This is a genomic window from Actinomadura rugatobispora (genome assembly GCF_042656285.1).
Lineage (GTDB): Bacteria > Actinomycetota > Actinomycetes > Streptosporangiales > Streptosporangiaceae > Spirillospora > Spirillospora rugatobispora.
This window is the reverse complement of record NZ_JBHSON010000002.1, coordinates 115,083-228,973: the sequence shown is the minus strand read 5'-3', so window position 1 is coordinate 228,973 and position 113,891 is coordinate 115,083. Positions and strand designations below refer to the sequence as shown.

At 73.1% G+C, this 113,891-nt stretch carries 98 protein-coding genes and 1 pseudogene (2 of these 99 cut by a window edge); 58 read left to right on the top strand and 41 right to left on the bottom strand.

Features of this window, described 5'->3' with window-relative positions; translation table 11 throughout:
• Both ACFPZN_RS02265 and ACFPZN_RS02260 read right to left on the bottom strand, forming a co-directional pair.
• Positions 1-3,793 carry the beginning of a type I polyketide synthase gene (locus ACFPZN_RS02265; protein WP_378279586.1) on the bottom strand. Its footprint begins 5,759 nt before the window's first position, so the window shows 3,793 of its 9,552 coding nt (coding positions 1-3,793); it begins with the start codon at positions 3,791-3,793; the stop codon falls past the left edge of the window.
• 24 nt (positions 3,794-3,817) lie between these two features.
• The gene (locus ACFPZN_RS02260; protein WP_378279584.1) at positions 3,818-4,837 is read right to left on the bottom strand and encodes an acyltransferase domain-containing protein; all 1,020 of its coding nucleotides are present in this window, start codon (positions 4,835-4,837) and stop codon (positions 3,818-3,820) included.
• Between the two features lie 228 nt (positions 4,838-5,065).
• Between ACFPZN_RS02260 and accD the strand changes: the two genes are divergently transcribed.
• From accD to ACFPZN_RS02220, 8 genes are all read left to right on the top strand, one after another.
• A complete protein-coding gene (gene accD, locus ACFPZN_RS02255; RefSeq protein ID WP_378279582.1) occupies positions 5,066-6,781 on the top strand; it encodes an acetyl-CoA carboxylase, carboxyltransferase subunit beta in 1,716 nt (571 codons plus the stop codon).
• Positions 6,778-7,260 (top strand): acetyl-CoA carboxylase biotin carboxyl carrier protein, encoded by a 483-nt coding sequence (locus ACFPZN_RS02250; protein ID WP_378279580.1) that lies wholly within the window; start codon positions 6,778-6,780, stop codon positions 7,258-7,260. The genes accD and ACFPZN_RS02250 overlap by 4 nt, the downstream gene beginning before the upstream one ends.
• A 29-nt stretch (positions 7,261-7,289) precedes the next feature.
• Entirely contained in the window at positions 7,290-8,651 is a 1,362-nt protein-coding gene (locus ACFPZN_RS02245) for an acetyl-CoA carboxylase biotin carboxylase subunit (protein ID WP_378279578.1), read from the top strand.
• Position 8,652: 1 nt separating this feature from the next.
• Complete coding sequence (locus ACFPZN_RS02240) at positions 8,653-9,690, top strand: ketoacyl-ACP synthase III family protein (protein ID WP_378279576.1); 1,038 nt, start codon at positions 8,653-8,655, stop codon at positions 9,688-9,690.
• A 126-nt stretch (positions 9,691-9,816) separates the two neighbouring features.
• Complete coding sequence (locus ACFPZN_RS02235; RefSeq protein WP_378279574.1) at positions 9,817-11,322, top strand: FAD-dependent monooxygenase; 1,506 nt, start codon at positions 9,817-9,819, stop codon at positions 11,320-11,322.
• Between the two features lie 29 nt (positions 11,323-11,351).
• The gene (locus ACFPZN_RS02230) at positions 11,352-12,410 is read left to right on the top strand and encodes a methyltransferase (protein ID WP_378279572.1); all 1,059 of its coding nucleotides are present in this window, start codon (positions 11,352-11,354) and stop codon (positions 12,408-12,410) included.
• 82 nt (positions 12,411-12,492) lie between these two features.
• Entirely contained in the window at positions 12,493-13,233 is a 741-nt protein-coding gene (locus ACFPZN_RS02225) for an ABC transporter ATP-binding protein (RefSeq protein ID WP_378279570.1), read from the top strand.
• Positions 13,230-14,777 (top strand): hypothetical protein, encoded by a 1,548-nt coding sequence (locus ACFPZN_RS02220; RefSeq protein WP_378279569.1) that lies wholly within the window; start codon positions 13,230-13,232, stop codon positions 14,775-14,777. The genes ACFPZN_RS02225 and ACFPZN_RS02220 overlap by 4 nt, the downstream gene beginning before the upstream one ends.
• A 5-nt stretch (positions 14,778-14,782) precedes the next feature.
• Here the strand turns inward: ACFPZN_RS02220 and ACFPZN_RS02215 are convergent, their stop codons facing one another.
• The 5 genes from ACFPZN_RS02215 to ACFPZN_RS02195 form a co-directional block, all read right to left on the bottom strand.
• Entirely contained in the window at positions 14,783-16,099 is a 1,317-nt protein-coding gene (locus ACFPZN_RS02215) for a cation:proton antiporter (protein ID WP_378279567.1), read from the bottom strand.
• Between the two features lie 44 nt (positions 16,100-16,143).
• On the bottom strand, positions 16,144-16,284 hold the full coding sequence (locus tag ACFPZN_RS02210) for a hypothetical protein (RefSeq protein WP_378279565.1): 141 nt from the start codon (positions 16,282-16,284) through the stop codon (positions 16,144-16,146).
• The gene (locus ACFPZN_RS02205) at positions 16,284-17,444 is read right to left on the bottom strand and encodes an NAD(P)/FAD-dependent oxidoreductase (RefSeq protein WP_378279563.1); all 1,161 of its coding nucleotides are present in this window, start codon (positions 17,442-17,444) and stop codon (positions 16,284-16,286) included. The genes ACFPZN_RS02210 and ACFPZN_RS02205 overlap by 1 nt, the downstream gene beginning before the upstream one ends.
• Positions 17,445-17,529: 85 nt before the next feature.
• Entirely contained in the window at positions 17,530-18,786 is a 1,257-nt protein-coding gene (locus ACFPZN_RS02200) for a ketosynthase chain-length factor (protein ID WP_378279599.1), read from the bottom strand.
• Positions 18,787-18,788: 2 nt separating this feature from the next.
• Positions 18,789-20,060: a beta-ketoacyl-[acyl-carrier-protein] synthase family protein gene (locus tag ACFPZN_RS02195; protein WP_378279561.1), complete on the bottom strand. Its 1,272-nt coding sequence runs from the start codon at positions 20,058-20,060 to the stop codon at positions 18,789-18,791.
• Between the two features lie 212 nt (positions 20,061-20,272).
• Here ACFPZN_RS02195 and ACFPZN_RS02190 point away from each other — a divergent pair, with 212 nt between their 5' ends.
• The 7 genes from ACFPZN_RS02190 (at position 20,273) to ACFPZN_RS02160 (ending at position 26,356) form a co-directional block, all read left to right on the top strand.
• A complete protein-coding gene (locus ACFPZN_RS02190; protein ID WP_378279559.1) occupies positions 20,273-21,757 on the top strand; it encodes an FAD-dependent monooxygenase in 1,485 nt (494 codons plus the stop codon).
• A 68-nt stretch (positions 21,758-21,825) separates the two neighbouring features.
• Positions 21,826-22,152 carry a TcmI family type II polyketide cyclase gene (locus ACFPZN_RS02185; protein ID WP_378279557.1) on the top strand — a complete coding sequence of 109 codons (327 nt, stop codon included), beginning with the start codon at positions 21,826-21,828 and terminating at the stop codon, positions 22,150-22,152.
• Positions 22,153-22,215: 63 nt separating this feature from the next.
• Entirely contained in the window at positions 22,216-22,470 is a 255-nt protein-coding gene (locus ACFPZN_RS02180) for an acyl carrier protein (RefSeq protein WP_378279555.1), read from the top strand.
• Between the two features lie 28 nt (positions 22,471-22,498).
• Positions 22,499-23,284: a 3-oxoacyl-ACP reductase FabG gene (gene fabG, locus ACFPZN_RS02175; RefSeq protein ID WP_378279598.1), complete on the top strand. Its 786-nt coding sequence runs from the start codon at positions 22,499-22,501 to the stop codon at positions 23,282-23,284.
• Between the two features lie 22 nt (positions 23,285-23,306).
• Positions 23,307-24,275 (top strand): aromatase/cyclase, encoded by a 969-nt coding sequence (locus ACFPZN_RS02170; RefSeq protein WP_378279553.1) that lies wholly within the window; start codon positions 23,307-23,309, stop codon positions 24,273-24,275.
• Between the two features lie 13 nt (positions 24,276-24,288).
• Positions 24,289-25,812 carry an FAD-dependent monooxygenase gene (locus ACFPZN_RS02165; protein WP_378279551.1) on the top strand — a complete coding sequence of 508 codons (1,524 nt, stop codon included), beginning with the start codon at positions 24,289-24,291 and terminating at the stop codon, positions 25,810-25,812.
• Between the two features lie 46 nt (positions 25,813-25,858).
• Positions 25,859-26,356: a nuclear transport factor 2 family protein gene (locus tag ACFPZN_RS02160; protein WP_378279549.1), complete on the top strand. Its 498-nt coding sequence runs from the start codon at positions 25,859-25,861 to the stop codon at positions 26,354-26,356.
• 105 nt (positions 26,357-26,461) lie between these two features.
• Here ACFPZN_RS02160 and ACFPZN_RS02155 read toward each other — a convergent pair whose 3' ends face one another.
• From ACFPZN_RS02155 to ACFPZN_RS02135, 5 genes are all read right to left on the bottom strand, one after another.
• Positions 26,462-27,757, bottom strand: coding sequence for an FAD-dependent oxidoreductase (locus ACFPZN_RS02155; RefSeq protein WP_378279547.1), 1,296 nt, complete (start codon positions 27,755-27,757; stop codon positions 26,462-26,464).
• Positions 27,758-27,839: 82 nt separating this feature from the next.
• Entirely contained in the window at positions 27,840-28,457 is a 618-nt protein-coding gene (locus ACFPZN_RS02150; RefSeq protein WP_378279546.1) for an NAD(P)-dependent oxidoreductase, read from the bottom strand.
• Between the two features lie 42 nt (positions 28,458-28,499).
• Positions 28,500-29,177 (bottom strand): hypothetical protein, encoded by a 678-nt coding sequence (locus ACFPZN_RS02145; RefSeq protein WP_378279544.1) that lies wholly within the window; start codon positions 29,175-29,177, stop codon positions 28,500-28,502.
• A gap of 23 nt (positions 29,178-29,200) precedes the next feature.
• Positions 29,201-29,935: an AfsR/SARP family transcriptional regulator gene (locus ACFPZN_RS02140; protein WP_378279543.1), complete on the bottom strand. Its 735-nt coding sequence runs from the start codon at positions 29,933-29,935 to the stop codon at positions 29,201-29,203.
• A 367-nt stretch (positions 29,936-30,302) separates the two neighbouring features.
• Positions 30,303-30,968 carry a response regulator gene (locus tag ACFPZN_RS02135; RefSeq protein ID WP_378279541.1) on the bottom strand — a complete coding sequence of 222 codons (666 nt, stop codon included), beginning with the start codon at positions 30,966-30,968 and terminating at the stop codon, positions 30,303-30,305.
• A gap of 232 nt (positions 30,969-31,200) precedes the next feature.
• On the opposite strand from ACFPZN_RS02135, the gene ACFPZN_RS02130 reads away from it, so the two are divergent.
• The 5 genes from ACFPZN_RS02130 (at position 31,201) to ACFPZN_RS02110 (ending at position 35,827) form a co-directional block, all read left to right on the top strand.
• Entirely contained in the window at positions 31,201-31,923 is a 723-nt protein-coding gene (locus ACFPZN_RS02130) for an alpha/beta fold hydrolase (protein ID WP_378279540.1), read from the top strand.
• A gap of 187 nt (positions 31,924-32,110) precedes the next feature.
• Positions 32,111-32,950, top strand: a complete 840-nt coding sequence (locus ACFPZN_RS02125) for a TauD/TfdA dioxygenase family protein (RefSeq protein WP_378279539.1) — start codon at positions 32,111-32,113, stop codon at positions 32,948-32,950.
• Between the two features lie 138 nt (positions 32,951-33,088).
• A complete protein-coding gene (locus ACFPZN_RS02120) occupies positions 33,089-34,039 on the top strand; it encodes a MetQ/NlpA family ABC transporter substrate-binding protein (RefSeq protein WP_378279537.1) in 951 nt (316 codons plus the stop codon).
• Between the two features lie 11 nt (positions 34,040-34,050).
• Complete coding sequence (locus tag ACFPZN_RS02115) at positions 34,051-35,166, top strand: methionine ABC transporter ATP-binding protein (RefSeq protein ID WP_378279535.1); 1,116 nt, start codon at positions 34,051-34,053, stop codon at positions 35,164-35,166.
• Between the two features lies 1 nt (position 35,167).
• Positions 35,168-35,827 carry a methionine ABC transporter permease gene (locus ACFPZN_RS02110; RefSeq protein WP_378279533.1) on the top strand — a complete coding sequence of 220 codons (660 nt, stop codon included), beginning with the start codon at positions 35,168-35,170 and terminating at the stop codon, positions 35,825-35,827.
• 25 nt (positions 35,828-35,852) lie between these two features.
• Here the strand turns inward: ACFPZN_RS02110 and ACFPZN_RS02105 are convergent, their stop codons facing one another.
• The 3 genes from ACFPZN_RS02105 to ACFPZN_RS02095 form a co-directional block, all read right to left on the bottom strand.
• Positions 35,853-38,339 (bottom strand): excinuclease ABC subunit UvrA, encoded by a 2,487-nt coding sequence (locus ACFPZN_RS02105; protein WP_378279531.1) that lies wholly within the window; start codon positions 38,337-38,339, stop codon positions 35,853-35,855.
• 26 nt (positions 38,340-38,365) lie between these two features.
• Positions 38,366-38,905: a pyridoxamine 5'-phosphate oxidase family protein gene (locus ACFPZN_RS02100; RefSeq protein WP_378279529.1), complete on the bottom strand. Its 540-nt coding sequence runs from the start codon at positions 38,903-38,905 to the stop codon at positions 38,366-38,368.
• 112 nt (positions 38,906-39,017) lie between these two features.
• Positions 39,018-40,064 carry an NAD(P)H-dependent amine dehydrogenase family protein gene (locus tag ACFPZN_RS02095; RefSeq protein WP_378279527.1) on the bottom strand — a complete coding sequence of 349 codons (1,047 nt, stop codon included), beginning with the start codon at positions 40,062-40,064 and terminating at the stop codon, positions 39,018-39,020.
• Between the two features lie 301 nt (positions 40,065-40,365).
• Here ACFPZN_RS02095 and ACFPZN_RS02090 point away from each other — a divergent pair, with 301 nt between their 5' ends.
• The 5 genes from ACFPZN_RS02090 to ACFPZN_RS02070 all read left to right on the top strand — a co-directional run bounded on the left by ACFPZN_RS02090 (position 40,366) and on the right by ACFPZN_RS02070 (position 46,804).
• On the top strand, positions 40,366-41,382 hold the full coding sequence (locus tag ACFPZN_RS02090; protein WP_378279526.1) for an MDR family NADP-dependent oxidoreductase: 1,017 nt from the start codon (positions 40,366-40,368) through the stop codon (positions 41,380-41,382).
• A 14-nt stretch (positions 41,383-41,396) separates the two neighbouring features.
• On the top strand, positions 41,397-41,798 hold the full coding sequence (locus tag ACFPZN_RS02085) for a MerR family transcriptional regulator (RefSeq protein ID WP_378279524.1): 402 nt from the start codon (positions 41,397-41,399) through the stop codon (positions 41,796-41,798).
• A 338-nt stretch (positions 41,799-42,136) separates the two neighbouring features.
• Positions 42,137-45,145, top strand: a complete 3,009-nt coding sequence (locus tag ACFPZN_RS02080) for a LuxR C-terminal-related transcriptional regulator (RefSeq protein ID WP_378279522.1) — start codon at positions 42,137-42,139, stop codon at positions 45,143-45,145.
• Positions 45,146-45,324: 179 nt separating this feature from the next.
• The gene (locus ACFPZN_RS02075; protein WP_378279520.1) at positions 45,325-45,795 is read left to right on the top strand and encodes a hypothetical protein; all 471 of its coding nucleotides are present in this window, start codon (positions 45,325-45,327) and stop codon (positions 45,793-45,795) included.
• A 211-nt stretch (positions 45,796-46,006) separates the two neighbouring features.
• A complete protein-coding gene (locus ACFPZN_RS02070) occupies positions 46,007-46,804 on the top strand; it encodes a ferredoxin reductase domain-containing protein (RefSeq protein WP_378279518.1) in 798 nt (265 codons plus the stop codon).
• 34 nt (positions 46,805-46,838) lie between these two features.
• Here ACFPZN_RS02070 and ACFPZN_RS02065 read toward each other — a convergent pair whose 3' ends face one another.
• The gene (locus ACFPZN_RS02065; RefSeq protein WP_378279516.1) at positions 46,839-48,713 is read right to left on the bottom strand and encodes a hypothetical protein; all 1,875 of its coding nucleotides are present in this window, start codon (positions 48,711-48,713) and stop codon (positions 46,839-46,841) included.
• 660 nt (positions 48,714-49,373) lie between these two features.
• On the opposite strand from ACFPZN_RS02065, the gene ACFPZN_RS02060 reads away from it, so the two are divergent.
• Complete coding sequence (locus ACFPZN_RS02060) at positions 49,374-50,567, top strand: cytochrome P450 (protein WP_378279514.1); 1,194 nt, start codon at positions 49,374-49,376, stop codon at positions 50,565-50,567.
• 29 nt (positions 50,568-50,596) lie between these two features.
• Complete coding sequence (locus tag ACFPZN_RS02055; protein WP_378279512.1) at positions 50,597-51,064, top strand: VOC family protein; 468 nt, start codon at positions 50,597-50,599, stop codon at positions 51,062-51,064.
• A 40-nt stretch (positions 51,065-51,104) separates the two neighbouring features.
• On the opposite strand, the gene ACFPZN_RS02050 is transcribed toward ACFPZN_RS02055, so the two are convergent.
• Positions 51,105-51,914, bottom strand: a complete 810-nt coding sequence (locus tag ACFPZN_RS02050) for an SDR family NAD(P)-dependent oxidoreductase (RefSeq protein ID WP_378279510.1) — start codon at positions 51,912-51,914, stop codon at positions 51,105-51,107.
• 139 nt (positions 51,915-52,053) lie between these two features.
• On the opposite strand from ACFPZN_RS02050, the gene ACFPZN_RS02045 reads away from it, so the two are divergent.
• Complete coding sequence (locus tag ACFPZN_RS02045; RefSeq protein ID WP_378279508.1) at positions 52,054-52,647, top strand: TetR/AcrR family transcriptional regulator; 594 nt, start codon at positions 52,054-52,056, stop codon at positions 52,645-52,647.
• Positions 52,648-52,680: 33 nt separating this feature from the next.
• Here the strand turns inward: ACFPZN_RS02045 and ACFPZN_RS02040 are convergent, their stop codons facing one another.
• On the bottom strand, positions 52,681-54,153 hold the full coding sequence (locus tag ACFPZN_RS02040; protein ID WP_378279506.1) for an aldehyde dehydrogenase family protein: 1,473 nt from the start codon (positions 54,151-54,153) through the stop codon (positions 52,681-52,683).
• A 75-nt stretch (positions 54,154-54,228) separates the two neighbouring features.
• On the opposite strand from ACFPZN_RS02040, the gene ACFPZN_RS02035 reads away from it, so the two are divergent.
• Positions 54,229-54,828, top strand: coding sequence for a TetR/AcrR family transcriptional regulator (locus tag ACFPZN_RS02035; RefSeq protein ID WP_378279505.1), 600 nt, complete (start codon positions 54,229-54,231; stop codon positions 54,826-54,828).
• Positions 54,829-54,835: 7 nt separating this feature from the next.
• On the opposite strand, the gene ACFPZN_RS02030 is transcribed toward ACFPZN_RS02035, so the two are convergent.
• Both ACFPZN_RS02030 and ACFPZN_RS02025 read right to left on the bottom strand, forming a co-directional pair.
• Complete coding sequence (locus tag ACFPZN_RS02030) at positions 54,836-56,278, bottom strand: amidase (protein ID WP_378279503.1); 1,443 nt, start codon at positions 56,276-56,278, stop codon at positions 54,836-54,838.
• A gap of 10 nt (positions 56,279-56,288) precedes the next feature.
• A complete protein-coding gene (locus tag ACFPZN_RS02025; protein WP_378279501.1) occupies positions 56,289-57,134 on the bottom strand; it encodes a mycofactocin-coupled SDR family oxidoreductase in 846 nt (281 codons plus the stop codon).
• 47 nt (positions 57,135-57,181) lie between these two features.
• On the opposite strand from ACFPZN_RS02025, the gene ACFPZN_RS02020 reads away from it, so the two are divergent.
• From ACFPZN_RS02020 to ACFPZN_RS01995, 6 genes are read left to right on the top strand one after another with little or no spacing between them, the layout of a single operon-like run.
• Entirely contained in the window at positions 57,182-58,690 is a 1,509-nt protein-coding gene (locus tag ACFPZN_RS02020) for a flavin monoamine oxidase family protein (RefSeq protein WP_378279499.1), read from the top strand.
• Positions 58,690-59,604 (top strand): enoyl-CoA hydratase, encoded by a 915-nt coding sequence (locus tag ACFPZN_RS02015; RefSeq protein ID WP_378279497.1) that lies wholly within the window; start codon positions 58,690-58,692, stop codon positions 59,602-59,604. The genes ACFPZN_RS02020 and ACFPZN_RS02015 overlap by 1 nt, the downstream gene beginning before the upstream one ends.
• A complete protein-coding gene (locus tag ACFPZN_RS02010) occupies positions 59,604-60,839 on the top strand; it encodes an acyl-CoA dehydrogenase family protein (protein WP_378279496.1) in 1,236 nt (411 codons plus the stop codon). The genes ACFPZN_RS02015 and ACFPZN_RS02010 overlap by 1 nt, the downstream gene beginning before the upstream one ends.
• The gene (locus tag ACFPZN_RS02005) at positions 60,836-61,957 is read left to right on the top strand and encodes an acyl-CoA dehydrogenase family protein (RefSeq protein WP_378279494.1); all 1,122 of its coding nucleotides are present in this window, start codon (positions 60,836-60,838) and stop codon (positions 61,955-61,957) included. The genes ACFPZN_RS02010 and ACFPZN_RS02005 overlap by 4 nt, the downstream gene beginning before the upstream one ends.
• Positions 61,954-63,483 carry a long-chain-fatty-acid--CoA ligase gene (locus tag ACFPZN_RS02000; protein ID WP_378279492.1) on the top strand — a complete coding sequence of 510 codons (1,530 nt, stop codon included), beginning with the start codon at positions 61,954-61,956 and terminating at the stop codon, positions 63,481-63,483. Before ACFPZN_RS02005 ends, ACFPZN_RS02000 begins: the two co-directional genes overlap by 4 nt.
• 16 nt (positions 63,484-63,499) lie before the next feature.
• Positions 63,500-64,393, top strand: a complete 894-nt coding sequence (locus ACFPZN_RS01995; protein ID WP_378279490.1) for a LysR family transcriptional regulator — start codon at positions 63,500-63,502, stop codon at positions 64,391-64,393.
• Here ACFPZN_RS01995 and ACFPZN_RS01990 read toward each other — a convergent pair.
• Genes ACFPZN_RS01990 through ACFPZN_RS01975 form a run of 4 tightly spaced genes read right to left on the bottom strand, consistent with a single transcriptional unit; the run spans position 64,333 to position 68,310 of the window.
• Positions 64,333-65,205 (bottom strand): LysR family transcriptional regulator, encoded by an 873-nt coding sequence (locus ACFPZN_RS01990; protein ID WP_378279488.1) that lies wholly within the window; start codon positions 65,203-65,205, stop codon positions 64,333-64,335. The genes ACFPZN_RS01995 and ACFPZN_RS01990 overlap by 61 nt on opposite strands.
• Positions 65,206-65,214: 9 nt before the next feature.
• Positions 65,215-65,979, bottom strand: a complete 765-nt coding sequence (locus ACFPZN_RS01985; RefSeq protein WP_378279486.1) for an SDR family NAD(P)-dependent oxidoreductase — start codon at positions 65,977-65,979, stop codon at positions 65,215-65,217.
• Between the two features lie 37 nt (positions 65,980-66,016).
• Entirely contained in the window at positions 66,017-67,162 is a 1,146-nt protein-coding gene (locus ACFPZN_RS01980) for an acyl-CoA dehydrogenase family protein (protein WP_378279484.1), read from the bottom strand.
• Positions 67,159-68,310: a thiolase family protein gene (locus ACFPZN_RS01975; protein ID WP_378279482.1), complete on the bottom strand. Its 1,152-nt coding sequence runs from the start codon at positions 68,308-68,310 to the stop codon at positions 67,159-67,161. The genes ACFPZN_RS01980 and ACFPZN_RS01975 overlap by 4 nt, the downstream gene beginning before the upstream one ends.
• 248 nt (positions 68,311-68,558) lie before the next feature.
• On the opposite strand from ACFPZN_RS01975, the gene ACFPZN_RS01970 reads away from it, so the two are divergent.
• Both ACFPZN_RS01970 and ACFPZN_RS01965 read left to right on the top strand, forming a co-directional pair.
• Positions 68,559-69,629, top strand: coding sequence for an acyl-CoA dehydrogenase family protein (locus ACFPZN_RS01970; protein WP_378279481.1), 1,071 nt, complete (start codon positions 68,559-68,561; stop codon positions 69,627-69,629).
• Complete coding sequence (locus ACFPZN_RS01965) at positions 69,626-70,597, top strand: acyl-CoA dehydrogenase family protein (RefSeq protein WP_378279479.1); 972 nt, start codon at positions 69,626-69,628, stop codon at positions 70,595-70,597. Before ACFPZN_RS01970 ends, ACFPZN_RS01965 begins: the two co-directional genes overlap by 4 nt.
• Positions 70,598-70,620: 23 nt before the next feature.
• On the opposite strand, the gene ACFPZN_RS01960 is transcribed toward ACFPZN_RS01965, so the two are convergent.
• Both ACFPZN_RS01960 and ACFPZN_RS01955 read right to left on the bottom strand, forming a co-directional pair.
• Entirely contained in the window at positions 70,621-71,430 is an 810-nt protein-coding gene (locus ACFPZN_RS01960) for an SAM-dependent methyltransferase (RefSeq protein ID WP_378279477.1), read from the bottom strand.
• A 190-nt stretch (positions 71,431-71,620) separates the two neighbouring features.
• Entirely contained in the window at positions 71,621-72,454 is an 834-nt protein-coding gene (locus tag ACFPZN_RS01955; protein WP_378279475.1) for a helix-turn-helix domain-containing protein, read from the bottom strand.
• Between the two features lie 186 nt (positions 72,455-72,640).
• Between ACFPZN_RS01955 and ACFPZN_RS01950 the strand changes: the two genes are divergently transcribed.
• From ACFPZN_RS01950 to ACFPZN_RS01940, 3 genes are all read left to right on the top strand, one after another.
• Positions 72,641-73,507, top strand: a complete 867-nt coding sequence (locus tag ACFPZN_RS01950) for an SDR family NAD(P)-dependent oxidoreductase (RefSeq protein WP_378279473.1) — start codon at positions 72,641-72,643, stop codon at positions 73,505-73,507.
• Between the two features lie 135 nt (positions 73,508-73,642).
• Positions 73,643-74,584: a leucine-rich repeat domain-containing protein gene (locus tag ACFPZN_RS01945; protein WP_378279471.1), complete on the top strand. Its 942-nt coding sequence runs from the start codon at positions 73,643-73,645 to the stop codon at positions 74,582-74,584.
• Positions 74,581-76,467 (top strand): hypothetical protein, encoded by a 1,887-nt coding sequence (locus ACFPZN_RS01940; protein WP_378279469.1) that lies wholly within the window; start codon positions 74,581-74,583, stop codon positions 76,465-76,467. The genes ACFPZN_RS01945 and ACFPZN_RS01940 overlap by 4 nt, the downstream gene beginning before the upstream one ends.
• A 45-nt stretch (positions 76,468-76,512) precedes the next feature.
• On the opposite strand, the gene ACFPZN_RS01935 is transcribed toward ACFPZN_RS01940, so the two are convergent.
• From ACFPZN_RS01935 to ACFPZN_RS01910, 6 genes are all read right to left on the bottom strand, one after another.
• Positions 76,513-78,363: an ATP-binding protein gene (locus tag ACFPZN_RS01935; protein WP_378279467.1), complete on the bottom strand. Its 1,851-nt coding sequence runs from the start codon at positions 78,361-78,363 to the stop codon at positions 76,513-76,515.
• Positions 78,363-79,775 carry a DUF2201 family putative metallopeptidase gene (locus tag ACFPZN_RS01930; protein WP_378279465.1) on the bottom strand — a complete coding sequence of 471 codons (1,413 nt, stop codon included), beginning with the start codon at positions 79,773-79,775 and terminating at the stop codon, positions 78,363-78,365. The genes ACFPZN_RS01935 and ACFPZN_RS01930 overlap by 1 nt, the downstream gene beginning before the upstream one ends.
• Before the next feature lie 172 nt (positions 79,776-79,947).
• Entirely contained in the window at positions 79,948-81,573 is a 1,626-nt protein-coding gene (locus tag ACFPZN_RS01925) for an allophanate hydrolase (RefSeq protein WP_378279463.1), read from the bottom strand.
• A complete protein-coding gene (gene uca, locus ACFPZN_RS01920) occupies positions 81,570-85,160 on the bottom strand; it encodes an urea carboxylase (RefSeq protein ID WP_378279461.1) in 3,591 nt (1,196 codons plus the stop codon). Before uca ends, ACFPZN_RS01925 begins: the two co-directional genes overlap by 4 nt.
• On the bottom strand, positions 85,157-85,792 hold the full coding sequence (locus ACFPZN_RS01915) for an urea amidolyase associated protein UAAP2 (RefSeq protein ID WP_378279459.1): 636 nt from the start codon (positions 85,790-85,792) through the stop codon (positions 85,157-85,159). The genes uca and ACFPZN_RS01915 overlap by 4 nt, the downstream gene beginning before the upstream one ends.
• Entirely contained in the window at positions 85,789-86,613 is an 825-nt protein-coding gene (locus ACFPZN_RS01910) for an urea amidolyase associated protein UAAP1 (protein WP_378279457.1), read from the bottom strand. The genes ACFPZN_RS01915 and ACFPZN_RS01910 overlap by 4 nt, the downstream gene beginning before the upstream one ends.
• Positions 86,614-86,766: 153 nt before the next feature.
• Here ACFPZN_RS01910 and ACFPZN_RS01905 point away from each other — a divergent pair, with 153 nt between their 5' ends.
• Positions 86,767-87,441 (top strand): TetR/AcrR family transcriptional regulator, encoded by a 675-nt coding sequence (locus ACFPZN_RS01905; RefSeq protein ID WP_378279454.1) that lies wholly within the window; start codon positions 86,767-86,769, stop codon positions 87,439-87,441.
• A 9-nt stretch (positions 87,442-87,450) separates the two neighbouring features.
• Here ACFPZN_RS01905 and ACFPZN_RS01900 read toward each other — a convergent pair whose 3' ends face one another.
• Positions 87,451-88,992: an amino acid permease gene (locus tag ACFPZN_RS01900; RefSeq protein ID WP_378279452.1), complete on the bottom strand. Its 1,542-nt coding sequence runs from the start codon at positions 88,990-88,992 to the stop codon at positions 87,451-87,453.
• A 385-nt stretch (positions 88,993-89,377) separates the two neighbouring features.
• Here ACFPZN_RS01900 and ACFPZN_RS01895 point away from each other — a divergent pair, with 385 nt between their 5' ends.
• The 7 genes from ACFPZN_RS01895 (at position 89,378) to ACFPZN_RS01865 (ending at position 94,270) form a co-directional block, all read left to right on the top strand.
• Complete coding sequence (locus ACFPZN_RS01895; RefSeq protein ID WP_378279450.1) at positions 89,378-90,748, top strand: SMI1/KNR4 family protein; 1,371 nt, start codon at positions 89,378-89,380, stop codon at positions 90,746-90,748.
• A 179-nt stretch (positions 90,749-90,927) separates the two neighbouring features.
• Positions 90,928-91,485, top strand: coding sequence for a ricin-type beta-trefoil lectin domain protein (locus tag ACFPZN_RS01890; protein WP_378279448.1), 558 nt, complete (start codon positions 90,928-90,930; stop codon positions 91,483-91,485).
• Positions 91,486-91,746: 261 nt separating this feature from the next.
• The gene (locus ACFPZN_RS01885; protein ID WP_378279446.1) at positions 91,747-92,142 is read left to right on the top strand and encodes an ArsR/SmtB family transcription factor; all 396 of its coding nucleotides are present in this window, start codon (positions 91,747-91,749) and stop codon (positions 92,140-92,142) included.
• A complete protein-coding gene (locus tag ACFPZN_RS01880) occupies positions 92,075-92,557 on the top strand; it encodes an SRPBCC family protein (protein ID WP_378279445.1) in 483 nt (160 codons plus the stop codon). The genes ACFPZN_RS01885 and ACFPZN_RS01880 overlap by 68 nt, the downstream gene beginning before the upstream one ends.
• Positions 92,544-93,116, top strand: coding sequence for a TIGR03086 family metal-binding protein (locus tag ACFPZN_RS01875; RefSeq protein ID WP_378279444.1), 573 nt, complete (start codon positions 92,544-92,546; stop codon positions 93,114-93,116). The genes ACFPZN_RS01880 and ACFPZN_RS01875 overlap by 14 nt, the downstream gene beginning before the upstream one ends.
• A 236-nt stretch (positions 93,117-93,352) precedes the next feature.
• A complete protein-coding gene (locus ACFPZN_RS01870; protein WP_378279442.1) occupies positions 93,353-93,748 on the top strand; it encodes a hypothetical protein in 396 nt (131 codons plus the stop codon).
• A gap of 108 nt (positions 93,749-93,856) precedes the next feature.
• Positions 93,857-94,270 (top strand): pyridoxamine 5'-phosphate oxidase family protein, encoded by a 414-nt coding sequence (locus ACFPZN_RS01865; protein ID WP_378279440.1) that lies wholly within the window; start codon positions 93,857-93,859, stop codon positions 94,268-94,270.
• A gap of 114 nt (positions 94,271-94,384) precedes the next feature.
• On the opposite strand, the gene ACFPZN_RS01860 is transcribed toward ACFPZN_RS01865, so the two are convergent.
• Together ACFPZN_RS01860 and ACFPZN_RS01855 are read right to left on the bottom strand one after the other, a co-directional pair.
• Complete coding sequence (locus tag ACFPZN_RS01860; protein WP_378279438.1) at positions 94,385-97,045, bottom strand: bifunctional acetate--CoA ligase family protein/GNAT family N-acetyltransferase; 2,661 nt, start codon at positions 97,043-97,045, stop codon at positions 94,385-94,387.
• A gap of 270 nt (positions 97,046-97,315) precedes the next feature.
• Positions 97,316-98,359 (bottom strand): Acg family FMN-binding oxidoreductase, encoded by a 1,044-nt coding sequence (locus ACFPZN_RS01855; RefSeq protein ID WP_378279436.1) that lies wholly within the window; start codon positions 98,357-98,359, stop codon positions 97,316-97,318.
• A 98-nt stretch (positions 98,360-98,457) separates the two neighbouring features.
• On the opposite strand from ACFPZN_RS01855, the pseudogene ACFPZN_RS01850 reads away from it, so the two are divergent.
• The 3 genes and pseudogenes from ACFPZN_RS01850 to ACFPZN_RS01840 form a co-directional block, all read left to right on the top strand.
• Positions 98,458-98,681 (top strand): annotated as a pseudogene (locus ACFPZN_RS01850) (CBS domain-containing protein); the annotation flags it as partial.
• Between the two features lie 6 nt (positions 98,682-98,687).
• Positions 98,688-99,263, top strand: coding sequence for a CBS domain-containing protein (locus tag ACFPZN_RS01845; protein WP_378279435.1), 576 nt, complete (start codon positions 98,688-98,690; stop codon positions 99,261-99,263).
• A gap of 58 nt (positions 99,264-99,321) precedes the next feature.
• Complete coding sequence (locus ACFPZN_RS01840) at positions 99,322-100,830, top strand: penicillin-binding transpeptidase domain-containing protein (protein ID WP_378279433.1); 1,509 nt, start codon at positions 99,322-99,324, stop codon at positions 100,828-100,830.
• On the opposite strand, the gene ACFPZN_RS01835 is transcribed toward ACFPZN_RS01840, so the two are convergent.
• Entirely contained in the window at positions 100,774-101,064 is a 291-nt protein-coding gene (locus ACFPZN_RS01835; RefSeq protein ID WP_378279431.1) for a hypothetical protein, read from the bottom strand. The genes ACFPZN_RS01840 and ACFPZN_RS01835 overlap by 57 nt on opposite strands.
• Positions 101,054-101,917: a universal stress protein gene (locus tag ACFPZN_RS01830; protein WP_378279429.1), complete on the bottom strand. Its 864-nt coding sequence runs from the start codon at positions 101,915-101,917 to the stop codon at positions 101,054-101,056. Before ACFPZN_RS01830 ends, ACFPZN_RS01835 begins: the two co-directional genes overlap by 11 nt.
• A gap of 401 nt (positions 101,918-102,318) precedes the next feature.
• Between ACFPZN_RS01830 and ACFPZN_RS01825 the strand changes: the two genes are divergently transcribed.
• The 3 genes from ACFPZN_RS01825 (at position 102,319) to ACFPZN_RS01815 (ending at position 105,690) form a co-directional block, all read left to right on the top strand.
• Positions 102,319-102,765 carry a universal stress protein gene (locus ACFPZN_RS01825; protein WP_378279427.1) on the top strand — a complete coding sequence of 149 codons (447 nt, stop codon included), beginning with the start codon at positions 102,319-102,321 and terminating at the stop codon, positions 102,763-102,765.
• The gene (locus tag ACFPZN_RS01820; RefSeq protein WP_378279425.1) at positions 102,762-105,185 is read left to right on the top strand and encodes a glycoside hydrolase family 65 protein; all 2,424 of its coding nucleotides are present in this window, start codon (positions 102,762-102,764) and stop codon (positions 105,183-105,185) included. Before ACFPZN_RS01825 ends, ACFPZN_RS01820 begins: the two co-directional genes overlap by 4 nt.
• Before the next feature lie 160 nt (positions 105,186-105,345).
• Positions 105,346-105,690 carry a hypothetical protein gene (locus ACFPZN_RS01815; protein WP_378279423.1) on the top strand — a complete coding sequence of 115 codons (345 nt, stop codon included), beginning with the start codon at positions 105,346-105,348 and terminating at the stop codon, positions 105,688-105,690.
• Here ACFPZN_RS01815 and ACFPZN_RS01810 read toward each other — a convergent pair.
• Positions 105,673-106,551 carry a helix-turn-helix domain-containing protein gene (locus ACFPZN_RS01810; protein ID WP_378279421.1) on the bottom strand — a complete coding sequence of 293 codons (879 nt, stop codon included), beginning with the start codon at positions 106,549-106,551 and terminating at the stop codon, positions 105,673-105,675. The genes ACFPZN_RS01815 and ACFPZN_RS01810 overlap by 18 nt on opposite strands.
• A gap of 130 nt (positions 106,552-106,681) precedes the next feature.
• Between ACFPZN_RS01810 and ACFPZN_RS01805 the strand changes: the two genes are divergently transcribed.
• Positions 106,682-107,701: a zinc-dependent alcohol dehydrogenase family protein gene (locus ACFPZN_RS01805; protein WP_378279419.1), complete on the top strand. Its 1,020-nt coding sequence runs from the start codon at positions 106,682-106,684 to the stop codon at positions 107,699-107,701.
• Positions 107,702-107,851: 150 nt separating this feature from the next.
• On the top strand, positions 107,852-108,496 hold the full coding sequence (locus tag ACFPZN_RS01800) for a DNA alkylation repair protein (protein ID WP_378279596.1): 645 nt from the start codon (positions 107,852-107,854) through the stop codon (positions 108,494-108,496).
• A 35-nt stretch (positions 108,497-108,531) separates the two neighbouring features.
• Here the strand turns inward: ACFPZN_RS01800 and ACFPZN_RS01795 are convergent, their stop codons facing one another.
• Both ACFPZN_RS01795 and ACFPZN_RS01790 read right to left on the bottom strand, forming a co-directional pair.
• A complete protein-coding gene (locus ACFPZN_RS01795; protein ID WP_378279417.1) occupies positions 108,532-109,230 on the bottom strand; it encodes a hypothetical protein in 699 nt (232 codons plus the stop codon).
• 97 nt (positions 109,231-109,327) lie between these two features.
• A complete protein-coding gene (locus ACFPZN_RS01790; protein WP_378279415.1) occupies positions 109,328-111,490 on the bottom strand; it encodes an MMPL family transporter in 2,163 nt (720 codons plus the stop codon).
• A gap of 154 nt (positions 111,491-111,644) precedes the next feature.
• Between ACFPZN_RS01790 and ACFPZN_RS01785 the strand changes: the two genes are divergently transcribed.
• Together ACFPZN_RS01785 and ACFPZN_RS01780 are read left to right on the top strand one after the other, a co-directional pair.
• Complete coding sequence (locus ACFPZN_RS01785; RefSeq protein WP_378279414.1) at positions 111,645-112,841, top strand: sensor histidine kinase; 1,197 nt, start codon at positions 111,645-111,647, stop codon at positions 112,839-112,841.
• Positions 112,828-113,508 carry a response regulator gene (locus ACFPZN_RS01780; protein WP_378279412.1) on the top strand — a complete coding sequence of 227 codons (681 nt, stop codon included), beginning with the start codon at positions 112,828-112,830 and terminating at the stop codon, positions 113,506-113,508. The genes ACFPZN_RS01785 and ACFPZN_RS01780 overlap by 14 nt, the downstream gene beginning before the upstream one ends.
• A 22-nt stretch (positions 113,509-113,530) precedes the next feature.
• Here ACFPZN_RS01780 and ACFPZN_RS01775 read toward each other — a convergent pair whose 3' ends face one another.
• A protein-coding gene (locus tag ACFPZN_RS01775; RefSeq protein WP_378279411.1) for a cytochrome P450 crosses the window boundary here: on the bottom strand, positions 113,531-113,891 show its final stretch. It continues 971 nt past the right edge of the window; only the last 361 of its 1,332 coding nucleotides appear in the window; the start codon falls outside the window, past its right edge — the gene reads right to left on this strand; it ends in the stop codon at positions 113,531-113,533.

Below are 113,891 nucleotides of genomic sequence, written 5' to 3'. Positions count from 1 at the left end.
CGCGCACGAGGGCGAGGACGGGATGCCCGTGGCGCCGCGCGTCGGACAGGCGCTCCAGCACCAGCAGGCCCACGCCCTCGGCCCAGGCCGTGCCGTCCGCGCCGGCCGCGAACGCCTTGCAGCGGCCGTCGGGGGCGAGCCCGCGCTGCCTGCTGAAGTCGACGAACATGCCCGGGGAGGGCATCACCGCGACACCGCCCGCGAGCGCCAGCCCGCAGTCGCCCTGCCGCAGCGCGCGAACGGCCAGATGGATCGCGACCAGCGAGGACGAGCACGCCGTGTCCACCGTGACGGCCGGGCCCTGGAAGCCGTGGACGTAGGCGATCCGGCCGGAGGCGACGCTCGGGGTGGCACCGGTCAGCAGGTAGCCGCCGAAACCGTCGTTCCCCCCGCCGGACTCGTGCAGGCGCGGACCGTAGTCCTGCGCCATCGCACCGACGTAGACGCCCACCGGGCGCCCGGCATCGCCCAGGGCGGCCGGATCCAGCCCGGCCCGTTCGAGCGCCTCCTGCGACGATTCCAGCAGGAGACGCTGCTGGGGGTCCATCGCGGTGGCCTCGCGGGCGTGGACGCCGAAGAACTCGGCGTCGAACTCGTCCGCGTCGTGCAGGAACCCGCCGTGCCGCGTGTAGGAGGTCCCGGGCCGGGTGGACTCGGGATCGTACAGCTCCGCCAGGTCCCAGCCACGGTTGCCGGGGAACTCCGAGATCGCGTCCGTGCCCTCGGCGACCAGCCGCCACAGGTCGTCCGGGCCTCGCACGCCGCCGGGGAACCGGCAGCTCATCGCCACGACGGCGACCGGCTCGTCGGGTGCGGGGCGGGCCGGGCCGGGCGCCGCCTGCCCGGCCCGCCCGCCGGTCGCCTCACTCCGCAGGTGATCGATCAGCGCCGTGGGCGTCGGGTGGTCGTAGACCAGCGCCGTCGGCAGCCGCAGTCCCGTCGCCTCCCGCAGCCTGGTGCGGAGTTCGACGGCCATGCGGGAGTCGAGCCCCAGGTCCTTGAACGGACGCCGCTCGTCGACGGACTCCATGTCGTCGTGCCCCAGCACCGCCGCCACGTTCGCGCGCACGAGGTCGCGCATGTCGACGTCGCTGGGCTCTGCCCTTTCCGGGGGCGCCGTCCCGGGGGGCGTTGTCGCGCGGTCTTCATGCAGCCAGTGGCGCCTGCGCTGGAAGGCGTACGTCGGCAGGTCCACTTTCCGGGCGTGCGGCCCGAACACGGCCTCCCAGTCGACGTCCACGCCCCGGACGTGCAGCCAGCCCAGCGCGGCGGTGACCGACCGCACCTCGGCCGTCGCCTCCGGGGAGGTGTCCAGGGACGGCGCGAAGGCGCAGTCCGCGCCCGTGACGTTCTCCTGGCCCATGACGGTGAGGCCGTGGCCGGGGCCGACCTCCAGGAAATGGCGGGCCCCGAGGCCCTGCAGCGTCCTGACTCCGTCGGCGAAGCGCACCGGCAGGCGGACGTGGTCGATCCAGTGGTCCACCGAGCACAGCCGTTCCGCCGTCGCGATCTCCCCGGTGACCGTGGACACCAGGCGCGGGCCGCTCGGAGCGTGGAAGTCCACCTGGCCGGCGGCCTCGCGCAACCCGTCCAGGACGGGCGCCATCAGCGGGGAGTGGAACGCGTGGCTCACGTTGAGCCGCCGGGTCCTGCGGCCGAGCCGTTCGAAATGCGCCGCCACCTCCACCGCGGGGGCCGCCTCACCGGAGACCACGACCGAGCTTGGACCGTTGACGGCCGCGATGCCGAGCCGCGCCCGGCCGCCCCCCAGCAGCGGGCGGACCTCGTCCTCGGAAGCCTGCAGCGAGATCATCACCCCGCCTGGCGAGAGTTCCCGCATCAGGCGCCCGCGCGCTGCGACCAGCGTGCACGCTCCGGCGAGCGTGAGGACGCCCGCGACGTGCGCGGCGGCGAACTCGCCGACGGAGTGGCCGGCCACGAAATCGGGCTCGACGCCCCACGACTGGAAGAGCCGGTAGAGCGCGACCTCGACGGCGAACAGGGCGGCCTGGGTGTGGTCGGTGCGATCCAGGAGGCCGGCGTCGGCCGAGTGGTCCTCGGCCCAGACGACCTCGCCGAGCGGGCGGTCCAGCAGCGGGTCCAGTTCGGCGCGGACGGAGTCGAAGGCCGCGGCGAAGGCCGGGAAGCAGCCGTACAGCGCGCGTCCCATACCCGGCCGCTGGAAGCCCTGGCCGGAGAACAGGAAGGCGAGCCCTCCGCCGATCGTGTCGTCCCGGACCACGTTCGCGGCGGGCTCGCCCTGCGCCAGCGCCCGCAGCCCGGCGAGGAGATCGTCGCGGTCGTCGCCGACCACCGCCGCCCGGTACTCGAAGGCCGTGCGCGAGGTGGCGAGGGAGAAGCCGACGTCGCCGGTGTCCAACGCCGGTTCGGTAGAGGCGAACTCCCGCAACCGGTCGGCCTGCGCCCGCAACGCCTGCGCGGATCGTCCCGAGACCACCCACGGCGCTGGACGGGGCTCGCCCGTTCTCTCCTCCGCCGGGGTCCTTGTCGTCGCGGGTTCGGCTGCGGGCGGTGAGGCCAGCACCAGGTGGCAGTTGGTCCCGCCCATCCCGAACGACGACACACCGGCCACCGGCGGCCGCTCGGGCGACGGCCACGGCCCCGCCTCGGTCTGGACCCGCAGTCCCCAGTCCGCCAGCGGGATCCGCGGGTTGGGCCGCTCGAAGTTGAGGCTGGGCGGGATCTCCCCGTTGCTGATGGCGAGCGCCGTCTTCAGGAATCCGACGATGCCCGCGGCACCCTCCAGATGGCCCACGTTCGTCTTCGCCGAGCCGACCGGCAGCGGGGCGCCGGCCGGCCGGGAGGAGCCGAGCACGGCGCCGAGCGCCCCCGCCTCGATCGGATCCCCCACCGGGGTCCCGGTGCCGTGCAGTTCGACGTACTGGACATCGACCGGATCGACGCCCGCGTTCCGGTACGCCTCCCGCAGCACCTCCTCCTGGGCCCGCCGGCTCGGCACCGTGAGCCCCTCGGTGGCGCCGTCGCTGTTCGTGGCCCCGCCCCGGACGACGCAGTAGACCGGATCACCGTCGGCGAGCGCCCGGGACAGCGGCTTGAGCACCACCGCCCCGCCGCCCTCCCCCCGCACGTAGCCGTTGGCCCGCGCGTCGAAGGTGTGGCAGCGCCCGTCCGGGGACAGCGCGCCGAATCGAAGCGAGCCCAGGGTGCTCTCCGGGGCGAGCATCAGGTTGACGCCGCCCGCCACGGCCAGGTCGGTCTCGCCGCGCCGCAGGCTCTCGGCGGCCAGGTGGACGGAGACCAGCGACGAGGACTGCCCGGTGTCCACGGCCATGCTCGGCCCGTTCAGGCCGAGGGCGTAGGAGATCCGGTTGGCGATGATGGAGCGGTGCACCCCGGTCATGGTGTGCTCGGAGACGGCCGCCGGTCCCTGCCGGTAGGTGCGGGCGGCGTAGTCGTCCCAGACCGCGCCGACGAACACGCCCGTCCCCGTGCCGTGCACCGTGCCGGGGGCGATGCGGGCGTTCTCCAGGGCCTCCCAGCTCAGCTCCAGCATGAGCCGCTGCTGCGGGTCCATCGCGGCGGCCTCGCGCGGCGAGATCCCGAAGAAGTCCGCGTCGAAGGCGTCGACCCGTTCGAGGAATCCGCCCCGGCGCACGCCCGTGTGCTCGGCGAGGTCCCGGAGGTCCCGCCGGTCGTCCGGGGGCTCGCCGACGGCGTCGGCGCCGTTCCGGAGGAGCCGCCAGAATCCGGCCGGATCCGGGGCTCCGGGGAGGCGGCAGGCCAGCCCGATGACCGCTATCGCATCACTCACTGTCGTCGCCCTCCAAGACGGTGTTCACGAACGGACGGCGTCCCCGTCGATGTCGTGGCCCTCGGCCGAGATGCGCTCGGCCGCGTTCAGCACCGCGGCGCGGTCGCCGGCCGGGTCGCCCGCCCTGGCCGGGAGCATGGCGGTGACGGCGCTGCGTCCCGAGGTCACCGCGGGCCGGCGCCGTGCCAGCGCGCTGAGTCCCTGCCCCGGCCCGGCCTCGACCAGGAGGTGGTCGCCGCCGTCGAGCATCCGTTCCAGCGTCGGCCCGAAGAGCACGGGATCGACCGGCTGGCGGGCCCAGAAGCCGGGATCCCGGGCGTCCTCGGGTGACAGCACGGCACCGAGGTAGGCGGAGTAGACGGTGAGCTCCGGAGCCCGGAGTTCCGTCTCCTTCCAGGCAGGGGCCGACCTGTCCACCGCGCCGGACAGGAGCGGGCTGTGGAAGGCCTGCCGTGCCTTCGCCATGCGGCACGTGCGGCCGTCGGCCCGCAGCCGGCGCTCGGCCTCGGCGAGCGGCCGGGCCGGCCCGGCGAGCAGGACCTGGCGCGGGGCGTTGACCGCGCCGACGGAGACCTCCCCGGACAGGTAGGGCTCCACCTCCTCGCGCGACGCGGCCACCGCCAGCATCCCGCCGGGCGGCGTGCCTGCGATCGTCGTGATCCGGTCCATCATGAGGCGCGCCCCGTCCGCGAGGCCGAAGACGCCGGCCAGGACCGCGGCCGACAGTTCGCCCACGCTGTGCCCGAGCAGGGCGGCGGGCCGGACGCCCCAGCTCAGGACGGTTCTGCCGAGTGCGTAGTTCAGCGCGAACAGGAGCGGCTGCGCACGCGTCACGTCGTCGAGTAATTCGGGTGGGCCGCCGGACAGCCAGTCCGCCCTGATGCTCGCGCCCTCCTCGCCCCACAGCCGGAACACCGTGTCCATGACGTCGGTGAAGACGGACATGTGCCCGTACAGCCCGGCGCCCATCAGCACCTGCTGCGAGCCCTGTCCGGGGAAGAGCAGCGCGACGGGCCGCCTGGCGTTCTCCTGCGGGTTCGGCATGGCGGTTCTTCCTGTGTTCGGGCTCGTCGGGGGGTGTTCCGGGCGGTCGCGGTCGTGGCGATCCTGCCGATGGCCGATCGTGCCGGTGGCGTCTCAAGGACGGGTTGAGGACGGCTGGACGCGGAGCGGACTCCGGGGTCGCTGGATCGAGGCTCGAACCATCCCTGAGCCGGGGCTGCCAGTTTCGGGGCCGGATATCAGTTCGCGACATTCCTCTGGAGTCCCGTGATGACCCAGACCTCTCCTTCCGCGATCGCCGACTGGGTCGCCTGCCGCAGGTGCAGAACGCCGGTCTACGGCAAACGCTTCACCCGCGACCTGTGCGTGTGCCCGGACTGCGGGCACCATGCTCCGATCACCGCGCCGCGGCGGCTGGAGCAGCTGCTCGACGAAGGGTCGGCCGTGCCGCTGCCGTCCCCGCGCACGCCGGAGGACCCGCTCGGCTTCGTGGACACCGCCCCCTACCGGGAGCGGCTCCGCCTGGCCCGGGAGAGCACCGGGCTGGACGAGGCGGTGATCTGCGTGCGGGGCACGATCGAGGAACGGCCGGCCGTGGTCGCCGCCATGGACTTCCGCTTCATGGGCGGGAGCCTGGGCACGGCGGTCGGCGAGCGGATCACCCGCGCGGCCGACGCGGCCCTGGCCGACCGGGTGCCGCTCGTGCTGGTCACTGCCTCCGGCGGGGCGCGCATGCAGGAGGGGATCCTCGCCCTCATGCAGATGGCCAAGACGGGCGGCGCCCTCGCCGAGCTGGACGAGGCCGGGGTGCTCACCGTCTCGGTCATCACCGACCCGACGTACGCGGGGGTGGCCGCGTCGTTCGCGACGCTGACCGATGTGATCATCGCCGAGCCCGGCGCGCGCATGGGCTTCACCGGCCCCAGGGTGATCGAGCAGACCATCGGGCAGCGGCTGCCCGACGACTTCCAGACCGCCGAGTTCCTGCTGGAGCACGGCCTGGTCGACGACATCCGCCCGCGGGCCGAGCTGCGATCGACCCTGGCGCGGCTGCTGGCCTTCCACGAGGACGGGCAGGGCGCGCGGGACCAGGAGCCGCGCCACCGGGAGGACGGCACGGCGCGCGGCGATCCGGCCACGCGGGCCCCCGCGGCGCCTTCGCCGCGCGAACCGGTGGAGAACATGCGGCAGGCACGGAACATCGACCGCCCGACGACGCTCGACTACCTCGCCTACATGGCGGACGGCATCATCGAGCTGCACGGCGACCGGATGTCCGGTGACAGCCCGGCGATCACGGGCGGTCCCGCCCGGCTGGACGGGCGGCCGGTGATGGTGGTCGGCCACCAGAAGGGGCACAGCACCGCCGAGCTCATCGCGCGCGACTTCGGCATGCCGACCCCCGACGGCTACCGCAAGGCGGCGCGGCTCATGCGGATGGCCGCCAAGCTCGGGCTCCCCGTCGTCACGTTCATCGACACGCCGGGCGCCCACCCCGGGATCGAGGCGGAGGAACGGGGCCAGGCGATCGCGATCGCGGAGAACCTGCGGCTCATGGCGCGGCTGCCCGTCCCGATCATCGCCGTGGTCACGGGCGAGGGCGGCAGCGGGGGCGCGCTCGCGCTGGGCGTCGCGGACCGGGTGCTCGCCTTCGAGTCCTCGATCTACTCCGTCATCAGCCCGGAGGGCTGCGCGGCGATCCTGTGGCGGGACCGGGCCAGGGCGGCCGAGGCCGCGGCGGCGCTGCGCATCGACGCCGGCGCGCAGCTGAGCCTCGGTGTGGTGGACGGGGTCATCCCCGAACCCGAAGAGGGCGTCCAGGGCGACCCGATGCTCGCGGCCGAGCGGCTGGGGGCGGCGCTGACGGCCGCGCTGGACGAGCTGTCCCCGCGCCCGGTCGAGGCGCTGCTGCGCGACCGGCGCCGCCGGTTCCGCGGGATGGGCGCGGCGCCGGCGGACCGTGATCAGGAAGGTGGGGCGACGTGAGCGCCGAGAGCATCATCGACGAGATCATCCGGCGGGCCGAGGCGCTGGCGCTCGAGGCCCGCCGGCCTCTGCGCCGGATCAAGGTGCAGGCCGAGGACGTGACGGTCGAGCTGGAGTGGCCCGTACCGGGCGCGAACGGCGAGTACGCGGAGCCCGTGGCCGCGGAGCCCGCCGCGCCGATCCCCGCGGACTCCACCGACTCCGCCGACACCACGTCCGGCTCCGACGGCGAGCTGATCCATATTTGCGCGCCGCTGGTCGGGACGTTCTACCAGGCGCCCGGCCCCGGCGAGCCGCCGTTCGTCCGTCCGGGCGACGTCGTCGAGCCGGGGCAGCAGGTCGGGATCCTCGAGGCCATGAAGCTCATGAACGCCATCGAAGCCGAGCAGGGCGGCCGGATCGTGGAGCTGCTCGTGCCGAACGACACCGCCGTCGAGTACGGGCAGCCGCTCATCGCGCTCGCCCCGGCCGGCGGCTGACGGCCGTCCCGACGGCAGCGAGGAGCGAGATGTTCAGCACGGTACTCATCGCCAACCGGGGCGAGATCGCCCTGCGCGTGGCCAGGACCTGCCGCGAGATGGGCATCCGGACGGTGGCGGTGTGCTCCACCGCCGACGAGGAGTCGGCCGTCACCGGATTCGCCGACAGCGTGGTGCGGATCGGCCCCGCGGCGCCCAGGCGCAGCTACCTGAGCGCGCCGGCGATCACCGAGGCGGCGCTGCAGACCGGCGCCGAGGCGGTCCATCCCGGCTACGGGTTCCTCTCCGAGGATCCCGACTTCGCCGAGATCTGCGAGGCCGGCGGCCTGACCTTCATCGGCCCGCCCGCGGACGTGATGGCCCGGCTGGGCGACAAGGCGGCGGCCCGGCGGATCATGAGCGAGGCGGGGCTGCCGGTGCTGCCGGGCACCGACGCCACCGGCGCCGCCGCGGCCGAGGCCAAGCGGATGGCCGACGCCGTCGGCTACCCCCTGATGATCAAGGCGGTGGCGGGCGGCGGCGGGCGCGGGATGACGCCGGTGCGCGGGCCGCGCGAGTTCGTCCGCGCCTACCGGGAGACCCGTGCGGCGGCCAAGTCGCTGTTCGGGGACGGCAGGGTCTACCTCGAGCGCCTGGTGGAGCCGGCGCGGCACATCGAGGTGCAGGTCCTGTGCGACCGGCACGGCAACGGCGTCCACCTGGGCGAGCGGGACTGCTCCGTCCAGCGCCGCCACCAGAAGCTCGTCGAGGAGACCCCCGCCGCGGGCGTCGACCGCGCGATGACCGAGCGGATGTGCGAGGCCGCCGTCACCGGGGCCCTCGCCTGCGGCTTCACCGGGGCCGGCACCTTCGAGTTCCTGGTCGACGGCGACGACTTCCACCTCATGGAGATCAACTGCCGGATCCAGGTGGAGCACCCGGTGACCGAGATGGTCACCGGCATCGACCTGGTCCGCGAGCAGATCCGGATCGCCGCCGGGCTCCCCCTCGGCTTCGCGCAGGACGAGGTGCGCCGGCACGGCGCCGCGATCGAGTGCCGCGTCAACGCCGAGGACCCCGAGCGCGGCTTCGCGCCCGCGCCCGGGACGCTCACCGCGTTCCGGCCGCCCGGCGGGCCGTTCACCCGGGTGGACACCGACGCCTACCAGGGCCGCAGGGTCCCGCCCCACTACGACTCGCTGATCGCGAAGGTCGTCACCTGGGGACCCGACCGGGACGCGGCCGTCGCGCGCATGGACCGGGCGCTCGGCGAGTTCACGGTCGGCGGCCCCGGCGTGCACACCACCACCGGACTGCTGCGCAAGGTGATCGGCGAGCCGCGGTTCCGGCGCGCCGAGCACACCACCGCGCTGCTCCGGGAAATGCACCTCGGCGACTCCCAGGGAGAGTGACGTGAGATTCGACGACCTCCATGTCGCCGCGGCGGCGAGTCGGCTCCCGGAGCGGATGACCCTCGACGAGGCCGACCGGGCCGGACTGTGCGACGCCAGGGCGCTGTGGCGGACCGACATCGCCGCGGTCCGCGTCTCGCGCACCGAGCCGGCCCCCGACATGGCGGCGCAGGCCGCCCGCGCGGCGGTGCGCCGGGCCGGGTGCCGGCCGGACGAGATCGACCTGCTGCTGCACGCCAGCACCTACTACCAGGGCCACGACATGTGGCCCGCCGCCTCGTACGTCCAGCGGGTCGCGGTCGGCAACCGGTGCCCCGCCATCGAGATCGGCCAGATGTCCAACGGGGGCATGGCCGCGATGGACCTCGCCGCGAACCACCTCATGGCCGACCCCGCCCGGAGCCATGTCCTGGTGACGACCGGCGACCGGTTCTGCCCGCCCGGGTACGACCGGTGGCGCAGCGATCCCGGGACGGTCTGCGGCGACGGCGGCGCCGCGGCGGTGCTGTCGCGCCGGCCCGGCTTCGCCCGGGTCCGGAGCCTGGTCACGGTCTCCGACCCGGAGCTGGAGCGGATGTCGCGGGGCGACGACCCGTCCGGGGACGCGCCGTTCGGCGTCCGGCGGACGGTCGATCTCGAGGCCGGGCGGAAGGCGCTGGTCGCCGAGGTGGGTCTCGACGAGGTGCTCGGCCGCATCGACGCGGGGCAGCGGGAGACCTTCGAACGGGCGCTGGCCGAGGCCGGCGCCGAGCTCGCCGACATCGACTGGTTCGTGCTCCCGAGCCTGGGCCTGGGCCGGCTGCGGGCGCACTTCCTCGATCCGTTCGGCATCGATCCGGAGCGGACGACCTGGTCGCTGGGGCGCGAGATCGGGCACCTGGGAGCCGGTGACCAGATCGCCCTGCTGGGCCTGCTGGCCGACTCGGGCGCGCTGCGCCCGGGCCAGCGCTGCCTGGTCGCCGGGGTCGGCCAGGGCTTCTCCTGGTCGGCGGCCGTCCTCGACATGCTGCGCGCACCGGCGGCGGGCCGGGAGGTGTGACGTGGCCGCGCCCGCCCTCCCTCGTCCGCCCGCTCCACCTGCGCTCAAGCGCGGTTCAAGCCCCCGGGGCGAGGATCGGACCGCCAAGCCGTGGAAGCCGCACAGCGAGTGCCGTGGGAGCGTGTCATGAGCGTGATCGTCGTCGGGGCCGGACCGACCGGGCTGATGCTGGCCGGTGATCTCGCGGCCGCCGGGGTGCCGGTGACCGTCCTGGAGAAGCGCGCCCTGGAGTCCAACCTGACCCGGGCGTTCGGGGTGCACGCGCGCACCCTGGAGATCCTCGACATGCGGGGGTGCGCGGACGAACTGGTGCCGCAGGGCCGTCCGGTGGGGATGTTCCGCCCGCAGATGGGGCGCGGGGACCTCAGTCTCAGCTTCCGGCATCCCGAGAGCCGGTTCCCGTTCGTCCTGATCGTCCCGCAGGCCCGGACCGAGGCGCTGCTGCTGCGCCGCGCCGAGGAACTGGGCGCCAAGATCGAGACCGGTGCGGAGGTGACCGGTCTGGAGCAGGACGCCGGCGGCGTCGCGCTCGAGGTCAACGGCGCGCCCGGCCCGGCCGCCGACTACGTGGTGGGGTGCGACGGCGCGCACAGCCGGGTCCGGGCGCTCCTCGGCGTCGGTTTCACCGGCCGCAACTACGACACCAAGCTGCTGCTGGCCGACATCCGCACCACCTCCCGGATGCAGGAGGGCATCAACGGCCTGATGGGCCGCGACGGCGCGATCCTGTTCCCGGCGTTCGGGGACGGCTGGTACCGCGCGGTGATCTGGGACCGCGCCCAGCAGGGCGTCCCGCTGGAGGCCCCCCTCGGCGTCGCGGAGGTGCTGGAGTCCATCCGGCGCATCAGCGGCAGGGACATCGACATCGAGGAGATGCGGTGGTCCACCCGGTTCCTGACCGAGCGCCGCCAGGCCGACCGGTACCGGGTGGGACGGGTCTTCCTCGCCGGGGACGCGGCGCACGTGAACTCCCCCATGGGCTCCCTCGGGATGAACACCGGCATCCAGGACGCCGCGAACCTGGCGTGGAAGCTCATCGCCGCGCACCGCGGCCGGGCCCCGGACTGGCTGCTGGACTCCTACCAGACCGAGCGCCACCCGGTCGGGCGCACCGCCCTGAAGATCAGCGACCTGCTGCTGAGGTCGGCGGTGGCGCCGCGGGCCGTCCACGTGGTCCGGCCCTACGCGGCGCGGCTCGTGCTGGCGATCCCCCTGATCACCAGGTTCCTGCGCCGGACGATCGCCGGGATGAACATCAGCTATCCGGCTCCGCCCGGACTGCCCCGGTCGTCGGCCACCGGTCTGCGGGTGGACGACCGCGAGCTGTCCGTCGAGGGCCGCCGGGTGCGCCTGTACGAACTGGTCGAGCCCGATCGCTTCCTTCTCCTGGACCACTCGGAGGACGGCGCGGCGGCCGCGGCCGTCGCCGGCTGGGGCGACAGGGTCACGGCGGTCGCGGCGCCGGGGCAGCGGCCGTCGCGCGCGTCCACGGTCATGCTGCTGCGCCCGGACGGCTACCTGGCCTGGAGCCACCGGGCGCCGAGCCCCGGCCGGGTCCGTGAGGCGGTGGCGCACTGGTGCGGCTCCCCGCGGCCGTCCCCGCAGGGGAGCTCCCTCTCCTCGTCCGAATGAACGGTCACCACGACTCCGAAGGAGAAGCCATGCAAGAGTCCGGCCCGAGGAACCACGGCGACGGGGGCATGGACGCCCAAGGGATGATCAAGAGGTTGATCTTCGGCCACATGCCCGCGCGGGTGATCCACGTGGCCGCCCGGCTCGGCATAGCCGACGTGCTGGACGGCGGCCCCCGGACGGCGGAGCAGCTCGCGGCGGCGACCTCGTCCGACCCGGCGTCCCTGAAGCGGCTGCTGCGGGCGCTCACCTGCTTCGGCGTGGTCGTCGAGCAGGGCCCGGGCGTCTACACGCTCGGCCCGATGGGCGGCCCGCTGCGCTCGGACGCCCCCGGCACCCTGCGCGAGCTGGCCATGCACATCGGCGGCGAGGCGCTGTGGCAGAGCTGGGGCGGCCTGGAGGACAGCGTCCGGACGGGCGGGAACGCCTTCCAGAAGATCTTCGGAACCGACTACTTCGAGTACCTCGACCGCAACCCGCGGCCCGCGGCGACCTTCAACGTCGCCATGGGCGAGCTGACCGGGGACGTCACCGACCGGCTCGTGACCGGATACGACTTCTCCCGCTTCCGCGCCGTGGTCGACGTCGGGGGCGGCAACGGCACGCTGATCGCCGCGATCCTGCGCACCGCGCCCGGGCTCCGCGGCGTCCTCTTCGACACCGCCCAGGGCGTCGAGCAGGCCGCCAAGACCCTCGCGGACGCCGGCGTCGCCGACCGCTGCGAGGTCCGCGCGGGCGACTTCTTCACCTCGGTCCCCGGCGACGGGGACCTCTACGTGCTCAAGAGCGTCGTCCACGACTGGGACGACGAGCGCAGCGAGGCGATCCTGCGCAGGTGCGCCGAGGCGATGTCCGGCGACGACAGGATCGTCCTCATCGAGCCGTCCCAGCCCGCGGGCGGCGAACCGGGCGAGATCGTCAACACGGTGATGAGCGACCTGAACATGATGGTCCTCACGGGCGGCCACGAGCGCTCGGAGGCGGAGATCGAGGCGCTGTTCGACAGGGCCGGCATCCGGCTCACCGGCGTCACCCCGATCCAGGCCGGCACCAGCCACAACATCGCGGAGGGGGCGCTGCGGTCCTGAACGGCGCGAGCCGGCCCCCGGACACGGTCCGCGGGGCCGGCTCGCCGTTGACGCGGTCGTCCGGAAGAGAAGGGGAGGAGCGGTGAACGAAGCGATTCGCACCGAGGGCCTGGTGAAGACCTTCGGGCAGGGGCGGGCGCGGGTCCGGGCCCTGGACGGGCTCGACCTGTCCGTTCCGGCCGGCGAGGCGCACGGCCTGCTCGGAGCAGCCGGGGCGGGGAAGACCACGGCCTTCCGCGCGCTGCTCGGGCTCGTCCGGGCGGATTCGGGAACGGCGCGGCTGCTGGACGGCGATCCCTGGCGGGACGCGGTCCGGCTCCACCGGCGGCTGGCGTTCGCGCCGGCCGCCGTCCGGTTCTGGCCCGGCCTGTCCGGTGGGGAGATCATCGATCTGCTCGGCCGGCTGCGGGGCGGACGGGCGGACGGCCGGCGCCGGGACGAGCTCGTCGCCCGGCTCGACCTGGACCCGCGCCGGAAGGCGCGCACGTACTCGGCCGGAGAGCGGCAGAAGCTGACCGTGATCTCGGCGCTGGCGTCCGACGCGGAGCTGCTGATGCTGGACCGGCCGGCGGCGGACATGGATCCGCCGGCACGGGCGGTCGTCCGCGCCTGCCTGGCGGAGGAGCGGCGCGACGGGCGCACGCTCCTGCTGTCGGGCGAGAGCCTGGGAGAACTCGCGGAGGTCTGCGACCGGATCAGCGTCGTCAGGTCCGGCCGGACGGTCGAATCCGGCCCGCCGGACGGGCTGCGGCACGCCTCTCCCGAGGACCTCCTCCTGTCGCAGGACGCGGTACTCGAAAACCGGAGGGCGGCGGCACCATGACGTCAACGCTGAAAGCGCCCGGCGCGAGGCAAGGAAAGGCGGCGCCAAAGGACCGGCTCGCCGGGACGGGAACGCTGTTCCGGCTGGGGCTGCGCCGGGAGCGCCACGCCCTGCCCGCCTGGCTGCTCGCCAACGCGGCGCTGCTGGGGGGAACGGCGGCGGCCTACGGCGCCGCCTTCACCGATGCCGAGGCACGGGCGGCGGCCATCGACCGTTCGGAGTCCGCCCTCCTCAGGGCGCTCAACGGAGCACCCGCCGGCGACGGCATCGGCTCGCTGGCCGTGACCGACACCTTCACCGCCACGACGACGCTCGCCTCCCTCATGGCCGTGGCCATGGTGCTCAGGCAGACGCGCCAGAACGACGAGAGCGGGCGCGCCGAGCTTCTCGCGTCCACCGCGGTGGGGCGGCACGCGCCGTTGCTGGCCGCGCTGCTCCTCGGGGTCGCGGCGTGCGCGGCCCTCGTGCCGGTGCTCGCGCTCGCCCTCGCGCTCGGCGGGCTTCCGGTCGCGGGGTCGGTCGCGGCGGCCGCGGCGATCGCCGCCACCGGGCTGGTCTTCGCGGCGGTGGCGACGATGACCGCGCAGCTGTGGCCGTCCACGACCGCCTCGACCTGGGACGCCATCCTGGTGATCTTCCTGGTGTTCCTGCCCCGCGCGATCGGCGACGCGCTGGGCGGGGTCCCGGCGGGCGGCCTCGGGGTGTCCCGCGGCTGGATCTCATGGATCTCCCCGGTGACCTGGGCGCAGGAGATCCGGCCGTTCCACGGGGACCGCTGGGTGCTGCTGGTGCCTCTCGTGGCGCTGTCGGTCCCCATCGCCGCCCAGGGGTTCAGGCTGAGCACGAAACGCGACCCCGGGTCCAGCGTCATCGACACCGGCAAGGGTCCCGCGGCCGCCTCGCCGTCCTTGCGCGGACCCTGGAGTCTCGGACGGCGCCTGTACCGCACGGCCATGAAGGCCTGGGTCGCGGGGAGCATCCTCGGCTTCCTGTGCGCGGGGCTGCTCGGCGCCGGCGACGACGCTTCAGCGGTGGCCATGGCGGACCTGGTCGCGATCGTCGCGGTCTGCCACGCCGCCCACGTCCTGGCGGGTCTGAGGTCGGAGGAGACGACCGGCGGGCTGGCGATGACGCTGGCGGGCCGCGCCGGGCGCGGCACCTGGCTGCTGGCCCGGCTCGGTCACGGCGCCGCCGGTCTCGCCGCCGTCGTCCTCGCCGCCGGTCTGGGCGCGAGCCTGGGCACCGGGCTGCGGAGCGGCGACCTGGGCGGCGGCCTCGCGGAGACACTGGCGGTCTCCCTGGTCCAGACAACGGCGGCCCTCGCGTTCGCGGGCCTCGCCGTCGCGGCGTTCGGCGCCCTGCCCCGGTTGTTCCTGCCGCTGCTGTGGGCCGGGCCGGTGGCGACGGCGCTCCTGGCCGTCGCCGCCAGCGAACCGGACGCCGGCCCGGTAGCCGGGCTGACCGCGGTGGCGGCCATCCTGGCCGCGCTCGTCCTGGGCGCGCTCGGCACCGTGGCGTTCGGGCGCCGCGATGTCGGCGGATGACGCGGTCATCGGCCGACCGTCGCATCGTCGTAGGCGGGCCTCGGCTCCCGTCCGCCGCCGCCCTCCCTCCGGTCCCGCTCGGCGTCCTCCAGGTGCCCGGGGAGGGAGAGCCGGTACAGGGGGATCGCGGCGATGGTGGTCACGACCGCCACGAGCACCAGGATCGAGTAGAGGTCCTGGCCGAGCAGCCCCTGCCGGCGGCCGATCCCGATGAAGATGAGGATCATCAGGCCGCGGGCGTTCATCAGCGCGCCGACCGCCGAGGAGATCCGCCAGCCGTTGCCCTGCAGGCGCATCGCCAGCAGGCAGCTCAGATACTTCCCGGCGAAGGCGGCCGCCACGATCGCGACGACGGCCCCGAGCACCGAGCCCCGCAGGACCGCGTCGATGTCGGTGTTGAGCCCGGTGTGGGCGAAGAAGACCGGCAGCAGCAGGCCGGCGTTCATGTCCATCAGCCTGCTCCGCAGCCGCTCCCGCAGCAGCGGCGACGCCGGGAGCGCGAGGCCGGCGACGAAGCCGCCGAAGACGAAGTGGACGCCCAGCTCGTGCGTCGCCCAGGCGGACGCCGCCACGAACAGCAGGGTCGTCGCGAGCGCGCCCGGGGTCAGCTCCCCCTCCCGCTCCACGACGCGCGCGACCCGCGCCATCAGCCGCCTCCCCAGCGTGAGCATCGCCGCCGTGAACACCGCCGTGCCGACCAGGGCGACCGCGACCTGCGCGGCGGACCCGCCGAACGCCAGCGCGATCACCAGCACCAGCATGATCCAGGCCGCGATGTCGTCCACCGAGCCGGCGAGCAGGGTGACCGCCCCCAGCCGGGAGAACTGCATCCGCCGGTCCTCCAGGATCCGCGCCAGCGTGGGGAAGGCCGTCACCGTGAGCGCACCGCCCAGCAGCAGCGACAGGTGCAGGCGGGAGGTGCCCGGTTCGGCCACCTGGCCCGCCACCAGCAGCGCCGTCCCCGCGCCGAGGACGAACGGGACGCCCACCCCGGTCCCGCCGACCACCATCGCCTCCCGGACCGACCGGCGGTCCAGCACGTCCCCGTGGATGCCCGCGCCGACCAGGAACATGAAGAACACCAGGCCGATCGTGCTCAGCACGTACAGCACCGAGACGACCTCCCGCGGGAACAGGAACGCAGAGGCCGCCGGGGCGAGCTCACCCAGCAGGGACGGCCCCAGAAGCACCCCCGCGACCATCTCTCCGACGACGCGGGGCTGCCCCGCGGCGTTGGCGATCCGCCCGCAGGCCGCGGCGGCCAGGATGATCGCGATCAGTGCGACGAAGACGTGCGAGGTGAGCTCGCCGACGGGATCCATGGACGCTCCATGACAGAGGGGTCGTGCCGCCGAGGACGGCGGGCTCAGACGGCGGCGGCGACCTCGCGGACACCGTGGATGGGGTGGGTGACGTAGGGCTCGAAGTCCTCGAACACGCCCCACTCCGTGGTCTCCCGGAGCCGCCGCCCGACCGGGTTGTCGGGGTTCCAGAAGTCGCCGTTCATCAGCTGCAGGACGCTCGCGATGCTGGCCCCGCCGGACACGCACTGGTCCCAGAGGTACTCGTAGACGCTGTAGTGGTGGGTGTAGAAGGCGCGATCAGCCGGTGGTAGGTGTCCATCCCGGTCATGCCGAACCGCTCGTACAGCCGGGCGCGCACGTCCGCGACGGACGGGTCGGCCAGGGACGCGTTGATCGCCTCGCCCGCCCAGGTGCCGGTCACCAGGGCCAGGAACACCCCGGCCGAGAAGATCGGATCGGTGAAGCAGCCGGCGTCCCCGACGATGTAGTACCCGGGCCCGACGAGCGCGTCGGAGTAGTGGCTGTAGTCGGTCTCGCCGCTGAGCTCCGCGGCCACCTCGGTGTTCCGCAGCCGGTTCTTGATGCGCGGGATCCGGCCGAGGTACTCGTCGTAGATCTCCTCGGCCCGCCCCGCGCGCATGGTGTCGACCGGCACCACCGTGCCGACGCTGAGCTTGTCCTCGCGGATCGGGATCGCCCAGACCCAGCCGTCGTCGTGGTTGCCGAGCACGATGTCGCCCTTGGCGCCCGGGTTGTACAGCTCGTCGATGCCGCTGAAGTGCTTGAACACCGCCATCATCCGGATGCTGTTGTCGGTCTTGCGCAGGCCGAGCGCCCGCGCCAGGACCCCGGCCCGCCCGCTGGCGTCGACGACGTACCGCGCGGACACGGTGTGCTCGTCCTCGCCGCCGGTGTAGCGGACGCCGGTGACCCGGTCGCCCGACCGCACCGGGCCGAGCACGCGGGCGCCCTGGACGACCTCGGCGCCCGCCTCCGCGGCGGAGTCGAGCAGGATCTTGTCGAAGTCGGCCCGCTCGACCTGGAAGGTCCAGTTGCGGAAGCCGTCCCCGATCTCCTGGAAGTCGACCCGGTACGAGAACCCCTCGGTGCCGGTCAGCTCCACGCCGCGCTTGGTCACGAAGCCCGACTTCTGGACCTTCTCCAGCACGCCCAGCTTCTCCAGGGCGTCCGCCGTGTAGGTGAGCAGCGACTCGCCGACGTGGAAGCGCGGGAAGACCTCGCGCTCCAGCAGCAGGACGGACCGTCCCGCGCGGGCGAGCGTCAGCGCGCAGGCCGATCCTCCGGGGCCTCCTCCGACAACGATGGCGTCGTACTCGTTCCTGGTGTGGGGTGCCGCGGCCATGACCACTCCTTTTCCTCGGGTGCTCGGTTGCTCGGTTGCTCGGTTCTCGTGATCGCGATCTGTGCCGGAGGCCGGTCGGGCGGGGTCACTCGGGGGCGCGCAGCACGACGGCCGCGTTGAATCCCCCGTGCCCGCGCGCGACGACCAGTGCGGTGCGCACGTCCGCCCGGCGGGGCCGGCCGGTGACCAGGTCCATCTCGTACTCGGGGGCGGGCTCGGCCACGTTGACGGTGGGCGGGATCACCCCGTCGCGCAGCGAGAGCACCGCGTAGGCGGCGTCCAGGGCGGCGCCGCCGGCGAACAGGCGGCCCGTCATGGTCTTGGGGGCGGTGACCGGGACGCCCCGCGGTCCGAACAGTTCGCGCAGGGCGTCGGCCTCCGCGGCGTCGCCCTTGCGGTCGCCCGCCGCGTCGGCGAAGACGACGTCGACGTCGCCGGGCCGCAGCCCCGCGTCGCTGATCGCGTTGGCCATCGCGTCCCCGAGCCGCGGCGGGCGGCCGGTCCAGGGCGGCGGGTCGAGCGTCGCCGCGTACCCCGCCACGGTGGCCAGGGCCGGGACGCCGCGCTCGCGCGCGTGGCGGGCGTCCTCGGCGATGAGGATCGCGCCGCCCTCCCCCGGGACGAAGCCGCACGCCGCGTCCGAGAACGGGAGGTAGGCGCGGTCCGGGGCGCTCTCGGTGCTGACCAGGCCGGTGGTGAGGTAGTGCACCCAGCCGAGCGGGCACAGGCCGCCGTCCACGCCGCCGGAGACGATGACCGAGGCGCCCTTGCGGACGAACCGGCGCGCCTGCGCGAGCGAGTCCAGGCCGCCGGCCTGCTCGGTGATCAGTACCCCGCCGGGCCCGCGCATGCCGTGCCGGATGGAGATCTGCCCGTTGTTCACGGCGTAGAACCAGGCGAAGGACTGGTAGGCGCTGACATGGTCCTTGCCCTGGGACCACAGGTTCTGCAGCTCGCGCTGGCCGAACTCGACGGCGCCCGCGGACGCGGCGGTGGCCACGCCCACGGCGAAGTCCTCGATCTCGGCGGGGTCGAGCCGCGCGTGCCGCAGCGCCCACTCGGCGGCGGTGAGCGAGAGCCGGGTCTGGTGGTCGGTCTGCGGCAGCAGGCGGCTGGGGATGTGGTCCTCGGCCACGTAGCCGTGGACCTCTCCGGCCACGGTCGCCGGGTACCGGGACGGGTCGAACCGGCTGATCCGGCCGAGCCCGCTCCGTCCGGCCAGGGTCGCCCGCCAGCACTCCTCGGTGCCCAGCCCGTTGGGCGCGGTGACGCCCACGCCGGTGATCGCCGTCGTGGCGGCCGCGTCCCGCTCTGCAGGAGGCGCCGGGCTCGTACGGGGCATGGTCATGACGCGGCACCCCCGCGGTCGGGACGGGTCAGCACGAGCGCGGTCTGGAAGCCGCCGAACCCGCTGCCGACGGTCAGCACGGAGTCGAGCCGGGCCTCCCGCGCGGTGTTCGGCACGTAGTCCAGGTCCAGGTCGGGATCGGGTTCGCTCAGGTTCGCCGTCGGCGGGACGACGCCGTGCTCCATGGCGAGCGCGCACGCCGCGGTCTCCAGCGATCCGATCGCGCCGAGCGAGTGGCCGATCATCGACTTGATCGAGCTGATCGGCACCCGGCGGGCGTGGTCGCCGAGGCTGCGTTTGAACGACGCGGTCTCGTGCCGGTCGTTCTGCTTGGTCGCGGAGCCGTGCGCGTTGACGTAGTCGATCTCGGCCGGGTCCGTCCGCGCCTCGGCCAGCGCGGCGTCGATGGCCGCGGACATCTCGCGCCCGTCGGGCTTCAGCCCGGTCATGTGGTAGGCGTTGCACCGCGAGGCGAAACCGGCGACCTCGGCGTAGACGTGCGCCCCGCGGCGCCGCGCCAGCTCCAGATCCTCGAAGACCAGCACGGCCGCCCCCTCGGCGAGGACCAGCCCCCTGCGGGTGCGGTCGAACGGGCGGCAGGCCCGCTCGGGCGGATCGTTGTCGGGCGTGGTGCCGCGGATGGCGTCGAAGCAGGCGGAGGTGATCGGGGACAGCGGCGCCTCGGTGGCGCCGGCGACCACGACGTCCACCGTGCCCTCGCGGATCAGGTCCGCGGCGTGGCCGAGCGCGTCGAGGCCGGAGGTGCAGCCGGTGGACACCACCGCGGCCGGTCCCTCGGCGCCGGCGGCCCAGGCCACCTCCGCCGCCATCGAGTGCGGGACGAACTTCCAGTACAGCTCGGGCACGGCGTACTCGTGGTCGACGTTCTCCATCCGGCCGCCGTCGCTGAGCACCACGTACTCCCGCTCCAGCGTGGTGGTGCACCCCACCGCGCTGCCGAGCGAGGTGCCGATCCGGTCGGCCGGGACGCCCGCGTCCGCCACGCCGCTGTCGGCCAGCGCCTCCCGGGCCGCGACGACCGCGAACTGGCCGGCCCGGTCGAGGCGGCGGGTCTCCTGCGGCCGGAGCCCCGCCGCGACCGGGTCGAAGTCGACCTCGGCGGCGACCCGCGAACGGAACGGCGACGGGTCGTACAGGGATATCCGGCGGATCGCGGATCTCCCCTCGGTGAGAAGTTCCCAGTACTCCTTGACGCCGGTTCCGCCAGGAGCCACGACGCCCATGCCGGTTATGGCGACCCTGCGCATTCCATCACCTCGTTCGGATAGCCCGCGTTCTCGATGAGCCCGCATCCGGGGGACCCGCCCTGCGCTCTGCGGACAGCGTCGCCGCACGGTCTCGAAGCTCACTCGGGCCGTCATGGAACGGGCTGGACAAAGGCCCGAGCGAGCCTCGAGAAGGGCGGGTGACGCTGGCGGCCGATAGATCGATTCGGCCGGTACCCGACCGTGGAGGAGCGATGGAATCCCCCGTCGTCGTCGTGGGCGCAGGGCCCACCGGAATGATGCTCGCGGGCGAGCTCGCGCTGGCCGGAGCGGACGTCCTCGTGCTGGAGAGACTCGCGGAACCCTCCGGGGAATCGCGCGGGCTGGGCTTCGGGCCGCGCACCATGGAGATATTCGCGCAGCGCGGCATCCTCGACGATTTCGGCGACTTCGCCAGGAGCTCCGCCGGTCACTTCGGCGGGATACCGTTGGACTTCGCCGTTTTCGACGGCGCGCATTTCAGTGTCAACGGCGTACCCCAGTCGCGGACCGAGGCGGTGCTGAGCGGCTGGCTCGACCGGCTCGGCGCCGAGGTGCGCCGCGGTGTCGAGGTCACCGGCGTCGACGCCGGCGTCGACGGGGTCGACGTGCACGTGACCGGTCCCGGCGGACCGGCGACCCTGCGGGCGTCCTACCTGGTGGGGTGCGACGGCGGGCGGAGCACCGTGCGGGCGGCGGCCGGCTTCCGGTTCGAGGGCACGGACCCCACCCTGGAGATGTACCTGGCCGACGTCGAGGGGGTCGAGGTCCGGCCGCGGCTGAGCGGCGAGCACACCGCCGGCGGCATGGCGATGGCGGGTCCCATCGGAGGAGGGGTCACCCGTGTCATCTCCTGCGAGCTCGGCAACGAGCCGCGCGAGCGGACGGAACCGCCCGCCTACGCGGAGGTCGCGGCCGCCTGGAAGCGGCTGACCGGCGAGGACATCGCCGGCGGCCGTCCCGTGTGGGTGAGCAGCTTCACCGACGCCGCGCGGCAGGCGACCGAGTACCGCCGGGGCCGGGTGTTCCTGGCCGGCGACGCCGCCCACATCAGCCTCCCCGCCGGGGGCCAGGGCATGAACACGGGCGTCCAGGACGCGGCCAACCTCGGCTGGAAGCTGGCCGCGCAGGCCGGCGGCCGCGCGCCCGAGGGCCTGCTGGACACCTACCACGCGGAGCGCCACCCGGTGGGCGCGCGACTGCTGCGCAACACCCGGGCCCAGGGGATGCTGACCCTCGGCGGCGAGGCCGCCCGCCCGCTCCGGGACGTCCTCTCCGAGCTGATGGCCTATGACGAGGTCGCCCGCCATCTCGCGGGCATGGTCAGCGGCCTGGACATCCGGTACGACGTCGGCCCCGGCGACCACCCGCTGCTGGGCCGCCGCATGCCCCACATCGGTCTCGTCACCGACGGGACGAAGACGACCACCACCGAACTGCTGCGGACCGGGCGCGGGGTGCTGCTCGACCTGACCGGCGACGCGGACCTGCGGAGGGCGGCCTCCGGCTGGAGCGACCGCGTCGACGTGGTCACCGCGGCACCCGCGGACCCGGAGACCGGTGGCGTGGCGGAGGCCGGAGCGCTGCTGATCCGCCCGGACGGGCACGTCGCCTGGACCGCGCCGGACGGCGCGGGCGGCGGATCGGACGGCGGGCTTGGCGAGGCGCTGGCGCGCTGGTTCGGCCCGCCGCGGATCTGACCGGTGCGATCGTCCGGCCGGGCGGGACCCGGCCGGCCGGAATCGCGGAAGGGAGAAGAAGGGAACCCATGCACAGCACACTGATCATCGCCCGGAAGGCCGGCCCGTACGAGGAGGAGATCGCCAAGCTCTTCGGCGCGTTCGACGAGACGGAGATGCCCGAGCGGATGGGGACGCTGCGGCGCCAGCTGTTCACCTTCAACGACCTCTACCTGCACCTGCAGGACTTCGAGTCGGAGGGGGCGGTCGCGATCGACGGCGCCCGCGCCCATCCGCTGTTCCAGCAGATCAGCGCGGACATGCGCCCGTTCGTCGAGGCCTACGACCCGGATACGTGGCGGTCGCCCGCGGACGCGATCGCGAGCAGGTTCTACCACTGGGAGCGCGGCCGCTGAGAGGGCGGGGGCGCGCGGGCGCACGCGCGGCGACCGAACCGATCCGATCCCGAGAGGAGAGACATGAGCTCGACCGGAATGACGCTGCCCGAACTGAAGGAGACCCTGCTGGCCGCCGCCGGCGAGAGCGAGGGCGTGGACCTGGACGGCGACATCGCCGACGTCCCGTTCGCCGACCTCGGCTACGACTCGCTGGCGGTCCTGGAGACGGGCGGCCGGATCGAGAAGAAGTACGGGATCAGCCTCGACGACGACGACCTGACCTCGGCGGAGACGCCCGGCGAGTTGTTGAAGCTCGTCAACGCGTCGCTCGCCTGACCCGGCAGAGGAGGCAGACATGACCGGCATGACCGGCAACGGATTCCAGGTCGCCCTCGTCACCGGCGCCACCAGCGGGATCGGGTACGCGATCGCGACGGAGCTGGCCGAACGCGGGAAGAGCGTCTTCCTCTGCGCCCGCACCGCCGAGGACGTGGAGACCACCGTGCGCCAGTTCCGTGAGAAGGGGCTGGAGGTCGAGGGCAGGGCCTGCGACGTCCGCTCCGCCGACGACGTGCGCGCGCTCGTCCAGGCCGCGGTGGACCGGTACGGCCCCATCGACATCCTGGTGAACAACGCCGGCCGCAGCGGCGGCGGCATCACCGCGGAGATCCCCGACGAGCTGTGGTTCGACGTCGTCGACACGAACCTGAACAGCGTCTTCCGGATGACCCGCGAGGTGCTGGTCGCCGGCGGGATGCGGGACAGGGGGCACGGGAGGATCATCAACATCGCCTCGACGGCGGGCAAGCAGGGCGTCGTCTACGGTGCCCCGTACTCCGCGTCCAAGCACGGCGTGGTCGGGTTCACCAAGGCGCTCGGCAACGAGCTCGCCTCCTCCGGCATCACCGTGAACGCCGTCTGCCCCGGATACGTCGAGACCCCGATGGCCGGGCTGATCCGCCGCCGCCACAGCGCGCACGAGGGGGTCCCCGAGGAGGAGATCCTGCGGCGCTTCCAGGCCAAGATCCCGCTGGGCCGGTACTCCACCCCCGAGGAGGTGGCGGGGCTGGTCGGCTACCTGGCGACCGGGCCGGCCGCCTCGATCACGTCCCAGGCCGTCAACGTCTGCGGGGGCCTCGGGAACTTCTGAGCCCCCCGGCAGGAAGGAAATCATGTCGGACCAGATCGGCGTCCGCGAGGTCGAGCACCAGACGGTCGTGAACGCGCCGGCCGAGACCGTGTACCGGCTCGTCGCCGACGTGGAGCGGTGGCCGCGGATATTCCCGCCCAGCGTGCACGCCGAATACGTGGAGAAGGGCGCGGCGAGGGGATCCGGGGACGAGGTGATCCGGCTCTGGGCCGTCGCCAACGGCGAGCCGAAGACCTGGACCTCCCGCCGCCGGCTGGACGCGGACGCGCTGCGCGTCGACTTCCGCCAGGAGGTCCCGGCCCGCCCGGTGGCGGCGATGGGCGGCGCGTGGCTGGTGGAGCGCCTGTCGGACCGCGAGAGCCGCGTCAGGCTGCTCCACGACTACCGCGCCGTCGACGACGACCCCGGCAGCCTCCAGTTGATCGACACCGCCGTCGACCGGAACAGCGGGTCGGAGCTGGCCGCGATCAAGGACGCCGCCGAGGCGGGCACCGGTGCCGCCGGGACCTTCCTGACGTTCGAGGACACCGTGACGGTGGACGGCCCGGGCAGGCTCGTCTACGACTTCCTCAACGAGGCGGACCAGTGGACGGAGCGCCTCCCGCACGTGGCCGGGATCGTCCTCACCGAGGACTCCCCGGGGCTGCAGACCCTGGAGATGGACACGCGGGCGGAGGACGGCTCGGTGCACACCACCAAGTCCGTGCGTGTGTGCTTCCCCCACGACCGCATCGTCTACAAGCAGTTGCGCGTACCGCCGCTGCTCACCCTGCACACCGGCGTCTGGACGGTGGAGGAGGAGCCGGGGCGCCCGACCGTGGTCCGCTCGCTTCACACCGTCAGGGTGAACGAGGCGAACATCGAGGCCGTCCTCGGCGCGGGGGCCGATCTCGACAAGGCCAAGAGCATGGTCCGGTCCTCGATCGGCGGCAACAGCGTGGCCACGCTGAACCGGGCGAAGCGGTTCGCCGAGTCCGGCGGCCGAGGCTGAGAGGGCGGAGGACATGAGCGCGGCACACGGCGCGGACGGCTCCCTCCCGGCGGAGGCCGAGGTGGTGGTGGTCGGCGCGGGCCCGGTGGGCCTGATGCTGGCCGGTGAACTGCGGCTCGGCGGTGTGGAGACGGTCGTCCTGGAACGGCTGGCCGAACCCCACCGCGAGTCCCGCGCCGCCCAGCTCAGCCCCCGCACCGTGGAGCTCCTCCTCCAGAGGGGCCTGCGGGACGCGCTGGGGGCACCGCCCGGCAGGGACGTCGGCCACTTCGGCGGGATCCCTCTGGACGTGACCCGGGCGGGCGGTCCCGTCCCGGCCAACTGGATGGTGCCGCAGTTCCGCACCGAGGAGATCCTGCACGACTGGGCCACCGGGCTCGGCGCCACGGTGCGCCGCGGCCGGCAGGTCGCCGACGTCCGCGACGACGGCGGTTCGGTGGTCCTCGACGTGCGGGATCCGGACGGGCGGGTCTCCGGAGGCACGACCCGGATGCGCGCCCGTTACGTGGTCGGATGCGACGGCCGTGACGGCGTGGTGGGCGGCCTGGCGGGCATCGCGCTCCCGGGCCGCCCCGCGTCCCGCGAGCTGCTGCGGGCCGACGTGACCGGCGTCCACATACCGCCCCGCCGCTTCGACCGCCTCCCCCACGGGGTGGCGGTCGCGGGCGCCCTGCCCCACCGCGTCACCCGCCTCATGGTGCTCGAATACGGCCGGGCACCGGTCGCACGTCCGGGTCCTCCCGAGTTCGGCGAGGTGGCCGACGCCTGGAAGCGGGTGACCGGCGACGACATCTCCACCGGGGAGGCGCTCTGGACGGACGTCTTCGACGACACCTGCCGGCAGGCCGCCGAATACCGCCGCGGCCGCGTGCTGCTGGCAGGGGACGCGGCACGCCTGCACATGCCCGTCGGCGGGCAGTCCCTCAACACGGGCCTGCACGACGCGGTCAACCTCGGCTGGAAGCTCGCCGCGCAGGTCAGGGGCTGGGCGCCGGACGGCCTGCTGGACACCTACCACGCCGAACGCCACGCGGTCGGCGCGCGGGTCCTGGACAACGTCGAGGCTCAGACGACGCTGCAGTTCGACGGGGTGCGGGCGGACCCGCTCCGGGAGGTCTTCGCCGGGCTCCTGGAGATCCCCGCGGTCGCCGCGCACCTCGCGGCCATGCTCGGCGGGGTCGACGTCCGGTACCCGGTGCGCCGGAACGGGGCGGATGGCGACCGGGCGGCGGACGTCCTCGGGCGGCGCCTGCCGCCGCTGCGGGACGCGGACGACCCCGCGCCCCTGCCGCCGGGCACCGGCGCGCTGCTGAGCCGCCGCTCCGCCGCGCCGGGGACGCGTGCCCGTGTGGAGGCCGCCGCCGTCAGCCGTCCGGGCCGCGTCCGCCTCGTCCCGCCGGAGCAGTGCACCGCCCTGCTCCCACCCGGAGTGGACGCCGCTCTGCTGCGGCCGGACGGCCATGTCGTCTGGACCGACACCGTGGGCGAAGGACTCGAGGACGCCCTCCAGCAGTGGTTCGGCCCGCCCGCCCGCTGATACCCGGCGCCGCCCCCACCCGTCACAGGAGAAGAAAGGGCCGGCAGTGAACGACACGATGCTCCTCGACTTCAAGGATCTCCTTCCCCGCCTCCAGGACACGGCGGACAGGTCGGAGATCGAACAGGCGATCAACCGCCACTTCCTGTCGCCGGACGACCGGCGCGCCGACGACGCCTGGTTCGACTCCGTCTACACCGAGGACTTCGTCCTCATCGTGCCCACCGGCACCTACACCGGCCGGGAGGGGATGCGCGAGGCGCTGCGCACCTCGGCGGTGGTCTTCGAACGCAGCCACCACCTGGTCTCGAACCATGTGATCGAGATCGACGCCGACGGCGCCGCGATCCGCTCCAAGATCATCGCGACCCATCTGCAGCGGGCGGACGACCAGGGCGACGCCTTCACGGGCGGGGCCGACTACACGTTCACGGCGCGGCGCACCGGAAACGGCTGGCGGCTGAGCCGGGCCGAGTACATCGCGGTGTGGACGCGGGGCACCCCACCGACACCCCCCGCCGAGCCCTCCGGCTCCCAGGGCTGAACCGCCGCGACCGACCGCCGCATCCGAACGATCCAGGGCCGGGCCGCAAAGGCCCGGCCCTGGATCATGCCCTGCACCGGTCTCCGATCGACCGGACCGGACCGCCTAGGGACGCAGCTCGGGAGCGGTCACGTGCTCCGGGCGCAGCCCGCGCATCATGATCCGCGACATCAGCCGCGAGTAGAGGCCCGTCGCCACCCTGGCGCCGGCGGGCGTCCTGAGGGCCGCCTCCAGCATGCGGCGCGGAGCCGGCGCGGCGGCGCCGTCCGCGGCGGCGGGGACGACCTCCCCGAAGAGCTCCCGCTGCATGAACTCCTGCACCCGCTGGGTGCCCGCGTCCGGGAACCACCGGCGGCGCTGGACCCGCGCCAGCAGCTCCGGGTTGAGCGTCCGCTCGAAGCGCCGCGGCTCGCGCTGCGCCCGCAGCAGCGGCCCGGCCAGCAGGTTCGCGGTGGCGACCGCGTCCTGCACCGCGAGGTTGATCCCGACGCCGCCGACCGGGGTCATGGCGTGCGCCGCGTCGCCGATGCACAGGTAGCCGGGGCGGTACCAGCGCTCCAGCCGCTCGAGCCGGACGTCGAGCAGCGCCACGTCGTCCCAGCTCCTGATCGCCTCCACCCGGTCGCCGAGGAAGGGCAGCAGGGCCCGCAGCCGCTCCCGCAGCCCGTCCACGGGCTCCGTGCGCAGCCGGTCGAACCCGCCCTTGCGGATGACGTAGGCGATCTGCCAGTAGTCCCCGCGGTCGATCGCGAACGCCATGGTGCCGTGCTCGGTGCGGCCGTTGAGGCCCTCGACCCGCTCGTCGCCGCGGGGGACGCGCAGCCACAGCACGTCCATGGAGGAGCCCAGCACCTTCGGCCGCAGGCCGGCGCGCTCTCGCAGGGCCGAGCGGCGGCCGTCGGCGGACACCGTCAGCACCGAGTGGAGCTCGTGCTCGCCGCCGCCGTCGGTGTAGCGCAGCCCCCGGACGGCGCCGCCGCGGTACAGCAGGTCGGTGCTCTCCGCCTCCATGACGAGCCTGAATCCGGGGTGGGTGCGCGCCTCCCGGGCGAGCATGTCGAGGAAGTCCCACTGCGGGACCATCGCGATGTACGGGTGGTCCAGCGGCAGCGCGGACAGGTCGACCTCGATGTTCGCGGCGTCCCGCCCCACCGTGACCTTGCGGACCTTGCGGTGCGGGATCCGCTCCACCTCCTCGCCCAGCCCCAGCTCGTCCAGGACCGTGCGGGTCGAGGGGTGGAGGGTGTCGCCGCGGAAGTTGTTGAAGAAGTCGGCGTGCTTCTCCACGACGGTGACCTCGATCCCGGCGCGGGCGAGGAGCAGGCCGAGCATCATGCCGGCGGGTCCGCCGCCCGAGATGGCGACGGTCGTCGTGTCCGGGCGGGCGGAACCGTGCCCCATGGGATGGCCTCCTGTCGGGTGGCGTCCGGGCGATGCCGGTGTACGGAGCGTTCGGGGTGCTGCCGGGTGTGTGCGGGACGGTTCAGTACGCGATGCCCACGCCCCGCCCGGCCACGGCGGGATCGTCGATGAGGTGGAGGACCGCCCCCGCCAGGTCGGCGCGGGAGAGGGAGAGGCCCCGGGGGACGTTCCCGCCCGTTTCCAGGCGGTACCGGCCGGTCCGGGGTCCGTTGGTCAGCCGCGGCGGGCGCACGATCGTCCATGCGACGTCGCTGCCGCGCACGATGTCCTCCATCGCCGCGAGGTCCCGGTGGGCGTCCCGGAAGACCCATCCCACCAGCCGGTACGCCAGGGGCGCCGGGCCGCCGCGCAGCGGGACCGGCGCGGCGCTGGTCACGACCAGCCGCCGGACGCCGCACTCCGCCATCGCCGACAGCGCGGCACGGGTCCACGTCGCGGCCGGGGATCCCGCGCGCGTGCTGCCGTTCAGGACGGACACGACGGCGTCCGCCCCCTTCATGCCGGCGCTCAGCGCCCGCGGGCCGGGGTCGCCCATCGGCACCTTGGTCAGGTCCGGGTGGGTGATCGGCAGCCGTTCGGGCGAGCGGACGAACGCCGCCACCTGGTGTCCGTCGTCCAGGGCCTGGGCGACGAGCAGCCGTCCCGTCCTGCCCGTCCCGCCGAACAGCGCCAAGCGCACGGTCTCACCGTCTCCTTCGCGTCTCGCGGTCTCCTTCGTACGTCACATCGGCCGGACGAGCAGCGGCAGCGCGGTCATGCCGTGTTCCTTGAGCCGCGGGCGCACGAAGCGGTGGAAGCTCGGGCGGGTGAGCTGGCGGACCAGGAAGGGCGCCGCCTTTCCGGGGATGCGCGCGTAGTTGACCATCGCGTAGGGCGACTCCCCAAGCGGGCGCAGCGGGATCGAGTTGTCGACCCCGGTGTTGGCCGTGTACCAGCCGGCGACCGACTTCCACCCCTCGACCGCCGCGTCGCTGTCGGGCGCGAGGAAGTGGTTGAACAGGTACGTGCCGGTCGCCGGGTTCTCGGTGTCGCCCAGCCTGACCGGGTTGTCGGCCGGCATGACCAGCTTCGCGTCGATCTCCTTGAACGGTCCGGAGGCGCGCACGTGCTCGATGTCGCCGGGAGAGGCGGTCTCCACGAGCATCGTGACGTCGAAGCGCGGGAGGCCCTTCAGCGGCGGGATCAGGACCGCCTGGAACACGCGCGCCCGGACCACTTCCGGAAGGGCGGTGAGACGGTCGGCCAGGGTCAGGCACCGCTCGATCTCCTTGTCGCGCTCGGCGCTGTGATGGACGGGAGGCACCCGGGGCGGAGCGACCGACAACCCCAGGTAGATGTATCCGGAGGCGACGGGCGGCAGAAATTGCGGTTCCGGGTACTTCTCGGCCTTAACAGCCATTTTCGGGGTCTCCCATCTCGGCTTCAGCCTGACCGATGCGCGCCAGGTGAGCCGGCGTCGTGGTCGCGCGCGGCGGGCACCATCGAGGGGGCCGCCGGGCAGTTGTCGGAGAGCATCTCCTGGTGGAGCCTCCTGAGATCCGCCCCGAACAGAGCGATCATCAGGAGCCCGTGCATATGCTCGTCCAAAGGATTGGTCAGGACCAGCGACTTCAGCTCGCTGGCCACCTCCCGGTGGCGCCCGACCTGAAGGTCGGCCTCGATGCGCAACTCCAGCGCACGGTGCTTCAACTCGTCCAGCCAGGTCGTGTAGGAATAGAGCAGCTTCCCGTGCTCGACGTCCGCGAGCGACGGGCCGCGCCACAGGCCGACGGCCGACCGCAGAATCCGCGACGCCTCGGCCGGCCTGCCGTCCTCGAGCGCCGCACGCCCGGCATAGAAGGAATTCTCGAATTCCCACAGGTCCACCCGACGGTCCTCGACCTCGAGCCGGTATCCGCCGGGATGGGTGGTCAGCAGATGCTCCGCACCATGCTCCAGCAGGATCTTCCGCAGGTGGTAGATGTAGGTCTGCAGGGTCGTGGCCGCGCTCTTGGGCGGCGCGTCCCCCCACAGTTCGTCGATGAACTCCTCGGGGAGGACGAGCGAGTTCCTCCGCAGGAGCAGCAAGGACATCACCTGCCGCAGCTTGGCCGCTGTCGGGGCTATGTCGTGGCCGTTCACGCACAATTCCAGGGGCCCGAGCACACGGAAGTGCATAGTCATCCCACCGTTGGATCCCACCGTTGACCTCTGCCGGGACAACGCCTGCCGGAATATGCTGGGACCCGGCCAGGCGAAGTCCACGATTTCAGACTTTAGAAGGCCCGCGGCCGTCCCGTCAGCCCCTACGGCGCCCGAGTACTTTCGGCGGCGACGGCCCCTAGGCCCGCCCCTCACCCCTAGGGGCCCACCGCTCCGGCTCCATTCTTCCTGGCCAGCCGCGGGTGCTCGTATCGGGTCCGGCGAGAAGATGTAGGAGCACTACTACTTTCGGTTTATCCCCACTGCGTCCATGGTTGTGCGAGCCCCGCCGCACCGGCGACCATTCTCTGATCATTCAGAATTCGCTCCACCGCGGGTGCGCTCAGCTCTCCGTGCTCGGCGGGACGATCAGGGCGGCGGCCGCGGCCTTGTTCACCGCGTCGATCCTCGAAACCGCGCCGAGCTTGGCGTAGACGTTGCTCAGATGGCGTTTGACGGTGCCTTCCGTGAGCCCGAGCCGACGCGCGATCTCGGTGTTGCTGAGCGCGCCTGCCGCCAGTTGCAGGACCTCGCACTCCCGGGCGGACAGGAGGTCGCGCGCCGGGGAGTCGACCGCCGGGGCCAGGCTGCCGCGCGAGACCGAGAGCATCACCCGGTCGCCGTCGTCGCCCGCGGTGCGGACCATCGCGACCAGTTCCTCGCGGGTGGCGCTCTTGGGCAGATGACCGCTGATGCCCGCGTTCAGCAGGCCGCGCAGCAGATCCGGTCCGATGAGCCGGCTCAGGATGATCACGCGCGTTCCGGCGGAGGCCGTGTTCATGCGGCGCACGGTGGTGAGCACGTCGTCGCCCGGCAGCTCGACGTCCAGCAGCACCACGTCGGGCCGTTCGTCCGCGACGGCCGCGACGGCCTCCGCGCCGGTCCCGGCCACGCCCACCACGGCCAGGCCGGGAACCGTCCGCAGAATCTCCTTGAGGCCCTCACGGAGGAGGTCCAGATCGTCCGCGATGACGACGGAGATGGGCCGATCGGGTCTCGATCTCGACATGGCGCCCCCGTGATGCCGGTCATGGCGGACGCGACCGTCCACCGGGTCGTCCCGACCACCACCACTCCCCCGTTCCGGAGCCGACCGAGTTCGGCGCCGATGAGCGTTTTCTGGGGATCGGGCGGTTCGATTCAAGCACCGGCCGCACTGCCCGGCCATCGGTTTCTGCGAGGGCGGTGAGGCCGGCCGTACGCCGCGACGGCACCGGATGGCATATTCAGATGCTGTGACAGTGACAGAACGTTGGACCGCTCGCAGTGGACCGCGCATCCGCTACCTGGACAACGCGCCGGCCGCCCCCTCCGGACTGCCGGTGCTGTTCTCGCCCGGCCTGTCGGACCTCGCGGACGAGTACACCGAGATGCTCGAGTTCTTCGCCCCCCGGCGGCTCCTGGTCGTCGAGGTCCGCGGCCGCGGCCGCAGCGAGGCTCCGCCGTCGGGTTACGCGGCACGGGACCACGCCGCGGATCTGAGCGCGGTGCTGGACGAGGAAGGCATCGAGCGGTTCCACCTGGTCACCTTCTCGCGGGGCACCACCTGGGGGCTCGACCTGGCGCTGTCCCGCCCGGAGCGCGTGGCCTCCCTCGCGATCGCCGACTATCGCGCGATGGAGGTCGGCCTGCCCCCGTCGTTCGCGGAGTCGCAGTGGGGGATGAGGTTCCGCGGCCGGCCGATCAGCGAACGCCTGCCGCGTCACGTCCTCGAACGGCTCACCGCGGAATCGGAGTCCAGGGACCTGTGGGACCGCCTCGGCTCGCTGCCCTGCCCGCTGCTGGTGGCCCAGCCCGGCGGCACGGGCGGAGTTCTCACGGATGAGGACATCGCCCGCTATCGCGGCGTCCGGCCGGACGTCGAGGTCGTGGTCGTGCCCGACGCTCCCCACGACGTGTTCCGGCCGGACCGCCTCTTCTTCCCGGAGGCGGTCGCGGCGTTCGCCAAGCGGGCGGAGGGCTGACACCGGCCCCTCCCCGGCCATCGCCCGCCACCGGGGGCGGCGCCGGCCAGATATCCTATTTTTCCGGTAGGTATTGCATAGTTCATGTCGGGACTCGTACGCTGATCACGTGTGAACGGTTCCGGTTCCGCCGGCGGCTCGGCCCACCGCCTCGTTGGTCCTCCCGTGTGATCCCAGGAGTTCAGTCATGACCGTCACCGCCCCCGCTTCTCCCACCGCCTACCGCGTCCGGCGCGCGGGCCCGCTGTTCGGCGCCGAGATCTCCGGTGTCGACCTGACCCGGCCGGTGGACGAGGCGACCGCGGACGCGCTCCGCCGGGACTTCGTCGACCACCGGGTGCTGGTGTTCCGCGACCAGCATCTCGACCCCGACCAGCACGTCGCCGCCGTGCGCGTCTTCGGCGAGCCGTTCGATCACCCGACGGCCCACCGCGCCACCGGCGACGGGGCGAACCGGCTGGTGTACCCGTACGACGTGCGCTCGACCGGCAAGGCGTCGACGTGGCATGTCGGCGGCGTGTGGCGCAACCCGCCGTTCAGCATCGAGTCGCTGACCTATCAGGCGGTTCCCGAACTGGGCGGGCACACCCTGTGGGGCGACCTGCAGGCCGCCTACGACGACCTCTCCGATCCGGTCAAGCGGCTGCTGGAGTCGGTGTCGGCCGTCTACGACGCCGATCCGGTCAACTACGCCCAGGGCAGCGCGAAGGCGGACACGGGCACGACCATCGAGCACCCGGTGGTCTTCACGCACCCGGACACCGGCCGCAAGGGCCTGTTCATCAGCACGGGCACGCTGGGCCTGACCGGCGTCACGGCGGGCGAGGCGAAGGCGCTGCTGCCGTTCCTGCTGGCTCACGCGTCCTCGCCGGACTACACGATCCGGTTCTCCTGGCGGCCGGGTGACTTCGTGCTGTGGGACAACCGCGCCACCTGGCACTACGCGATCGACGACTACGCCGACGGCCCGCGCCGCTATCGCAAGGTCATCGCCACCCGCGAGCATCTCCTGTCCGCGGCGGCATGACGGGTCGCGAGCGGCCTCTGTCGCGGTTGAGGTCGGCACGGCGCCGCTTCTGACGGGCTGTCGTCCACTCCCCCACCGGCCGCTCGCACGCGACGGTTGCCGGGCGGTGCTCCCCTCGCTGACTTCCCGGAGGTTGTTGTGTCCGATTCATCCACGCCCAGCGAACCGGCGGCCGAACCGCGGCTGCCGGAACGCCCTGCCGGGGGCGGGCGACGCCTCACCTGGATCGCCGCGGCCGCGGTCGTCGCCGTCGCCGCGGTCGTCGTCGCGGTCGCCTCCGGCGGTTCCGAGGATGCGAAGACGGTGCGCATCGGCGTCGTCGACGCGTCCGAACCGTACTGGAAGACCTACGCGTCGCTGGCGAAGAAGCGGCTCGACGTCGACGTGACGTACGTGAACTTCAACGACTACAGCCAGCCGAACCCGGCGTTGAAGGAGAAGCAGCTCGATCTGAACCAGTTCCAGCACATCCAGTACCTGGCGAACTACAACGTCACCGCGCGCGACGACCTGCAGCCCATCGGCGCGACGGCGGTCTACCCGCTGCCGCTGTACTCGCTGAAGCACCGCTCGCCGGACGCGCTGCCGGGCGGGGCCAAGGTCGTGATCCCGAACGACGCGATCAACGAGGCGCGCGGGCTGCTGGTGCTGCAGGCCGCCAAGCTGTTGACGCTGAGGGACGGCGGCACCGCGTTCTCCAAGGTCTCCGACATCACCTCCAAGAAGGTCGAGGTGGTGACCCTCGACGCGTCGCAGACCGCGCGGGCGCTGCAGAGCGGTTCGGCGGCCGCGGCGGTCGTCAACAACAACTACGCCACGACCGCGAAGCTGCCGAGGTCGAACGCGATCTTCCAGGACGACCCGGCGAGCCCGAGCGCGGCGCCGTACGTGAACCTGTTCGTCGCCCGCGACGCCGACAAGGACGACCCGACGTACCTGAAGCTGGCCGAGCTGTATCAGGACCCGGAGGTGCGGAAGGGGGTCCAGGCGGCCAACGGGGGCGCCGCGGTGTTCCGGAACCTGCCGCCCGCGAAGTTGCAGGCCGACCTGAAGACCGTCGAGGCGCAGGCCCGGGCGGCGCAGAAGTAGAAGGGAGACGGGTGGCCCGGGACCCCGCGTGGTGCCGGGCCGCCGTTGCGATGATGGCCATCACCGGCAGCGGCTCCGCGCCGCACGGCTCCCAGGCGCACGTGCGTCTCGAGCACGTGACCAAGCGCTTCCCCGGTAACGGCCGGCGGGGTGCGCCGTTGACGGCGCTGGACGACGTGAGCCTCGAGATCGATCGCGGCGAGGTCTTCGGCGTCATCGGGTACTCCGGCGCCGGCAAGAGCACGCTGGTACGGATGATCAACGGCTTGGAGACGCCCACCCGGGGGCGGGTCCACGTCGGGCCGCACGAGCTGACGGCGCTGGCGGAACGGGCCCGGCGCGGTGTGCGGCGCGACATCGGCATGGTCTTCCAGCAGTTCAACCTGTTCCGGTCGCGCACCGTCGCGGGCAACGTCGCCTACCCGCTCAAGGTCGCGGGCGTGGCGCGGCCCGAACGCGACCGCAGGGTGGCGCGGCTGCTGGACTTCGTGGGGCTCCTCGACCGCGCCCACGACCACCCCGAGCAGCTGTCCGGCGGGCAGAAGCAGCGGGTGGGGATCGCGCGGGCGCTGGCGACGGAGCCCTCGCTGCTGCTCGCGGACGAGGCCACGAGCGCGCTCGACCCGACGACGACGGGCGAGGTGCTGGCCCTGCTCCGGCGGGTCAACCGCGAGCTGGGCGTCACGATCGTCATCATCACCCACGAACTGGAGGTGATCCGGAGCATCGCGGACCGGGTGGCGGTGCTGGACGGCGGCAGGCTCGTCGAGTCCGGAAGCGTCTACGAGGTCTTCGCCCACCCGCGCACCGAGGCGGCCGCCCGCTTCGTCGGCACGGCCCTGCGCGACCGCCCGCCGCCCGAGACGCTCGCCCGGCTGCGGCGCACGCACCGGGGCCGCCTGATCACCGTGCGCGTGCGCGACCGGGCCGGCTTCCAGACGGCGCTCGCCGCCACGTTCCTGCGCCACCAGGTCACGGCGGAGATCGTCTTCGGCGGCATCGGCGAGCTGCAGGACCGGCCGGTCGGGAGCCTCACCTTCGAGCTGACCGGGCCGCCGGGCGCCGTGGACGCCGCGCTGGCCGCGCTGCGGGACGACGGCGCCGACCTGGTGGAGGAGGACGACTGAGATGGACGAGTTCATCGACAACCTGCCGGTCTTCTGGGCGGCCATCGGGCAGACCTTCTACATCGTGACCATCTCGGTGGTGGTCGGCGGTGTGCTCGGTCTGGGCATCGGGCTGGTCCTGTACGCGTCCCGTCCGGGCAACCTGATGTCCAACCGGCCCGTGCACCTCGTCGTCAACATCCTCGTCAACGTCGTCCGGCCGGTCCCGTTCGTCATCTTCCTCATCGCGATCCAGCCGCTGATGCTGCACACCATCGGCACCACGATCGGCACCGACGCGGTCACCTTCGCGCTGTCGCTGTCCGCGGCGTTCGCGGTCAGCCGCATCGTCGAGCAGAACCTGCTGACGGTGAGCCCCGGCGTGATCGAGGCGGCGCGCGCGGCCGGGGCCCGCCCGCTGAGCATCATCGTCACGGTGCTCATCCCCGAGGCGCTCGGCCCGATCATCCTCGGCTACACCTTCATCTTCGTCGCCGTCGTCGACATGTCCGCGCAGGCCGGGCTCTTCGGCGGCGGCGGCCTGGGCGACTTCGCGATCACGCACGGATCGCAGCGCTACAACTGGCCGATCGTCTACATCAGCGTCGCCACGATCGTGGTGATCGTCCAAGCGGGCCAGTTCCTCGGCAACTGGCTGGCCCGCCGGGCCCTGCGCCGCTGATCCGCCGTCCCGCGCCGGTCTTCGCTCAGCGGTGCACGCCCTGCCGCACCTCCAGGAGCGGCAGGCCCGCCGCATACCGGCGGAGGAAGCCCGCGGTCGGGGTGTCCGCCGCCGCGACGGCCTCCGGGGCGCCCTGCGCGACCACCGCGCCCCCGTCCGGACCGGCGCCCGGCCCCAGGTCGATCACCCAGTCCGCGGACGCGGCGACCGGAATGTCATGTTCGGCCACGACGACGGTGTTGCCCGAGTCGAGCAGCGCGTCGAGCGCGTCCACGATGCGCTGGACGTCGGACGGGTGCAGGCCCGAGACGGGCTCGTCGAGCACGACGAGCCCGGCCTTGCGGCTCGCGGCACCCCGCTGGATCGCGGACGCCAGTTTCAGCCGCTGCGCCTCGCCGCCGGACAGCTCCGTGGCGCTCTGGCCGAGTTGGAGGTAGCCGAGCCCGACCCGGTTCAGGGCGCCCAGGGTCTCGGCGAGCTGCCGGGGCCCGGCGAACCGCTCCACCGCCTCGGCGACGGTCAGCTCCAGGACCTGGTCGATGCCCAGTCCCCGATACCTGATCTCCAGCGCCTCCGGCTTGTAGCGCCGCCCCTCGCACGCGTCGCAGACCACCCACACGTCCGGCAGGAAGTGCATGTCGACCAGCTTGCGGCCGTACCCGGCGCAGGTCTCGCAGCGGCCGCCGCCCGCCGTGTTGAAGCTGAACCAGGAGGCGTTGACCCCGCGTTCCCGCGCCGTGCCGGTCTCGGCGAACAGCTTGCGGACGATGTCGAACGCCTTGCTGTACGTCGCCGGGTTGGACCGCGGCGTCCGCCCGAGCGGTTCCTGATCGACGACGGCGACCCAGCCGAACGGCTCGAGGCCGGTCACCCGCCGCACCGCGTCGGTCGCCGTCCCGTTCAGGGCGGCCTCCACGCCCGCCCCGAGCGCGCCGAGCAGGCTGCTCTTGCCGCTGCCGCTCACCCCGGTCAGGCAGGTGAGCCGGCCGACGGGGAAGCGCACCAGGTCCGCGGTGACGTTGTGCGCCCGCAGGCCGTGCAGTTCCACCCAGCCGGTGCCGTCCCCGGCCGGGCGGCGGGTCCGGCGCAGCCGCGGCCCGTCGCCGGCCAGATAGCGCCCGGTCAGCGACTCCGGATGGGCGGCCGCGTCGGCGGGCGGCCCCGACACCAGGACCTCGCCGCCGAGGCGGCCCGCGCCGGGCCCCATGTCGATCACCCAGTCGGCCCGCGCGATCAGCTCGGGATCGTGCTCGACGAGCAGCACCGTGTTGCCGGCCTCGCGCAGCTCCAGGGCGATGTCGAGCAGGTGCGCCTTGTCCGCCGGATGCAGCCCCGTCCCGGGCTCGTCCAGGACGAAGATGATGCCGCTCAGCTCGGTGCTGAGCTGCGCGGCGAGCCGGGTCCGCTGCAACTCGCCCCCGGACAGCGTCGCCGCGCTCCGGGACAGCTGCAGATGGGCCAGGCCGAGCCGGTCGAGGATGGCGAGCCTGCGGCCCAGGTCCTGCAGCAGCGGCTCCCCCACCTCGCGCTGCCGGGCGTCCAGGTCGTCGGCCACGCGCCCCGCCCAGGCGCGCACCTCGCGTACCTCCACCTCCAGCAGGCCGGGGTAGGTCAGCCCGCCGAGCCGCACGGACCGGGCCACCCCGTCGTACCCGCTGCCGCCGCAGGTGCCGCAGGGCTCCTTGCGCATGTACGGCAGGTACCGCTGCTTGGCGCCGGCGGTCTGGGCGTTCACGAACACCCGCTCCACCTCGGCGAGCGCGCCCCGCAGCGGCTGGCTCCCGGTGTAGGTCATCCGGGACGTCTCGTTCTTGTTCGGTATGTCGACGGTCGCGGTGATCTTCTCCTCGCCCGTGCCGTACAGCACGCAGTGACGGAACTCCTCCGGCAGCGACCGCCACGGCCGGCCGAGGTCCACGCCCCGCTTCTCGGCGAGCGCCGGCACGAACGCGTGCTCCCCCGACCGCCACTTCGCGTACCAGGGCGAGGCCCCCTCGAACAGCGGAAGCTCCGGACGGGTGATGATCAGATCCTCCTGCGCCTGCCAGCGCCCGCCCACCCCGTGGCAGTCCGCGCAACTCCCCTCCGGTGTATGGCGGTCGAAGTGGGCCGTCGTCAGATGCCCGTCCCCGCTCGCCGCCGGATCCGCGCCGATCCCCGGCAGGCGCGAGTACAGCAGCCCCAGGTGCCCGTCGATACCGGTGATCGTCGCGACCGTGGAGCGGGGATTGCGGTTCAGGCGGCGCTGGTCGACCGCGAGCGTCGCGCCGAGTCCCAGGACGCGGTCGACCTTCGGCCGGTTGCGCTGGGTGATGTACTGCCGCACGAACGGCGAAAGCCCCTCCAGGTAGCGCAGCTGAGCCTCACTGTGCAGGGTGTCGACGGCCAGCGAGGTCTTGCCGCTGCCGCTCACCCCGGTGAAGGCGACCAGCCGCCCCTTGGGGATGCTCACCGACACGTCCTTCAGATTGTTGGTGCGCGCCCCCACCACGTCGATGGTCTCGAGCCCCATACTCGCGACGTCCCGTACGAACGCGGTCAACCTGCGTCCACCCCTCCGGACCGGGCCTCCTTGGCGATGTCGGGGGCGTAGACGGTCATCCAGTGCGGCCGCAGCCGGTAGAAGACCACCTCGTCTTCCCAGTCGAAGGCGCCCTCACCGTAGAAGTCCTTGAAGTACGCGAGCAGGTCCGGCCAGTCCGCGGCCGGCTCGCCGTCCCGGGGGTTGAGGATCTCCACCGTCCCGTGCGTGAACACGCCCAGGTCCTCGCCGCGCATGTGCGCGGCGCTGGCGGCGGGCCGTGCGGCCAGATGGCGTGCCTTGGCGGCGTTGCGCGCCGTACCGAAGTGCCACTTCCCGTGGAGGAAGTGCCCGTCCACACCGCTGATCCGCGGCTCGCCCTTCGCCGTCACGGTGGACAGCGCGAGCGTGCGCATACCGGTGAGGGCCCCGGTGACCTGCTCGGCGGTCAGCGTGCGCTCGGTGCTGATGATCGAGCGCAGATGCGGGGTGGAGCGGGCCAGGGAGGCGTCGAGCAGAGCCTGGAGCTCCTTGAGGTCTTCTGGTGTCTCAAGCATGGGTGTCCTTGTCCGTCCGTGGTGACACCCATGCTCGCCGCAAAACCTGACACCTTGTGTCGCTCTTCTTCGCCCGTCCCCGCGGACGGCCAGGAACCGGCGGTGGCCCGGGTCAGCGTTGCGCCGCCAGCCATCGTCCGGCCGGCGCGCAGGGGAGCCCGACGTCGGCCAGGTGCAGGATGCCGGGCCTGGCGGCCTTGACGTTGAAGACGGCGTTGACCGCGGGCAGCGCGGTCATGGTGTCCCACTCGTGGTTGCCCCAGCTGTCGGGCGGGATGAAGCGCATGCGGGTGTCGACGCCCGGCTCGCCGTCGATGACCACGTGGTACTGGTCGTCGGTGAACTCCCAGCTCTCGTTGAGGTGCTTGGTCAGGTACCAGGCGAACTTCATCTCGATCACCGTGCGGCCGTCGATCCTGCCCTCCCAGCCGACCCGTACCGCGGCGTTGGTGCCCTTCTCGATCCGCATGTAGCCCAGATCGACCGTCTGCGCGGCGGTGGCGTAGTCGAGGGAGAACTCGACGTCGTCCAGCGTGTACTCCAGGGCCAGCGCCATGCGCTGCACGGCTTCGTAGGCGGGCTTCATCCACAGCCGCGCCGTCTCGACGACCTTCGGCGTGGTCCCGGTCAGGGAGATGCCCATGGCCAGCCAGGTCTCGGCCGACTCGTAGACGGAGCAGTCGGCGGCCTCCAGGATGGAGATCTTCCGCACGTCCCGGCACACCCCGGTCATGGCCACGACCATCGTGTTGATCCAGCCGGGGCTGACGCCGGTGATGTAGAGCGAACTGCTCCCCCGGGCGCAGGCGGCCTCCAGTCGTTCCCTGGTCTCCCCCTCGATCCCGCCCACGTCGAAGAACAGATTGGTGCTGACCACGTCCGTCCCGGACTCCAGCAGCCGGAGGACGTGATCGAGATCGGCCATGAACGGGGTGTAGACCACGGTGTCGGCGCCCAGGGCGACCAGCGCGTCCACGTCGTCGGTGGCCGTGACGCCGCACGGCGGCCGGCCGCACAGTGTCCCGGCGTCGACGCCGGCCTTGTCCGGCGACCAGGCGTACACGCCCACCAGGTCCAGCCGGGGATCGTCGAGTACCGCCCGCAGGGACAGCTTGCCCACCTTGCCGGTGGTCCACTGGATGACACGAAGCCGCTCCATCCGCGTTCCCTCCTGCCCGCCCGGAGCACCGCACGACCAGCGGTGCTACACGACTGTTCAACACCGGCATTGTTCGTGACGCCGGGAGCATGCGTCAATACGCGAGGGCGGAACCGTTCGCTTCACGTCCAGGGAAACGCAGGTCGCGGCCGCCGCCGACCTCGCCTTCCTCTTCCTCCAGCCCTTCCAGCAGGCGAACAATGCCTCGCCAGAACCCTCGCCAAGGTCGCGGTCGGCGGGCTTGCCCCTGACGCGCGCGTCAGGGGTTAACGTCGCCTCCCACGATCTTGAGGAGCGACCCATGCCGACCCAGCCCCGTACCAGTCGCGAGGTACGGCTCGCCGCGCTGCCCGAGGGCCTGCCCCGCCCCGAACACTTCACCGTCGCCCGCATTCCGGCCCCCGCGCCCGGGCCCGGCCAGGCGTTGGTGCGCAACCGGTTCTTCCAGGTGTTTCCCGCATTGCGCACGCTCATCGGGGGAGGCGTGCCCGGCGCGCCGATGCCGCCGCTGCGCCCCGGCGACCCCCTCTTCGGAGCCGCGATCGGCGAAGTGCTCTCGGCCCCCGACGGCAGCGGCCTTCGCCCCGGTGACCTGGTCCACCACTGGCAGGGCTGGCGGGAGTACGCGGCCGTGGACGCCACAGCGTGCGCTCCGGTGGGCGACTCGCTCCCCGACCCCGTCGCGCGCCTCGGCCAGGGGCACACCGCCTACAGCGCACTGGCCCACGCCGCTCGGACGCGGCCCGGCGACACCGTCTTCGTCACCGGCGCCGCCGGCGCGGTCGGCTCCCTCACCGGGCAGATCGCGCGGCTGCTGGGCGCCGCCCGGGTGATCGGCAGCACCGGCAGCACCGCCAAGGCCGACCGCCTGACCGCCGAACTCGGCTACGACGCCGCCGTGATCCGCGGCACCGACCCGATCGCCGCCCAGCTGGCCGAGGCCGCCCCCGACGGCATCGACGTCCTGGTCGACAACGTCGGCGGCGACCAGCTCCAGGCCGCGGTCACCGCCGCCCGGACCGGAGCCCGGTTCGCGCTGGTCGGCACCCTGGCCCGCCAGCTCTCTCCCGACGAGACCGGCACCACCGCCCCCGTCGAGCTGGACACCTTCCAGCTCATCGTCAAGCAGATCACCCTCCGCGGCGTCACCGGCGCCTCCGGAACCGACCAGGAGTGGATCGAACGGTTCGGCGGCTGGCTGCGCAGTGGCAGCGTCACCTTTCCCCACGTCCGCGTCCCGGGCATCGACCGCGCGCCTCAGGCGTTGCACGAACTGATCAGCGGGCGGCACCTGGGAGCCGTCGTCGTCGAGGTGTAGAGGAGAACAAGGCCATGCGGATCGGCGACGCCGCGGCGGCCGCGGGCACCACACCGCGCGCGCTGCGCTTCTACGAACAACGCGGTCTGCTGCCCCCGCCGCCCCGCACCGCCAGTGGCCAGCGGCTCTACGGACCCCGCGAGATCGCCCGCATACGGATCATCCGCAGGCTGCTGGGGCTCGGCCTGACCGTCGAGGACATACGCCGCTGCGCCCACCGCCTCGACCTTCTCGACGGTGACGACCTCCCGCCCTACGGCAGCGCCGGATGCGACCGGGGCAGCGGCACCGTCCAGCACCGCATCGCCGCCCTCGACACCGAGATCGCTCGGCTCACCCGGCTGCGCGACAGCCTCGCGGCCGCGATCACCCCCGCATCGGCGGCGCCCCAGGAGGCGCGTCAACCGGCGGAATGAACCCGGTGGCGCCAAACCGTGAAATGCCGAAACGCCCTGCCCAGGATCGACCGGGACAGGACCATTAACCTACGATGACACAGCCGAAAACCGACCGGTCCGGCCGGGAAACCAGAGACTTTTAGCACGCCGCCGCACCTGGGCCCTTGACGCTTTTCCTGCGAACTCCTCACCTCCGGTGCCGGGCCGGAAGAGCCGGTGACAAGGTGCTCGGCACGCGGACGCGCGGTACGGGGAATTCGACAGGGGGTTGTTGCGGTGGTGATAACCGGCCGCAGCGTCTTTTTCTGCATCGCGTTAAACATTTCCGACTCTTGATCACAATAATGCGTCCGAACGTGCGCGACGACGCGGCCGAGTGGCAGGAGGTCCCGCCGATGACGCCAGAGGACCCCGCACTGGTGGAACGCGACGGTGACCTGGCCGCGGTGGTGGCGGCGCTCGCCCGGCCGCCCGCCTTCGTGGTGGTGGAGGGCGAGCCGGGCGCCGGGAAGACGCGACTGGTCCGCGAGGCGCTGGCCGACCCGTCCGCGGCGCGCGGGCAGCGGCTGTTCGGACGGGCGTGGCCCGCCCCGGAGCAGTGCACGCTGGCGCCGGTGTTCGAGGCGCTCGCGTCGGCGCGGCCGCCTCACGCGGGGAGGCTCGGTCCGCTCACCGGCGTACTGCGTCCCGTCCTGCCGCACCTCGCCGGAGTCCTGCCGCCAGAGCCCCCGCCGTTGGGCGACCCTCCGCTGGACGATCCGCGGCTGGCCCGCCACCGGCTCGTCCGGGCCGCCGCCGACCTGCTCGCCGGGCTCGGGCCGGCGCTGCTGGTGGTCGACGACGCGCACTGGGCCGACGAGGGAACGATCGAGTTGCTCCGGCTGATCGGCACGCGGCCGCCGGCGGAGCTGTCGGTCGTGATCACCTGCCGGTCTCCGGCGGGCCCGTCCGCCGGGGCTCCGGCGGTGCCGTCGGCCGTGCGCGTGCGCCTCGCGCCGCTGACGAGGTCCGGTGCGGCGCGGCTGGTGCGGGCGGTCCTGGACGACCCCCGCCCGGTCCTGCCGCGCCGTCTCGCCGACCGGCTGTACGAGCGCCACGGCGGCGTGCCGTTCGCGGTGCGCGAGGACGTGGCGCTGCTCCGGCGGCGCGGGCTCCTTCGTCCGGTGAACGGCGAATGGACGCTCGCCCCGGTGGCAGGAGCGGAGGCAGGAGCGGAGGCAGGAGCGGATGCGGGCGTCGGCTCCGCGGCGTCGGCGCCGGTCCCGCCGGCGGTCGCCGCCGAGATCCTCTCCCGCGTCGCGGGCCTCGGCACGGCCGAGAGGGCGGCGCTGGAGGCGGCAGCGGTCCTCGGCACGGCGGACGAGCCAGGGCTGGTGGCGCGCGTCGCCGGGATGGACGCCGAACAAGCCTGCGCGGCCCTCGGCGAGGTGACCGGCCGCGGGCTGCTCCGCGACCACGGCCCAGGTCGCGGCTCCGTGAGGTTCCGCCATGAGCTGGCCCGGCTCGCGATCTACCAGGCGATTCCGGGGTGCGGACGGCGCAGGCTGCACGAGGTCGCGGCGCGCGAGTTGCTGCGCACCGGGCAGGGCGCCCTGGCCGTGCGGGCGGCGGCGCATCACCAGGAATCCGGGGACGTCCAAGGATGGGCCGAGACCGCCGAAACCGCCGCCCGACTCGCCGCCGCGGACGGCCTGTACGAGGACGCTCACGCCTGCCTTCGGGACGTCCTCCAAGCGGACGCGGTCGGCGAGGACGCCCGTCCCGCGCTGGCGGCCAAGCTGGGCTGGGCGGCCTCTGGGGGCGTCGACCGGACCGGGACGACCTCCGCACTGCTCGCCGCCACGCTGGAGCACGACATCGCCCCGCCGGAACTGCGGGCCGAGTTGCTCCTGCTCAGGGCGTGGGCGTCGGCGCGGTCCACGGTGCCGCGGCGGGAGAGGGCCGCCGCGCTCGCCGGGCTGCGCGCGGCGATCGGCGATCTGGCCGGACGGCCGGACCTGCGCGCCATCGCCCTGGCCGTCCTCGCGCTGCCGGACGGACTGCCCGGCCGCGACCTCCGCGCGCAGGTCGCGCGGCTGTGCCAGGCGCACGCGGCCCTCGCCGGAACGGACGACCCGATGGCGCGCGTGGTCGTCCAGGTCACGACCGCGCGCCTGCTCCTGGCCCTCGGCAGCCCGGCGGCACGGCACGCGGCCGACGCACTGCCCGCGCACGGTGACCGTCCCGAGGTGAACCGCCAGCTCGTCCAAGGTCTGCTCGATCTCGCCGAGGAGGCCGCGCAGTTGGGCCACCGCGCCTACGCCCTGAAGCTGGTGGAGCGGGCGCGGCGCGCGGCCGCCGGGGTGCGGTCGCACACCTACGACCGGCGGCTCCGCGTGGTCGAGCTGGGGATCCGCTGGACGACCGGCGACCTCGGCGCCGAGGACCGGGCCGTGTCGCCCTCCGGCGACGATCCGCTCGTCCAGGACCCGGCGGGCGCTTCACCGCACGCGCGGGTGCTGGCGGGGCGGATCAGCGCGGGCCAGGGACGGCTCGACGTGGCCCGCCGCACCCTTCACGCCGTCGCCCAAGGGCCGTACAGGACGGGTGAGGAGCTCGCCGCCGCCGTGCACGCCGTGGCCGAGTACGACCGGGTGGCGTCGACCGATGCGCACCGGGCCCTCGGCCTCGCATTGACCCGCCGGGTGGTGGACGAGCTGGCGCGCCGGCACCTGTGGTGGTGGGCGGCGCCGCTGCTGCCGTTCGCACCGCTCGAGGTCGTCCGCGCCGTCCTGCCCCGGTATCGCGGCGCCCTCACCGGCCTGGACGTGCCACTGGCCCGCGCGGCGCTCGACTTCGCCGAGGCGCGGGTGCACGAGCGGTACGGCGACCCGGACCGGGCCGCGGCCGGTTACCGCCGTGCCCGCCGCGCGTACGCCGCGCTGCCGGACCCGCGGCTGGCCGCGCACGCCGCCGCGGCCGAGGTGGGCGCCAAGCTCGCCGCCCGCCGTCCCGCCGACGCCGGCGTGCTGCGGCAGGCGTGGAGCACGTTCACCGGCCTCGGCGCGCCCTGGGACGCCGACCGGCTCAAGCCCCTCATGCGGGCGGCCGGACTGCCGACGCACAGGCGGCGCGGCCGCCCCGCCTACGGCAACGAGCTGTCGCCGCGGGAACGCGAGGTCGCGGGGCTGGCGGCGTCGGGTCACACCAACCGGGACATCGCCGCGACCCTGTGCCTGTCCGACCGCACGGTCAAGTTCCACCTCGCCAACGCCATGCGCAAGCTCCAGGTGGGCAACAGGCGGCAGCTCCGCGACGTGCTGGCGCCGCGCGACCACGTCTGCCGGTGCGCCCGCTGCGGCTGGACGCTCCAGAGCGTCGATTAAAACCGTCCCCCGGGGACGGGGCCGTTCGCCGGTGACTCCGGTGACCATGAAAGCGATGCACACCCGGCGCATCGGCACCGGCCTCCACAACCGTTCCCACTCCCCCAGGCCGGTACGCACCCCGCCACGCCGGGCCCGCGGCGGAAGGACCGCCGCACGCGTCGAGGAGGAGAACCCGCATGAGACCCGCCACTGTGCTCGCCGGCCTCGCCGTCGCCGTCGCCGCCACCGGTCTGACGGCGGCCCCCGCCCACGCCGCCGCCCCCGGACTGGTGGACGGCACCCTCTCCGCGCTCGGCTTCACCTGCACCTTCGCCAACGCCACCACCAGCGACACGCCTCCCAACACCCTGACCATCGACCACACCACGCTCTCCCCGCAGTGCGGCGGTGGCGTCAGCATGTCCCTCGCGAGCTCCCCGACGTTCACCTTCGACGACATCCCCGGCACCGCCTCGACCCCGCAGCTCGACATCAACGCCGGCGGACTCGGCATCACCTGCAGCTACCGCGTGACCAACGTGACGGTCACCCGCAGCGGGACGACCCGCTCCTACACCGGCGGCCCGTTCACCGCCACCAGGGTCTCCGGCGGATTCCTGTGCCCGTCCACCACGAACGTGGAGACGGCCGCCTTCAGCTTCCACTGACGATCCGGCGCCGATCCCCGGGGCACCTTCCTCTGAGGAACGGCGCGGTGGACGAGGGGCGGGCTCCTGCTCTCAGGGCCCCGCCCCTCGTTCTACCGTGGGGATATGCGCCTGACCGCCTTCACCGACATTTCACTGCGCATCGTGATGCGCCTGGCCGTGGCGGGCCCGGACGAACTGCTCACGACACGGGCCGTCGGTCTACTGGCTGATGGCCGGCCGGCTGATCGCCATGGAGGCCCGTCTCTACGCGGCCGCCGGAGCGCACGACGGCCGCACCTGGCGGCGGTGGCGGATCGCCGAGCGGCGCGAGGAGACCCGCGACGTCGTGTCGCTGGTGCTGCGCCCGCTCGACGACGGCCCGCTCCCGCCCGCGCTGCCCGGCCAGTACGTCAGCGTCCGGGTGCGGATGCCCGACGGGGTGCACCAGCTCCGGCAGTACACGCTGACCGGTCATGGCGCGGACGGAACACGGCGGATCACCGTCAAGCGGGTGCGCGGCGCCCACGATGGCGAGGTCTCGAACCTGCTGCACGCCACCGCCGCCGTGGGGACCGAGCTGACGCTGTCGGCCCCCTTCGGCGACGTGACCCTGGCCGACCTCGACACCCCGCTCGTGCTCGCCTCGGCGGGCATCGGCTGCACACCGATCGTGGCGATGCTCCAGCACCTGGCCTCCAACGGCTCGCCACGCCGCGTCCTGCTCCTGCACGCCGACTCCTCAAGGGACGGCCACGCCCTGCGCCAGGAGATGGAGACGCTGACCGACGCGCTCCCCGGCGCCGAGCGCGTCTTCTGGTACGAGCAGGACGGGCACGAGGACGGACAGGGCCGCACCGGCCGCATGGACCTGGCGGACGTCGCGATCCCCGAAGGCGCGACCGCCTACCTGTGCGGCCCGCTACCGTTCATGCGGCACGCGCGGGCGCAGCTCGTGGCGGGCGGTGTCGCCGCGCGCGACGTCCACTACGAGGTCTTCGGCTCCGACCTGTGGCTCGCCCGCTCCTGACCCCGAACCCACCGCCGTCCCCGTCCCGGAGCGGCTAGTTGGTGCGGGCGCTGACCAGGTGTTCACCGATGTAGCCGATGTAGACGGTCCCGTGCCCGGCGATGTCGTCGAGGAAATGCAGCCTGGGCGCGGGAGGCAAGGTGTCGATCTTTATGTGGGCGCCCATGTAGGCGCGGCCTGAGGGGTCGGTGGCCGGGGCGACGGGGAACGTCCGGGCTTGGCGGTAACGCCCGTTGGTCTCGGAGCAGTCCGATTCGCCCATCGCGGCGATGTGAGCGCTGATGAGAGCGCCGGTGTGCCCGGACCTGAGAAAGGTGTAGAAGCTGGCGAGTTCGGGGCCGGGTTCCTGGCCGGCGTCCAGGCGCCCGCGTTTGAGGGTCGCGTAATGGTGCAGTGAGGCGAGGGCGTCGGAGATCTTGCGGCGCCACGCGTCGGCCTTGGGGTGCTGGTCCAGCGCGCACGCCGGGCGCATGTCGAGGCGGGCGAAGTCGAGCAGCGGGTACTGACGGGCGGCCCGGGCCAGGAGGTCCTCCATGCTGCCGGGGACGGCGCCGTCGTCGACGACGGCGGCATCCGCGGCGGCCTCCGTGGTACGGGCGAGGGAGGCCAGCCGCAGGGCGAGGACACCGCGTTCGCGAACGGCGAGGTCTCGCTCGTCGGTGAGGAGATCGCACTCATCCACGTAGGCGTCGCGTTCGGCGGTGAGCTGCGCGATCTGGTCGAGTTGCGGGCGGGCCGCCTCGACCTGCTCCCTGAGCTCGGCGATCTCGGCGAGCAGGCGCTGGTTCTCCTCGCACAGGCGCTGCTTGCCGGCACTCAGGGCGGCGAGGTCGCGCCTGGCCTGAGCCAGTGCCGCCCTGTCCCTTTCGGCTCGCTCGGCGAGATCGTCCCGCTCGGGGGTCGACGGCTCGGCACGGACCGGGGCGGGGTGGTCGCGCAAAGTCGGCAGTGACGTAGAAGCCAGCGTGCGCGTCGTCCCGAGGTCTGGCTCGACGGCGGAGCAGCGCCGCAGCCGCGGGTGGTCGTCCAGAAGCCGGGCGGCCTCGGCGGCCTGCCCGTCCGGGTCGCGCCCGGTGCATGCTCCCGCGGCGATGGCGAACAGCGGTTCCGTCCATCCGGGCCGCCGCACCACGTTCTTGGCCAGGACCAGGTCCTGCTCGGCTCCGGCGGCGGCTGCGAAAAGCCTGGCTCCCCCCACCGGGACGGGCCGTGCGGGCAGTTGCTGCGCCAGGTACTTGCGTACCCGGCCATCGACCAGCATCACCGTGCACGCCCCGGGCCAGGCGGCGGCGTTCAGTTCCCCGCCGTCGGGGATCCTGCCCGCGTGCATCGCGACCACCAGCACGGCGGTGCTGCGCGCCGGATCGGCCAGCGCACGGGCGATCCGTTGATGCTCGTGTTCGTCGCCCATGGCTATCAACCGCCCGGTCGCCACGAGCGGCGACAGCGTCTGGACCCATTGCGGGGCGTCGGTCACCACGATCGGACCGTCGAACAGCGGCACGCCGCTGAGATCGTGCACGCCGGCCCCTTTCAACCCGAGCATGTTGAGCGGGGAGGTGACGGCGCCGCTCCAGCCGGAGTCGGCGAACGCGCTCAGCCCCCACTCCACCCGCCCCTCGCCCTCCGCGGCGGTCGCCTCGCGGAGCGCCAGCGCGACGATCACCAGGCCCGCGACCGGGTCCTGCCAGGACGCCGTCGTCACCAGCCCCCCTGTCCCGGAACCGGTGGCCTTCCACGGCCTCATGGTGATCTCGTCGTCGTCGGCCTGCCGGGTCAGCTGCGCGGCCAGCGCCCCGACCGGATCGGCGGGGCTACTGTGCAGTTCGCCTTGCATCCACAGGCGCTGGAGCGGCCGCTGGGCCTTGACGTCGGTGTCGGCAGTGGTCGAGCCCGGGGTCACGGTCATGCGGGAGTTCCCTCGCGTGGCTGGGAGTGGGCCGTCCGGGGGACGGAGAAGGTGTCCACGTGCTCCAAGAGATGATGCCGGACCTCACCCTCGGAGTCCCCGCTTCGGAAAATCGCTCCTCAGCATCCGCGGAATGCGCTATAAGCCTTGACACGCCCCTGGGGCCTAGCCATATCGGGCATCCCCCTCGGACGGGGGCATATTGCAACCACGGCCGCGGCCCCGCCCGCGAAAACGGCGCCGGCTCCTAATTCGGACGCACCGCCGCCGAAATGCTCACCCCGCGCCCACGCCCCCACCGCTCATCTCGAGATCGCCATCGGCAGCAGGAAACAATTCATTCCCGGATTCTCGGCAGTTCCCTTTGCGGTCGTTCCGATGACCGACGCGGGGGCGCCACACTTCCTCTTCGTTGTGAGCCCGCTGATCGGCGTGCAGGTCCACGTCGACGGCGCCGGGCCGACGGGGCGAGGCGTCCCGTCGTCCTTGACGCCCTCCGGCGGGAGTGTTAAACAGTCGTTCAGCACACGGTGCCGGCCGTCACGACATCGGCGTCGCCGCGGGCGGACCTCGTGCCCGACCAGCGGGCGGTCTGCGCTTCCTCCAACCGTCGGCGTCGAACGCGCATGGGACATCCACACGATTCCGGGAGGCCAGGTCATGGAGACCGGCGGCGAGATCTACTGGGACCCCTACGACGCGACATACGCACAGGACCCGTATCCCCTCTACCGGCGGCTGCGGGAAGAGCGGCCGCTCTACCGCAACGAGAAGTACGACTTCTACGCGGTCAGCCGCTTCGAGGACTGCGAACGCGGTCTGCCGGACTGGAAGAGGTTCTCCTCCTCCCGCGGGGACATCCTCGAGATCATCCAGTCGGGCTTCGAGATCCCGTCCGGAACCCTCATCTTCGAGGACCCGCCCATCCACGACATCCACCGGCGGCTGCTCTCCCGCGTCTTCACCCCGCGGCGGATCGGCATGCTGGAACCGCGGGTGCGCGACTTCTGCACCGCCGTCCTGGACCCGCTCGTCGGCACCGACCGATTCGACCTCATCGAGGCGGTCGGCGCCCAGATGCCGATGCGCGTGATCGGCATGCTCCTCGGCATCCCCGAGGCCGACCAGCCGGCCATCCGCGACATGGCCGACGACGCCCTGCGCACCGAGGGCGGCGGGAAGATGCGGTTCGAGGGCGCCGCGACCCTCACCAACGAGGCTTTCGGCGAGTACGTCGACTGGCGCCGGGACCACCCGTCCGACGACCTCATGACCGATCTCCTCAATGCCGAGTTCGAGGACGAGCACGGGCGGACCCGCACGCTCACGCGCGACGAGGTCCTGACCTACGTGAACGTCGTCGCCAACGCCGGCAACGAGACGACGGGACGGCTCATCGGCTGGATCGGAGCCGTGCTGGCCCGCCACCCCGACCAGCGCCGCGAACTCGTGAACGACCCCGGCCTGATCCCCAACGCCATCGAGGAGATCCTGCGCTACGAGCCCACCGGGCACTTCATCGCCCGCTACGTCAACCAGGACGCGCGGTTCCACGGCGGCACGGTCCCGGCCGGCAGCGCCCTGCTCTTCATGGTGGGCTCCGCCAACCGCGACCACCGGCGCCACGCCGACCCCGACCGGTTCGACGTCCGCCGCGAGATCGGCCAGCAGCTGACCTTCGGCCTGGGCGGCCACTACTGCCTCGGCGCGGCCCTGGCCCGCCTGGAGGGCAGGATCGCGATGGAGGAGATCCTGAAGCGCTTCCCGGCGTGGGATGTGGACTGGGACAACGCCAAGCTGGGCCAGACCTCGACGGTCCGAGGCTGGGAGACCCTCCCGCTCGTCCTCGGATGACCCCCCGCCACCACTGATCGAGGAGGATCATGTCGTCGTCGGCAAGCGGCTTCTCCGCCGTCTCCCACATTGCTCTGTGCGTGTCCGACCTTGAGCGGGCCGTTCGCTTCTATACCGAGGGGCTGGGGTTCGAGGTCTCCGACGGGTGGAACATCGGAGACGCGCTCGCCCAGCTACTTGAGACACCGCCGCCCGTGAACGTCCGGTCCCAGATGATCGTCAACGGGGCGACGAAGATCGAATTGCTCGGTTGGAGAAATCCGCGGGCCGAAGGCGTCCCGCCCGCGAACCGCCGGCAGATCGGGTTCACCCACCTGTCGGTGCTCGTGGACGACCTGCGCACGGCCGAGACCCGGCTGGTGGAACTCGGCGGAACCGTCATCGAGTCCTCCCGCACGCATCAGCCCGCGGAGGGGAACGGTTCCGTGGACATCCTGTTCGTCGCCGACCCGGACGGCGTGCGCATCGAACTGGTCCACTTCACCTCAGAGTCGTAGCATCCGCGGGCCGGCCGGATCGGCTGGCGGCGCCGCCGGCTCAGGCGGTGTCGCCGCCGTCGGCGAGCAGCGTGCTGCCGGTCATGAAGGCCGACAGGTCGGACGCGCAGAACAGGACGACGCGCGCGATGTCGTCCGGCGCGCCGCTCCGGCCGATCGGGCCGGTCAGCATGAGGTCGGTGGGCGGGGTGTCGTCGGTCATCACGGCGGCGGCCGCCATCATGTTGCCCTCCGTGGGGACGTAGCTCGGTGCCACTCCGAGCACCCGGATCCCCATCGGGGCGAGTTCGAGGGCCAGCTCGCGCGTCAGGCCGCGGACCGCGTGCTTGGACCCGACATAGGCGGCCAGGCCCGGCGCGCTCCCGCGGAAACCGGCGGTCGAGACGATGTTCACGATGACCCCGCCCGTTCCGGCGGCCGCCATGCGCCGTGCCGCCTCGCGCGCACCGACGAAGACGCCGCGCGCGTTCACCGCGAACACCTCGTCCCAGGTCTCCTCGCTCATCTCCAGCAGCGGGACGCTGGGGAAGATCCCGGCGTTGTTCACCCAGATGTCGAGCCCACCGAGATCGGCGACCGCGCGGTCGGCCGCCGCGGCCACGGCCGCCGCGCCGGTGACGTCCATGGCGGCACCGATCGCGCGCACACCGTGACGTTCGGCGAGCTCCCCGGCGGCGGACAGGGCGAGCCCTTCGTCGATGTCACCGATCAGCAGGTCGGCGCCGGCCTCGGCCAGCCGCGACGCGATCGCCTTGCCCAGCCCGCGACCTCCCCCGGTCACGACCGCGCGCCGCCCCTCCAGGGAAACGAGCTCGGCCAGGGACTTGCTCGACACATCGGCGGTGGACATCCACGGTCTCCTTTTGTCCCTGTCGGACCAGGCAAGCACTGCCATTGCCGAACCTGCGTTTTCAAACTGAAACTCAGTGTCACTCTAGCCGCTCATGCTCACATTCGGGAACGTGCGTCCCGCTTGGTACTGTTCGACCGTGGGGGACCCCAAGCGCGCGACGACCCGGAGCATCGCCCGTACGGCCATCCGGGCCGAACTGGCCCAGGTGGCCATCGAGCTGTTCCGCCGAGACGGCTTCGAGCAGGTCACGATCAGCGATGTGGCCGCCGCCGCCGGCGTGTCGCGCAGCACCTTCCTGCGCTACTTCGGCAGCAAGGAGGAGGCCGTCCTGGGGGCCATGGACGTCCAGGGCGTCCAGGCCGCCGCCGCGCTGCGCGCCAGGCCCGCCGGCGAGGACGACTGGACGGCGCTGCGCCGCACCCTTGACCCCTTCATCGACAGCTACCGCCAGAACCCGGGCAGCGCCCTCGCCCTGGCCCGGCTCGTCCAGGAGAGTCCGGCTCTCAGGGTCCGGCAGCTGGAGAAACGGGCCAGTTGGCTGCCCGCCCTGGCCGAAGCCCTCAGCCGGCGTTCAGGCCACGACCGCCCCACGCCACTGGCCCCGGAGGTACGAGCCGCCGCCGCGCTCGACTGCCTCAGCATCGCCGTCGCCCACTGGACGGCCTCCGACGGCGAACTCGACCTCGCCGAACTGCTCGACCAGGCCTTCGCCGCGCTCACCACCCCCTGATCGGGCTTGCGCCGAGACCACGTCGCGCTGTTGTCAGGGGAGCTGAAGGCTCTTGGTCTGCAGGAACGCCTCCAGTCCCCAGACCCCCAGCTCCCGGCCGTGACCGGACTGCTTGTAGCCGCCGAAGGGCGCGAACGGGTTGAACCGGGCGCCGTTGACGTCGACCTGGCCGGCGCGGAGCCGTCCGGCGAAGGCCGCGGCCCTGCCGGTGTCGGCCGACCACACGGCCGCGCACAGGCCGTACCGCGTGCCGTTGGCGAGCGCCGCGGCATCGTCGTCGCCGTCGTGGGCCTGCAGGCACAGCACCGGGCCGAAGATCTCCTCCTGGACGATCGCCATGCCGGGGGTCGTGCCGGAGAAGACGGTCGGGCGGACGTAGTGGCCGCGGTCGAAGCCGCCGGGCCGCTCGGGGCCGCCCGCCACCAGCCGCGCGCCCTCCTCGACGCCGGCGCGGATGTGGCCGGTGACGCGCTCGCGCTGCGCCGCCGACACCAGCGGGCCCAGCGCGAAGGTGAAGCCGATGTGCCCGAGCTTGTCCGCCAGCACCGTGGGCCGGACTCCGGCGGTCTCCGCGGCGGGGTCGACCAGCGGGTGGTTGGCGACGGCCGCCGCGGCGATCTCCTCGGCCTCCGCGAGCCGGGCACGCGGCACGATCAGGCGGGACAGCGCCGTGCAGGTCTGGCCGGAGTTCACGAACGCCTTGACCATGCCGTCGGCGACGGCGGCCTCCAGGTCCGCGTCGTCCAGGACCACGGTGGGCGACTTGCCGCCCAGTTCCAGGTGCACCCGCTTGACGGTCGCGGCGGCCAGCGCGCCGATCCGCCGCCCGGCCGCCGTGGAGCCGGTGAAACTGACGACGTCCACGTCGGGGTGGGCGACCAGGCGTTCGCCCACCTCGGCGCCCGTCCCGCACACGAGGTTGAACACCCCCGGCGGGAACCCGGCCTCGTGCACGGCCTCGGCCAGCAGGAAGGCGTTGAGCGGCGCGACCTCGCTCGGTTTCAGCACCACGGTGCACCCGGCGGCGAGGGCGGGGGCCACCTTCGCGGCGATCTGGTGCAGCGGGTAGTTCCAGGGCGTGATCGCGACGACCACGCCCGCGGCCTCCCGGACGACGGCCGAGTGCCCGACCTCCCGCCGCCAGGCGATCTCCTCCAGCAGTCCCGGCTGGCCGGCGAAGGTCGCCAGCGGAAGCCCGACCTGGACGGCGGCGGCGAACGACGCCGGGGAGCCGACCTCGCCGACGATCGTCTCCGCGAGCCGAGCCCTCGCCGCGGCGAGCAGGCCGGTCAGGCGTTCCAGGAGGGCGGCGCGTTCGGCGCGGGGCGACGCCGACCACGCGGGGAACGCGCGGGCCGCCGCCGCGACGGCCGCGTCGGCGTCGGCGGCGGTCCCGGCGGGGACCTCGCCGATCACCTCGCCGGTGGCGGGGTCGCCGACGGCGATCCGGCCGGTCCCCGCGGCCTGGCGGCGGCCGTCGATGTAGTGGCGGGTGAAGGTTTCCACGGTGAGCCCTTTCCGGACGTGCGTCTACACTTGAAGTTGTTCAATTGACCAGAACCTGTCGGACCTGGGGGTGCGGTGGCTTACCTTGCAGCCGACGAGCGCCGTCGGCAGATCGTCGACGCCGCCGTCGAGATCATGGCGACCGACGGCCTCGCCGGAACGACCACCCGCAAGATCGCCGAGCGTGCGGACGCCCCGCTGGGCGCGATCCACTACTGCTTCCGCAACAAGGACGAGCTGATCCACCTGGTGATGGAGCGCGGCGCGGCGATGCTCCAGGACGCCTTCGCGAGCGTCGACCCCGGCCTCGGCGTCGAGGCCACGATCCGGGCGAGCGTGGCCGCGATGTGGGACTGGTACCAGCAGAACATCGGGCTGCAGATGGCGCTGACCGAGGCCGGGATGGCCCGGATCCGGCGGGGCGGCGACCCCGCCGAGGTGTACGCGGTCTGGGACCCGTTCGGGCGGGCGCTGCTCACCGACAACCTGCGGCTGGCGGTCAAGGCCGAGGGCCGGGAACCGGCGATCACCGTGGAGGAGATCGTCCGGTTCGTCCTGCACCGCTTCGACGGGATGACGCTCGAGTACGCGGCGTCCCGGGACCGGGCCGCCTGCAGCCGCCAGATCGATCTGCTGGCCGACGCGATGGTGCTGCTCGCGCTGCCCCGAGGCTAGGCCCCGGTCACCGCACGCCGTGCGGGGGACGCCGGTCCGCCCACGGCAGCGCGGCCTCCAGCTGTGCGCCGACCCGCAGCAGCACGTCCTCGCGGCCGTAGGCGGCGGCGAGCTGCACGCCCTGCGGCATCCCGTCGGACCGCTCGTGCAGCGGCAGCGAGATCGCGGGCTGACCGGACACGTTGAACAGCACGGTGTTCTGCAGGATCCACATCGCGACCGACGCCGAGGGGTCGTCGGCGGTCGCGGCCAGCTGCCCGATCTCGGGAGTGGGCACGGGGATCGTGGGGGCCAGCAGCAGGTCCCAGCCGTCCTCCTCCCACCAGCGTTCGATCTCGCGGGCCTGGTTGCGCAGCGCGTCGATCCCCGCGGCGTAGGCGATCGCGCCGACCCCGCGGCCCTGCTCGATGTACGCCCAGGTGGCGGGCTCGACATCGGCCTCGGTGATGGGCCGCCCGATCTGCTCGCCGAGCCAGTCGAACTCGCGGGCGATCACGACGCCGACGCAGCCGAACCACTCCATCGGCCACATCCCCTCGCGCAGCGTCTCGGGGTAGCCGTCGGAGACGTCGTGACCGAGGTCGGCGAGGGCGTCGGCGGCCGCGCGGGTGGCCGCGACCGACTCGGGGTCGATCGTGATCTGGCCGGTCGGGTCGACGGTGAGCACGCCGACGCGCAGCCGCCCGGGATCGGCGCCCACCTCGGCGGCGAAGGGGCGGGACGGCGGCGGCGCCCAGTAGCCGTCGCCCGGCCGGTGCCCGCTCACCGCGTCGAGCATGCCCGCGGCGTCCCGGACCGAGCGGGTGATGAGCCCCTCGGTGGCCATCCCGCAGACGGTGTCGGACTCGACCACCATCGGCCCGGACGACACCCGTCCCCGGGTCGGCTTCAGCCCCACCACGCCGCACTGGCTGGAGGGGCTGCGCACCGAGCCGCCGCCGTCGTTGCCGTGGGCCACCGGCACCATCCCGGCGGCGACCGCCGCGGCGGACCCGCCGCTGGAGCCGCCGGCCGAGCGCCCGGTGTTCCACGGGTTGCGGGTCGGGCCCCAGGCGAGCGGTTCGGTCGACTCGTACATGCCCATCTCGGAGGTGCTGGCCTTGCCGATCAGCACGAAGCCCGCCTCGCGCATCGCGGTCACGAAGTGGGAGTCGTGGTCGGAGCGGTACCCGGCCGCCTTCACCCCGGCGCACCCCGCCGAGTACGGGTCGCCCTTCGAGTGGACCGTCAGGTCCTTGAGCACGTAGGGGACGCCCGCGAACGGCGCGTCCTTCGGCACCCGGGCGGCCTCCTTCCGGGCCTTCTCGTACAGCGGGACGATCACGGCGTTGATCTCGGGGTTCACCGCCTCGATCCGCTCGATCGCCTGCCCGACCAGTTCGGCGGGCGTCGCCTGTCCGGTGCGGACGAGTTCCGCCAGCGCGGTGGCGTCCAGGTACGGGTCGGTCATGATGCTCTCCTTAGAGGTTGACGCCGGCGTCCACGAAGTGCTTGGCGCCGGTCACTCCCCGGCCGTCGTCGGAGACCAGGTACAGGACGGCGTTGGCGATGTCGCCGGCCTCCAGCGCCCCGAACGGCAGCCTGTTGACGGCGCGGACCGCCTCGTCGAAGTCCTCCCGGGTCGGGTTCTCCAGATCGGGACGGAACGCCCGGTAGGTCGCGTCGTTGAGGATCATCGGGGTGACGACCGTCCCGGTGTGGACGGTGTTGACGCGGATCCCGTCCGGGGCGAGCTCCTTGGCGAGCACGCGCATCAGCGGCACGAGCCCGGCCTTGGCCGCGCTGTAGTGCCCGAGGCCCTCGTACACGCCCTCGGTCGCGGCCGAACTGGTGATGACCACGGCGCCGCCGCGCCCGCCGCCGATGATGTGCGGGACCGACGCCTTGAGGGTCTTCCACACCCCGGTCAGGTTGATGTCGATCATCTCCTGCCAGACCCGCTCGCTCATCTCCAGGGTGGGTGCGGGGCTGGAGATTCCGGCGTTGGCCACCACGATGTCGAGCCGTCCGAACTCCTCCACCCCGCGGTCGACCACCGCGGCCAGGGTGGCGAGGTCGCGGACGTCGGCGGTGCCGTGCACGACCCGGCGCCCGGCCGCCTCGACCAGGCGGGCGGTCTCGGCGAGGTCGGCGCCGGTGCCCAGCGGGTAGGGGACGCTGCCGACCGCGCCGCCGGGGGCGCCGTCCGCGCCGACGTCCACGGCGATGATGTCGGCGCCCTCCCCGGCCAGCCGCACCGCGTGGGCGCGGCCCTGCCCCCGTGCCGCGCCGGTGATGAAGGCGACCTTGCCGTCCAGTCGTCCCACGTCGCGTCCTCTCCTCGGGTCGAATATCTAGGTCACAAGACTTGGTCATGCGATCAACTGTGCTCAGTCTCACGTTGGCGACCGGGGGTGTCAAGAGGCTGACGTGCGTCTTCGTCGCGCACCCGGGGGCGCCGCGCACTCATGGGGCGGTTGACAGGGCGGACGCGGCCGAAATAATAGGTCAGCAGACCAAGTCACTTGACCAAGAAGGGCCGCACATGATCCCTGATGTGGACGTCGCCGTCGTCGGCGCCGGGCTGGCGGGCCTCACCGCCGCCCGGGCGCTGCGCGCGGCCGGGCGCGGCGTGGTCGTGTTCGAGGCGCGCGATCGTGTCGGCGGCCGTACCTGGAGCCGTCCGCTGCCGGGCGGCGCGGTCGTCGACCACGGCGGGCAGTGGATCGGCCCTGGTCAGGACCGCATCGCCCTGCTGGCCGAGGAGCTGGGCGTCACGACGTTTCCCACCTACTCCGGCGGCGAGACCCGGTACTCCATCGCCGGGCGCGGCCGTACCGAGATGCCCGAGGCCGACCAGGCCCTGCAGGAACTCGACCGGCTGGCCGCGTCACTTCCCCCCGAGGAGCCCTGGACCGCGCCGAGCGCCGCGGAATGGGACGCGCAAACGCTCCAGACCTGGATCCTCTCCCACGTGACCGACCCCGCCTCGCGGGCACTGCTCCGCGTGCTGACCACCGGGATCTTCACCGCCGAACCCGACGAGCTCTCCCTGCTGCACGCGCTGGTCTACATCCGCTCGGCCGGCTCCCTCACCGCCCTGCTCCAGGACGCCCAGGAGCGGCGGTTCACCGGCGGCGCGCAGACGGTCGCCGAGCGGATCGCCGCCGAGCTGGGCCCGGAGACCGTGCGTCTCGACCGGCCCGTCCTGGCGATCGAACAGAGCGTGGACGGCGCCGCCGTGCGGACCGGGGGCGACGGGGCCGGCGGCGTCCTGGCCCGCCGCGTCATCGTCGCGGTCCCGATCGCGATCGCCGACCGCATCGCCTTCAGCCCGCCGCTGCCCGTCCCCCGCGCGCAGCTCCACCAGCGCGCCGCACCCGGCGCGACGATCAAGGCGCACGCCGTGTACGACCGCCCGTTCTGGCGCGAGCACGACTCCAACGGCCGGTCCCTCACCGACGACGGGCCCGTCTCGGTCACCTTCGACGACTCTCCCCCGTCCGGGACGCCGGGCATCCTCGTCGCCTTCGTCGAGGGCGACGAGGCCCGCCGGCTCGGCGCCCTCGACGCTCCCGCCCGCCGCGCCGCCGTGCTCGACCGCCTCGCCGCGACGTTCGGACCGGAGGCCGCCGAACCCCGCGAGTACACCGAGGTGAGCTGGTCTGCCGAGGAGTGGACGCGCGGCTGCTACGGCTCGAACCTCCCCCCGGGAGCCTGGACCCGGTACGGCGCCGCGCTGCGCGAGCCGTGCGGGCACGTGCACTGGGCGGGCGCCGAGACCTCCGTGATCTGGATGAACTACATGGAGGGCGCCGTCCGGTCCGGCGAGCGGGCCGCCGCCCAGGTGCTGGCCTCCCTTTCACGTCCGAGGAGTGCGTGATGAGCCGTTACCTGACCTACGCCACCGAGAACGCCACCGAGGACACCGATGCTGACGACGGCGCGATCGCCGTCATCTCGCTGAACCGCCCCCGCCACCGCAACGCGCAGAACCGCGGGCTGCTGGTCGAGCTGGACGAGGCGTTCCGCCGCGCCGAGGCCGACGACGCCGTCCGGGTCGTCGTCCTGCGGGGAGAGGGCGAGGCGTTCTCCTCCGGCCATGATCTCGGCTCGTCCGACGACCGCGCCGAACGCGGCCACGGCCCGGGCCGCCATCCCAGCTACGACCGGGACGGCGGGACGCGGGCGGCCGCCGAGCGCAGGATGCTCCAGGAGTGGCACCACTACTTCCAGAACACCAGGCGGTGGCGCGACCTCCGGAAGATCACGATCGCCTCGGTGCACGGACCGGTGATCTCGGGCGGGCTCATGCTGATGTGGGCCTGCGACCTGATCGTGGCCGCGCGGGGCACCACGTTCGCCGACGTCGTCGGCGCCCGGCTCGGCATGTGCGGGCTGGAGTACTTCGCGCACCCGTGGGAGATGGGCGCGCGCAGGACCAAGGAGCTGCTGCTGACCGGCGACTCGATCGACGCCGACGAGGCCCACCGGATCGGCATGGTCAGCAAGGTGTTCGAACCCGGACGCCTGGACGCCGGCACGCTGGCGTTCGCGCGGCGGCTCGCGGCCGTCCCCACCGTCACCGCGCTGCTGATCAAGGAGTCGGTGAACCAGACCCTCGACCAGCAGGGCTTCGGCAACGCCCTCGCCGCCTGCTTCAGCCTGCACTCCCTCAACCACGCGCACTGGGCCGAGGTGAACCCCGACGGGCTCCCGCTCGGCACCGAGGCCGCCGGCCTGCCCGGGTGGCGCGGCGCCGGGCCGGTGCGCCCGGCCCGCAAGGGCGAGGTCTGATGGATCTCGCGGGCACACCGGAGACCGAGGCGTTCCGGCGGAGGGTGCGGGGATTCCTGGCCGAGCGGCTGCCGCCGGGCTGGCGCGGGATCGGCGCGCTGAGCGCGGCCGAGCGCGCCGAGTTCCGTCCGCGCTGGCGGGAGACGCTGCGCGAGCACGGATACCTGGGGATCGCCTGGCCGAAGGAGTACGGTGGCGCCGGCCTGACGGTGCTGGAGCAGTACGCGCTGCAGGAGGAGTTCGTCAACGCGGGCGTGCCGCTGCTGCCGCTGCCCAGCGACCCGTTCGGTTTCTCGCTGATCGGCCCGACGATCCTGCACTGGGGCACCGAGGAGCAGAAGCGCCACTTCATCCCCCGGATCCTGTCCGGCGAGCACCGCTGGGCGCAGGGCTACTCCGAACCGGGGGCGGGCAGCGACCTGTTCGCGCTGCGCACGTCGGCGTCGCTGGAGGACGGCGCCTGGGTGGTCAACGGGCAGAAGGTGTGGCAGACCGCGGGCGACTCGGCGAACTGGATGTTCGTGCTGGCCCGGACCGAACCCGGCGCCGCCAGGGCCCGGGGGCTGTCCCTGCTGCTGGTTCCCACCGAGCAGCCCGGCGTGGACGTGCGGCCCATCCGCACCATGACCGGCGAGGCCGAGTTCTGCGAGGTGTTCTTCTCCGGCGCGCGCACCGACGCGGCGCACGTCGTCGGGCCGCGCGGCGGCGGCGCCAAAGTGGCGCTGACCCTGCTGGGGTACGAACGCGGAGCCGCGTCGGGCGCGCTGTACGCCGGTTACCGGATCGAGCTCGAGCGGCTGGCCGAGATGGTCCGGGAGCGGGCGCTGGACGCCGACCCCCGCGTCCGGCAGCGTCTCGCGTGGTGCTGGTCGAAGGTCGAGATCCTGCGGATCCTCGGTCTCAAGACCCTCGCCGCCGCGCACTCCGGTGCCGCGCCGGGACCGGAGTCCTCCATCCTCAAGCTCTACTCGGCCGAGTACCACGCCCGGGTGACCGAGCTGGCGATGGACGTGCTCGGCATGGACGCCATGGTCGGTTCGGGGCCGCCGGGGGTCGCGACCGTCGGGGCGGATCCGCTGGGATCGCCGAACAGCCCGTCGGCCTGGCAGCGCGCGTTCCTGACGGCCCGCGCCGGGACGATCTACGGGGGCTCCAGCCAGATTCAGCGAACGACCTTGGGGGAACGGGTTCTGGGTCTGCCCCGGGAGCCCCGAGCCGAAAGCGGGAAGGCATGAGGTTCGGACCGAGCGAGGAGCAGCTCGCGCTGCGCGACACGCTCCGCAGTCTCCTGGGTGAGCACGCGCACGCGGCACGCGCCGCTTACGAGGGCGACCCTGCGGACGGTCGCCGGCTCTGGGACAGGATGGTGCGCGAGCTCGGGCTGACCGCCGTGGGCGTCCCCGAGGAGTACGGCGGGACGGGCGCCAGCTTCGGCGACCTGGCCGTGGTGGCGGAAGAGCTCGGGCGGGCGCTCGCCCCCGTGCCGTTCTTCTCCTCGGCGGTGCTGGCCGCCCGGATCCTTCTGGAGTCGGGGGACGACGCGGGGGCCTGGCTGCCCGCCCTGGTCCGCGGCGAGAGCGTCGCCACGGCGGCGCTGGTGGAGGAGGCGGGCGACTGGTCGTTCGCCGAACTCACCACGACCGCGCGCCCGGCGGCGGGCGGCTGGGTCCTGGACGGAGCCAAGCACTTCGTCACCGACGCGCCGGTGGCGGACCTGCTGCTCGTCCTGGCACGCGCGCCGGAGGGACCGACGCTGTTCGCCGTCCGCGCCGGGGACCTGTCCCGGCATATCCCCCAGGACGCGCTCGACGCCACACGCCCGCTCGGCACCGTGATTCTGCGCGCGTCGCCCGGTGTACCGGTCGGCCCGCCAGGCGGAGCATTGCCGGTGCTGGAGCGGGCCCTGGCGGCCGCCGCGATCGGGCTGGCCTGTGAGCAGGCCGGCGGCGCGAACCGCTGCCTGGACATGGCCGTCGGGTACGCGGGGATCCGCAAGCAGTTCGACCGTCCGATCGGCTCGTTCCAGGCCGTCAAGCACATGCTGGCCGACGTCCTGGTGGACAACGAGTCCGCCTCCGCCGCCGCGTCCTACGGGGCCTGGGCGGTGGACCACGCACCCGGCGAGGTCCCCGCGCTGGCGAGCCTGTGCAAGTCCTTCGCCTCCGACGCCTACACCGCCGCGGCGAAGACGAACGTCCAGGTCCACGGCGGAATCGGGTTCACCTGGGAGCACGACGCCCATCTGCATCTGCGGCGGGCCCTTTCCACGCGGGCGTTCCTCGGGTCCCCCCAGGCCCACCGGGAGCTGATCGCCGCGCACGTCCTGGACGCGCCGAGAGGAGAACGACGATGACCCTGCCCGGTCACGGCATGACGATGAGCGACCTGGTGGCCCGCCACGCACGGGTGAACCCCGCCGCCGAGGCCCTGATCGACGCCCGCTCCCGGCGCACCTACCGCGAGCTGGACGGGCGCGTGAACCGGCTGGCCGCCGCGCTGACCGCACGCGGCGTCTCCGCCGGGGACCGGGTGGCGGTGCTCGGGCTGAACGGCGTCGAGGTGGTGGAGGCGTGGCTGGCGACGCTGCGGCTCGGCGCGATCGCGGTGCCGGTGAACTTCCGGCTGGTGGCCGACGAGGTCGCCTACGTGCTGCGGGACAGCGGCGCGGCGGCCGTGATCGCCGAAGCGGCGTTCGCCCCCCTGATCCGTGCGGCGCGCGCCACCGCGCCGTCGGTGACGTCGGTGGTGACGATCGGCGGGGACTACGAGGCCGTGCTCGCCGAGGCACCGCCGGACCCCGTCGAGCGCGCGGTGCCCGACACGGCGCCCGCGTTCATCATGTACACCTCCGGCACGACCGGCGCGCCCAAGGGCGCGGTGCTGACCCACCGCAACCTGCTGCTGCACGCCTTCAGCTCGATTCTCACGCAGGGCGACACGGGACCGTACCGGGTGTGGATGTCGGCGGCGCCGCTGTTCCACATCGCCGGGCTGTCGGGACTGCTGCCCGGCCTCATCATCGGCGGCACGTCGATCATCCCGCCGTCGGGCGGGTTCGATCCGGCCGCGACCGTGCGGACGCTCGCGGACGAGGGCGTCACGTCCTGTTTCATGGTCCCGGCGCAGTGGCAGGCCGTGTGCGCCCTCCCCGGACTCGCGGAGTTCGACCTCTCCCGGCTGCGGCGGCTCTCCTGGGGCGCCGCGCCGGCCTCCACGAGCCTGCTCCGGAAGATGATCGACACCTTCCCCGCGGCGGACGTGTGCAGTGCGTTCGGCCAGACTGAGTGCAGCCCGGTCACGACGCTGCTGCGCGGGGAGGACTCCGTCCGCAAGATCGGCTCGGTCGGCACCCCCATCCTCAACGTGGAGGCCCGGGTGGTGGACGACGACATGAACGACGTGCCGCGCGGCGAGGTCGGCGAGATCGTCTACCGCGGCCCCATGATCATGAAGGAGTACTGGAACCGGCCCGCCGAGACGGCCGAGGCCTTCCGGGGCGGCTGGTTCCACTCCGGCGACCTGGTCCGCCAGGACGAGGACGGCTACTTCTACGTCGTGGACCGCAAGAAGGACATGATCATCTCAGGGGGCGAGAACATCTACTGCGCCGAGGTCGAGAACGCCCTCTCCGCCCATCCCAAGATCGCCGAGGTGGCCGTCGTCGGCGTCCCCGACCCCACGTGGGGCGAGACCCCCCTCGCGGTGATCGTCGCCGCCGACCCCTCCGACCCGCCCACCGAGGCCGAGGTCGAGGACTTCAGCAGGACCCACCTGGCGGCCTACAAACGGCCGCGCCGCATGAGGATCGTGGAGTCCCTCCCCCGCAATCCCAGCGGAAAGGTCCTCAAGACCAGGCTCCGCGATGAGGCCGCCACCTGAGGGCCCTGGCCGTGCGGTGGAGCTGAGGCTGATCGAGTACTTCGTCGCCGTCGTCGACCACGGCGGGGTGACCCGGGCGGCGCAGGCGCTCTACATCGCGCAGCCGTCCCTGTCCCAGGCGATCCGGACGCTCGAACGGCGACTCGGCGTCGAGCTGTTCGAGCGGACGGGACGCGGCCTGGTGCTCACCCGGGACGGTGAGGCGTTCACCGTCCCGGCCCGGCGCGTGCTGGCCGACCTCGCGCACGCCCGCGCCGAGGTCCGCGACGTCGCCCGTCTCGGCGCGGGACGGCTGGAGATCGCGGCGCTCGCCGCCCTCGCCCTCGACCCCCTGCCCGCGCTGACCGCCGGACTGCGCGGACGGCACCCGGGCCTGCTGGTCACCGTCCTGGACTGCGGTGGCGGACCGGACGTCACCTCGAAGGTCCGGTCCGGGGAGGCCGAGATCGGTCTCCTCGAGCTGCCCGCGGCCACCGGCGCCCTGCGGACCGTCGAACTGTGGGCGCAGGAGACCGTCCTCGTGCTGCCGCCGGAGCTGGCCGCCGGGCTGCCCGATCCCGTCCCGCTGCACGCCGTGGAGGATCTCCCGGTCGTCGTGGAGTCCGGCGCGCCGCCCGCCGGGCGGGTCGTGGTGGAGTGCGTGCACCGGCAGGCCGTCTGGGAACTGGTCCGTCACGGCGCGGGCGCCGCGTTCCTGCCCCGCGGGTTCGCCGAGGCGTGCCTCGACGACGTCGCCGTCCGCGCAACCCTGCCGGCCATCCGGCGCCGGATCGGGCTGGTGCACCGCCCGGGGCCGCTCTCCCCTGCCGCGAGGGCCTTCCTGGACGTCGCCGCTCAGGCGATCGCCGCTCAGGAGCCCGCCAGCGACACGAACGCCCGGCCCGCCGGGGACAGCGCGGCCTCGTCGTAGACGAGACCGTACGCGCGGCTGATCCGGGGTTCCACCGCCCGGACCACCGCACCACGCGCCCTGGCCGCCTCCGCCTGCGACCGCTCCAGGAACGTCCCGCCGACCCCGGCAAGGACGAACGGCAGCCGCGCTTCCCTGCCCCGGACCACGGCCGCCACCCGCGCCGCGCGTCCCGCCGCCGCGATGGCCTGCTCGATCTCCCCGGCCTGCGACCCGCCGCGCGGGACGATCACCAGCGGCACGTCCGGCAGCGCGGCCAGCGGCAGCGGATCGTCCGGCGGCACCGCGGAGCCGGGCGGGAACGCCAGCCACCATTCCTGGACACCCAGCTCCAGTACCCGCAGGGTGGCGCCCTCCGGGTATGGGAGATGGCAGACGACGATCTCGCAGTGCCCGTCCCGGAGCAGCGACGCGACCGCCGTCTCGTCGCTCAGGTCCCCGATCCGGACGGACACCATCGGGTACTCGCGGCGGAACGCGCCGACCAGCCGCGGCAGGGGGCCGGCGGAGAACGCGGGGATCGCGATGATGTCCAGCCGCCCCCGGGGCCGGCCCCCCGTGTCCGCGAGCGCGCCCTCCGCCGTGACGACGTCCCGCAGGACGCGCCGTGCCGGGCCGACCAGCGCGTGCCCGGCGGACGTCGGCACCAGCCCCCGGCCGATCCGGTGGAACAGCTCCGCGCCGAGTTCGCGTTCCAGCTTGCGCAGGGCCTGGGAGATCGTCGGCTGCGCGACGCCGAGCGACGCGGCGGCCGCGTTCACGCCCCGGTGGTCGACCACGGCGAGGAAGTACTCGAGCTGCTGCAGGTCCACGGCTTCACGCTAGCGGGGCGCCATCCGCAGGGCCCCGTCCAGCCGGATCGTCTCGCCGTTGAGGTAGCCGTTCTCCAGCACGTGCAGGGCCAGCCCCGCGAACTCCTCGGGGCGCCCCAGCCGCGAGGGCTGCGGGACGCCGGCGTGCAGCGCGGCCCGCACGTCCTCGCGCATCCGGGCGAGGAGGCGGGTGTCCATGATCCCCGGGGCGATCGTGCAGACGCGGATGGACCGGCTCGCCAGATCCCGCGCGGCGGTGAGCGTCATGCCGACGACGCCCGCCTTCCCGGCCGTGTAGGCGATCTGCCCGATCTGGCCCTCGTGGGCGGCGACCGACGCGGTCAGCACGATCGCGCCGCGTTCGCCGTCGCTCTCGTCCCGCCGGGCGATGCGCTCCGCGCCGAGCCGCAGCGCGTTGAAGGAGCCGAACAGATTGAGCCGGACGGTCCACTCGAAGTCCTCCGGCGAACCGGGCGCGCCGTCGCGATCCAGCAGCCGGATCTTCCGCCCCGCCCCCGCGCAGTGCACCAGGCCGCGCAGGCCGCCGCGCTCCTCAGCCACGTCCAGCGCGGCGGCGAACTCGCCGGCGTCGGTCACGTCCGCGGGCGCGAACCGGGCCGCGTCGCCCATCTCGGCGGCCGCGGCCTCGCCGCCCGAGTCCGGCAGGTCGATGATCGTCACCTTCGCTCCCGCGGCCACCAGCGACCGCGCCGTGGCCAGCCCGAGTCCGCGGGCCCCTCCGGTGACCGCGGTGGAAACGCCTTCCAAGCGCATGGCTCGCCCTTCGTCAGGGATCGTCGTCAGGAACCGCTCAGAGACCGAGCGACTTCGCGATGATCGTTTTCAGGACCTCGGTGGTGCCGCCGTAGATGCGGCTGACGCGCGCGTCCGCGTACAGCCGGGCGATCGGGTACTCGCGCATGTAGCCGTAGCCGCCGTGCAGCTGCAGGCAGCGGTCCACGACCTCGCCCTGCAGCTCGGTGCAGAACACCTTGACCTTGGCGGCGTCGGCCGCCGACAGCTCGCCCGCCTCGTGCGCGGCGAGCGCGCGGTCCGCCAGTGCCCGGCCCGCCTCCAGGCGGGTTGCGCAGGCGGCCAGCTCGAACTTGGTGTTCTGGAACGAGGCGACGCTCGTGCCGAACACGCGGCGGTCCCGCACGTACTCCAGCGTCGCGTCGAGCGCCGCCTCCGCCGCGGCCTGCGCGCCGACCGCGATGGCCAGGCGCTCCTGCGGCAGGTTCCCGGTCAGGTACTCGAAGGCCCTGCCCTCCTCGCCGAGAAGGTTCCCGGCCGGGACGCGGACGTCCTCGAAGAACAGCTCGGCGGTGTCCTGGGTGCGCAGGCCCAGCTTGTCCAGGTTGCGGCCGCGGGTGAAGCCGGGCATTCCCCGCTCGACGACGAGCAGCGACAGGCCCTGCCTGCGGTCGCCGCCGCGCCCGGTGCGGGCGACCACGACGACCAGGTCCGCGTTGACGCCGCCGGTGATGAACGTCTTGGCGCCGTTCAGCACCCAGTGGCCGCCGTCCCGGACGGCCGTGGTCGACATGCCGGCGAGGTCGGAGCCGGTGCCGGGCTCGGTCATCGCGATCGACGCCATCAGCTCGCCGGTGCCGAGCCCCGGCAGCCACCGTTCGCCCTGCTCCTCGGTGCAGTACGCGGCGAAGTAGGGGACGACGACGTTCACATGGACGCCGAGGCCGCCGAGATTGACATGCGCACGCGCCGTCTCCTCCATCCAGATGGCCGGATACAGGAAACCGCCGGAGCCGGCGCCACCGAACCGCTCGGGGATCTGGACACCGAGCACGCCCAGTTCACCGACACGGGTGAATATCTCCTTGGGGACGAGCCCGGCCTCCTCCCATTCCGGGAAGTGCGGCACGACGTTCTTGGCGAGGAAGTCCCGTGCGACGGCGCGGAAGTCGTCGTGCTCGGCGGTGAAGATCGTGCGTCTCATCGGGCCGCCTCCGCGGTGTCGAGCAGTTCGAGAACGGTCGCGTTGGCCATGCCGCCGCCTTCGCACATGGTCTGGAGCCCGTACCGGATTCCCTGGTCGCGCATGTGGTGCACCAGCCGGGTCATCAAGGCGGCACCGGTGCCGCCGAGGGGGTGGCCGGTCGCGATGGCGCCGCCCAGGGGGTTGAGCCGGTCGCCGTGCGCGCCTGTCTCGGCCTGCCAGGCCAGCGGGACCGGCGCGAACGCCTCGTTCACCTCGTAGACGCCGATGTCGTCGATGCCCAGGCCCGCCTGCTTGAGCGCCTTGGCGGTCGCGGCGATGGGGGCGGTGAGCATCATGACCGGGTCGTCGCCCGTGACCGCGACGGTGTGCACCCGGGCGATGGGCCTCATGCCGCGCGCCCTGGCGAGGTCGCTCGAGGTGATGAGCAGGGCGGCGGCACCGTCGGAGATCTGCGAGGCGTTGCCGGCGGTGATGACGCCGTCGGGCCGGAACGCGGTCTTCAAGGCCGCCAGGGTCTCGGGGGTGGAGTCGCGGCGGACGCCCTCGTCGGCCTCCAGCCCGCCGATGGGGGCGAGCTGGCCGTCGAGCGCGCCGCGGTCGGCGGCCTCGGCCGCGCGGGCGTGCGACCGTGCCGCGTACTCGTCCAGGACCTGCCGGGACAGGCCCCAGCGCGCGGCCATCAGCTCGGCGCCGGTGCCCTGGCCGAAGCCGTCGACGCCGAAGCGTTCGAGGACGCTGCCGGGGTGCGGGGCGCCGTCCCGTGCCGCCGACCCCATCGGCACGCGGCTCATCGACTCGACGCCTCCGGCGACCACGAGGTCGTAGTGGCCGGCCGCCACGCCCGCGGCGGCGAAGTGCACGGCCTGCTGGCTGGATCCGCAGCGGCGGTCCACCGTGGTCCCCGGGACGGAGACCGGCCAGCCCGCCGCGAGCACGGCGGTCCGCGCGATGTCGCCGCTCTGGTCGCCGACCTGCCCGACACAGCCCCAGATCACGTCGTCGACGTCACCGGGATCGAGCCGCGTGCGTCCGGCGAGCGTCCGCAGCACGTGGGCGGACAGGTCGGCCGGATGGATTCCGGCGAGCGCGCCGTTCCGTTTCCCGATCGGCGTGCGCACCGCGTCCACGATGACGGCGTCCCTCATCGATTCCTCCTCGTTTCCGCACCAGTGAACGTGCGCGCCCGGCACCGGTCAAAGCCCGTATGGCGAACACTCGAATAGGCGGTTCCTATGGGAGCGGCCGCATAGGAACCGCCTATCGGTGACATCGGCCGCGCGTCTTGGCGCGGGCGCGGTCATCGTGATGAATTGGACGGTGTCGGTTTGGCGATGGAGGGTGCTGTGCTGGGACCGGTACTGGTCGGGCGTTCCGTCATCAGGAGGCGCGGCTGATGGATGATCTGCGCTCGTCCGTCCGCGCGTTCCTGCGGTCGCGCGCGTTCGCCCCCGCCGTCGACGCCTGGCATGCGGGCTGGGACGAGGAGTTCACCCGTGCCCTGGCCGGCCGCGGCTGGGTCGGCATGACCATTCCGAAGGAGTACGGCGGCGCGGGGCGCACTTTCCTCGAGCGTTTCACCGTCACCGAGGAACTGCTCGCCGCCGGGGCTCCCGTCGCCGCGCACTGGATCGCGGATCGGCAGATCGCACCGTCCCTGCTGGCCCACGGAACCGAGGAACAGAAACAGGCGTACCTGCCCGCGATCGCGCGCGGCGAGTGCTACTTCGCCATCGGCATGAGCGAGCCGGAGTCCGGTTCGGACCTGGCCGGCGTCCGTACCCGCGCGCAGCGCACGGACGGCGGCTGGCTCCTGACCGGCACCAAGGTGTGGACGACCGGGGCGCACCGGGCCCACGCGATCCTCGTCCTGGCCCGTACGGCGCCGCCGGACTCCGCCGCGCGGCACGACGGCCTCGCCCAGTTCATCGTCGACCTGCGCTCGCCCGGCGTCACGATCTCACCGATCGTCACGATGGGCGGCGAGCAGCACTTCAACGAGGTGGCCCTCGTGGAGGTGTTCGTCGCCGACGACCGGGTGCTCGGCCGTGTCGGGGACGGGTGGCGCCAGGTGACCTCCGAACTCGGCTACGAACGCAGCGGCCCGGAACGGTTCATGTCGACACTGCCGCTGCTCACCGAGACCGTCGCGCGAACGCGACGCGGCGCGCTCCCCCGCCATCCCGACCTCGGACGCCACATCGCACGCCTGGCCGCCCTCCGGCACCTGTCCCGGGGCGTGGCGGCCTCGCTCCAGGCGGGCGAGCGCGCCGACGTCGAGGCCGCGCTGGTCAAGGTGCTCGGAACGAGCCTGGAGGGCGACATCGTCGACTACACCGAAAGCCTGGGCGCGGCGTCGCCGCTGCTGACCACGGCCCTGCTGCGACGCGCCGGATTCACGCTGCGCGGCGGCACCAGCGAGATCCTGCGCGGCGTGATCGCCCGGGACCTGGGGCTGCGCCGATGACCGTCGATCCGGCGCTCGCGGACATGATGGCGTCGGTCTTCTCCGACCACGATCCGGCGTCTCCCACCCGTCCGCTGTGGGACACGCTCGAATCGCTGGGCCTCACCAGGCTCACCACGCCGGCGGAACGCGGGGGCAGCGGCGCCGGATGGCCCGAGGCCGCCGCGCTGCTGCGCGCGGCGGCGTCCCACGGGGTGTCCCTCCCGCTCGCCGAGAACGACCTGCTGGCGAACTGGCTGCTGACGAAGGCGGGCCTGCCGTCGGACGGAAGCCTCCGCACGGCCTGCGTCCTGGACGGCGACGGCATCGCGCGTGCGGTGCCCTGGGCCCGCGACGCCGACCGGATCGCGGTGCTCTGGGACGCCGGGGGCGGCTGGCGGGCGGCCGACGTGCCCGCGAGCTCGGTGCGGGTCGACCAGGCGACCAACCTGGCGGGCGAAGCACGCGATGACGTCCACGTTTCCCTGGAGGACCGCCCGGGTGTCCCGGTCGGCGGGCACCTGGCGGAGGAGTTCACGCTGCGCGGCGCCCTGGCCCGCTCTCTGCAGATGACCGGCGCGATGGACGGCGTTCTCCGGCTCACCATCGAACACGCCACCACACGCACGCAGTTCGGACGTCCGCTGGCCCGCTTCCAGGCCGTCCAGCACCTGATCGCCGATATGGCCGCCGAGACGTCCCTGGCGAGGGCCGCCACGGACGCGGCCGTCCACGGCGGCCCCGCACCGTTCACCATCGCCGTGGCGACCTCCTGCGCCCGCCACGCCGCGGCAACGGTCGTCCGGAACGCCCACCAGGTCCACGGGGCCATCGGAACGACGATCGAGCACCCCCTGCACGCCTACACCCTCCGGGCCCTGGCATGGCGCTCGGAGTTCGGCTCCGTCCATGACTGGGACGAGCGCGTCGCGGCGGCGGCCCTGACGACGGACAAGGACCTCTGGGACCTCGTCAGCAGCCCGTCCTGAGGCCCGTCCTGAGGCCCGTCCCGTCACGGCTTGCGCGCCACCGCCGCGGCCGTGGCGGGGCATGGTCGTGAGATCGTGTCCGGGCGCCAGCGGCTGACCTGGACCACACCGGGAGAGAGCACCTGCAGCCCGTCCAGGAAGCGGACGATCTGCTCCCGGGGGCGTGTCACGAACGCCACCGTCGCGCTCGCGTAGGCATGCTGCGCCTGGTGGATGACGTCCCGGTACCGCGCGTCGTCGACGCTGTGCGTGATCACCAGGTAGGACCCCGACGGCAGGGCGGCCAGGAGGGTCGCCACCGCGCGGCGGGCCTGCTCGCAGTCCGCGATGAACTCCAGCAGGCCCACCATGAGCAGGGCGACCGGTTCGCGCGGTTCGAGCAGCAGCCGCACCGCCGGGGCGTTCAGGATCCGGTCGGGGGCGCGGACGTCGCCTTCGGCGACCTCCACCCCGGTGTCGCAGGCCAGCAGAGCGCGTGCGTGCACCAGCACCATCGGGTCGTTGTCGACGTACACGATCCGGGAGTCGGGCGCGTGCTCCTGCGCGACCTGGTGCACGTTGTTCTGGGTGGGAAGGCCCGCGCCGATGTCGAGGAACCGTCGTATTCCCGCCTCGCACGCCAGGTACCGAACGGCGCGGATGAGAAAGCCCCGGGACTGCGCGACCGTTTCCCGCGATCGCGGATACAGCGTCAGCAGCCGTGCGGCGACATCCCGGTCGGCCTGGAAGTTGTCCTTGCCGCCGAGCAGGTAGTCGTGCACACGCGCCGAGCTGGCCGCGGCGGCGTCGTTCACGGGAGGCAGGCCGACCCGGTCGTCTTCCTTGCTCCTCATTGGTCCACGCCCGCCCGGCGCGTCCGCTCGAACCGCATGCGCCAAGCCAAGCAGCGGGCGACCGGCCTGGCAACAGAAACGATCAGATACTTCGCCCGGATCCGCCGAATCACGGCCCGCCGAGCAAGCCGTCAAGATCACGATGAGGCCGGACAAAGGAAAAAGTGAATACCCTTCATCTGAAAAAGGTTCATTTCCCGATATTCCCGGCGACGCGGAGTAGATCGAGCCTGCTCGCGTCCTCGCTGTGCGGGCGAGCGGTGTAGACGACGATGCGGAGATCGCCGTCCAGGGTCGCCAGGACGTCGCAGTCCAGGGTGAGGAGACCGACGGCCGGGCTGTCGATCGTCTTGCGTTCCGCCACCCGCGGCTGGACCGCGAAATCGTCCCATCGCTCGGCGAACGCGGGGCTGGTCTCGCGCAGCTCGGCCACCAGGACGGCGAGCCCGCGGTCGTCGGGATAGGTCGCGACCGCGTGCCGCAGGTCGCCGACGAGATGCCGGCCGAACCGGTCGTGCTCCTCCGCGGTGTGCACGATGGGACTCGGGACGCCGGTGAAGTGACGCCACACGAGATTGCCGGCCCGGGGCGGAACGGCTTCGCCGACTCCTAGAAGGGCGTTCCAGAGCGGGTTGGCGGTGATGAGGTCCCAGCTCGCGGTGAACACCGCGACGGGGGTGTCGACGAGCCGGTCGAGGACGCGGGCGGTCCCCGGGCCGATGTGCCGCGGCACGACGCCCGCGGCGGGCGGCCGGGCGCCGGCGGCGCGGTAGAGCAGGTCGCGTTCGGTGGACGAGAGGCGCAGCGCGCGGGCGAGCGCGGCCAGCACCTGCGTCGACGGGTTCCGTGCGCGGCCTTGTTCGAGCCGGACGAGGTAGTCGACCGAAATGCCCGCCAGGGCGGCCAGTTCCTCGCGGCGCAGTCCGGCGGTGCGCCGCAGCCCGACATCGGGAAGCCCGGCGTCGGCCGGGCTCACACGGTCGCGCCACGAGCGCAGCGCCCGGGCGAGCTCACCGGAGTTCATGCCGCCAGGATCCCACCCCGTGCCCCGGACCGGGTGGTACTGCGGGTACCTGGGACCCTCGGCCGACGTGCACGATCGTGAAGGCATGCCGATGCCGAACCTCGTGATCGCACCCGTCGATCTCCGTCTCGCCCTCCGGCCGAGCAGCCCGCCCTCCACCGCGCGAGTCAGCGGCGAGGTGGTCCGATGAGCAGGGAACTCGCCGTCGTCACGGGCGCCAGCGGCGGGATCGGTGAGCAGATCGCCGCCGGGCTCGCCCGCACCGGGGCGACCGTCGTCCTCGTCGCCCGCGACCGCGGCCGCCTGAACGCGGCACGAGAGCGCATCGCCGGCGCCGTGCCGGGAGCCGACCTCGAGACCGAACCGGTCGATCTCGCGGACCTCGCGGCCGTGGGCGCGCTCGCGGATCGGCTCGGCGAGCGCGTGCCGTCCATCGTCGTGAGCAACGCCGCGGTCATCGCCCCGCTCGACGACCGCACTCCCGACGGGCTTCACCGGACGCTCGTGACCAACCACCTCGCCCCCTACCTGCTGCTGCGACGCCTTGCCGAACGTCCGACGACGGCGCCCCGCCGGTTCGTGGTCGTCGGCGGCTCGCCCCGGGGGCTCGCGCGCGTCCCGATCGATCCCGGCGACCTCGATCCGGGCAACGGCCGCGGACTCGGCTGGCCGCCGAGCTTCCGGCCGTTCACCGCCTACGCGCACACCAAGAACATGAACGCGATGTTCGTGTACGGGCTGGCGTCCAAGCTCGCGGGCACGCGCACGACCGTGAACGGCGCGCATCCGGGCATCATCAAGGGCGGCCGCCTCAACCGGCACGATCGCGGCGCGCTGAAGGTGTTCGGCTCGCTCTGCGGCCTGTTCGCGGCCGGGACCGCCACCGGCGCCGACACCCCGCTGTGGCTGGCGACGGCCGACGAGGTCGAGGACGTGACGGGCAGGTTCTTCGTCAAGCGCCGGGCCGTCGAGACCGCGCCGCACACCACCGCCCCGGAGCGCGTGGAACGTCTGTGGCGCGAGAGTGCGCGCCTCGTCGGCCTCCCCGCCTGACACTTGAGGGCGGAAACAGTTCGCGGAAACGGTTGTCGCGTCGGGCGCGGCCGCTTGGACGCCCCGTCCGTTATCCCACCGTGATAAACATCGGGGTCGAGGTGAATGTCGGAGGCCGGTGTTAGCCTCCTCCGAATGAAAGTCGCGGCCCTTGAACGAACACTGCGGGATCAACCCGAGAATCACGCCTCGTGGCTCGCCTACGGTGAGCTGCTTCTGGAGCGGGGCGACGCCCGGGGCACGCTGATCCGGCTCGAACAGCGACGCACGCGCGTCGGCCCCGCCGATCGCGATGCCGTGGAGCGTGAGATCGCCGCGCTGGTGCGGGAGCACGAGCGGAGCTGGGACGCGGAGCTGCCGCCGGGAGTCACCGTCCTGGCGCGCCGGTACGGATTCCCCGTGAAGGTCGCCGTCGAATGGTCCGACGGCGCGCCCGTGGTGATCGAGCAGGCCCTGCGGGCCCCCTTCGTGACGGCGCTGGGGATCCGACCGGTCGCCGACGACGGGGAGTACGGCTGGGACGAGGACCTCCGCGACGCCGCCGAGCCGAAGCCGGCCGCGTCGGTCGAGACCGGCGCGCTCGCGACGCTCGGCCTCGGCCGCCTCGTCGAGCTCGATCTCTCCTACCTGCGCATCGGCGCCCTCGGTGCGCAGGCCCTCGCCGTCTCGGCGTACCTGCGCGGCGAGGCGTCCGACGCCGGCGCCCTGGCCGCCTCGAACGCGACGGGGCGGATCGAGACGCTCGACCTGCGGTACTGCCGCATCGGCGACACTGGTCTGGCGGCCCTCACGGCGTCCCCGTGCTTCCGCGGCGTCCGCCGCCTGCGCCTCCAGAGAAACGCGCTCACCGCCGAGGGTGTGCGCTCGCTCCATCAGCTCGAAGGGCTCACCGAGCTCGACCTTCGCTACAACCAGATCGGCGAGGAGGGGGCGCAGGCCCTGCTCGACGCGCCGTTCATCGGCTCGCTCCGGCGGCTGCTGCTGTACGGCGCCGACGTCGGAGACGTCGGCGCGAAGATCCTCGCGTCCGCACCCCGGCTCACGCCCGCCCTGCGCAGCTATTGGAGGACTGTGTGAGCGTCGAGCTCCGCGACCGCTTCTTCGCCCTGTCGGAGGGGGGCGCCCCCGCCGCCGAGGTCGCCCGCTACCGCGCCGAGGTCGACGCGACCGACGCCGAGCCCGCCGCGACGCTCGACGGACTGGCGATCAGCTGGCATCCGACCGCGCGCTTCAAGGAGGTGCGGTTCGTCGACGCCGAGCGCATCGACGCCGGCGTGCGCGAGGTGTTCGCCCGGCCCAGCGAGGCCGCGCCGTACCTGGCGGCCGTCTTCGTCGATCCGCGCGAGCTGTCGTTCCGCACGTTCGAGAACATCCTTCCGCTGGACGACCTGTTCGCGGGCGCCGGGCTGGAGTTCGAGCTCACGGAGCGGCAGGAGTTCACGAAGGACGCGCACTCGTTCTCGCTGCGGCTCCCGGCCTCCGCCCGCGCGTGCCTGGAGGGCCTTGACGCGCTGGACCTCTACGTTCCGCCGCTCAACGCCGCCTCGCGCGGCGGCGACCGCTTCATCTTCCACTCCGCCCTGCTCGCCGAGGCGCTCGGCGCAGCGGTCGCCAAGGCGATGCCCGAGCCGCTGCTCGACGGCTTCTCGCACGTGAACCCCGTGTTCCGGTGCAACCGCTTCGAGCCCGGCGACGCCAACTTCCACCGCCACCGCGACACGCCCTACTACGACGCCGCGCGGCGGCACGTCTCGCGCTACACGATGCTGCTCTATCTCACCGGCGGCTCGGGCTCACCCGTCCTCGACCTCACCGGCGGCGCGGCGCTGGCGGAGATCGGGCCCTTCACCTGCGTGATCTTCGATCAGCGGTACGAGCACGAGGGCGCACCCTACCGCGACGGCCGCAAGGTCTTCCTGCGCACCGAACTCGTCTTCACCGACCCCGAGGTCACGCACGATCCCGAGATCGGCGCGCTGTTCAGCAAGGCGTGCTACCTCACCGGCGAGAGCGTCTTCGCCCCTGAACTCGCCCGCCACGCCGACGCCTATTACAACCAGGTCGCAGCGGCGCACTGGAACGGCGGCCTCTCCCCCGGAACCGCCGCCGAGCCGTTCGTCCACAAGCGGTTCCGCGGCGTCGATTTCGTCGCGAACGGCTACGACTTCTGGTTCCCGAAGGGCGGCGGGCTCTCGCTCGCCGAATGCGCCGCGATCACGCTTCTGGACTACTTCAACTGCAAGGTCGGCGACACCGCGTTCCGCGCCCAGTGCGACTCGACGGTGATCGAGGCCGACGGCGTCGACTGGATCCCCGAATTCCTCAGGGACAAACGCGCGGAGTCACCGCTCGCACCGTTCGACAAGTCCATGCTGTTCCCCGAGCCGGAGAAGCCCTCCACCGACGCGCTGCCCGACTGTGCCTGCGGTATCTGCGACGGGGGCTTGCTCGGACCCAATTTCGACACCACGCGCAACGCCGACGTCATCGAGCACTACACGCGCGCGCAGGACTCCGCGAAGGCGGACATCTTGCCGGCGCCCGTCCTGATGCTCGGCGAGGACCTGCACCTCGACCCGGACATGTTCGTCGTCGAGGGCGACCGCATCCACGTTCTCGGCAAGGAGTCGCCGACACCGGTGAACTTCGCCTCCTGCCAGGGCGGTCCCCCCGTTCCCCCGGCCGAGACCTTCGTCACCACCGCGGCCACCGTCGACGTGGCGCACTTCCTCGTCCCGCCGATCCTGTTCGCCGAGACCGCCGGCTGCTTCCACCTGAGGTTCGACTTCTTCCGCAACACCTGGATGGTGGATCACGAGCAGTCCACCGTGTCCGTCCCGATGATCCGCCCCTTCGAGAACGACGACATCGACTACGACTGGGAGTACTACGACGAAGACGATGAAGACGACGAATATGACGACGAGGACGATGACGAAGACAACGAGGACGATGACTAGAAGGACGCCGGTCGCACCGGTGTCCTTCTAGTCATCGGAGACGCTTCAGGATCTGGCCGACTGCCGTGGCCGCGGCGCACGCCGCGCCGGCAGCTCGGCCATCCGGGTCAGGGCGGCCATCCAGAAGCGTTGCCGTTCCGCGCTCTGCCCGACCATGTAGGTGGCCCGCAGCTTCGGCGGCAGGTACGGCAGCAGCCGCGCCACCACGTCGAGATGCCTCTCCAGCTGGGACACCTCGGCGTTGGAGAACACCTGGTGGACCAGGTCGGTGTCGTTGGTGCCCTCCTCGCTGATCTCGGCGGCGGGCGCCAGCCGGGCCTCCCATCGCCGGCAGTCGCCGGCGAGCTCGGTCAGCCCGATCTGGGACCGGCCCGCCAGGCGGGCCTCCAGCCCGGACAGCGGCACCGGGGCGTACTCGCCGTCGCCGAGGTAGATCAGGCCCGGCTCGAGCGGCATGTCCGCCCGGTGCAGCTTGATCAGCCGCTCCAGGGTGCGCTTGGTGACCCAGTCGCGGCCCTCGTCGTCGATGTCGTTCTTCCACCACTCCAGGACCGTCTCGGCCGTCTCCCCGTACGTCGAGATCAGCCACTCGTTGGCCGGGATGTCGTCCGGGAGCACCTCGTAGCTGATCGTGAACCGGCTGGCCTGGGCCACGTTGTTGGCGCTGACCAGCATCTTGCGGCCCAGGTGGTAGGGCGGGTTCTGCAGTGCCACCTGCGCCCGCAGGCCGGGGAGCGGGCGTCCGGCGAGCGTCCACTCCTGGGTGATCTCCATCAGCTTGGCGAAGGTCGCCTTGTCCTTCGGCCGGTTGTACTCGTCCCAGACCAGCACCTTCGGCTCCGGGTCGAGCAGCGACCGGGCGAGCATCGCCTCCAGCGACCCGTCGGGGGTGGGCACCGGCACGCACAGGTCTTCGACGTTGGTCACCGGCAGCGAGAAGTACACCGGGTCGCGCCCGGTCTCCTCCCGCGCGATCTGCTTGGTGATCTGCGTCTTGCCGCACCCGGGCGGCCCCTGCAGGAGCACCGCCCAGCGGTGGGTCATCGCGGCCCGCAGGATGCGGCGGACCGGGTCGGCCAGGGTGTCCGGGTTGCCCGCCCCGACCGCCGCGGCGATGCCGTCGAGCACTTCCGCGGTGCGGTCCCGGCCCGGCCCGCCGTCCTTGCCCTCCTCGGCCAGCGCCAGCCGGCGGCCGTTCAGCAACGGCAGCCCCCAGGTCAGCGGGAACCCCCCGCGTGCGCAGTCGAGCACGTGCTGCAGGGTGCGCGGCGACAGCAGCCGGCGCAGGTGCGGGCCGAGGGAGGCCCACTGCCGGAACACCTCGCGCAGATCCCAGTCCGGATACCGTTCGGCCAGCGCCTGCCGCCACGCGGTGTCGTTCGCGGTCAGCCTGATGGTGACCATCCGGTCCAGGATCGCCAGGTCGGACCGGCGCGCGCTGGTCTCGGCCAGCGCCTCGTTGTCGGTGAGGAACACCCCGACGCAGCCCAGCTCGCGCAGGTCGTACTCGCCCAGGGTCCAGTCGCAGGCGATCTGCATGAGCTGGGACTGCACCGTGCTGCCGGCCTGCAGCGAGTCGTCGATGAGCAGGACGAACTGCTTGCCGGGGACGAGCTGCCGCATGATGAGCTGGCGGAGTGCGAGCTCTCCGCTGCGCTCGTCGCGCACCGGGGCGTTGACGAGCAGGTCGTCCGGGGCGAGGTTGGCCGCGGGCAGGACCACCAGCGTGGTGCCGGGGAACCGCTTCGGGATGTACGACACGAACGTGGAGGTCTTGCCGATGCCGTGCTCGCCGAAGATCTGCCCGGTCTGGCCGGTGGTGATCATCGCGTCGATGAACTTCTCGAGCCTCGGTGCGGTCGTTCGGTCCGCTCGGGGCGGTTCGGCGGCGGCCACTACTGGCTTCTCCTCGGTTGTCGTCGTCCGGACGTGACCCGATGGCAGGCCATCGGGGGGTGGTGCCGCTCCGGCCAGTCGTCGCCGTCGTCGGTGATCAGCCAGATCCAGCGGCCGGGGTCGGCGGGGGTGACGTGGGACGCGTACCCGTCGGTCACCATGATGATCGCGTCGGGTTCCGCCTCGAGCCGTGCGCCGTTCACCTCGAGCCGGCCCTCGGCGTAGTCGACGACGTTCTGGAAGTCGGTGCCGCCCCCGCCCACCACCCGCTCCCCCGGGACGAACGGCACCACGACGCCGTCGAAGCTGAGCCAGTGGCTCTCCACCCCGTCGGTCTGCCCGACCAGGGTGGTCAGCCACTCGACCACGGCGTCCGGCATCGAGCCCGACGTGTCGAACGCGACGAGGACCACCTTCGTCCGCTCCGGTCCGCGCCGGGTCAGCATCGGGTCGTGGCCCAGCGCCAGGAGGATCGCGCCGTGCTTCTTCGGGTAGACCAGCCGGTCGCTCTCGGCCAGCTTCGAGGTGAGCACGTCGACCAGCCACCGCTGCCACCAGTCGACGCGGCGGGTCTTCGGGGTCGTGCCGCGCAACTTGTCCAGGCCCAGGCCGCCCCACAGCCGGCTCAGGCGTTCCCCGCCGTCGGCCGTGCGGTCCGCCAGGTCGAGCAGCTCGCCGCGCGCCGGACCGCCTCGCAGCGCGGCCTGCATCACCTCGCGCAGGACCTCGGTGCCCAGCCCTTCCACGGTCTCGGCGTCCATCGGAACGTCATTCGGCTCGCCCCGCATGTGGACGCAGTACGCCGGCACGGGCTCGTCGAGCGCCTTCATCCGGCGCAGCTCGCCGTACACCGTGAGGTCGGTGTGGATGAACTCGTCGTACGGCAGCGCGGACAGGCCCTGGCGCCTCAGGTCGTCCTGGTACGCCCGGTAGACCGCCTCCGGGTCGACGCCCACCGGTTCCGGTGGCCCGTCGCGCGGCATCGTGGGAAGGCTGGACCGGCCCAGCCGGCGCAGGGCGACATGGTTGATGGCCACCTCGGCGGCCAGCGTGAACGTCGGGTCGGAGCGCAGTTCCTCGTCCACGTGGAGGTGCCGGTGCATCAGGTGCCGGGCCTCGTGGAACAGCACGAACTTGACCCCGTCGAAGTCCAGTTCCGCGAAGAAGTACGGGTTGTAGAGGAGGGCGCAGCCGCCGTCGCCGGTGGCGACCACCGCGGCGGTGGGGATCGCGGTGGTCGGGATGTGGTGGTGGCACTTGGCGTACAGCCAGGACGCCACCGCGCTCTGCCCGACCCCGAAGTCCAGCAGTGCGGACTCCTTGCGCCGCCGGGCCTGCTCCACCACCTCCGGGTCGGCCGGCTCTTCCGCCATCAGGCGGCGCAGGTCCGACAGGCGGGTGCCACGGCTCATCGGAGCGCCCTTTCGACGGTGAAAACCTGCTCGGCGAGCGACCAGGGAAGGCCGGCGGCATGCGGAGCGGAAACGCCCCTGCCCCGGATTTCGCCGTCCCGTACCGCCCGCAGGCACATTAGCGGGCCGCTGCGACAAAACCGCCGGCGTGGCCGTGAGCCCCCGCCCGGCGCTAGCCGGCGAGGTAGGGGCGCCAGCCTCCGTACGAGGTGATGTCGGCGGCGCCGGGCAGCGCGGCGGGTTCGCAGAGGAACCCCGGCACCCGGCTGCCGTCCGCCAGTTCGACGCTGCCCAGGGCCATGGGGCGGGGAAGGGACGCGACCAGGCCGCCCAAACCCTCCGGCGGGATCTCCCACACCTCGGCCTCGATGGCGGCGCCGTCCTCGGGAACCCGTACCAGGCCCGGCTTGGGCGGATCGGTGGGCAGCGCGTACAGGCGGTAGCAGGGCGCCGTGGTGGTCGTACGGTCGAACCGCGCGCCCAGCGCGAGGAGTTGGGGGTTGAGGGGCTGGCCGGTCAGGTGCGCGCCGACGACGGCGACGCGGGCGGGCGGGGTGAGGAGCGCGGCGATCCGGGCGAGCCGATCGTCGGTGTGCGCCGGGCCGATCAGCATCACGCCGAAGGGGAGGCCGCGCACGGTCCCGGCGGGCACTGCGACCGCCGCCAGGTCGAGGAGGTTCGTGGAGTTGGTGAACCGGCCGAGGCGGGCGTTGGCGCCCAGCGGGTCGGCGGCGACCTCGGCGAGGGTGGGGTGGCCGGGCGCGGTCGGCAGCAGCAGGGCGTCGGCGTCGCCGAGCGCGGCGAGGGCGCGGGAGCGGAGCGCGGCCAGCCTCTCCCGGTCGGCGAAGAGCCGGTGGGCCGGGACGTCGCGGGCGCCCTGGATGATCCGGGCGACGGTCGGGTCCAGGTCCGGGGCGCCCTGCGCGGCCCGTTCGTCGATGAAGCGCCCGACCGCGGTGTAGCGCTCGGCGACGAAGGCGCCTTCGTAGAGCATCGCGGCCGCCTCGGTGAACGGGGCGAGGTCCACGGGCCGCGGGCTGGCCCCGGCCGTCTCGAGGCGCGCGGCGGCGGCGCCGAACGCCTCGGCCCAGCCCTCGTCCAGCTCGCCGAGCCGCGCGGGGTCCGGAACGGCGATCCGCCACGGCCCCGGCGCGCGGGCCAGCGGGTCGCCCGCGCCGGTGACCATGTGCGCGAGCGCCCGCTCGGCCTCGGCGAGCGTCCGGGCGAAGACCGTCACGCAGTCGAGGCTCGCGCAGGCCGGCACGACGCCCTCGGCCGGGACCAGGCCGCGTGTCGGCTTCAGCCCGACGATCCCGTTGAACGCCGCCGGGACCCGCCCGGAGCCCGCGGTGTCGGTGCCCAGGGCCAGGTCGGCGATCCCGAGCGCCACGGCGACGGCCGAGCCCGAGCTCGAACCGCCGGCGACCCTGGACGGGTCGGCGGCGCCGCGCACCGCCCCGTACGGCGAGCGCGTGCCGACCAGGCCGGTGGCGAACTGGTCCAGGTTGGTGGTGCCGATCACGACGGCACCGGCCGCGCGCAGGCGCGCGACCACCGGCGCGTCCCGGGCCGGTTCGTAGGCGTACGAGGGGCACCCGGCGGTGGTCGGGAGGCCGGCGACATCGATGTTGCCCTTGACGGCGAGCAGCCGCCCGGCGAGGGGAAGCGCCGGGTCGGTCCGGGCCGCCTCGGCCGCGACCTCGGCGCGGGGCCGCAGCCCGATCCAGATCTCGGGGCGGTCGACCTCCGCGATGCGGTCGTAGGCCGCGTGGACGCGGGCGGTGAAGCGGTCGATCATCGGTGCGCGTGCCTTTCGCTCGGTACGGACGCGGCCGGCGCGGGTTCGGGCGGGGCCAGGACGATCAGCGGCGTGCCCGGGTCGACCTGGACGCCGGGCACCGCGAGGACCTCGGCGACCACGCCGTCGGCCGGCGCGCAGACCGGCGCCTCCATCTTCATCGCCTCCAGCACCAGCAGCGCCTGGCCCGCCGTGACCGTGTCGCCGGGAGCGACGGCGACCTGCCAGACGGAGGCCGCGAACTCGGCCTCCACGAGGTGCCCGCCGGGCGGGACGGCGATCTCGGCGGGCGGGGGGGCGGGCGCGGCGGCCTCCTCGGCGCGGGCGTACTCGCCCGCGGCCTCCCAGGCGTCCCGTTCCGCCGTGAACGCCGCCGCCTGCCGGGCGCGGAACGCGCCGATCGACGCGGCGTTCGCGGCGAGGAAGCGGCGGTGGTCGGCGAGCGCGAACTCGCCCTCCTCGATCCGGGGCGTGAACCGGCCGGCGGCCATGTCGGCGCGGAGTTCGAGGAGTTCGCCGGCCCCGACCTCGTACCACTTGATGCGGTCGAAGAAGCGCAGCAGCCAGGGCGCCTCCCCTCGCCCCCAGCTCGACCAGACCTGCGTGGTGCGGCCCACGAACTGGTAGCCGCCCGGCCCCTCCATGCCGTACACGCACAGGTAGGCGCCGCCGATGCCGACGGAGTTCTCCGCCGTCCAGGTGCGCGCCGGGTTGTACTTGGTGGTGACGAGGCGGTGGCGGGGGTCGAGCGGCGTGGCGACGGGTGCGCCCAGGTAGACGTCCCCGAGCCCCAGGACGAGGTACTCGGCGTCGAAAACGGTGCGGTGGACGTCCTCGACGGACGGAAGCCCGTTGACGCGGCGGATGAACTCGATGTTCCAGGGGCACCAGGGGGCGTCGTCTCTCACCCCCGCCATGTACCGGGCGATGGCCTCGCGCGTCGCCGGGTCGTCCCAGGACAGCGGCAGGTGGACGGTGCGCGACGGCACGACCAGCTCGTCGGTCGGGGGCAGGGCGGCCTCGATGCGGCGCACGTGGCCCAGCAGCTCTCCTTGGGGCAGGACGTCCGGGTCGGCCTGGATCTGGAGGGAGCGGATGCCGGGGGTCAGGTCGGTGACGCCCGGGAGCGCGGCCGCCCCGACCGCCTCCATCAGCGCGTGCACCCGCATCCGCAGCGCCAGGTCCAGCTCCATCGGGCCGAACTCGACCAGCAGGTTGTCGTCCCCGCCGCGCCGGTACGTCACGTCCCCGCGCCGGGCCAGGACGCCGCCGTCCACGATCTCCGGCCGGTCCGCGACCGGGCGTGCCGCGGGCGTGCGGCGCAGGGCGGTGGCCGCGTCCACGGTGAGCGGGACGAACCGGACCGTGTCCCCCGGGCGCAGCTGCCCGAGCTTCCAGCGCTGGCCCTTGGCGACCGTCGCCGGGCAGACGAAGCCGCCCAGCGAAGGACCGTCGGGGCCGAGCAGCACCGGCATGTCGCCGGTGTAGTCGACCGCGCCCACCGAGTACGGCGTGTCATGGATGTTGGACGGGTGCAGGCCCGCCTCGCCGCCGTCCGGGCGGGCCCAGCGCGGCTTGGGGCCGACCAGGCGCACCCCCGTGCGGGCCGAGTTGAAGTGGACTTTCCAGTACGCGGCGTAGAAGTCGCGGACGTCGTCCTCGGTGAAGAACTCCGGTGCTGCGTGCGGGCCCTCCACCGCCCCGATCTCCCAGGCGCCGCCGAACAGCGGACGGTCGGCCTGCGGCACGGGTCGTCCGGCGCGGGACGCCGTACCGCCGTGCAGGACGTCGCCAGTGCGCAGCGCCCGGCCGCCGTGCCCGCCGAAGCGGCCCAGCGTGAACGTGGAGGCGCTCCCCAGAAAGTCCGGCACGTCCAGGCCGCCTCCCGCGAACAGCACATACGTGCGGAGGCCGTACTCCTCCGGGGCGCCGATCCGGAGGGTCGCCCCGGCGGGGACGTTCACCGGCTCCCACTGCGGGACCGGGCCGCCGTCCACGCTCACCGGCGCCGGGGCACCGGTGACGCACACCGTCGTCGGGTGGGTGAACCGCAGGGCCGGGCCCTGCAGCGTGCACTCCAGGCCCGGTGCGCCCTCCTCGTTGCCCAGCCCCCGGTTGCCGAGCCGGAACGACAGGTCGTCCATGGGGCCGCAGGGCGGGACGCCCACCTGCCAGTACCCGGTGCGGCCCGGCCAGTCCTGGATGGTGGTGAGCGTGCCGCCCGAGACGACCTCGATGCGCGGTGTCGGGTCGGTGACCGCGGCCAGGGTGGCGGTGGAGTGCCGGGCCGCCCGCACTCCGGGGTGGGCGAGCGCTGCCCGCACCAGGCCCAGGTTGGTCTCGATGCCGTCGACCCGGGTCGCGGCGAGCGCGGCGTCCAGCCGGTCCAGGGCTTCGGCGCGGTCGCGGCCGTGCGCGACGACCTTGGCCAGCATGGGGTCGTACGCCGTGGTCACCTCCGTACCGGCCGCCACCCAGGAGTCGACGCGGACGTCCTCGGGGAAGGAGACGCGCGTGAGCAGACCGGCGCTGGGCCGGTGGTCGCGTGCGGGATCCTCGGCGTAGACGCGGGCCTCCACGGCGTGGCCGCGCGGGGGGCCGGGCTCACGGACCACCGCCGTGTCCCCCTGGGCGAGCCGCAGCATCCACTCCACCAGGTCGACGCCGTAGATCTCCTCGGTGACCGGATGCTCCACCTGGAGGCGGGTGTTGACCTCAAGGAAGTACGCCTCCTCGCGGGCGGCGTCGTACACGAACTCGACCGTCCCGGCGGAGCGGTAGTCAACCGACGCGCACAGTGCGCGGGCGGCGTCGGCCAGCTCCCTGCGGACCCGGTCCGGCAGGCCCGGCGCGGGCGCCTCCTCGACCACCTTCTGGTTGCGGCGCTGGAGCGAGCAGTCGCGGTCGCCCAGCGTGACGACCTTCCCCACGCCGTCGCCGAACACCTGCACCTCGACATGGCGGGCGTCCTCGACGAGCCGTTCCAGGAACACGCCCGCGGACGAGAAGGAGGCGGCGGCGACCCGCTGCACGCCCTCCCACGCGTCCTCCAGCTCCGCCGGGCCGTGGCAGGCCCGCATGCCGATGCCTCCCCCGCCCCCGGTGGCCTTCAGCATCACCGGGTAGCCGATGCGGCCGGCCTCGCCGAGCGCGGCGCCGAGGCCGGACAGCAGCCCCGTGCCCGGGGCCAGCGGCACCCCCGCCGCCTCCGCGGCGGCGCGCGCGGTGTGCTTGGCGCCGAACAGCTCCAGCTGCTCGGGCGTGGGCCCGACGAAGGCGATCCCGGCCGCCTCGCAGGCGCGCGCGAACTCCGCGTCCTCGGACAGGAACCCGTAGCCCGGGTGGATCGCCCCGGCGCCGGTCTCCACCGCCGCCTTCAGCACCAGCTCCGCGTCCAGGTACGACTCCTTGGCGGGGGCCGGGCCGAGCCGTACCGCCGCGTCGGCCAGCCGTACGTGCTCGGCGGCCCGGTCCGGGTCGGAGAAGACCGCGACCGTGCGCAGCCCGAGCCGACGCGCGGTGCGGACGATCCGGGCGGCGATCTCGCCCCGGTTGGCGACCAGCAGCGTTTCGAAGGCGGGCGTCATGCGGCCGCCGACCCGCCGGGGCCGACCGTCATCCGGACGGCGGTCGGCTCGAAGCCGTTGCACGGGTTGTTGATCTGCGGGCAGTTGGAGACCAGCACCAGGACGTCGGCCTCCGCCCTGAGGACGACCTCCAGGCCGGGAGCGGAGATGCCGTCCACGATGCCGAGCGTCCCGTCCTTCTCGACGGGGACGTTCATGTACCAGTTGATGTTCGGGACCAGGTCGCGCTTGCCGAGGCCGTGCCGGGCCCCCTCGGCGAGGAAGTTCTCCACGCAGGCGTGCTGCGACCATGTGTGGTGGCCGTAGCGCAGGGTGTTGGACTCCTTGGAACAGGCGCCGCCCAGCGTGTCGTGGCGGCCGCAGGTGTCCTCGACGACGGTCATCAGCGGGGTGTGCTCGTTGGAGAGCAGGACGGTGCCCGTGGTCAGGAAGATGCTCCCCTGGGCGTGGACGGTGTCGGGCGCGCTGTAGCGGATCGCGGTGTCGTGGGCGTCGTACACCAGGAAGTCGACCGCCTGGTTGCCGTGCAGGTCGGTGATGGTGAGCAGGTGACCCGCGGGGACCACCGCGGACCAGGCCGCCCTCGCGGGCACGACCGTGCCGGTCCCCGTGGTGGAGGTGTCCGTGGTCATGCGAGCCCCCTCGCGGCGAGGAATTCCGTGGTGTTGAGAAAGGCGCGGCGGCCTTCCGGGGAGGCGTCCCACAGCGCGTCTCCGGGCCCGGTCGCGCGCGCCCGCCAGGCAAGCACCTCCAGCGGGGTGCTGCGGTAGTCCGGCCGGGGGTCGACGGGGTGCGGGACGTTGGCGAGCAGGACGGTGAGGTCCTGCTCGGCGCGGAGAGTGACCGAGGCGCCGGGGCCGGCCGAGCCGGTGAACGCGAGGGCGCCGTCCTTCCCCACCTCCACGCCCTGGAAGAAGGACAGCGAGGGCGGCAGGTCGCGGGGCCCGAGCCCGTTCTTGAGGGCGGCCAGCTTGAACAGCTCACGCCCGGCCGGGGTCGCGGACTGCGGCGTCCCGTCGCCGTACCGCTCGGTGTTGCGGACGAGGGTCGAGGTGCCGCACAGCGCGTCGTGCCGTCCCGACGAGTCGGCGACCACGGAGGCCAGGACGCGGCCCTGGTCGGACAGGAGCAGCCGCCCCTCGCCCAGGTAGGCGTTCCACTGCACCTTGACCGTGTCGGCCGTGTTGAGCCGTTCCCACGGGCGGTCCGCGACGAACAGCAGCAGGTGGGCGCAGGCGTCCCCGCGCAGATCCGTCAGCCTCAGTTCGGTGCCGCGGGCGAGCACCCTGTGGGCGTAGCCGCCGCCCCCCACCGTCTCCGCCCACACCAGGCGGCCGGCGTCGCGGGGCGGATCGGGCCAGTCGGTGGCGGGCACCACGGGCATGGCCTCGGCCCGGGCCCCCTCCTGCGCGCGGGCGTGGGCCCGTGCGCCGTACGTCGTCGCGGTCTCCATGATCCGACCTCCCGGACGTGTTTCTGTCGCTCGACAGAAATTAGGCAGAGGTGGATTCGGGGCCGTTTCCCTGACGTTGCGGCGGCGTTACCGACTCCTCACCGGAACGGCCGCGCCGGAGTGCCCCGGACGGCCGTGTGCGACGATCGCCCCATGGGCACCAGCGGACGACGGGTCGGCCGGCCGCGCGCGGCGCAGCGCCCCGACAGCGGGCTTCCCGCACGGGAGGAACTGCTGGCGGCGGCCGCCGAGATGTTCACCGAGCGCGGCTACGCGGCCACCTCGACCAGGGCGATCGCCGAGCGCGCCGGGATGCGGCAGGCCACGATGTACCACTACTTCGACGGCAAGGAGGACCTCCTCGCCGCGCTGCTCGAAGGCACGGTCACCCCGTCCCTGCGGCTCGCCCGCGGTCTCCTCGCCGACGACGGCCCCGCCCCGGCCGAGGCCCGCCTGTGGCAGCTGTGCCGCTCCGACGTCGAACTGCTCTGCGGCGGCCCGCACAACCTCGGCGCCCTCTACCTGCTGCCCGAGGTCCGCGCCGAACAATTCGCCGGATTCCACCGGGTCCGGGCCGAGCTCAAGGAGACCTACGGGCAACTGCTCGCGGCCACGGAGAGCTGCGGCGCCCTCGACAAGCGCGAACTCGTGCTCCGCACCGACCTGGTGTTCGGGCTCATCGAGAGCGTCATCCTGATCCACCGCTCCGGCCCGGAGCGTCCCGTCCCGGTCTTCGCGGCGGCGACGGCGGACGCGGCGCTGCGGGTGGCCGGCGTCCGCGAGGAGGACCTGGCGGCGGCGCGCGAGGCGGGCCGGAACCTGGCCTGACGCCCCGCGCTACGGCACCGGAGCGGGCTGGGCCACGGGCGCCTCCGCCGGACGGCGCCGCGCCCGGTACACGGCGCCGAGCAGCACCGTCGCGCCGAGGAAGAGCGCGGTGAACCACTGGAAGTACCAGTGCCCGCCCTCCGGGTCGTAGACCGCGGCGCGCGGCCAGGCCAGGTTGACGGTCATGGCCAGGCCGTAGACCAGGGCGAGCGCGTTGATCGGCAGCCCCCACCGGCCCAGCGAGAACAGCGGCCGGCCGGTCTCGTCCACGCCGGGGTCGGCGGACCAGCCGCCGCGCAGCCTGCGCACCAGCATCGGCCCGGTGACCATCGCGTACGCCAGGTACAGCATGGCGATGCAGGTGGTCCCGATCGCGAGGAACGCCTCCGGCGAGGCCAGGTTCAGCAGGCAGAGCCCGGCCGCGGCGACGCCCACCGTCACCGCGGGCGCGGCCGGCATGCCGGTGCGCGGGGAGACCCTGGACAGGACGCGCGAGGCGGGCACCACCCCGTCGCGGGCCATGGAGAACAGCATCCGGGTCGCCGACGTCTGGATCGCGAGGGTGGCGACGGCGATGGCGACCGCCACGTCCACCAGCAGCGCCTTGCCGACCCCGGACCCCAGGCTGCTGGTCAGGACGTACGCCAGCCCCTCGGTGGCCAGCCGCCCGTCGGTCAGGCTGGGCGCCGCGAGCAGCCCGCCGAGCACCATCAGGGTGGCCAGGACCCCGGCCGCGAAAAGAGCGGTGAGGATCGTGCGGGGCGCGGTGCGGCGCGGGTGCCGGGTCTCCTCGCTCATCTCGCCCGCGCTGTCGAACCCGATCAGGACGTACGCGGCGGCGAACGCGCCCACCAGCAGCGCGCCGATCGTCCCGCCCTCGCCCCCGGTGCGCAGGGTGACGCCCCCGCCGCGTTCGGAGTGGGTGAGCAGCAGCACGATGATGAGCGCGGCCCCGATGATCTCGGCGGTGACGCCGATCCGGTTGATCGCCGAGAGCACCCGGTTGTCCAGCACGTTGACCAGCGTGGTGAGGGCGAGGAGCATCCCGGCGAGCACGGCGGCGTTGGCCGCCCCGGTCGCCGTCGTGGGCGCCGGGTCGCCCCCGACGAGCTGGAAACCGCTCCAGATCGCGGGCAGCACCACCTGCAGCGCGAGCGCCGCGGCGGCGACCACCACGATCTGCCCGGTGACCATGATCCAGCCGGCGAACCAGCCGAAGGTGGGACGGCTGAGCCGGGTGGACCACTGGTAGATGGCGCCCGAGATCGGGTAGCGGGCGGCGAGTTCGGCGAAGCAGGCCGCGACCAGCAGCTGGCCCAGCAGGACGGCGGGCCAGGTCCAGAAGAAGGCCCCGCCGCCGAACGAGTACCCGAAGGCGAAGAACTGGAAGACGGTCGTGAGGACGGAGATGAAGGAGAAGCCGGCGGCGAACGAGGCGTAGCGCCCCATGCTCCGGTGCAGTTCCTGGCTGTAGCCGAAGCCGGCGAGCGCCGCGGAGTCGCCTGCCGGGCCGGTGGCGTCCGCGCTCGGCGGTGGAGCGGTGGCGGTCATGGCAGCAGCCCCAATCCCTAATTCCTGTCAGGCGACAGAAATTAGGAAGGGGATGTTTCCGCAGCATGTCACCCCCGTATCCAGGCAGGGTCCAAGTGCTCACCACCCCCCTCGCACTCAGGGCACGCCGAACCCGACCCCGCCGCCGGCCATCAGGACGGTCGCCGGAACCCCGCACCGTCGCCCAGATCCAGCCGCACAACCTTCACCGCAACCGGCCGACCACCCCGAAAACGGCCCAGGAAGCCCCGCCCTTGGGCGGTCGGTTCCTGGGATCGGGACGTGAGGACATCGCCGTCCAGTTGACCGGCGAGCATGTACGGCATGTCGTTGCCTGCCTCCATAATCACCTCACCGTGCTCGCAGCAATGACCGGAGGTCGGCGTTGTCCTCGATCTATGACTTCGTGACCTGGAAGCCGCTGCTGAGGCTTTTGCGGGCGGCCCATGCGGAGAAGGCCGGCGCTTCGGGCGGGCACGTCGGAGGGTGGGTCGACCGTGCCGGCAATCGGCGCCTTCTCGATGCGCGGCGGATCTCGTCGTCCGGGCAGGGGACGCGGGCCGAGGAGGAGGCGGTGGAGCAGGTGCGGACCGCGCTGGAGGACGCGGGTCTGGTGGCCGTCTCGTTCGTCGCGGAGATCTGGCCGGACGGGCGGCGGACCGTGATCCACCTGCTCCCTCCCGACCTGGCCGCCTACACCGACATCGGGGAACTGCCCGGCACGCTGGTCCTGGTCGAGAACTCCGCCCCGGAGCCCTGGCGCCGTCTTCCCGACCCGATGCCGGACGCGGCGCCCGCACCGTCGGCGGATCCGGAACTGCTGGAGCGGACGCTGCGCGAGCGCCTTCCCGATGCCATCGGCGCCACCCAGGAGGAACTCGACGCCGCGCAGGAACGCCTGGGTGTTCCGTTGCCCGACGAGCTCACGGTGCTCTACCGCGCGACAAGGGCGAACTGGGAGGACTACGGCGACGTTCAGGCCGCGGACCGCGAGTGCGAGGCGGTGGGCTGCGAGCTGTTCCCGCTGGAGGAGGTGTACGTCGCCGATGCGGCCTCCCGCCCATTCGAGTGGAAGTCCGCGGCGACGAAAGCGGTCGTCACGCCGCCCGGCTCGGCTGTGCAGGGTCTGGCCGGTTCGCCCGGCTGGATCGTCTTCGGGGACAGCGGTGGCGGCGACCTGATCGCGGTCGATCTGACGCCGGGCCCGGGCGGGCACCTGGGCCAGATCATCTGGCTCGACCACGAGAAGGCGATCGGCGCCGACCTGCGCGCCGAGTCCTTGACCGACATGGTGGTGAACCGCCGCGACCAATGGCTCACCGGCCCTCACGGCAACGGCCCTGGGGTCGTGGCCCACGTCAACGGCGGGCACCTGCCGGACGTGGAAGCCGCCGCACACCCCCGACTGGAGGTCCTGAGCATCGGGCCGCGGGACCGGCCGCTCAGTCTCGCCCCGGTCATCGGCCTGCCCCGGCTGCGGACGTTGTGCGCCGCAGCCGGCTCACTGACCGACCCACTGGAGATCACCCGGCTGGACGCGCTGGAGTTCCTGGAACTCGCGCCGGACCAGTGGCGCGTCCTCCTCGACGCCGACGCCGTCCCGCGCAGCCTGCTGGCGGCCAGGATCGAAGTGAACACGCGGTCCAAGCCGGACCTGTTCCCGCTCACGGCGCTCGCCGCCGAAATCTTCGCCCTCTGGGACCGCTCCCCCTACTCCCAGACCACCATCGAGGGTCATCTCGATCCGATGCCCTGACGATCAAGCCCCTCAGGGGCACGGGCCGAGGGCATGCGCGTGCCGGCCGGCCGATCCGATGGCAGATGTGCCCGGCGAAACACGGAACCCGGCAACTGGCCACCAGCGGACGAATGGGCGACACGACGAATTCCCTCAGCAGAATAGAAAATCGACACAGTCGATACTCGGGGAGACCCATGTCCGTTTCTCGATCATTCCGGGCGGCTGCTCGGTGGCTGGCGCCCATCGCGGCGGCACCGCTGATCGCGATCATGACCGGCGGGCCCGCGCACGCCCAGCCGTTCCAGCCCAACGCGAAGTTCATCGCCAGGACGCAGCATCCAGCGGCGCGCTGCCTGGACGCCGACCTGGGCACCGTGGGCCATCTGGTGACCAAGGTCCAATTGTGGGACTGCAATTACCAAATACAGCAGAACTGGAATACCGGGGCATGGAGTAACAACACGCTCGGGATATGGAGCAGCGTCTCGCCCTTCTGGTGTCTGGACGCCCTCCCCTACGGCGGCAACGGCACCATCGTGGAACTGCGGGGCTGCAACGGCGGTCTCGGTCAGCAGTGGCTGGTGCGCGGCTCGTCCCAGCCTTTCCGGATCGTCCACGTCCCCACCGACCGCTGCCTGGAGGCCGCCGCCGCCACGGTCAACGCCAACGGCTCGCGCATGCAGTTGTGGGACTGCAACGGCCAGCCGCACCAGGGCTGGTGGGTCACCTACGTCGCGACCCCGGTCGGCTGAGAGCCCGTCTCCAACCCCGGGCTCGGAACCGTGGCCGCCTCACTGGCGGCTTCGTTGCAGGCCTCGAAGTCGGGTGCGGAACCGGCCGCGCCGCTCGCCCACGGGGAACATGGCCGGCCGCCGACGGCCGGCGCGCGTCCCGGCATCGCGCAGCGCCCGATGCACTCCCCATGGTAGGAGCAGCGCTTTCAACCGGGCGGTTGACGGGTGGCGGGCTTGCGATCTACGGTTGTTTCAACCATCGAGTTGAAAGGGAGAGGGATGAGCACGGACACGCTGTCCCGGGTCTTCGCCGCCCTCGCCGATCCCACCCGGCGCGACATGGTGGCCCGGCTCTCAGAGGGCGACGCGACCGTGAGCCGGCTGGCCGAGCCGTACCGGATGACGCTGCAGGCCGTCTACAAGCATCTGCGGGTGCTGGAGGACGCCGGGCTCGTCAGCCGGCCGCCAGGGCCTCAGCCCCGCCCGGTGCGCCTGGAACTTCAGGCCCTCGACCTGATGGACACCTGGATCGAGCGCCACCGGCGCCGCGTCGAGCAGCGCTACCGCCGCCTCGACATCGTCCTGGAGCAGATGAAGGGGGAAGAACATGAACAGGATCAGGGAGACGGCCATCGAAGCCGACCCGAGACTGCCGGTCATCCGGACGACGCGTGACTTCACGGCGACGCCCGAGCAGCTTTTCCGCGCCCACACCGATCCCGCGTTGTTCGCCCGGTGGGTGGGCCCCAGCGCCATGACCACCCGGATCGAGCACTGGGACGCGCGGACCGGCGGCAGCTGGCGGTACGTCTCGGAGCGCGACGGCACCGAGTACTGGTTCCACGGCTGCTTCCACGAGGTGCGGCCGGACCGCATGGTGCAGACCTTCACCTTCGAGGGCGATCCTGAGGGGGTCGCGCTGGAGACGCTGTGGTTCCAGGACTTGGGCGGCGGCCGTACGCGGCTGCGAGCGCAGTCGCTGGTCGACAGCTTCGAGGGTCGCGACGCGATGCTGCGCAGCGGTATGGAGGTCGGCATCGACGAGGGTTACGCCAAACTGGAGAGGATGCTCATCGATGACGCTGCCTGACCGTCCGGCCGAGCGGCACCGGCAGGTCGCCGGGCTGTTCACCGACCGGGTCCGCGGTACCCGGTCGTGGGACGCGCCGTCCCCGGTCGCCGACTGGACCGCCCGCGACGTCGTGCGCCACCTGACCGAATGGTTCCCCGCGTTCCTGGCCTCCGGTGCCGGCATCGACCTGCCCCGCGGACCGTCGGTGGACGAGAACCCGGTCGCCGCATGGCAGGTTCACTGCGACGGCGTGCAGGCCGTGCTGGACGATCCGGAGACGAAGCGCCGGGAACTCACCAACCCGCACATCGGCAGCCTGCCCCTGGACACCGCGATCGACCAGTTCTACATCGCTGACGTGTTCATGCACACCTGGGATCTGTCCAGGGCCACCGGCCAGGACGACCGGCTGGACCCCGACTTCTGCGCTCAACTCCTCGGCGGGATGGAACCCATGGACCAGGTTCTCCGCTCCTCCGGCCAGTACGGCGCGCGCGTCGAGGTCCCCGGCGACGCGGATGTCCAGACCAAACTGCTGGGCTTCATCGGCCGGGTTCCCTTCTGGTCGGGGTCGTGAGCCGGACACCCTGACCTGCGTGGACACTGGAGCCGGTGTGGTCCGCGGAGGTCGCCGGCGGTGGTCGGCCCCAGGCCGGCGCCGCCGTCGTGCGTGCCCGGTGCCATGCCCTCACAAGATCAACCGGTCCTTGGTACGTACGGCGGGGCGGCGGGGACCAAGGTCCCTGGGGAGGCGGCCTTCGAAGGTGGACGCTGACAGTGACGGCCTTTCAGCCACGTTCAAGGAGGCTCACGGTGCCTGCCAGCGCTCCGGAGGAACTCGACATCCAGATCACGACCACAGCGGAGGTGTCGCAGGAGGATGCGCGCTTCGCTCGCGAAGTCGTCGCCTGGGCCATGGCCCACGCCCAGGGCCCCGTTCTGTACTCCAGGGTCACGCTCAGCGTGCTCAAGGATCCCGCCGTGCCGCGTCCCGCTCTCGTTTCCATGCGAGTGGATCTCAACGGCCGCCCGGTCAACGCCAACGCCGCCGCGCGCACCATGCCCGAGGCCGTCAACCTGGCCGGCCGGCGCCTGCGCACCCGTGTGGAGCACCTGGCGGAGTACCGGGAGGCACGCCGCAGGGCACCGGCCCGCTCCATGACGAGCGGCGGCCCGCGCCCCTGGGGGCCTGCGCCGGAGAACCTGTAAAGAGTGAATCCGCCGGCGCACCGAACCGCCCAGCGCACTCACCAAGAACCTGAACAACGAGGACGTTCGTCTCTGCGCTGGGCCACCCGGCACGTCAAGGCTTGAAGTATGAACGACGAAAACGGCTTTCGAGCTCTCGGCCGTGAGAAATGCCTGGCGTTGCTGGCAACGGCCTCGCTGGGGCGGGTGGTTTACACCGATCGGGCGCTTCCGGCCATCCAGCCGGTCGACTTCGTCCTCGACGAGCACGGCGACGTGATCATCCGGGCCGCGCCCGGCTCCGAGCTCGACGACTCCCTGCGCGGCGCGATCGTCGCCTTCGAGACCGACGACATCGATCTCGCCACGGCCACCGGCTGGTCGGTCACCGTCGTCGGACGCGCGGACCATGTGGCCGGTGGCGATCTGGAGCGTCTTCCCCTCGGCCCTTGGCCCTCCGAGCCGCGCGGTCACTTCATCCGCATCGCGACGCGTTTCATCACCGGGCGCCGCCTGCTCGCGCCGGTGCACGCCGATGCCTGATGGGCGTGGCAGACGCCACGCCCCTGGCGGGTTCACATGATGAAGTGGGCGAGCTCGCCCGGTGGGAAGCGCGCGAGCCCGCCTCCCTCGCTGCCCGGCGTTTCCCCAGGGTCGTCAGCGGAGCCTGCGCAGGTAGGGGTCCCAGGTGCGGTGCGGGACGAGGCGGACGCGGGCGTCGACGGCCACCACGCCGTCGGGACGGACGATCACGGGGTTGAGGTCCAGTTCGGCGATCTGGGAGTGGTCGACGGCCAGCCGTGCGATCCGCAGCAGGACGTCCTGGAGGCCCGGCAGGTCGCCCGCGGCGCGGGCCGGGTGGCCGAGCAGGACGGGTGCGATCCGGGCATCCCGGACCAGGCTCTCGGCCTCCAGGTCGGTGAGCGGGGCGAGCCGTGCGGCGCGGTCGGCCAGCGCCTCGGTGTCGACGCCGCCCGCGCCGAACACCACCAGCGGGCCGAAGATCTCTTCCTGGACCAGGCCGCAGAGCACCTCCACGCCTTCGGCCGCCATCGCCTGGACGAGCACGCCGTGGAGCTCGTTCCCGAATCGGTCGGCCATCTCCCGGTAGGCGGTCCGGACCTCGGTCTCGCCGCGCAGGTCGAGGTGGAGCGCTCCGGCGGCGGTCTTGTGCAGGACGCCCGGGACATGGGCCTTCAGGGCGACCGCACCGCCGAGTTCGGCCGCGGCGCGCACCGCGGCGTCCTCGGTGGGGGCCCAGCGCCACGGCGCGAGAGGGAGACCGTAGGCCTCGAGCAGCCGGAAGGTCTCCAGCGGCGGCAGCCACCCTCCCTCGGGCGCCCGTCCCAGGAACCCGTCGATGATCGACGTGACCCGGCCGCGGTCGAGATCGGAGTAGGTGGGGCCTGCCCCTTTCGGGCGGGCTCGCCAGCCCGCGTACTGCCAGGCCGCGGCGAGGGCCCGGGCCGCGTTCTCGGGGAAGGCGTAGGCGGGCACGCCGTCCTCACCGGCCGTGACGGTCTCGGCCTGTCCCAGTACGACCGCGGCGACCGGTTTGCCCGTGCCGCGCAGGGCGGTGGTCAGGTCGCCCAGGGCCGTCGGGACGACCACGGCCAGGATCGCGTCCACCGTCTCGTCGTCGGCGGCCGCTTCCAGCACGCGGCGGAACCGTTCGGGGGTGACGGCGGCGGTGGTGTCCACGGGGTTGGCGACGGCGGCGGGCGCGGGCAGCAGGCCGGCCAGCCGCTCCCTGGTGCGGGGCGAGAGCGGCGGCACGATCAGCCCGGCGTCGGCGCAGGCGTCGGCGGCCAGCACCCCTCCCCCGCCCGCGTTGGACACGATCGCCACCCGCGGCCCCGCCGGAAGCGGCTGCAGGGCCAGCAGCGCCGCCGTGCCGACCAGGTCGCCGAGGTCGTCGGCGGCGATGATGCCGGCCTGGCGGAACAGCGCGTGGCGGGTCACGGCGGGCGTGGCGGCGGCCGCGGTGTGGGAGGCCGCCGCGCGGGTCCCGGCCGCGGAACGGCCCGCCACGACCGTCAGCAGCGGCATCCGCTCGGCCACCCGGCGCGCCGTGCGGGCGAACTTGCGCGGACTGCCGAAGGACTCAACGTGGACCAGGCCCAGGCGGGTGCCGGGGTCGGCCTCCCACCACATGAGCATGTCGTTGCCGCTGACGTCGTATTTGTCGCCCACCGAGGCGAACGAGGACACCCCGATTCCCAGCCGGGAGAGGTGGTCGAGCAGCGCGACGCCGACCCCGCCGGACTGCACCACCACCCCCGCCGACCCGGCAGCCGGGCGTCCGGCCGCGAACGTGGCGTTCAGGCGGGAGGCGGCGTCGGCGACGCCCAGGCAGTTGGGCCCGACCAGGCGCATGCCGTAGGTGTGGCAGGCGGCCTGCAGGTCGCGGCTGTGCTCGGCGGTCAGCCCGGAGCTCACCACCACGACCGCCCTGGCGCCGCGGCGCCCGCAGGCCGCGGCGGCCGGTGCGACGGCCGGGGCCGGGACCGCGAGCACGGCCAGGTCGGGCGGCTCGGGCAGGTCGCCCGGCGCCGCCACGCAGGGCACCCCGTCCAGGACGGTGCCCGCGGCGTGCGGATTCACCGCGTACACCGCGCCCTCGAAGCCGCCGGTACGGATGTTGTGCAGGATCGCGCCCCCGACGGATCCGGGCTTGCGGCCGGCCCCGACCACGGCGACCACCCGCGGGTGCAGGAGGGGTTCCAGGCTGGCGACGGTGGCGCGGCTCTCCCTGCCGGCCACGGCGTCCAGGTAGCGGTCGTCGGTGTCCAGGTAGCGGTCCCCGCCGTCCAGCGGCAGGGTCGCCTCGACCACGCCGGCCGCGTATCCGCGGCGGGCGGGCAGCCCGGCGTCGGCGAACACCCGCAGCATCGCCGAGTTCTCCGCCAGCACGTCGGCCCGGAACGCTCGGACGCCGCGGGCCCGCGCCCGCGACGCCAGATGTTCCAGCAGCAGCGTCCCCACGCCGCGATGGTGCATGTGCTCGGCCACCGCCAGCGCGATCTCGGCCTCGCCGCCGCCGATGGCCTCGTACTGGGCGACGCCGATCAACCGCCCCTTCAGCCAGGCGCCCAGCGTGAGGTGGCCGGGGCCCGGCTCGCGGCACACGTTCGCCGCCACCTGATCGGCCATCGAGGGGCTCAGCCCGAAGAAGCGGAAGTACAGGCTCTCGGCGGACAGCCCGGCGTGCAGGCCGCGGACCTCGTCGCGGTCCTCGGGCACCACCTGCCTGATCTGGACTTGGACGCCATCGGTGAGCAGGGCGAAGACCTCGGCGGACGAGGTGTCGTGTGTCATGGCCACCAGCCTCCGGCCCGCGCCGCCGCACCCGCAGCGGCCAAGAGTCATCCAGTCCCGGGACCTTCGCCCCTACTTTCCCGTGGGGCGTCCGAACCCCGTGCGGGCGAGCGTGCTCGATCGCTCAGTCCGGCCCCTGCCGCGCAGGGGCCGAACCGTCGATTGCGACGACGATCGGATACCGCATGATCGGCTCCCTTCCCGAGGATGCGCGTCTGGCCGCCGCGGCCGAAGTTCGACGATCCCGGAGGCGGCAGCCGCTTCGCATGGTCATGCGGGGCCGGTTTCGTCGACGATGACCTCATTGATGGGCCGCCGAACGGTCGCAAGCTCGGGGCCCTCCGGGACGCCCAGTCGCAGCAGCATCTGCGGGTACCGGCCGTTGCAGAACCGTGTGCGGATGAACTCGCGCAGTTCCGGGATCTCCAGGGCCTGCGTGTGGAACGCGGCGGCCAGGTCCTCCTCGGCCGCGGCCCGCAGCAGCATCCGCTGGAGCGCCTGCCCGGCCCGGAGCCAGTCCAGCGGCGTGTCGCCCCGGGTGGTGAGCATCAGGACCAGTCCGGTCGACGGCTCGTCCGGCCCACCGCCGGGGCCTTCCCGCACTCCCCAGCCGTGACCGCGGGCGAAGTCGCGGGCGGGAAAGTACGGTTCGGTATGCGGCGCGTCGCCGGGGTAGGCGGCCTCGTGCACGCCGTCGGCACGCCTGCTGCCCGGTGCCGGAGCCCAGCGCGCCTCCTCACCGGCCAGCCTCGTGTCGAGGTGCAGCAGGTGTTCGGCGGCCTGGGTGAGCCCCGCCAGGGCCTGCCGGGTGTGCTCCTCCACGACTTGGACCAAGCGGACGTCCCCCTGTTCGGCTTCCAACCGCAGGACCGCGAGCATGGAGGGCCTGACCTCGGCGTGCTTGAAAGCACCCCGGTGCGTACGCCTCCGCCGGACCGCCTCGGACAACCGCTGCGCGTGCTCATCGTCCAGAGCACGGGCGCCCAGCTCGACGTCCGCCATCAGATGGGGCCGGTCCGGGTCGGGCAGTTCGCGGACCCCGGCCTCGCGGCCGAGGGCTCCGACCGCGATCCGCAGCGTCGCCAGCGCCGCGCCGCAGCTGATCAGCATTTCCCGGCCCTCGGGGTCGGCCACGCCCAGCCGCCGATCGGCGTCGGCGCGCAGGCTGATCCGCGCACCCCGGACGGCGAACCTCCACGGCTGGGTGTTGTGGACCGACGGCGCCCACACCGCCGCCTCCACCGCCTCCCGGACGTCCCGTGACACGTCTTCCGGCACGCCGGCCGTAGTCGGCCGCCCTCCCATGGACTCCATGACGTCTCCCCCCTCACTTCGCCCGGTTTCCAGTCGACCACCAGGACGTTCGGGCCCAGAGAGGCGAAGGTCCCTCCTCCTGAGGAACTTGGCCGTTCATGGGTTCGGGGCGCCGTGGCCTCTTGACACGCCTCACCGGGACCTTCGGCCCTTCAGGACCGGCAGCACAGGCCGCACGATGGCGGCAGGCCCATCGGACCGAGGGTGAGGGGCGCGTCATGTTGATCGGTGAGGTGATGACCTCCCCGGTGGTGACCCTGCCGAGGCGGGCCACCGTCCGGCAAGCCGTCCGGGTGCTGTACGAGCACGACATCACCGCCGCCCCGTCGTGGACGAGGGCGGCCGGATGGTCGGCATCGTCAGCGAGATGGACCTGCTGCGCGGCGCGTTCGAGGCCGATCCCCGCGCCTTCGCCCGCCCGCCGGCCGCTCCGGGCGCGCCTCCCCCGCGGCGGGTCGAGGAGATCATGACCACCGAGGTCCGCACCGCGCGGCCCGCCTCCGACGCCGCCGCGCTGGCCGAGATGATGATCACGACCGGGATCAAGAGCGTGCCGGTGCTCGACGGCCCCGTCCTGGCCGGCATCGTCAGCCGCCGCGACCTGCTCGCCGTGCTGGCACGCGACGACGCCCGCGTCCGGGACGACGTGATCGCCGTGCTCGACGAGCAGGGGGCGGGGGGCCGGTGGGCCGTCACTGTCCACGACGGAAGCGTCGAGTTGCGCGGTGAGGCCGACGAGGCCGCCCGGGCCGTGGCCGACGTCCTCGCCCGCACCGTGCCAGGCGTCTCCAGGGTCACCGTCCTCGAACCGACCCCCGACCAGGGCGAGGGCCGAAAGGACGCGCCGCACTCGCGTCGCCGCGCCCGGATCTGGCCAACCGGCGTGGGCCATGATCGGAGATGATCGTTGACGGCCTTCGAAGGGGGCGGCGTTGCGATCTCGTGGGGTCTTTGTCCTTGCGGTGCTGCTGATCATCGTCCTGGCGGCCGGCGGTGTTGCCGCCCTGACCTTTCCATGGCGGGATCCAGGTACTCCCGAGCAGGTCTCCCGCGACTACTTCGCCGCCTGGCGCAGGGGCGCCCTGGACCGCATGGCCGAACTGGTCTCCGAGCCGCCTGGCGACTACGCCGAGCAGCATCGGGCCCTGTCCCGGGGACTCAAGGTGTACTCGGTCGCGCTGGCTCCGGGCCCGCTGGTCCGCCAGGCCGCCGACCGGAACCAGGCCCGCCAGGAGTTCGAGATCTCTCGAAACCTCGCGGGGCGAGTGACCTGGACCTACCGGTCGACTCTGGAGTTGAGCCTGGTGAAGGGCCAGTGGAGGGTCCTGTGGAGCCCGGCCACCCTGCATCCCTCACTGACCGGATTCGCCGTCTGGACGCTCACCGAAACCAAGACCGCCCCCGCGACGATCACCGACGGGAAGGGGCGGCCGCTCTCGGAGTACAGTTCGCTCCAGCCCTACACCGCGGCCCTGTCGGAGGATCTCGGCGACTCCGAAGCCGACACCTCGGGATGGGCCGTCGAGATCACCGAAGCGCGACGGGCGCCCCAGCGGCTGGCACTGCTGGGGGCCGACCCGTCCGAACGGATCCGGACGACGCTGGATCCCCGGATCCAGGCCGCGGCCGAGAAGGCGATCTCCGGTCGGACCGCCTCCGCCCTGGTGGCGGTGCGCCCGTCCACCGGGGAGGTGCTGGCCGTCGCCGACAGGCTGGGCGGACGCAGCGCGTTCCTGGGCGCCTACCCGCCCGGCTCCACCTTCAAGGTGGTCACCGCCGCCGCCCTGCTCGCGGACGGCCTGTCCGCCGGCAGCGACGTCCGCTGCCCCGAGTCGGTGGTCACCGCGCAGCGCACCATCCGCAACTCCCAGGGCCTCTCTCTTGGGACGGCCTCGCTGCGCAACGCCTTCGCGGCTTCCTGCAACACCACCTTCGCGCAGCTGGCCGTGGAGAAGCTGGGCGCCGGCAAACTGGCCGACGCCGCGCGCTCGTTCGGCTTCGGCGGCTCGATCACCCCTGGAATCGCGGCCACCCCAGGCTCCTTCCCCACCCCCGGCGGTGGTGCCGAGCTTGCCGAGGCGGCCATCGGCCAGGGACGGGTGCAGGCCAGCCCGCTCACGATGGCGCTGGTCGCGGCGGCCGTCGCGGACGGGCGGTGGCGGCCGCCGCGTTTGGTCGACGCCAAACTGATCCGAGGAGAGCTGCAGCGCACCCGCCCGGTGCCGGGAGCGAGCTCGCTGCGCGAGATGATGCGCGCGGTCGTCACCGACGGCACCGCCGAACGCGCGGACCTCCCGGAAGGCACCGCGGGCAAGACCGGAACGGCCGAGGTCGGCGACGGCGGCAAATCGCACGCCTGGTTCATCGGCTTCCACGGCGAGGTGGCGTTCTCCGTGCTGGTCGAGGGCGGCGGCTCAGGCGGCGAGGTGGCCGCCCCGCTCGCCGCCCGGTTCCTGCACGCCCTGCGATGAGTCACGGCCTCGCCCGGTCTGGTCATCCGAGCCATCGGCGCTCCCGGGGCCGAACTCGCCGGAACGGTATCGGTCGTCCACACGGTGGGGCCGCAGCTCACTTGGCGGATTCCAGGACCAGCCCAAGACGTCGCCCGGCCCCAGCGTCTCGATCACCACCGCCGCCTCCTGCGGGCCGTGCTCGCGCTCCGCGCCAGAAGAACGGCTCATGCGCGAGCGCACCTCATCGATCATGGTCAGCCTCCGGCTGCACGATCGCCACCGCGCACGGAGCGTGCTGCAACAGGGCCCCGCTGGTGGCGCCGAGCAGCAGCGGATCGAACCCGCCCATTCCTCGATTGCCGACCACGATGAGATCGGCGTCATCGGCCGCCTCGAACAGGGCCTCGCGCGGGGGGAGCATCGGCACCGACGTGGCCGCCTGCACCTCCGGGTACCGGATCCGCCACGGCTCGACGGCCCGCTTCAATCGGGTCTCGCACATCCGCAGCAGCTTCTCCTGCTCGGAGAACAGCGCGAGATCGGCTTCGGGCACCGCGCTGGGCTCCCAGCAGCCGTGGACGGCCAGCAGCGACCACCCGCGCAGCGCCGCCTGCCGGAAGGCGAAGGCCAGCGCCGCCTCACCCCCGGGTGATCCATCGACACCCGCGACGACCAGCCCATTCCGTGCCGCCGCGTTCCGCACCACCACGACCGGACAGGTGGAACGGGCGGGCAGCCGCAACGCGGTCGACCCCAAAGAAAGTTCTCCCCGCCCATGTGAACCCACCACGGCCAGTTCGGCGTCACGGCACGCGTGATTCAGCGCAACGTGCGCAGGCCCGTTCATCAAGTGCTTGCTCACCGGGACCGTGGGCTCCGCCCGCAGCGCCAGCTCCACACCGTGGTCCAGAAGATGCTGGCCCACCCGCTTGAGGGTCGCGCTCCCCTCGTAGTCGATGTAGTCGATCGGATAGGGCCAGCGCCAGGCGTGCACGACCTCCAGCGGAAGCTCCCGCAGCCGCGCCTCCTCCACTCCCCACCGCAGAGCGTGCTCGCTCTCCTCGGACCCGTCGTAACCAACGAGCACATACCTCCCCATGGTCATCCCCCTCCTGGTCCGGCGCCATCACCCATCCCACTCCCGGGAACGGCCACGAGCACAGGGCCGAACGGCCCGGATCCGCAGGACCTGCGCCTACGGCGAGCCGCACCCTCCGTGGTCGGCCGCGAGTTCCAGATGATCGAGGCGGCGGCCCAGGAAGCACGTGGCGGCCGACGCCCGCCCAGGAGGCCGACAGAACGCTGGTCGATCCCAGGGTGTTCGACCATCATCCCGAGGCGGGACAGGGCGTTCAGGCAGCGCCGGTGATGCTCGCGCAAAGAACTGGGAACGTCGGCTTCAACGGCCGATCGCCTAGGGGCGAAGGTCCCTGCTGCCGCGGGCCACTCGGCTCTGTGGCCGTGGGCGGGCGCGGGGTGGACTGGAGACCGGTCAAGGAGGTTTCCATGCAGGTGATGCCCGCCCAGCGTTGCGTGATCGTCGGCGTCGACGGATCGCCCAACTCGATCGCCGCCCTGCGCCGCGCCGCCGAGGAGGCCCGGCGGCGGCGCGCCCGGCTCGACGTCGTCCGCGTCCTGGCCCCGGAACCGGGGGCGTCCCCGCACCCGTTGCGGACGGCCCGGGAATGGCTGCGGCTCCGCAGCCTGGTCGCCCGGATCGTCACCCGCTCCCAGCACCTCACCACCCGCCTGCGCATCGCCTACGGCGACCCCGGCCGCGTCCTGGCCGACCAGGCCGGGCACGGCGAACTGCTGGTCATCGGCGCTCGCGGGCATTCCGAGCACGGCAACCCCTTCGGCGGCGCCACCATCCCGGTCGTCCGCGCGAACGCCCGCTGCGAAGTCGTCATCTGCGCCGACCACCACGCGGCCCCCGAGGGCAGCCCTCCATGAGCCGCTGGCTGCTCGTCTACGACGGGTACGACCCGGATTCGGAGGGCGTCCGGGAGGCGCTGTGCACTCTCGGCAACGGCTACTTCGCCACCAGGGGAGCGCAGCCCGAGGCCACGGCCGACGGAGTCCACTACCCGGGGACCTATGTCGCCGGCTGCTACGACCGGCTGACCTCGGACGTCGCCGGCCGCACCGTCGTCAACGAGGACCTGGTCAACGCGCCGAACTGGCTGCCGCTCACCCTCCGGATCGGGGACGGGCCCTGGCTGGGTCCCGCCGATCTCGCCTCCCCCTCCGCACTGCTGTCCTACCGCCAAGAACTCGATCTGCGGCGGGGCGTGCTGACGCGGCTTCTGCGGTTCACCGACGCGGCGGGACGGGTGACCCGGATGGCGCAGCGCCGGATCGTGTCCATGGAGGATCCGCATCTGGCGGCCCTGGAGACGACCATCGTCCCGGAGAACTGGAGCGGGGACCTGGAGATCCGGTCGGCTCTCGACGGGCGCGTGAGCAACTCCGGGGTGGCGCGCTATCGCCTGCTCAACGGCGCGCACCTTGTCCCCGGCGGCGAGGGCGAGAACGGCGCCGAGGCGGTGTGGCTGTCATGTCGTACCGCCACGTCGGGGGTGGAGATCGCCCTGGCCGCCCGCACCCGCGTGGACGCCGCCGCGAAGCGGACCACGCGCGAGGAGCGCGGCTGGATCTCCCAGGATCTCCTCGTGGAGGCCGAGGAGGGCGTGCCCGTCACCGTGGAGAAGGTGGCGGCCCTGTTCACCTCTCGCGACAGGGCCATCGAGGAGCCCGCAAAGGCGGCACGCACCCGCGTCGACCGGGCCGCGGGCTTCGACGGCCTCCTGGAACGGCACACCCTCGCGTGGGGACGCCTGTGGCGCCGCTGCCGGCTCAGCGTCGACGGCGAAGACGTGCAGCGCGTCCTCAACCTGCACATGTTCCACCTGCTGCAGACGGTTTCGGAGCACACGGTCGACCTCGACGTCGGCGTTCCGGCGCGCGGGCTGCACGGCGAGGCTTACCGGGGGCACATCTTCTGGGACGAGCTGTTCGTGCTCCCGTTCCTGACGCTGCGCTTTCCCGAGATCGCGCGATCGCTGCTGCTCTACCGGTCGCGGAGGCTGCCCGAGGCCCGCTGGGCCGCACGCGAGGCGGGGCGGCGCGGCGCCATGTACCCCTGGCAGAGCGGCGGCGACGGGCGGGAGGAGACGCAGTGGCTGCATCTCAACCCGCGTTCCGGCCGGTGGCTGCCCGACCACTCGCACCTGCAGCGGCATGTCGGCCTGGCCGTCGCGCTCAACGTCTGGCGCTTCTACGAGGCCACCGGCGACGCCGAGTTCCTCGCCGAGTACGGCGCCGAGATGCTCCTGGAGATCGCCCGCTTCTTCGCCGGCCTCGCCACCTACAGCCGCGGGCTGGACCGGTACGAGATCCGCGGCGTCATGGGCCCGGACGAGTACCACGACGGATACCCCGGCCGCGAGGAACCAGGCCTGGACAACAACGCCTACACCAATGTCCTGGCCGTGTGGGTGCTGTGCCGGGCCCTGGACGTCCTGGCCGTGCTGCCCGGCGACCGGCGCGACGAACTGGTCGAGCGGCTCGGGCTGGCCCGCGAGGAGATCGCCCGGATGGAGGACGTCAGCCGCACGATGGCGATCCCCTTCCACGACGGCGTCCTCAGCCAGTTCGAAGGCTACGCGGACCTCGACGAGCTGGACTGGGACGGCTACCGGCGGCGGTACGGCGACATCCGCCGCCTGGACCGCATCCTGGAGGCCGAGGGCGATTCGCCCAACCGCTACAAGGCCTCCAAGCAGGCGGACGTGCTGATGCTGTTCCACCTGCTGTCACGCGAGGAGCTGGACGACGTCCTGACCCGCCTCGGCCACGTCCCCGCGCCGGACCTGATGGAGCGGACGATCGCGTACTACCTTCCGCGCACCTGCCACGGGTCGACGCTGAGCTCGCTGGTGCACGCCTGGCTGATGGCGCGCGTGGACGGCGAGGAGGCGTGGCACCTGTTCCTGGAGTCGCTCGACAGCGACATCGGCGACAGCCAGCACGGCACCACCGCCGAAGGCGTCCACCTGGGCGCGATGGCCGGGACCGTCAACCTCGTCCAGCGCTGCCACGCCGGCGTCACCACGCAGGGCACCGTGCTGCACCTCGCCCCTCGGCTGCCGGCCGGCATCGGGCGGCTGCGCCTCGGGCTGCGCTACCGCGGCAACTGGGGCGTCGACCTGTCCCTGAGCCAGGACCGGCTGCGGGTGGCGCTGCATCCCGGCGTCGCCTCCCCCATCGAGGTCGCCTGCGGCGCGGAGACCGTCACGATCGAGCCGGGCGCCGCCTGGGAGACGCCTTTGGCGAACGGCCGCCTGCCGGAACAGCCGGCAGGCGGCCGGTAAAGGAGGGAGCCGCGCGGCCCCGATGTGTTCAAGGGCCGCGCCATGTCCGGTGCACCAGGCCGTGACGGTCGCCCGCCGCCTGGACGTCGGTGGCCTTGGTCACCACAGCAGCCCCTGTGACCGGCCCGCACCGCGCGGTGGGCTGCGAGGGGCCATCACCGTGCATCGCAGGAAAGTCTGTCGACTTGAACTGGCCCGTCGCCACCCCGACGGCACCGTCCCGACCGACGAGGAGCGGCTGCGCGACTTCTACGTCTTCCGCGACTTCCCGCACTTCGCGCAGGTCTACCGGGCCGTCAACGAGCTGGTCCGCGACCCCGAGGACGTGGCGACCCTGGTCCTGGGCACCGCCCGCGACCTGGCCGCGCAGACATTTGCCGTGCTGCGACAGCTGACGGTTCACATAATCACGATCGCGCTCGCCCGGAGGGACTTCCGCCGGGAGGGGCTCCCCGCCATCGTGTCGAGGTCCGGTGGCCGGGGGCGTTCAGGTCTGGTCCGCTGATCGGAGGCGGGGGGCGCCGGCCTCGGCGGCGGCCCAGCTGGCCAGGACGCGGAGTTTCTCCTCCGAATCGCTGCCGGGCTCGGTGCCGTAGGCGACCAGGGTGAGGTTGTCGGCGGCCAGGTCGAGGGATTCGTAGGTCAGGTGGAGGTCGCCGACGACCGGGTGGTGGAAGGGTTTGGCGCCCTGGTGGTGCTGGCGGACGTCGTGGCGGGCCCAGCGGGTGCGGAAGTCGTCGCTGCGGGTGGACAGCTCGCCGACGAGGTCGGTGAGGTTCTTGTCGTAGGGGTCGCGGCCGGCCTGGGCCTGCAGGAGGGCGACGGTGTCGTCGGCGGCGCGTTCCCAGTCGCCCCAGAAGTCATGGGATCGGGGGTCGAGGAAGATGAACCGGGCGTGGTTGGGGGTGGCGCCGCGGGCCGCGTCGACCATGGGCGCGTACAGGGCGCGGCCGAGGGCGTTGGTGGCCAGGACGTCGCCGCGGCCGTTCATGACGAACGCCGGGGCATCGGTCATGGAGTCCAGCAGCCGCTGCACGCCGGGCCGCACGGTGGCCGGGGCGGGGCGGCGCCGGCGGCGCGGACCGGGGCCGGCGGAGCGGGCCAGGTCCTCCAGGTGGGTGCGTTCCTCGTCGTTGAGCCGCAGCGCACGGGCCAGGGCGTCCAGGACGCTGTCGGACGCGCCCGCCAGGTTTCCGCGTTCCAGGCGGGAGTAGTACTCCACGCTGACTCCGGCGAGCTGGGCGACCTCGGCACGGCGCAGCCCGGGCACCCGCCGGGTGCCGTAGGAGGGCAGTCCGGCCTGCTGCGGGCTGATCCTGGCCCGGCGGGAGGTCAGGAACTCACGGATGGCGCTGCGGTTGTCCACCTTTCTCAGGTTAGGCGTCCCTCCGGGCGGGAGGGGTGTCATGCCAGTACACCTTTCGCCAGGGCCTTCCAGCCGGTCTGACCAGCGCTTTGGATGGGCAGTGGCACAAGAATCCGAAGGAGAGACGATCATGCGTGGTGTGGTGTTGCACGCTCCCGGTGATGTCCGGGTGCGGGAGCTGGACGATCCGAAGATCATCGAGCCGACCGACGCGATCATCCGCGTCACGGCGGCCTGTGTGTGCGGTTCGGACCTCTGGCCCTACCGCGGGGTCGAGGAGGTCCACGACCAGCCGATGGGGCACGAGTACGTCGGTGTGGTGGAGGAGATCGGCAGTGACGTCACGACCGTCAAGCCGGGGCAGTTCGTGGTGGGCACGTTCGTCGCCGCCGACGGCACCTGCGAGATCTGCCGCTCGGGCTTCCCCTCCTCCTGCGTCGACCGCGTGTTCATGTCCGAGGTCGGCACCCAGTCCGAGCGCGCCAGGATTCCCCACGCCGACGGCACGCTGGTGGCCACGCCGGGCATGCCCGACGCCGACCTGATCCCCAGCCTGCTGGCGGCCTCGGACGTCCTGGGCACCGGCTGGTTCGGGGCCGTGGCCGCCCAGGCCGGGCCCGGCAAGACCGTCGCGGTCGTGGGCGACGGCGCGGTCGGGTTGCTGGCGGTGCTGGCCGCCAGGCAGCTCGGCGCCGAACAGGTCATCGCCATGAGCCGCCACCGGACGCGCCAGGAGCTCGCCGTCGAGTTCGGCGCCACCGCCATCGTCACCGAGCGCGGTGAGGAGGGCGTCGCCAAGGTCAAGGAGCTGACCGGCGGGCTGGGCGCGCATTCGGTCGTCGAGGCGGTCGGCACCCAGCAGTCGATGCGGCAGGCCATCGGCTCCACCCGTCCAGGCGGCCACGTCGGCTTCGTGGGGGTCAGCCACGACGTCGCCCTCAGCGGGGAGAACCTGTTCTTCTCCCAGGTCCACCTGCTCGGCGGCCCGGCCCCGGTGCGCCGGTTCCTTCCCGAGCTCATCGACCTGATCTGGCAGCGGAAGATCGACCCCGGCAGGGTCTTCGACCTCCGGCTGCCCCTGGAGGAGGCGGCCGAGGGGTACAAGGCGATGGACGAGCGCCGCGCCACCAAGGTGCTCCTGACCATCTGATCGTCGCAGGAGCGGCGGTCGCGCTTCCGCTCCGGCGGCTCCGGCCACCGGGCCCCGGCTGGACGCCGGTGCGGCCGGCCTGCCGTCGTAGGCTGTCTCGCACGTGATGGACAGGAGGCTGAGGTGGCCGAGGCGACGGTGGCCGAGGTGATGGCCGAACTGGCCGCGCTCGAGGACCCGAAGATCCGCGCGGTGAACGAGAGACACGGTGACGATCACGGTGTGAACCTCGGCAGGCTGCGCGCGCTCGCGAAGCGGCTGAAGACGCAGCAGGAACTCGCGCGCCGTCTCTGGGAGACCGACGACACCGCGGCGAGACTGCTGGCGCTCCTGATCTGCCGCCCGAAGGCGTTCGAGCGTGCCGAGTTGGACGTCATGCTGCGCGAGGCGCGCACCCCCAAGGTGCACGACTGGCTCGTGAACTACGTGGTGAAGAGGAACCCGCACTGTGAAGAGCTGCGCCTGGCCTGGTCCGCTGATCCGGACCCGGTGGTCGCGAGTGCCGGCTGGGCACTGACCACCGAGCGGGTGGGGAAGAAACCCGAGGGGCTTGACCTCGCGGGATTGCTCGACGTCATCGAGGCGGAGATGAAAGACGCCCCGGATCGCCTGCAGTGGGCGATGAACCACTGCCTGGCCCAGATCGGGATCGAGCACGCCGGGCACCGCGCCCGTGCGATCGACATCGGTGAGCGCCTGCAGGTGCTCAAGGACTACCCGACTCCGCCGAACTGCACCTCTCCGTTCGCGCCCATCTGGATCAGCGAGATGGTGCGCCGACAGCGCGCCAAGTAGGGCGGGCCGGGCTCAGTCCTGTGAGGTCTCCACGCTCAGTTGTTCTGGATCGTGATCCATTCGGCGTCCTGGACGTAGTAGCGGAAGTCCCGGCGGAGGACGTCGACGACCGCCGTCATGTGCGCGGCGCCCCAGACCACGGCGACCTTGATGGGCTCCTGGTAGCGCTCACGGTGGACGGTTCCGAGCGTCCGCACCAGCCGCTCGTCGCGTTCTTCCCCGACCTTCCTGTCCAGGAAGCGGTCGATACGGCCCTCGGGCCGCTCGCGGTCGTGCATGTCGTTCTGGTCGAGACTGGGCAGGTCGCGCGGGTCCCCGTAGCGCCCCAGCGCGCGCAGGGCGAGGGCGGCGGCCGAGTCCAGCGCGGTGTGCACGATACGGTCGCGGGGCGAACGCTCCGCGCGGCGCCGCGCCCGCTCCTCGGGCGGCTCGGCGGTGCCGCCCTCCCAGATGATGGGGACGCCGAGCGCCTCGAGGTCGAGCGCGACCATCTGGTCGACCAGGCCGTCCCAGCGCAGCCCGGCCATCCGGCGCTGCATGGGGGCGCCGTCGCTCGGCCCTCCCTCCGCCACGATCAGGTCGCAGGACGAGGCGCGCGCGGCCACCTCGTCGTAGAACGACCGTTCCCCCACGTGCACCATGGGGAACAGCACGAAGCGCAGTGGTGTGGTCCGGCGGCCCATCGTGATCACGGCGGCGCGCAGCCCGATGACGCTGCTCTCGATGAACTGCATGAGGCGATCCCCCCGTCCAGCCCACTCCCACTCGTTGGACCGCCGAGAGCCCCGATCGGTTGCCTTGGCGGCCGGCGAAGTTCGCACCCCACCCGCGTCAGCTCGGATTCCGGCGCCGGGGTTGCGCCGCGGGCGTGGCGCGGCTGGGCCACCACGTCCGTTCGGCCAGGAGCGTCACCAGTGCCGGGACCTGGAGGGCGCGGACGAGCAGGGTGTCGATCAGGACGCCGATGGCGACGGCGATGCCGACCTCGGCGACGGTGATGTCGGGGATCTGGGCGAGGGCGGCGAAGGTGCCGGCCAGGACGAGTCCGGCGGCGGTGATGACGCCGCCGGTCGCGGTGAGTCCGCGGCGGACGGCCTGGCCGGTCGGGAGGTGGCGGCTCTCCTCCCGGACGCGTTCCATGAGGAAGATGTTGTAGTCGACGCCGAGGGCGACCAGGAACACGAAGATGTAGACGAACAGGTCGGCCGCGACGCCGCCGAAGCCGAGGACGTGCGTGAACGCCAGTGCCGAGATGCCCAGCGAGGCGGCGAACGACAGCACCACGGTGGTCAGCAGCATCAGCGGCGCGATGATGGAGCGCAGCAGCAGCCCGAGGATGAGGGTGACGGCCAGCAGGACGAGCGGCACGATGCGCACGGTGTCGTCCAGGGCGGCCTGGCGGTAGTCCAGCTGCACGGCGGGGGTGCCGCCGACCAGGATGCCGGCGCGGACGTCGTCCATGCGATGGCGCAGGTCGTTGATGGTGTCGGCGGCGGCCTGGCCGTAGGGCGGGACGGACAGCCCGACGGTGAGCGTGGGACGGTCGCCCAGCGGCCGGCCGGGCTCGGCCTCGGCCACGTTCGGTGTCGCCCGTGCGGCCTGCTGGGCGGCGGTGACGGTCGCCTGGGCGGTTCGGGTGGGCAGTACCACGGTCAGCGGCACCGACGCCGCCTGCGGGAAGTGCCGGGTGAGCACGTGCTGTCCGGCGACCGAGTCGCTGCCGGGTGGGACCTTGTCCAGCGGGTCGGCGCTGGTGTGCAGGCTGGTCAGCCCGAGCGCGGCGATCGCCAGTCCCGCGGTGACCAGGGTGGTGACCAGGCCGGGGCGGCGGCCGACGAGGGCGGCGATGGCGTGCCAGAGACGGTGGTCGGTGGCGCCGCGGGCGTCGGCGGGGGTGGGGATGCGCGGCCACAGCAGCCAGCGGCCCGCGCACGCGAGCATCGCGGGGAGCAGGGTGAGGGTCGCCACGAGCGCGATGACGACTCCGGCGGCGGCGACCGGGCCCAGGCCGCGCAGTCCGGCCAGGTCGGCGACCAGCAGGCAGAGCATGCCCACGGTGACGGTGGCGGCGCTGGCGGCGATCGCGGGTGTGGTGCGGCGCAGTGCCTCGGCCAGGGCCTCGTGCCGGTCGGCGTGCCGGGACAGTTCTTCGCGGTAGCGGTTGAGCAGCAGCAGCGCGTAGTCGGTCGCGGCGCCGAAGACCAGCACGATGAGGATGGCCGAGGCCAGGTCGGTGACGACCAGCCCGGCTCGGGCCAGCCCGTAGGCGGCGCCGCGGGCGACCATCACCGCCATGCCCGCGGCCAGGAGCGGGACCAGCCACAGGACGGGGCTGCGGTAGGTGAGGAGCAGCAGGACGGCGACGATGGCCATGCTGGTGAGCATCAGCGGGCCGTCCACGTCGCCGCCGTCGTTGTCGACGTCCAGCCCGGCCTCGCCGGTGACGTTGGCGCGCAGCCCGGAGTGGGCGGGGCCCGACGCCGTCCGCTGGACGTGCTCGCGCAGCCGCTCGACCGCGGTGGTCACGGTGTCGTCGTCGGCGTGGGCGGGCTGGATCTGGACGGCGAACAGCGCGGCGGTCTCGTCGGCGGAGAACAGCACCGTGCCGGTGGGCCGGGTGGCCGGGATCGCGGCGGCCCCGCGCCGGTCGCCGGCGACGGCCGTACGGTCGGCGTCGGTGAGGCGGGCGCGGTCGGTGCGGTGGTAGACGACCAGGGCGGTCTCTGCTTCGGGACGGTCCGGGTCGGGCTCGGCCAGCGCGGCGACCCGGCTGGAGTCGAATCCGCCGGGCAGGTAGGCCGCGGCGTCGTTGCGCTGGACATCTTCCAGACCCGAGGCGAGCGCGGTCGCCACGACCGCCGCGGCGATCCAGGCGAGCAGCAGCGGCCACTTGGCGATCTTCAGGCACCGCGCCAGCCGGGTCGGACGCGCGGACGGCGCCGCGTCCTCAGGCGCCGAGGGCGGCCCCTGGATCTTGGAGAAACTCTTGGACATGGCTCCATCGCAGCGGCCGGAGGGTGCCGGACGCATCGGCGAAACGAGCCCACCGGCACGCGCGCGGTCCCTCGGAAGAGCCAGGGCGCACCTCGCCGCGGATCACTCCTTCGAGCGATGCCGCGTGTCGGCGGCCGGCCGTAGGGTCGAGCCGATGAGCAGGAAGAACGCGGTGACGGTCGCGGGGCGCCGGGCGCTCGGCGTGGCGGCGGTCGCGCCGGCGCTGGTCGATCAGGCCACCACCGACACGTCCGCGGCCGCGTGGCTGGCCCTGGGCGGCTACACCGTGGTGGCGGTCGCCGCGCTGGCCGGGCGGCGCCGCCGGCCGCTGACGGTGTTCTGCACGGTCCTCACCGTGCTGGCCGGGGTCGAGGTCGGCGCCGCGGCCGCCGAGGTCAAGTTGAGCAGCCTGGCCGTCCTGCCGCCGGCGTTCGCCCTGTACGCGGTGGGCGCCTACAGTCCGCGGAACCGCTCGACGGCGGCCCTGTTCATCGGCGCCCTGCTGGTGGCGGCCGGGCTGGTGGTCAACCACGCGACCGCGCCGCAGGGCTGGCGGGGCGGCTCGGACGTGCTGGCCCTGGTCGCCGTGCTGCCGGTCGCCTGGGCGCTGGGCGTGGCCGCGCGGAGCCACCGCGTGCTGCTGGCCGCCGCCGAGCAGCGCGCCGAGGACGCGCGCCGCGAACAGCGGCTGCGGGCCGAGCAGGCCGCGGCGGCCGAACGCGTCCGCATCGCCCGCGACATGCACGACGTCGTCGCGCACTCGCTGACGCTGCTGGTCGTCCATGCCGAAACCGTGCGGGCCCGCTCCGGGGAGCTGCCGCCCTGGGCCCGTGAACGCGTCGACTCCCTGGCCGCGGCAGGCCGGCAGGCCACCGAGGAGATGCGCGATCTGCTCGGCGTACTGCGCGATGGAACCGCCGCCACCGCTCCGCGCGCCCCCGCCCCGTCCCTGTCCGGCCTGGACGCGCTGGTGAGGACCGCGGGCGACTCGGGCAACCCGGTCACGCTGACCACGACCGGACCGTTGGACGCCCCGCCTCGCCCGGTCCAGCTCGCCGCGTACCGCGTCGTTCAGGAGAGCCTGTCCAATGCCCGCCGCCACGCCCCGGGCGCCCCGGTCACCGTCCGCGTCGATGCCGGGACGACCAAGATCGACGTCGAGGTCGGCTCCGGCCCTCCGCCCGGGCCGGTGAGGCCGGTGCCGGGCTCCGGGATGGGCCTGGCCGGGTTGACCGAACGGGTGGCCGCCGTCGGCGGCGAGCTGAGCGCCGGGCCGATGACCGGCGGCGGCTTCCGGGTGACGGCCACCCTTCCCTACAGCTGGGAGGGCCGCCGGCATGCGCTCCGGTGAGGCCCCGATCAGCGTGGTGATCGCCGACGACGAACGCGTGGTCCGCGACGGCCTGCGGGCGATCCTGGAGACCCAGGACGACATCACCGTGGCCGGTGTCGCCGCCGACGGCGACCACGCCCTGCGGTTGTGCGGCACGCTGCGTCCCGACGTGCTGCTGCTGGACGTGCGCATGCCCGGACACGACGGCCTGTGGGTGCTGGGCGAGCTGGCCCGCACCGGCGAGCTCGGGGGGAACGGCGTCCACGCGGTCATGCTCACCACGTTCGACCTGGACGAGTACGTGGACGAGGCCCTCACCCTGGGCGCCAACGGATTCCTGCTCAAGACCAGCTCCTATGAGGAACTGCTCACCGCGGTCCGCGCCGCCGCGGGCGGCGACGGGGCGCTGAGCCCCGGCGTGGCCCGCCGCGTCATCGGCGGCTACGTCGCCCATCGTCGCGCCCGGCGCGTCGACGCCGCCGACCTGGCCCGCCTGCGCGAGCTGACGCCGCGCGAGCAGGACGTGCTGCGGTTGGTCGGCCAGGGGCTGAGCAACGGTGAGATCGCCGCCGAGCTGGTGGTGTCCGAGCACACCGTCAAGACCCACGTCAGCCGGATCCTGACCAAGCTGGGGCTGCGCAGCCGCGGCCAGGCCGCGGCCTTCTCGCGCCGCGTCGCCCATTGACCCGGCGAGCCCACCGAGGGGGTCAGGTCACGGAGAGGGGTGCGCGGACGTGGTCGACGCGGACGGTGACGCCGCCGCGGGGGAACATCGCGGTGAAGCCCGTCGGCTGGACGTCGCGTGACAGCAGCGTCAGGTCGGTGCGTTGCAGCAGCCGTGCGAGGACGGCGGCGATCTCGGCCCGGGCGAGGTTGGAGCCGAGGCAGCGGCGCGCGCCGACGCCGAAGGGCAGGTACTCGTAGCTGGAGGGGTGCCGGTAGCCGGGGCGTTCGCGGTCCCAGCGCTCGGGCCAGAAGCGGTCCGGGTCGGCCCAGATGCGCGGCAGCCGGTGCGTGACGTACTGGCTGAACACGACCAGGTCGCCGGCGCGGCCCCGGTGGCCGGCG

Bases quoted from the DNA above. Each gene is read 5' to 3' on its own strand.
- ACFPZN_RS02165 (WP_378279551.1), top strand. From the start codon at position 24,289: ATGAGCGCGGCACACGGCGCGGACGGCTCCCTCCCGGCGGAGGCCGAG.
- ACFPZN_RS02085 (WP_378279524.1), top strand. From the start codon at position 41,397: ATGCGGATCGGCGACGCCGCGGCGGCCGCGGGCACCACACCGCGCGCG.
- ACFPZN_RS02190 (WP_378279559.1), top strand. From the start codon at position 20,273: ATGGAATCCCCCGTCGTCGTCGTGGGCGCAGGGCCCACCGGAATGATG.
- ACFPZN_RS01830 (WP_378279429.1), bottom strand. From the start codon at position 101,917: ATGACCATGGGGAGGTATGTGCTCGTTGGTTACGACGGGTCCGAGGAG.
- ACFPZN_RS02145 (WP_378279544.1), bottom strand. From the start codon at position 29,177: ATGGCTGTTAAGGCCGAGAAGTACCCGGAACCGCAATTTCTGCCGCCC.
- ACFPZN_RS01880 (WP_378279445.1), top strand. From the start codon at position 92,075: ATGAACAGGATCAGGGAGACGGCCATCGAAGCCGACCCGAGACTGCCG.
- ACFPZN_RS02095 (WP_378279527.1), bottom strand. From the start codon at position 40,064: ATGGAGCGGCTTCGTGTCATCCAGTGGACCACCGGCAAGGTGGGCAAG.
- ACFPZN_RS02185 (WP_378279557.1), top strand. From the start codon at position 21,826: ATGCACAGCACACTGATCATCGCCCGGAAGGCCGGCCCGTACGAGGAG.
- ACFPZN_RS01855 (WP_378279436.1), bottom strand. From the start codon at position 98,359: ATGGAGTCCATGGGAGGGCGGCCGACTACGGCCGGCGTGCCGGAAGAC.
- ACFPZN_RS01875 (WP_378279444.1), top strand. From the start codon at position 92,544: ATGACGCTGCCTGACCGTCCGGCCGAGCGGCACCGGCAGGTCGCCGGG.
- ACFPZN_RS02245 (WP_378279578.1), top strand. From the start codon at position 7,290: ATGTTCAGCACGGTACTCATCGCCAACCGGGGCGAGATCGCCCTGCGC.
- ACFPZN_RS02200 (WP_378279599.1), bottom strand. From the start codon at position 18,786: ATGCCCCGTACGAGCCCGGCGCCTCCTGCAGAGCGGGACGCGGCCGCC.
- accD (WP_378279582.1), top strand. From the start codon at position 5,066: ATGACCCAGACCTCTCCTTCCGCGATCGCCGACTGGGTCGCCTGCCGC.
- ACFPZN_RS01955 (WP_378279475.1), bottom strand. From the start codon at position 72,454: ATGAACTCCGGTGAGCTCGCCCGGGCGCTGCGCTCGTGGCGCGACCGT.
- ACFPZN_RS01820 (WP_378279425.1), top strand. From the start codon at position 102,762: ATGAGCCGCTGGCTGCTCGTCTACGACGGGTACGACCCGGATTCGGAG.
- ACFPZN_RS01805 (WP_378279419.1), top strand. From the start codon at position 106,682: ATGCGTGGTGTGGTGTTGCACGCTCCCGGTGATGTCCGGGTGCGGGAG.
- ACFPZN_RS01780 (WP_378279412.1), top strand. From the start codon at position 112,828: ATGCGCTCCGGTGAGGCCCCGATCAGCGTGGTGATCGCCGACGACGAA.
- ACFPZN_RS02000 (WP_378279492.1), top strand. From the start codon at position 61,954: ATGACCCTGCCCGGTCACGGCATGACGATGAGCGACCTGGTGGCCCGC.
- ACFPZN_RS01835 (WP_378279431.1), bottom strand. From the start codon at position 101,064: ATGATCGATGAGGTGCGCTCGCGCATGAGCCGTTCTTCTGGCGCGGAG.
- ACFPZN_RS01890 (WP_378279448.1), top strand. From the start codon at position 90,928: ATGTCCGTTTCTCGATCATTCCGGGCGGCTGCTCGGTGGCTGGCGCCC.
- ACFPZN_RS01905 (WP_378279454.1), top strand. From the start codon at position 86,767: ATGGGCACCAGCGGACGACGGGTCGGCCGGCCGCGCGCGGCGCAGCGC.
- ACFPZN_RS01985 (WP_378279486.1), bottom strand. From the start codon at position 65,979: ATGCGCTTGGAAGGCGTTTCCACCGCGGTCACCGGAGGGGCCCGCGGA.
- ACFPZN_RS01915 (WP_378279459.1), bottom strand. From the start codon at position 85,792: ATGACCACGGACACCTCCACCACGGGGACCGGCACGGTCGTGCCCGCG.
- ACFPZN_RS02195 (WP_378279561.1), bottom strand. From the start codon at position 20,060: ATGCGCAGGGTCGCCATAACCGGCATGGGCGTCGTGGCTCCTGGCGGA.
- ACFPZN_RS01975 (WP_378279482.1), bottom strand. From the start codon at position 68,310: ATGAGGGACGCCGTCATCGTGGACGCGGTGCGCACGCCGATCGGGAAA.
- ACFPZN_RS02070 (WP_378279518.1), top strand. From the start codon at position 46,007: ATGGCCGGCCGGCTGATCGCCATGGAGGCCCGTCTCTACGCGGCCGCC.
- ACFPZN_RS01860 (WP_378279438.1), bottom strand. From the start codon at position 97,045: ATGACACACGACACCTCGTCCGCCGAGGTCTTCGCCCTGCTCACCGAT.
- ACFPZN_RS01960 (WP_378279477.1), bottom strand. From the start codon at position 71,430: ATGAGGAGCAAGGAAGACGACCGGGTCGGCCTGCCTCCCGTGAACGAC.
- ACFPZN_RS01945 (WP_378279471.1), top strand. From the start codon at position 73,643: ATGAAAGTCGCGGCCCTTGAACGAACACTGCGGGATCAACCCGAGAAT.
- ACFPZN_RS02055 (WP_378279512.1), top strand. From the start codon at position 50,597: ATGTCGTCGTCGGCAAGCGGCTTCTCCGCCGTCTCCCACATTGCTCTG.
- ACFPZN_RS02230 (WP_378279572.1), top strand. From the start codon at position 11,352: ATGCAAGAGTCCGGCCCGAGGAACCACGGCGACGGGGGCATGGACGCC.
- ACFPZN_RS02125 (WP_378279539.1), top strand. From the start codon at position 32,111: ATGACCGTCACCGCCCCCGCTTCTCCCACCGCCTACCGCGTCCGGCGC.
- ACFPZN_RS02090 (WP_378279526.1), top strand. From the start codon at position 40,366: ATGCCGACCCAGCCCCGTACCAGTCGCGAGGTACGGCTCGCCGCGCTG.
- ACFPZN_RS02075 (WP_378279520.1), top strand. From the start codon at position 45,325: ATGAGACCCGCCACTGTGCTCGCCGGCCTCGCCGTCGCCGTCGCCGCC.
- ACFPZN_RS01800 (WP_378279596.1), top strand. From the start codon at position 107,852: ATGGCCGAACTGGCCGCGCTCGAGGACCCGAAGATCCGCGCGGTGAAC.
- ACFPZN_RS01795 (WP_378279417.1), bottom strand. From the start codon at position 109,230: ATGCAGTTCATCGAGAGCAGCGTCATCGGGCTGCGCGCCGCCGTGATC.
- ACFPZN_RS01980 (WP_378279484.1), bottom strand. From the start codon at position 67,162: ATGAGACGCACGATCTTCACCGCCGAGCACGACGACTTCCGCGCCGTC.
- ACFPZN_RS02260 (WP_378279584.1), bottom strand. From the start codon at position 4,837: ATGCCGAACCCGCAGGAGAACGCCAGGCGGCCCGTCGCGCTGCTCTTC.
- ACFPZN_RS02005 (WP_378279494.1), top strand. From the start codon at position 60,836: ATGAGGTTCGGACCGAGCGAGGAGCAGCTCGCGCTGCGCGACACGCTC.
- ACFPZN_RS02135 (WP_378279541.1), bottom strand. From the start codon at position 30,968: ATGTCGAGATCGAGACCCGATCGGCCCATCTCCGTCGTCATCGCGGAC.
- ACFPZN_RS02020 (WP_378279499.1), top strand. From the start codon at position 57,182: ATGCGATCAACTGTGCTCAGTCTCACGTTGGCGACCGGGGGTGTCAAG.
- ACFPZN_RS01900 (WP_378279452.1), bottom strand. From the start codon at position 88,992: ATGACCGCCACCGCTCCACCGCCGAGCGCGGACGCCACCGGCCCGGCA.
- ACFPZN_RS01910 (WP_378279457.1), bottom strand. From the start codon at position 86,613: ATGGAGACCGCGACGACGTACGGCGCACGGGCCCACGCCCGCGCGCAG.
- ACFPZN_RS02100 (WP_378279529.1), bottom strand. From the start codon at position 38,905: ATGCTTGAGACACCAGAAGACCTCAAGGAGCTCCAGGCTCTGCTCGAC.
- ACFPZN_RS01950 (WP_378279473.1), top strand. From the start codon at position 72,641: ATGAGCAGGGAACTCGCCGTCGTCACGGGCGCCAGCGGCGGGATCGGT.
- ACFPZN_RS02010 (WP_378279496.1), top strand. From the start codon at position 59,604: ATGGATCTCGCGGGCACACCGGAGACCGAGGCGTTCCGGCGGAGGGTG.
- ACFPZN_RS01790 (WP_378279415.1), bottom strand. From the start codon at position 111,490: ATGTCCAAGAGTTTCTCCAAGATCCAGGGGCCGCCCTCGGCGCCTGAG.
- ACFPZN_RS02210 (WP_378279565.1), bottom strand. From the start codon at position 16,284: ATGAACGGCGACTTCTGGAACCCCGACAACCCGGTCGGGCGGCGGCTC.
- ACFPZN_RS02015 (WP_378279497.1), top strand. From the start codon at position 58,690: ATGAGCCGTTACCTGACCTACGCCACCGAGAACGCCACCGAGGACACC.
- ACFPZN_RS02140 (WP_378279543.1), bottom strand. From the start codon at position 29,935: ATGCACTTCCGTGTGCTCGGGCCCCTGGAATTGTGCGTGAACGGCCAC.
- ACFPZN_RS01865 (WP_378279440.1), top strand. From the start codon at position 93,857: ATGAACGACGAAAACGGCTTTCGAGCTCTCGGCCGTGAGAAATGCCTG.
- ACFPZN_RS02235 (WP_378279574.1), top strand. From the start codon at position 9,817: ATGAGCGTGATCGTCGTCGGGGCCGGACCGACCGGGCTGATGCTGGCC.
- ACFPZN_RS02050 (WP_378279510.1), bottom strand. From the start codon at position 51,914: ATGTCCACCGCCGATGTGTCGAGCAAGTCCCTGGCCGAGCTCGTTTCC.
- ACFPZN_RS02180 (WP_378279555.1), top strand. From the start codon at position 22,216: ATGAGCTCGACCGGAATGACGCTGCCCGAACTGAAGGAGACCCTGCTG.
- ACFPZN_RS02065 (WP_378279516.1), bottom strand. From the start codon at position 48,713: ATGACCGTGACCCCGGGCTCGACCACTGCCGACACCGACGTCAAGGCC.
- ACFPZN_RS02110 (WP_378279533.1), top strand. From the start codon at position 35,168: ATGGACGAGTTCATCGACAACCTGCCGGTCTTCTGGGCGGCCATCGGG.
- ACFPZN_RS01925 (WP_378279463.1), bottom strand. From the start codon at position 81,573: ATGATCGACCGCTTCACCGCCCGCGTCCACGCGGCCTACGACCGCATC.
- ACFPZN_RS01885 (WP_378279446.1), top strand. From the start codon at position 91,747: ATGAGCACGGACACGCTGTCCCGGGTCTTCGCCGCCCTCGCCGATCCC.
- ACFPZN_RS01970 (WP_378279481.1), top strand. From the start codon at position 68,559: ATGGATGATCTGCGCTCGTCCGTCCGCGCGTTCCTGCGGTCGCGCGCG.
- ACFPZN_RS02105 (WP_378279531.1), bottom strand. From the start codon at position 38,339: ATGGGGCTCGAGACCATCGACGTGGTGGGGGCGCGCACCAACAATCTG.
- ACFPZN_RS01785 (WP_378279414.1), top strand. From the start codon at position 111,645: ATGAGCAGGAAGAACGCGGTGACGGTCGCGGGGCGCCGGGCGCTCGGC.
- ACFPZN_RS01930 (WP_378279465.1), bottom strand. From the start codon at position 79,775: ATGAGCCGTGGCACCCGCCTGTCGGACCTGCGCCGCCTGATGGCGGAA.
- uca (WP_378279461.1), bottom strand. From the start codon at position 85,160: ATGACGCCCGCCTTCGAAACGCTGCTGGTCGCCAACCGGGGCGAGATC.
- ACFPZN_RS01825 (WP_378279427.1), top strand. From the start codon at position 102,319: ATGCAGGTGATGCCCGCCCAGCGTTGCGTGATCGTCGGCGTCGACGGA.
- ACFPZN_RS02060 (WP_378279514.1), top strand. From the start codon at position 49,374: ATGGAGACCGGCGGCGAGATCTACTGGGACCCCTACGACGCGACATAC.
- ACFPZN_RS02155 (WP_378279547.1), bottom strand. From the start codon at position 27,757: ATGGGGCACGGTTCCGCCCGCCCGGACACGACGACCGTCGCCATCTCG.
- ACFPZN_RS02215 (WP_378279567.1), bottom strand. From the start codon at position 16,099: ATGGATCCCGTCGGCGAGCTCACCTCGCACGTCTTCGTCGCACTGATC.
- ACFPZN_RS02220 (WP_378279569.1), top strand. From the start codon at position 13,230: ATGACGTCAACGCTGAAAGCGCCCGGCGCGAGGCAAGGAAAGGCGGCG.
- ACFPZN_RS02030 (WP_378279503.1), bottom strand. From the start codon at position 56,278: ATGACCGACCCGTACCTGGACGCCACCGCGCTGGCGGAACTCGTCCGC.
- fabG (WP_378279598.1), top strand. From the start codon at position 22,499: ATGACCGGCAACGGATTCCAGGTCGCCCTCGTCACCGGCGCCACCAGC.
- ACFPZN_RS01965 (WP_378279479.1), top strand. From the start codon at position 69,626: ATGACCGTCGATCCGGCGCTCGCGGACATGATGGCGTCGGTCTTCTCC.
- ACFPZN_RS02205 (WP_378279563.1), bottom strand. From the start codon at position 17,444: ATGGCCGCGGCACCCCACACCAGGAACGAGTACGACGCCATCGTTGTC.
- ACFPZN_RS02170 (WP_378279553.1), top strand. From the start codon at position 23,307: ATGTCGGACCAGATCGGCGTCCGCGAGGTCGAGCACCAGACGGTCGTG.